Here is a 115343-nt window from a genome sequence, read left to right as displayed (position 1 = left end):
GGGTGAGGAAGTACCGTGAGTACAAACCTTGCTTTCTAAGTTCAAAATAAAGGGTGGATTCTCTTTTGCGCTATCGCGAGGAAGATAGTAATGGCAGATTGTCGGTTGGCATTCACCGGTCATTTCTAATAGATAAACTGCGGCATTTTGTATGGGTAAGTAGGGGCTTTCATTATCATCCATCATCACCCGATAAAAATTGTCGCCAGAATCTCCAAGCAACACTTCTATATGGGCTGGGTAAAGCTCATTGCCTGCGGCATGGGTACTAACAAAAAGCCCACTAAAGATAATGAGGGTCAACAACTGTCTAAACATAATCGTTAGCTTGGTCGATTTAATGCAGGTTTAAAACTTGCAATGTTTCAATATGTTGTCGCCTTGCTGGATTGAAACTTGTTTGTTTGCAGGTAAAGGTTTTATTAACATTGTTTCTCTTAATAGCACCAATTTTTCTTGGGTTTCTCCGGTGTTAAGCCACGCATTGAATTGGAATTTACTATGATTTTCTATTTTTACTTTGTTATCTAGGCAGGTGATCTTGACCTTGTTTTGTTGTGCGGATTTTTGAGTTCCTTTTTGTACGTAAATGGGAATATAGCTGTTGATCTTTATGTCTAGATTGAATGCAGAGCTGTTTTCATTCGAATCAATAGAAGGAGCCTCTGCCAATGCCGTTGGAGCAAAGTGAAGATAAGCTCGATATTCGCCCTCAGAAAAGTGCTCAGGTAATCCAGCTAACCTAACGCGGATAGTTCTTCGTTGGTTTGGCTTCAATTTACGAATAATTGGCGGAGAGATTTGGACATATCGAGCAATATCTTCAATATTTTTGATGTCGTTGTTCATTCGAGAGCTGTGTTCATCGTTTAACGGTAAGTAAATAGGCTTGATCTCGAGGCGAATTGAGGTCTCGCCTGTGTTTTCGACTATCACTTTTTCAGTTGAAGCTTGCTCTGCATCCAGGACAAAACGAGTTGGTGCAATAAGTAACTGTGCAAAGGCTTGCGGTACAACTAGCAAACTAATAAGTAGATAAAAAATATTATTCATTTATATGTGACCTCAAATGGAATGGTACCTGTATAAACTCCAGCCTTAATCGATGCAGGTATTTTATTCTTGCACCGATGCAAAGTAAATCAGTACGACCATTAGATTTTATTTGTGCGGTTCCACGATTGGATAATCCACAGTCGAAGTGAATGTGATTTATATTTAACTTGTCGGAGTTTAATTTGTTATTTATCGATTGATTTGGATGTATATCTACGACGACGTGTTTACCTTTTTCGCCTTCCACATAAAATCGAATCATTTGAAAGCTGTCTCGAATATGCGAAATGTCAGCGTGTTGGTTAATACCTGTGGTGTATGTTTGATTATAACTGAGAGTTTTTTTGTCGAATACAATATTAATAGCGTGGGCATATTTGAATATTAATGAGGGAAGAAATAAAAAAATAAGAGTGAGTTGTTTCATAAACAATAATACTCAAATCATGGCGGTTCTAGGTGGCAGTTAAGCCACCTAGAAAGGGAGGGCGACGGTATTAGTTGTATATGACATCTACGTTAGTCGTTGCCGAGTAGGTTCCATCTTCAAGTGTTGCTGCTGAAACGAGTGCAGTAGCACCGATATTCAGTGTTGCCGCACCACCCGTTAGCGTTAGTGATGCTGGCGCATCAAAGTTAATGCCAATTGTGCTGGTTTTGTTTGTTAGCGTTGTATTCGTAACAGAGATACCAACTGATGCGCCATCAGTACCAGATATAGTAAACTGCGCAGCTCCCGCATCGCCTTGTCCAACAACAATATCACTTGTTTGATCTGTGGTAATTTGTCCAAGGTCTAGATGTCTGTCACGAACTAAAGAGACAGCTTGCTGCACCACTAAAGATGCATCAAAAGTCGCTGTTGCAGCGACGACATTCGTTGCAGATAGAGCTAAAGTTGTTGCAATTGCTGATGTAATGATCGCTTTCATTGTAATAAATTCCTTTTATGTTTACTTAGAGCTACCAGTAACTAAACGACGTTCCAGCAGAGGAAATAGTTAATAAGTGCCAGTTATAGTGATGAGAAATAACCTCATTAAATTAGTGCTTAATTTAAGTGAGAAAAAATAAAGACTAAATTAAATTCTGTATTTCTCATGCCTTTCGATTATTGAAGCTATTACAGAATCTTTTCGTTTGCAATAGAATGTTAATATTTATATCAACGAATACGTGATCGGTTCAATAATTAAATGAGATTAGAGTGAATTCATATATCTAAACTAAAGTTTTTACTTGCGATGAATGTTGTTGTGTTTGTTTTTACGTGTTTATATGGGTGTGTGTGCTGTATTTATTGTAATGTAGCTTTGTCTTTATTCGACACATATCTATTTATAATTATTATTCTCAATAGTGATAATTATAATTAACCCATTTTTCTAATAGGTATATTAAGTTCAGCTCTTGATGGGGGGTAATATACATTCCTAACATTTTATCTATAGTCGAGAAATGCTAAATAAGGACTATCTAAGGAATTATTCAACGAACTTTGGTAAGGGTAGGAATGAGTGTTATTAATAATCTAATGTGAATGGTTAGCTGTTGCCAATTGATTTCAGCCTAATAAACGATGCTTGGATATATACATTAACAACTCAATACATATCGATGTAAGGTACATTGTCGCTCAGGAACTAATGCTCTAATTGTCTGATTTTGCTTGGGTTTACATTGTAAATAGTAGGGGGTGAGGAGGAAATCACTCGTTCACTTTTCTTCGTTTCGCTCTTCCTTTAAACTGAGTCTTAAGTAGCAATAGGAATAAAGTTCTAATAGGAAAGAGACTAAATGGATATAGAGCAGTTTTTAGATAAAGTAGCCAACGAGACGAATACCATTACGTTTGAGGAAACAATGAAAGTCATTGATGATTCTTATGATTTTTCTCCGGTGGCTTTTCAAAATGGGAAGGCACACAACGATGCAGGTCAAAACAGTGGTTCTTGTAAAATTTTTGCATTTGCACAATTACATTCTTTGTCGCAGTCGCAAACATTAAGGTTATTTGGGCGTTTCTATCACGAAGACGTACTGCAAAATCCTTTAGGTGATGACCACCAAAATATTCGCAATTTTATTGAGCATGGTTGGGATGGGGTAGTTTTTTCTCAGCCAGCGTTAGTGTTGAGCACCCGTAAAAATTAGAGTTATAGATAGCGCTACCTTGTTTAGATATTTCAATAACATAGTTTGATCTATGCCTAGAGACGGTTCAGTTATTGTTTATCTTTATTTTTTGGGTAGAGAACAAAAGAGCGTTCGATTTAGTAGATATGTCGAATGCTCTTTTAAGCTAGGCTAATGGTAGTTTACTGAGACATTGGCGACATAAGCAGGACTTCGCATCAGAGTTAGCTGGCATTTCGCGCTTCTCTAATTCAAAACACCAACATGTTTCTTTTCCATTAGCAATATCACATTGAGCTGGGCTATCACAAGTAGGGCAAACATGTGTTGATTGCTCACCACTTAATGCGTTCATTATATTGAAGCGCTGATCCTCAGACAAACTAACCCAACCAATAATTTCATTCATTGTTCGGAAGCATCCACTGCAAATACCACCGACATTTTTGCAAGCCGCACGGCATGGCGATTTCAACATCATTTATCCTAGAAAATTATGACCTTTTGATTGCGTAACGAATATCGTTTCTATTTAGTCTTAAGAGGTGGGGGATTTAACCCGCTGTCACCTCTCATAGGACGAAACCGATAGGGGGTCATTCCGTTTTAACGATGCTTCCTAGCTCTAATACAGGAGCAACATCGATATCTTCTGCATTCATCATCGATGAAATACGTTGAACCGAAGAAAGTAATAATGATTGTTCCCAATCTTCAAGCTTTTGGAATTTATTGATGAAACTTTGCTGCAGCGGCATTGGTGCGCTATTAAGTACTTCGATCCCTTTCTCGGTGAGGTGTGCATGAACTTTGCGCTTGTCAGATTGGCTGCGAATACGCTGCACTAAGCCATTACGCTCGAGGCGATCAAGAATGGTGGTGGCGGTAGCCTGGCTCATGTTGGTATGCGTCGAAAGTTGTCGGATAGTGACTTCACCTAACTCGCGTATTGAGCGCATAAGAATTAACTGTGGACCCGTCAGACCGGACTCTTTGCTTAATTTTTTTGAATGCAAATCTATTGCGCGAATGATTTGGCGAATAGAAATGAGGACTTCTTCGTGTTTTTCCACTCTACGACCTATTGAGGCAAATACTACTCACGAGACGATACATCAAAATGTAACTGAGTTGAAGCTATCATTGTTGCCTCTCCCAGGGTCAAATAATGAAATAATCATTAGTGTACAAAATATATTATAGGCCGTTAGGCTGCATAGATTGATTAAAAAACATGCATAAACGGACCGTTTTAGTCATAAATTACGATTTTTTACGTAATAACCTAGAATAAATGCTATTTAAGCGTACAATAATCAGTAACCGCGCTCGAGTTTATTGAATTAAACTGATTATTGCTCTAAGTAAATTTATTCAATTTGCAGCACGGGTTTTTAAAATCGACTTAAGAGAGGACACATGACTAAGGGGATTGATAAGTACAGTATCGACAGTACTGACTACACCGTAGGTCAAGATAATGTCCAAAAATGGGGGTTTGATGTACATAACCCTGTTTTTGGTATTAGTGCAGGTTTGATTGGGCTATTTCTTGTAGCCGCGTTGGTATTTGATGCCGAATCAGCTAAAACCGTACTTGATGGCGTAAAATGGAAGATCATCGGCAGTTTCGATTGGTTGTTTATCTGGTCTGGCAATATTTTTGTCATCTTCTGTTTAGCATTAATTGTGTCACCATTCGGACGAATTCGACTTGGTGGTACCGATGCAATACCTGACTACTCGTTTATATCGTGGCTATCTATGCTGTTTGCTGCTGGTATGGGTATCGGCTTGATGTTTTGGAGCGTCGCCGAACCAGTCGCTTACTTTACTGGATGGTATGAAACACCATTAGGAGTAGAAGCAAATACACCAGAAGCAGCTGGCTTAGCAATGGGTGCGACCATGTATCACTGGGGACTTCACCCTTGGGCTATTTATGGTGTTGTTGCTTTATCACTCGCATTTTTTGCATACAATAAAGGTTTACCACTTTCTATTCGCTCTATTTTCTATCCAATACTTGGCGATCGTGCTTGGGGATGGGCAGGGCATATTGTTGATATTCTTGCGGTATTGGCAACCTTGTTTGGTCTAGCAACTTCCTTGGGACTAGGAGCTCAACAAGCTGCTAGTGGCATACACCATGTCTTTGGCGTTGAAGCCGGACTAGGCCTACAAATTGTTGTCATTACCGTTGTGACGTTACTTGCGGTTGTCTCGGTGATCCGAGGAATTGACGGCGGTGTTAAAGTCATCAGTAACATCAACATGATTGTGGCATTTTTACTGCTGATTCTTGTTGCTTTGGTTGGATACGCCGTGGCACTAGGTAATATCCCAACGACCTTTATGGCCTATATCGAAAATATTATTCCATTGAGTAACCCTCATGGAAGAACCGATGAAGCGTGGTTCCAGGGTTGGACTGTGTTTTATTGGGCATGGTGGATTTCTTGGTCGCCATTTGTAGGGATGTTTATCGCACGTGTCTCAAGAGGTCGTACGGTTCGCCAATTTATGATCGCTGTTTTGTTGGTTCCAACGGCTGTGACCTTGTTATGGATGTCTGTGTTTGGCGGTATCGCAATTGATCAAGTGGTTAACCATGTCGGCCAGTTAGGTACGCAAGGTTTAACCGATGTATCACTCGCTATGTTCCAAATGTTCGATGTGATGCCATTCGGCACTGTGTTATCCATTATAGCGGTCGTGTTGGTGTTGGTATTCTTTATCACCTCATCAGACTCTGGTTCATTGGTTATCGATAGTATTACCGCTGGTGGTAAGGTTGATGCTCCAGTGTTACAGCGCATTTTCTGGGCGTTTATGGAAGGTGCGATTGCAGTTGCACTGCTTTGGATCGGTGGCACAGAGGCGGTACAAGCACTGCAAGCAGGGGCCATCTCTACGGCATTACCGTTTACTTTCGTATTACTTATGATGTGCGTGAGCTTAATCATGGGGATGCGAACCGAACGTTATTAACGACATTCTAATAAGTAATAAAAAACCGCCTTACGTGTAAGGCGGTTTTTTTGTTTAATACTTCAATGTGACCTCTTGAAACCATGAGGTCACTGAGTAAAAGAGCCATCAGCGTTAATGTTTCAAAGTCGTAGTTACAACTTAAAAGTATTAACGATTGAATCTAAACGACGAGATAAGGTTTGTAACTCTTGGCTCGCCGTTGCCAATTCTTGCGCTGTGGTGGTCGTCATTTCATTAATGCTATTGATGGCATAAATGTTTTCATTGATGGTGTAAACCACGGTTGATTGCTCTTCGGTTGCTGTTGCGACTTGCGTATTACGATCTGAGATGTCATTAATATGCGCAGAAATCGTTTGTAGCATTTCAACGGCTTTATCTGATGAGACAACCCCATCTTGTGTCACTGATTGACCAGCTTCCATCGCGACGACGGCATTTCTAGCATCGGCTTGAAGCTTGTTGATCATTTTCTGAATTTCATCTGTTGAATCAGCTGTACGGCTGGCTAGGTTTCGAACTTCGTCAGCAACGACGGCAAAACCTCGACCTTGTTCACCTGCACGCGCGGCTTCAATTGCTGCGTTAAGTGCGAGTAGGTTGGTTTGCTCAGAGATCGCTCGAATGACTTCCAAGATAGAGCCAATGCTTTGCGTTGTGGAAGCGAGCTCTTTAACCACCTCTTCCGTTTGTGCATTGTTGGCTGCTAAGTGGCTAATCGCTTCTTTGGCTTGTTCAACAACAAAGCGGCCTTGCTCTGTATTTGATTCCGCAGTACCGGCAATTTGCGCTGCTAATGCTGCGTTTGAAGCGATTTCATTAATAGTTTCACCCATTTCATTAATCGCGGCGACCACTTGAATGGTTTGATCACGCTGATTTTGGCTATTGTCATACGTCGTGCTTGCTTTACTGGCAACACCAGATGCAGCTTCTTGTAGGGCATAGCTTGTTTCTGCCACATCACTAATCGTTTGGTGGATCTTTTCTATAAAGCTATTAAAGCCTAATGCCAATTTTGCCATTTCATCGTTGCCATTGACTTCGATACGTTGTGCTAAATCACCACCACCTTGGCCTAACTGCGTAAACGTTTTCTCTAAGCTTTCAATCGGTTTAGTTATGCTACTGGCGAGTATTAGTCCGATAAAAATGAACGCGACAGCAATAGCGAGGGTGAACATGGTGATTTGCTTCGCGGTATCGTTAAGGTCGGCGAACACTTCATCGACTGGTACTACGCCAACGGCATACCATTTCATCGATTCAATATAAGTCGTCGCTACAAGCACTTCTTGTCCGTTTAATGTACTGCGAATCATATTAAAGCCGTGAGTATTTAGTAGCTTGCTCGCCTCAGGCCCATATATAGAAGAGAGTGTGGATTCCAGCATACCTGACTGGTGGTGTATTTTGATTCTACCGTCGCTATCAGCAAGAAATACAAACCCGGTTTCTTCAATTTTAAGACCATTAAGTAGAGAGACCATGTCATTTAAAGACTTAGATAGTCCTGACATGCTCATGCCATTAAGTTGTTGGAAATTAGCGAACATTTTCACATCGCCATTGGTTTCTTGGAAGATGCTTACTGATGTTTCTTGATTCGATTCAGTAAAACCAAAAAACCAGTTGTCTTCGACTTTATTTAATTGTCTCAAAAAGCCGTTTTGGTTCCAGAAATAAGCGGTTTGACGATTGGCTATTGTTGCGTCCATTAACTGGTATTGGTCACGGACATTATTCAGCTGTTGAACTAACTTTTGTTCAACGACTGGATCGCGATCCTCAACGGCAATGGCATCGAGTAAGAATTCATTATTGGCAATTTGAGTTGCTGCAGAGATTAACTGAGAAACTTCACCATTCACTTCATTTTTAATATGATCGAGCGTTAAAGGCAGCTCAATATCGACTAAGCGATGCGTCAATACTTCTTTTGCTTTTTGCTGGGCTAAAACGCCAACGAGCACGGTGGAAGCTAAGACAGCAACGGCGATGCCGAGTACGATCTTATGCTTAATTTTCATATAACGAAAGTTGTACATCCTAATGCCTTGGTAGTTATAAATTATGAAGCCAAATGCTTATTCGGGTATTATCGACTGCTACCTTGTAAACTTTAAGGTAATTTGACTAATAATTTACATCTTTTCGGCTGGTATCACTCAGTGGTTGTGGTTGTGTTTGGTGGAAGTGGTGAGAACATCACGGAAAGAAAAAGATTAAGAAGTGTGGTTTTTTGATTGAAAAACCACCTGGTATATCAATAAAGATCAGGTGGTTACACTTATCAGACATCAACTTCCTTTAAGTCATGACGTTAATGCATAAGCCTGTTTATAACCATATTCTACCAATCGGGGAAGTTCTATCGTAGTGGTGCGCGATTTGGGCTTGAAGTAATTCGGCCGTTGCAATCGCATCGGTTAGAGCATGATGTGGTGTGTATGGTGGTAAGCCATAGCGTTGACGACTCGCACCTAAACGGACCGAGTTTGGTCGCTTACCCTTTAATTTATTAATCAGACCGCCAAAATGCTTTGCTTGAATATCGGCTTCAATAGCTAAGGTATCAAGTAAGGGAAATTCGACCCCCTCATTGATGCGGTTACGTAATGTGATATCGAAAAACTCGCGTTCGATGCGTTGGTAGTGAACCACAGTAACTCGTCCAGCGAGTTCTTCTAGTACCTCCGGAAAAAGTTCACTTATATCAGGAGCATGCAATATGTCGCTATGAGTGATTCCGTGAATGATGACCGATTCCTCCTCGAGAGGTCGCCTAGGTCGCACAGTCCAGTGTTTTGCTTGATTAATGAAAATCCTATTGAGGTTAAAAGGAACCGTTCCAATAGTAATGATTTCATCGTTATTTGAGTTCAAGCCAGTTGTTTCGAAATCCATGGCTAAGAATGTCACCTCTTCTAAAGGTGTAGACGCACTGGGTAATGGCACACTATAAAACTGTTTTAAGGCAGGGTGCTGACATTGCTTACTTTTTTGCTCAAACTTTCTAGGCCAATCAACCATAGGAATTTGAAATAATCGTTTCATAATTTCATTGTTCCTTATTTAAAGCTGTTGCTGGCTTGGTAACGAAACTTAAGGAAGTTTTGCGCGTTGCTTAAAATCTGAAATGCATCTTTCAAGTTTCTTCGTTCAAAATCAGACAGATTTTCTGGCTCAATATTATTGTCGGGCTCAATCTCATTTTGAACGTCATAAGCTTGGTGACGAATGCGCACCATTGAAATGAATTCCAGTGCATCACGTAAGTCTCGAGCTTTTCCTTTCGGTAAAATGCCTGCATCTTCAATGTCATCAAGGCGTTCAAAAGAGTTTTGTGAACGAGACCCAACGGCTAAACCATGGACACGAATCACGTCAGCAAGAGGGGCTGTACCACGACGTTTAAGATTAATTGAGTTTTTGTGTCGGCCATCTTTTTCCATCACAAAGTCTTTGAAAAAGCCCAGTGGTGGCGTGCGATTCATAGCGTTACGAGCCAAACATGCAAGGAAACGGTTGTTTTTACGTGCTCTTCTAACGATAAACCCGTTAAGTTGTTCAGCCCATTTTAAGCGTCCATAAACCCCAACGAGATCGAAGAAAATAGAAGCATTGAGTAGTGCTTTCGGGTTTGGATTATCAATCCAATCAGCAAAACATTCTTCCCATTCGGTTCGGGTCATCCGCCATTCCGGGTTGGTTGCCATAATATCGCCAGTGCAATACGTGTAGCCGCACTTTGCCAAGCCATCGCACACTAATGTTGATAGTTGTGCGAAATACTCTCCGTGAACTTCTGCATCGTAGCTATCATCAAGGATGATGGCGTTGTCTTGATCCGTAACAAGCAGTTGTTCATCACGTCCCATCGACCCAAGGGCTAAGAAACAAAATGGAATAGGAGCCGTGCCCAATTCTTCTTCTGCCAATTCAATGATTCGTTGCTTAAAGCTTCTACCGATGACAGACATGGCACTGCCGACCATATGTGAGTTGGCATCTTCGTTAACCAATCTAACGAAGCTGTCTTTGAGTTGTTCAGATAACGAGGCAAGCTCATCGAAAGATTGCTGTTGGAATATGGAGCTTACTAACAGTAGGGAGTTTTGAGATTCATAACGAACGATATCGGTCGCTTCAATGATGCCAATGGGTTTTCTATCTTTTAGTACGGGCAAGTGGTGCGCGTTATAGCGCAACATGGTGAGCATCGCTTCATAGACATAAGCATTATGGTCGAGCGAGATAACGTCAGTCGACATGACATGTGAAACAGGTTCATTGGCATCAACACCTTGTGCTAGCACTCGAGTGCAAAGGTCTCGGTCTGTAATGATGCCAACAAGCGGTGTATTATCATCTTCATCATCATCTTGGATCTCAGGGTCGATAATTAACAACGAGGAGACATTCTCTTCGGCCATTTTAATCGCTGCGTTCTGGATTGACTCCGAGGCATAAACAAAGGGGGCATCACGATTTAGTAACGTTGTCACTTTTGAGGTGGTGAGGTCGTTTTGTTCCTGGCTACTGGAAACCGCATTACGTAGACGCGCGCTATCTTCAACTTCAACAAAGTCAGCAAAGACCTCATGATTTTCGTATAGCTCAACAAACACCGCTTCTGGAATACAATAAAGTAAGGTGTCTCGAATGGCTTTAGCAGGGAAACGAACTTTATTGTTGGTGAGTAACCCCATTTGACCAAATAGTGCACCCTCATCAATTCGGTTATAGAGTTCACCTTTACGACGGTAAACCTCCACAACACCCGAACGCACCATGTAGAGATCTTGAATATGATCACCAAAATGAATGATGGGAGAATCTTGTCGGTAATAAGATATTTCGATGTGATTGGTGACGTAGTTGAGCACTTCATCTTCGAGTTCATCGAAAGGAGGGTGCTGAGAGAGAAAGTTCTTAATCTCGAGTAATTCGGCTTCCATTAGGCATCCAGATACGATTGGCATGTCTGTTTATGGTACACGATCTGCCAGGGTCCTGCATGGATGAACAAAAAAAGCTTGGAAAACCAAGCTTTTTGATGTTTTAACAACCAAATTTTATTGTTCGGCTTTGGCTTGCTTAACCAAGTGCTGGTAGAACCCCAACTGTGATCAGTACTTGTGCGACTACAATCATTACACCGAAGCTAAAACAAACCCCTAGACCCATTTGTCCACCAAATACACGGTAACCTTCGGCTGCTTCTGTTTGGGTAGAACGCACTTTTTTTGCCATCACAATCGGTAAGAAGATTGCAAGAATCGCTAGGGCAATGGCTGCATAACCTAGTGCCATAATAAAGCCTTGTGGGTAGAACAGAGCAAAACCCATTGGCGGTAAAAATGTAATCAAAGCAGTGATAACACGTGTGTCTTTGGTGGTTTTCGATTTGATTGAATCGCCAAGGAACTCAAACAATCCTAAGCTCACACCAAGAAAAGAGGTTAACAACGCAAGGTCAGCGAAAATACCGATCGTGTTAGTGAGGTTTGATTCATTTACTGTTGCCGCTAAGGTGTTAATTAGGGCGCTCAAGCCTTGGTTTTCTAAGAGGCTACTTTGGCTAACCACGCCAAGTGTGACTAACTGCCAGAATACGTAAATAATCAGTGGAATCGCAGAGCCGATAATAATCGCAGTGCGAAGAGAGCGAGTATTGCCATCTAGGTATTTAACAATCGCAGGAATGCTGCCGTGAAAACCAAACGAAGTAAAAATGACAGGAATAGCAGCAACGATCAATCCTTGTTGGATTGGCATACTGAGTAAGTAAGACTCCGTCACGTTTGGAGCTAAAAAGACCAGTACGGTCGCCATTGCAATCAATTTAAGAAGAAACAAAGTGCGGTTTACTTTATCTACAGAGGCCGTGCCTAGTGTGACTACGCTAGCAACGATGATGGTGAAAAGAATCGTCCCAACCATAGGTGACAGTTCAATATTGGTGAATTGTGAAATACGTTCACCAAATTGTGCACCACCGCCAGCAATGTAGGCTGCGCACAAAGAGTAAAAAAGGAACAGCATAGCGAAGCTTGCGACCCATTTTCCTTTGCTGCCAAGGATCTGTTTAGCCAAAGTGTGCAAAGTTGCATCACTGTCTGCGTGTTGATGAAGCTCAACCATAATTAGGGCGGTATAAGACATTAACGCCCACAAAACAACCATGATTAATAGTGAGGTGCCAAATCCAATACCAGCAGAAGCAATTGGCAAGGCAAGCATGCCCGCGCCAATTGTAGTGCCAGCAATGATCAAAGTACTTCCGATTACCTTTGATTTACTCATTCTGTATACCATTCTTTACATTATAGCTAATAGACAGTCAGCTTAGACTACTAATTGAAAATCAATTAGCAGTTAAGGCTAGGTGGAGTCTGATTTTGTAAAAGATTCGTCTGTTCGTCAACAACTTTGTATAATTTATTATCCATTAATGTACACATTAATTTACGGTTACGATAGTTGGGCCATTTATACTCTTAGCAATCGTTTTCGGAGCGATATGATGATAAATAGATCGTCATGCTCTTTCATTAGAGCATGTTCTCATGTACAAAGGGCGTAAAGGAGCGGCTGTTTTATCCTACCGTTGCGTTTTGATACGAGATTCAGGTGTGTATCTCTTGATGTATTAGAGACGTAAGGTCGGAGTGATATAAACAAGTTAATAAATGGAGGTCCCAATGAGTGACCAAACACATAGTGAAGAGAGCTTGGAGCTACTTGATGCGCTTGAAATCGGTATGAATCTTACTGAATACGAGCAAATGCTTGAAGAGCTTCTTGAAACACTTTAAGTCGTAGGCTGATCACTTACGTTCTTACCAGTAGCCAGTGCATTCGCGCTGGCTTTGTGCTTTTATGAATAGTAGTTAACTCGACAAAAATATTGTTCATGAACTTTCTCGCACATTTACACATCGCAGAACACTGTCAATCAAGCTTGCTTGGAAACTTGTTAGGGGACTTTGTAAAAGGTGATCCTAGCTTGGTTTACCGAGCCGATATCGTTAAAGGTATTCGACTGCATCGTTTTGTCGATTCGTACACAGATACTCACGATATCATGCGTGAGGCTAAATCCTATTTTGACCAGAGTAACCGACGTTTTTCAGGGATTGCATTAGATGTATTCTGGGATCACTGTTTAGCCGTCAATTGGAGTCAATTTCATCATAGTTCACTGGATGATTTTTGTGATAGTGCAAAGTCGCGAGTGAAGCGAGATAGTGACTTTGAACTACCAGAACGGTATATCAACGTCTCTACTTGGATGTGGAATGATGGTTGGTTAGCGTCTTATGCTCAATTAAGTAATATTGAGTTTGCTCTGCAACGTATGTCTAAACGCTCACCGAGAATGAGAGAGCTGGAAAACAGTTTTGCTTTCATAGAGCGTTACTACAACGAACTTAATGCATTGTTTCTACGCTTGTATCCACAAGTTTTAAATGCATCAAAACAACATAAACTCTAGCCTAACTGAGGCAGAAGAGTATAGAATCCCTGCCTCATGAAATTCGAGAACTAGTCACATGTCATCAGCATTTAAACAATTAGGGTTATCCGATCTACTGGTTAACACTGTTTCTGAATTAGGTTTCAGCCAACCAACCGATGTCCAAGTACATGGTATTCCAGCAGTTTTAACTGGAAAAGATGTATTGGCTGGGGCTCAAACAGGTACCGGTAAAACCGCTGCGTTCGGCTTACCTATCATTCAATTGCTGATGGAAAAAGGCGCAAAAAGAGACATTCAAAGTAATGATGTGCAAGCCTTAGTGCTTGTGCCGACTCGTGAATTGGCTCAGCAAGTATTTGATAATGTATCAGCGTACGCAAAAGGAAGCGACCTTAAAGTGGTGACCGCTTACGGTGGTACGAGCATGCGCATTCAAACCCAAAATCTTCAGTCGGGTTGTGATGTACTGATAGCGACACCTGGTCGCTTAATTGATCACCTTTTCTGTAAAAACATCAACTTGTGGAAAACCAGTTTTTTAGTACTTGATGAAGCTGATCGCATGTTAGATATGGGCTTTATGCCGGATATAAAACGTATTTTGGGTAAAATGGCCAAAGAGCGTCAAACTCTGTTCTTCTCTGCAACATTTGATAAAAAAATCAAAGAAATTGCCTACAAGATGATGAATGAGCCTATTGAAGTTCAGGTGACACCGACCAACAGTACGGCAGAAAACGTTAAGCAAATGGTTTATCCAGTCGATAAAAAACGCAAATCAGAATTGCTAGCGTTTCTGATTGGTTCGAAAAACTGGCAACAGGTGCTTGTGTTTACAAAAACTAAGCAGGGTAGTGATGCGCTGGCGAAAGAGCTTAAACTTGATGGCATTAAAGCGGCTTCCATCAATGGTGATAAGAGTCAGGGCGCACGTCAAAAAGCATTGGATGATTTCAAATCTGGTAAAGTTCGCGCGTTAATCGCGACGGACGTTGCTGCTCGTGGCCTAGATATCCACCAGCTAGAGCAGGTCGTTAACTTCGATATGCCTTATAAAGCTGAAGATTATGTTCACCGTATCGGTCGAACAGGCCGTGCCGGTCAAGCTGGGTTAGCTGTCTCTTTGATGAGTCAAGATGAACATTATCTGCTTGAGGCGATTGAACGCTTGTTAGATACCCGACTACCGCAAGAATGGCTTCAAGGTTTTGAACCAAGTTTGAGAGAAACGTTGGATACCGAGGGTGGTCAACGTAGAAATAGTCGATCGGCTGAAAAACGTAAAATGAAAGCGAAGCTAAAGATTCACGCAGGCCGTGGTAGACGTTAGGTTTTGCTAAAATTTTAGCTTTAGTCATTTTTAGAACCGACATTAAATGAAACGTTTGATGTCGGTTTTTTTATGTCTTTTTCTATTCTACTTATACTTCAACGCAAAATGGTCGTTTCTAGGTTTCTAGGTTTCTAGGTTTTTTGCGCTCATAAGCTCTCTTGTCGAGTTTCTAGCAGATGGATTATTCTGATGAGTAGCGAGCTTTTCTAATGCTTTTGTTTGGTACCGCGTTATCATTACTGATGAGTCAGGCTCGACAACTATGTATGCATAATGTTTGATTAATAATAATGGAAAGGAATGATTGGAATAGCTATTAAATGACCCACCACGTTGCAATCAAAGGAAGCGATGCACCGGAAAACCCGCTTCTTTGGCCAATTTTGTCTTTATTAGAACGTTCCCCATCAGGTTGGAAAGTACATACACTGGCAAACGCTTTATGTGACAAGCAATTAATGCCTCAACTTGATTCTGATGCAAACAAAGACTTATTTAAGCGCAACTTCTTGATTATGAATGCGTTATATCAATTACAGGAAACACTTTTTCCTGGGCAATGGTTGCAGGTCCAAGCAATGGATATTGTGCTGATGCGGGGAGGCTTATCAAATTCGCACTATGTCGATATTAATGATCCATTAAGAGAGTACTATTCAGATTGGCTTAACTATGAAGCGGATGAAAAGGAAATTACTCGATTGCTTCGTTCGTTTTGGACTCGATATCACCAACACGTTCATCAAGGTGGTGACTGTTCTGTTAGTCGAACGAAAGCATTAACCCTATTTGAACTTCAAATCGACGCGAATCAAACAGAAATTAGAAAGCGTTGGCGTAAACTCGCCTTGCGTTGGCATCCTGACCGTAAAGGAGGTGATCCCCATCGCTTTCGCGAGTTATGTAATGCTTGGCAGGTATTAAGAGAATAATAGGGCGCTTTCGCTAAGTTATCGATTTAGACAAATAAAAAGCGCCTAATTTCTGAGGCGCTTTTTTCATCGTGATATTTGTAATCATGATAGGTGGTGTTGTGTGACTAAAAGAATGCTAGCCACACGCCATCACTCATTATTTAGCAACGTTAAATTGACCTTTACGTAAACGGTTCAATGCTGCCATTACATCTAATACACGTGGCTTAGCTAAATCACCCTGTTTTGGCATGTTGTTGTGCCATTGATCATTTAACATTTGAGAAAACTCTTTAGCTGGGTTTGTTGACCAACCTGAATTTTGTGCCATTTGGAACCACAACCAACCAATAGCATTGATTTCAGAGCTCGACTCAAGCTGCTCGAGAGCAGTAAGGTCAGTGAATTCTTTACCAAAGCGCAAAGACTCTTTACCTTTAGCAGATACACGGAATTTACCATCGGCTAAAATTGAATGCAGCACTACGCGGTTGAATGAACGAGGTAGGAAAGTTTCCAGTGGGCTTTCACATTCGTTAGTACGTTGGGTTGGATGCATCTCAACAACTTTACGTGCTTTTTCAGTCACGTTAACTGGTTGGTAATCGTGCATTTGAATGACAGTGTCAGCAACGTCAAGGTAGTCACCTGAGCCACCCATAACGATAATGGTAGAAATCTCCATGTCATCACGCAACTGACCAATGCGGTCTACTAGTGGAGTGATTGGCTCTTCACCTTTACTCACAAGCGCTTGCATGCGCTCATCACGAATCATGAAGTTAGTCGCTGACGTATCTTCATCAATCAGTAACGCATGAACACCAGCTTCGATAGATTCTTGTAACCAAGCCGCTTGTGACGTAGAGCCAGAAGCATCTTGAGTCGAAAAGTCACGAGTGTCTTTACCCATAGGTAAATGGTTGATGTAGTTCGATAGGCTTAAATGCTGCACACTGCGGCCATCTTCAGCACGGATCTTCATTGCATCACGATTGGTAACAATTCTCTCGCGTCCATCACCAGGGATATGATCATAGATTGAACGTTCAATCGCATTCAGCAATGTTGATTTACCATGGAAGCCACCACCAACGATCAAGGTAATTCCTTTTGGAACGCCCATTCCTTTAATTGGACCTTGGTTTGGTGTTTCTAGCGTGATTTCAAGTGATTCTGGTGCCGTAAATGGTACAGCCTCTTTCATCGGGAAATCACAGTTACCAGCAAGACGTGGTAATACTGAGCCATTGCCGACAAATGCAATTAGGTTACGTTCAGCGAGCTGTTCACGTAGCGCATTTTGGTCTTCAACGACTTCACAGTGTTTCAGCAGAGCAGCCTTGTCTAATTCACGCTCGATAGTCGCGCGGCGGATAAACTTAGGCAAATGGAAAGTCAGTAGGTTAATGGTCTTTTTGCCAAGAACTGAACGACCTTCAGCAGGCAAGTTTGCACGGAATCGAAGTTCAATCCCTTCTTCTGTAAACAATACCGCAGTGCTGTCCAACACTGTTTGACCACTTAACGCGATGCTAATCAGGTTGTCTTGTTTTGCAAATTCAGCAAATTGACGAGCGATAAAATCGCGTGCCGCCATTTGATAAACTTCAGATTTGTCTTTTAACCAATCTAATCCAGTCAATGACCAAGGACGAAACGCACGAACACGAGATGCTGACGCGTATGGATCGGCTTGAACATAATCAATGAAGAAAGTGTAATCACCAAAGTCATATTGACCTTTGATTTGTTGGTATGCGCGATAGTTTTGTTTTTCGATCTTTTTCAAGACCGCGATTAGCTGATCCATAGGGACTCACATTATGTGACGAGAATTGCGGGGATTATAGAAATCGCGCGCCTCAGAGTAAAGCAACAACTATTGATAGGTGCCATTTAGATTGTTTAGATAGTTCTGATTGAACAAACTTAGCTCGAATTCATCGCATGGCATCGGTTTACCGTAAAAGAAGCCTTGGCCAACTTCACAGCCTTCGTTAATGATAAATGTGGCATGGTGGAGCGTTTCAACCCCTTCTACGGTTACAGAAAGGTTGAGTTTTTTCGCAACGCTGATAATAGAACGAACAATTTCTTCATCCTCTGTCGAGTGTTCGAGTTGATGAATAAAACTTTTGTCTATCTTTATGCCATCGAAAGGAAACTTCTTCAGATAGTTGAATGAAGCGTATCCAGTACCAAAGTCATCAAGTGACAATGTCACGCCTAACGCGTTGAGAGACGACAGAGTATTCTTCGCCACTATTTCGTCGGCAATCAAACTGCTTTCCGTTACCTCAAGTTCGAGATAGTTTGGAGGTAAATTATAAGTGGTTAAAAGCTCTTGGATTTGTTCGGTAAAATGAGGGTTCTTCAATTGAACGGGAGAAATGTTCACCGCAATTTTGAAATCGGGAACCTGACTCACCCATTCTGATGCTTTTTGTATTGCAGAACGTAGAACAAAGTTCCCGACCTCAAAGATCAAGCCATTTTGTTCCGCAAGATGAATCAGTGTTTCATTGGAAACGTCACCTAGGATGGGATGGCGCCAGCGAAGTAGTGCTTCAGCACCAGTCCATCGATGGGTTTCTGGTTCAACTTTAGGTTGGAAGTAGAGTAAAAGATCATCGTTTCTTACGGCCTGAAGTAAGTAGCTCTCTAGTTGATTAATATGTTTCTGGACATCAGAAATAGCTTGGGAGTAATAGCTGAATTTATGACCAGAATCTTTGCATGACTGCATTGCTTCTGCCGCTTGCTTTAAGATGCTCTGGGCCGAGGCACTATCATTGGTGGTACTGATGCCTATATAGGCATGTAGATGTAGCTTATCGCCGTCTACAGAAAACTCGGAGTGACCAACATCAACCAAAATATGGCAGAGTTCGTTGAGATGTTCTTCAAGTTGAGTTGATTGCAGCAGTAATACTAAATGAGAGGAGGTTGGTCGTGCTGTTAATACGTTATAGCGAGTGAGATCTCCAAGGCGCTCACGATATTGAATTAATATATTCTCCCAAACAGAGTAGCCATACTTTGATTGAATACGCTGTCCATTAGTAAAGCCAATGTGTAATGCGGCTACCTCTTGCTTAGGGCTAGTAAGGTACTCTTTGATGTATTGTTCGGTTTCAATTTCTAATGAATTTCGGTTGAGAAACCCTGTACCAAGGTCATGGCGTTGTTGATAACGAATTTTTTGTTCTGCTGCTCTTCGCCGATCAATCTCCACATTTAGCGAATAATTAAGATCAACAAGGTCTTGGGTACGGGTTTTAACTCTGGATTTAAGCTCGTAATTGAGGAGTTTTAACTTTTCATTTTGATATAAGGTTTCAATTTGCGACTCGATAGCGCGGCGAAAGTTACCCATTAAATTTTGATAGGTGATGTTAAATTGGTTTTCTTTCGTGTCGAGAATGCAAATTGTGCCAAAAGGCTCCCCATTAGGCCAATTAATCGGCATGCCGCAGTAGGCAATCATCCCCAACGCGATATCAGGATTTTTGTCCCATTGCGGGTCTTTAAGCGCATTAGCAACAATCAGAGTTTTTTGATCTTGGACGACGGTTTCGCAATAGAGCCCCTGTGGTAATGCTTCAGAGTCCCCAATAGAATAGGGCTGAGAAGTGTTGTCATTGCTCGCGACAACTTCAATTGAATCGGGGTGAATGCGCATGATCAGTGCGGCAGGAACGGCAACAATTTCGGCAAGTAAATTGACAATGTTCTGCCAATTTGCGGCCATTTCTTCGGGAATACGCAAGTTGCTAGTATTGATCTTTGACATAAATCGCTGTCCTTAAAAGGGTATATTAACCCAGAGCGCTCCACGTCCGCCCTTATGTAATGATAGACACGTTTTAGCGAACAAGCGGCGGAATTTTATTTATCGTTTTGAATGGAAGTGACTCAAAGTCGTAACCGTAAGGCTTTAATTTGTTAAGATTAAAAACTGCGAGTAATGTAACAAAAAAAAGCCCCGTATATAGAACGGGGCTTAATCAATTTAGCGATTTCTCAAAAATGAGACCTGATTTAACAGGTAGATGCTTTGATGTATTTATCAATATTGGCTGGAGCGTCGTAATCTACACCACTAAACCCAAAACCATTGAGTTGCAAAAATTCATCTTTCAAACCAGCGTAATCGCCTAGTTGAGCAAAGTTTTCACTATTCATGCTATTCATTAGAAGACGAACCTCGTTCTGAGTTTCTGGCTCTAGTTCCAAATCATCCATGCGAATCAGTCGTTCGCCGTCAACTGGGACTGTTTGATTGAATAGTTTATCGCTAAAGAGACGCTGCATTTGTTCAATACAGCCCTCATGTGTTCCTTTTTCTTTCATCACTCGATAGAGAGAAATGAGGTAAGGAGTTAATCCAGGAATGAAGACGCTCGCTTTAGTCACCAATGCTTTACACACGGTTGCGTAAGCTCCGCCATCAAAGTTTGCCAGTTTTAAATTGAGAGAGTGACTTGTTTGGTGCAGATCAATCTTAGCGCGTCCTAAAGTGCCATCCAAATAGATAGGGTGGGTTATTTCTGGCCCCATATAAGAAAATGCGATAGTTTTACATCCCTCTCCAATCGATTCCGCATTGATCAATGTATCAATCCAAGATTCCCAATCTTCACCACCCATTACCTTGAGTGTCGCTTCGGCTTCCTCTGACGTGGCAGGTTCTAGTGAACTTTCAACCCAAGCATCATTTTCTAGCATAATGGTGCTACCAGATACTGAGTTGCCAACTGGTTTGATCGCTGAACGCCACATCTCACCCGTTTCACAATTTGTACGAGTACCACTTGCGACACTGTAGATGATGAGATCAACTTCCCCTTCAAAGTAAGTCTCGATAGCCTCGATAACTTGTTCTTTGGTTTGTTTTGAAAACGCATCACCATGAATATTGATCGCAATGCGACCTTCTTTCGTAGCATGTTTACGGAAGTAGTAATTATTGTAAAAGCCAGCAGATCCTACGTGATTTTTAGAGGGAGCGCGTTCTAGAGAAACGCCAATGGTATCCGCTTTCGAGCCGCCGAATGCGAGAGCGATACGAGCAGCAAGTCCAAAGCCAGAAGAAGCTCCGATGATAAGAACTCGCTTTGGACCATTTGAGATGGGTTTTGCTTGTCGGACATAGTCAATCTGCTTTAAGACAGCTTGTTCACAGCCTAGAGGGTGCGCACTACGGGCTACAACCCCTTGAATTTCTGGTTTAATTATCATTTGAGTTACCTTTTGTAACGGCTCACGGCAAAAAGTTAACTCATAACGGGATATAATTTCTTGAGCTATGGCAATTGAAGGTGATTAATTAGCTGTTCAGCCATAAAATTTGCGATCCAAGGTTGCGCATCAGCTGTTGGGTGTAGTCCATCAGGCATCATCCATTCTGGTTTGACGATCACATCTTCTAGAAAAAAAGGAATGAGTGTTACGTTCAATTGCTTGGCAGTTGTAGGATAGACAGCTGAAAATGCTTTTGTATAGCGTTTACCATAGTTGGGTAATACATGAATTTGCATGAGTAAGGGAATCGCGTTACTTGCACGAGTCATCTCAATCAATTGAGTTAAATTGTCTTGAATTAGATTTGGTGGAAAACCGCGTAACCCATCATTTGCCCCTAATTCAATCAACACCACGTTAGGTTGGTGTTGTTTAAGCAATTGCGGTAGTCGGCTTAAGCCATTACCCGTGGTATCACCAGAAATACTGCCATTAATGATAGAAACAGGCTTGCCTTTTTCTTCCATGACTTTTGGTAACAATGATGGCCACGCTTTTTCAATCGGCATCTGATAGCCAGCACTAAGGCTGTCTCCCAATACAAGGATCGTTGAGCTAAATGCTGGGTTTACGGTCAAGATAAGTAAAGCAAAGGAAAGTAGTCGAAACATGCAAACATCCGTAATTAAAGCTGATTCAGTAACAAAAACAGTCTCTACTAATCAAGAGCAATTAACAATCCTTGAAAAGGTAAACTTAGACATAAAATCGGGAGAGAGTGTCGCGATTGTCGGAACTTCTGGCGCGGGAAAATCGACATTAATGACGCTATTGGCGGGATTAGACTTGCCCACAGAGGGGTATGTAGAGTTACTCGGTGAAAATTTGTCACAGTTAAGTGATGAACAACGAGCCACTATTCGTAGTAATTCTATTGGATTTGTTTTCCAAAGCTTTCTGCTTATACCTAGTTTAACGGCTCTAGATAATGTGACGCTACCTTGTTTATTAAAAGGTGAGAGAGAAGATACCGAGCGTGCCAAATCGCTTCTTCATGCTGTGGGATTATCACAGCGTTTAACACACTTTCCAACTCAGCTTTCCGGGGGAGAGCAACAACGTGTTGCTTTGGCAAGAGCTTTCATGACACAACCGAGTATTTTGTTTGCCGATGAACCGACAGGGAACCTAGATCAGCAGACCGCTCAAACCATAATCAACTTACTGTTCGAGTTAAATCATCACCATGGCACCACGCTTGTTTTAGTGACTCATGATATGTCGTTGGCAAAACGCTGCGACCGCATGTTTACCATTGAGGCTGGTCATTTAGAGGAGGTGCTATGAAAGATCGTACGGTGAATCGTCGCTTAATTGCATGGAGTTGGAGTGAAATTCGGCAAGGGCAATTATGGCCGATATCAATAGCGCTTACTCTTATTATTGCCTCTATATTTGCTTTAACAGCGCTCGCAGAAAGAATGGAGCAGGTGATCGTCAAGCAAGGAAAAGAAGCATTAACTGCAGATTCTGTTTACGTATCGAGCCGTCCGATCCCACAAACGTTACTCACTTCGATAGAACAGCTACCCGTTGAGTCTTCGTCTATGGTGCGCTTTGCGACAATGGCGTTTAGCGACCAAGGAATGAAGTTGGTGACGGTTAAAGCGGTTGAAAGCAATTATCCATTGCAAGGGAATTTGCGACTCGCCAGCGCAACATCAAATCAAGTTACGAGCAAAGAAGCCGGGAGCGTAGAAGCAGGACAACTATGGTTAGATGAGCGGTTGTTTGCTCAATTGGATGTTAATGTTGGTGACGTTGTCACTATTGGCGATGCAGATATGGTCGTGAGCGGTCGTATTATTGAAGAGCCAGGATTGAGTTTTAACCCATTTCAGCAGATGCCGAGTGTGTACATTAATCGTGATGATCTTGATAAAACCGGGGCTATACAACTCGGTAGCCGAGTACGATACAGTATGTTTATCAATGGCAGTGATAGTGATGTAGCCACATTAAAACAACAGACTGAACTGACACCAAGTGACCGTTGGCGAGATCAAAATAGTGCGAGTAGAACCAATGAAGTGTTTCAACGTACTCAACAGTATTTATCATTAACGGTGGCGATTGTGGTCATCATGGCAGCCACGACTCTAGTGTTAACTTGCCAGCATTATGTCAGTACTCGTATTAAAACCATCGCAATGCTTAAAAGCCTTGGTGCCACGCGTCAATGGATTTCTCGTTGGTTAATGACTCAGGTGCTGATTTTATTGGGTGGAGCTTCGTTGCTTGGTTTGTTCTTTGGCGTGTTGCTTGAGTACTTATTGAGGTATCCATTGGTCGATCTTCTGCCCAATCCGTTACCATCGTATGGTATGACCCCAATGTTCATTGCGTTGGCGACCAGTATTTTAATAGCAATCCCTGCTTTGGGTATTCCACTATTGAGTTTACTTAATGTGAGCGCTATAAATGTGTTGCAAGCAGAAGCAACCAGTGCAAAAGCTAAATCTGCACGTTGGCTAGTTCTTGTACCGCTGATTCCTTTGGTGGTTATCTACAGTGATAACCCGTTGGTTTGGATGGTGCTAGGGGGGATCATTGGTCTATTCGGGCTTTTGGCACTGTTCAGTGTGTTAGTGATGCGTGTTTTAGGTAAAGTTCGGTTATCGACAGCGTTCACTTTGGCAATGAGTCGTATCAATCGCTCACCATTCTCGACCGGCATTCAGTTTGGGGCTCTCGCTCTGTCATTGATGCTTCTCGCAACGATGTGGTTAGTTAGAACCGATGTATTGGATGATTGGCAGCGTACTGTGCCGGAAGATGCCCCGAATGCATTTGCTTTGAATATCGCCCCCTATGAAAAAGACGCTTATGTTGGTTTTTTGGATCAAAACCAGATTGAACGTTCACAAGCGTATCCCATTGTAAGAGGACGGCTTTCGACTATTAACGGTGTTGACGCCAAAACCGTGGCCAAAGGCGGCGAGGGTACAGATGCACTGAGTCGTGAAATTAACTTCACGTACGCTAACCAAATTCCACAGCACAATGAACTAGTTCGGGGTCAGTGGACGAAACAAGGTGGCGTGTCGGTTGAATCCGATGTCGCAGCAGACTTGGGTCTGAAGATTGGTGATTCTTTATCGTTTGTAATCAATAGCCAAACGGTGACGGCTCAGGTTAATAGTATTCGCCATGTAGAATGGCGAGATATGAAACCTAACTTTTACTTCATTTTCTCTCCAGATGTTTTAGCGACTATCCCGGCCACATACTTGTTAAGTTTTCGAGTGCAAGACCAGCATAATGATTTGCTGAACGATTTGTCGCGACAATTTCCCACGGTCAGCTTAATGGATATACGAGTGATGGGAGCGAAGATACAAGAATTGCTTTCTCAGATAGCGTGGTCAATCACCGTGTTGGCAGCATTAGGGGTTATCGCTGGAATGTTATTAATCTTTACGTTATTACGTTTAAGTATTGGTCAACGACAAAGTGAAATTCAGTTGTATCGAACTTTAGGGGCGAGTAAAAAACGTATTGTAGCGACAATTTGGGCTGAGTATGGACTAATGGCTTTGGTGGCGAGTATTACTGCAACTTTGGGGGCAGAAACTGTCGTTGCAGGCTTGATGCGTTTTGGTTTTGAAATGTTGCCGTCGTTACATTTTTCGTTGTGGATTTGCCTCCCAATTTTAACTTTTTTCACACTCGCGCTCGTTGTGAATAGTTTAGTAAAACGTTTGCTAGTGCCTATAAACAAAGAGGTTCTTTGAATTTTTACAAGCCAAGATATTCACTTATCCACAAAAACGGTGGATAAAGTTTGGGATAACTTGGCTTGTAGATAAGTCGCTAATCCCGCAAAGCCAGTAAAGGTAAAGTGTAGAGCAATTTTGTTATTCACACAGGCCATGGATTTTGAAAATTGCAAAAGTCAGTCAAGTTTTTTTTTGCTTTTTTCTTCTGAAAATCTCAGCAAATGCCATTAACAAAAATGTGATTTTATTCGGTTGATAAAGTGAGTAAAATGCGCAAAGAATGAATGAATTAGCAAATTAGATGTCACCTAATATCTCACCTACTGTCGCGGTTATTGGCGGCGGAATATCAGGAGCGACGGCCGCTCTGCATCTTGCCGAACTGGGCTTAAATATCACGTTGATCGAAAAGAACAAAGGATTGGTCAGTGGTCCACCGATTTGTCATTTACATGCTGGTGGTAATTTATACCGTGAAATTAGCGTATCTCAATGTATTGAATTGCTAAAGCAGTCGATTGACTCTGTTCGACTGTTCCCTCATACCATCAATCAGCGACCAACAATTATTGCGGTTCCTCATACTGATGGGGGCGACCCAAATCACTTGCTTGAACGTCTAGATCAGATTAAATCTTGTTATGCACAACTGGTTGAACGAGACCCGCGTAATAAGGTCATTGGTGAACCAGAAGACTATTATCGACTCATTTTCCGAGAGGAGCTGGATGAGTTGGCAACACGTGCTCAACCATCAAATCCTCAAACAATTGACGATTGGTTGATCCCCTTTGCAAAGCATACTGATTTAGATGGTCTAAAATACCCAGTTGTTGCGGTTCAAGAGTATGGATGGAGTGTGTTTAGAATAGCGGCAACGACAAGTTTGGCGTTAGAAGCATTACCTAACTGTACGTTGTTGACTGAGAGTAAGCTGCTTTCCATGACGGAAAAAGGCGACAAATGGGAACTGACTTACAGTGACCGTGAAATGAATACCCATAGTTTTGTTGTCGACTATGTGATTAATGCCTGTGGCTACGAAACGGGTAATGTTGATGATATGGCAAAATTGCCACGTCGTCGCATGGTCGAATTTAAAGCAGCTTACGTGACACAATGGCAACAAAGTGATGAAAAATGGCCAGAAGTGATTTTCCATGGACCTCGCGGTAGCGTTGATGGAATGGCACAGCTGACCCCTTATGTCGATGGAACATTCCAACTCCATGGAATGACTAAGGACATTACTTTGTTTGACGATGGATTAGTTTCTTCATGCCAAGAGTCGTCTCAGCCTAAGCTACCACAACGGTTGATCAATAAAATTAATAACGGCTGGCGTGAACATGAACGTTTGACTCGAAGTGAACGAGCGATTCGTCATATGAGTCGTTTTATTCCTGATTACGCAACGGCGACAGAATACGGCGTTCCTTTATTTGGAGCCCAGCAGATCCCTGGTGATGATGAAACGCTAAGAGCTGCTGATGTGACCTTTTCTGGGCATCATTATGCACGAATTGAGGTCGTCAAAGGATCATCTGCGTACGAGGCTGTACGCAAAGTAGTGAGTCACTGGGGCCTATTTGATTATAAAAACCATACCATTGAAGAGCTTCACCCGAAAAGCCAGTCAATGAGTGCCCAGCAAGTTGAATGCAAAGCGTGCCAACTAGCGACAGAACGTGGTTATCCAGTATCACTTGCTAAATACTATGGCAGTGAGATTTAGCGGTTAGTAACCAAAAAAACGAGCCCAACGACACCAGGTGTATTGCAGTTTCTCTAAGTTTCCTCGAGAAAAGGTGATGACCTGACCTGGTTTTGCTTGGGCAAGTCGTGGGAGGTCAATGCGCGCAATACAACCAATCTTAGGGTAACCTCCAATTGTTTGACGATCGTTCAGTAAAATAATCGGCGTACCATCGGGCGGAATTTGTATTGCGCCAAGCGCAATACCTTCACTTAGAATCGTTTGACTCGTTGGTGTGACCTGACTTCCATCGAGACGGTATCCCATTCGATCGGCATATTGACTGACGGTAAATTGTCGTGAGTAGAGTTGCTCAAGCGTTTCCTCAGGGAAGGAGTCAACTTGATAGCCCTCAATAACCCTAAGATTCAGTGGTACGTTGTAATCAATTTGGTACCGAAACCCAACTTTTTTTTCTAGACTTAATCTTGATCGCTGAGTAGACAGTGGCAAGTCAGTTTGCTCTGCTAGGGGCTCTTGATGTCTAAATTCAATTCTATCGCCCGTCTTTAACGCTTGCCCATGAGCAAGACCACCCAACTTTTCGCGTGGTACTGTTGCGACACTATTTAGCTCTTTATTTATTGTAAAGCCATGTTTGATAGCCAAATAAGCACGAAGTCCATTTCGAGGTAGGCCAAATTTAAGGGTTTGACCTTGATGTATAGTTAGGATTGTCCAGTTACCAACCTGGATACCATCTAGTTTTGCGTTAAGATCACCGCCGCAAAGTGCAATTTGACAATCGCCTTCAAATACGAATTCGCACTGACCTAATGTAATTTCGATGGTTGCACAATCAACGGGATTATTAAGCAAATGATTTGCCCAACTATAGGCGTATTCGTCTAAAGCGCCGCCTTGAGTTATGCCAAATTGACTATAACCGTATCGACCTGAATCTTGGATTAAAATCCCTTCACCGCCTTTTTTAACCAATAGGGTCGAAGTAGCGGTAGTTTGATTAGTGATATTCATGAATCGTTAACACCATTGGTCAGGAATGACGCCACCTAAAGCAATAAACTCGCTTTCATCGATGGAGTGAAATCTCACTGTCATGCCCACCTCAAAAGGGATCATAGGGGATCTTGCTGGATCGTACAGTGATAACGGGCAACTGCCGATAATATTCCAGCCACCGGGAGTGATTGTGGGGTATACCGCAGTGAGGTTTTCTGCGATTGCAACGCTACCTGCTGGAATGCGTAAGCGAGGAGACTTAAGTCTTGGCAGTTGCAGTTTACTGTTTAGCCCTTGCATAAAGGCAAAGCCGGGCGTAAAACCAATCGCGCCAATGGTATAGGTGGCTAACGTGTGATACTCAATCAGTTTATCTAGTGATATACCTTTATTTTGATAAGTGGAAATATCAGGCCCAACACGCTCATCATAGAATACTGGGAGACGAATTGAACTAGAGGTATCGTCGATGGTTGGTTTTGCCGCAATCGTGTTGACGATATTTTCCAAATAGGTCATGAGCTCGCGTTGTGTAATACGAAAAGGTAAGTACTCAATTAAAACGCTATTGAATGACGGTGTCACATTGAGAATGCCATCGACTTCTTGTTTGGACAAGCGATGGCTCACTTCACCAATATGAGGTAATAGCTGTGTCGTCGTCGACTGACTGTAATCAATCAGAACGCTGCATTCATTAATGGCGGTGATGTGAAAGTGCAATCTCACCGTTTAATCCTCATCGATGAGTAATGCATGACGGATTTTCTTTATCAAGGCAATCGAGGCTTCATTATCCCCATGTACACAAATGGTATCCGCTTCGATTAACAAACTGCATCCATCAAGGGTTCGTACTTTGCCGTATTGAGCGATTTGTTTGACTTGATTGAGGATATCATCTTCATTATCAAGTACAGCACCTTTAAGGTTGCGTGGCGCAAGACTGCCATCGGACAAATAGGTTCGATCAGCGAATGCTTCAAATAATAGGGGTACATCATAGCGATCGGCGATATCCAGGTGTTGATCGGTCGTCTGTGTCGCTAACATCATAAGCGGTAAGTTAAAACACGATACGGCATCAATGATTGCTTCAAAAATCGATTCATCAACCATCATATCGTTGTATAGCGCCCCATGGGGTTTTACGTATTCCACATCGGTGTTCACACTTTGGCATAGACCTCGTAACGCCCCAATTTGGTAGATAACATTTTGAGTAATATCGTTGGGTGTCATCGCTAAGGAACGACGGCCAAAACCTTGTAGATCGGGGTAGCTTGGATGGGCTCCAATTTGAACATTATTTTGTAATGCAAGAGTGATGGTTTGAATCATTATGCTGGGATCGGATGCGTGGAAACCACAGGCAATATTGGCCATATCAACGAACGGCATTACTGCTTGGTCATCGCCCATTTTCCATGCGCCGTAGCTTTCGCCCATATCGCAGTTGAGTGTGATTTTCCCTTTACTCATGGTGTCTTATTCCCATCCTGTTTAGATACGAATTATCTCATTTAAAGATAAGGCATTTCTATGCTCTCTCCCTAATCTTGTGATTAAGAGCTCGTGTTTAAACATCGTCTGATATTGCGTTAAACGGTTTTAATGAAACCATTTCAGATAAATACTGGACCATACTGACCCCATCAAGGCTGTAATCCCGCCGCATTGATGTTTTATTCTCAAATAAAAGAACTCATTTTTGATTATCAACCTGATATCTATATATAATTGGTTCAATTCAAAAGTAATAACAAGGTTGGGACGCAATGAACGTACTTGTCACCGGTGGTATGGGCTATATCGGTAGCCACACTTGCATTCAGATGATTAATGCAGGTATGACCCCAGTTATCTTCGACAATTTGTACAACAGTAAATCGACAGTACTTGAGCGCATTGAAGCGGTGTCGGGCGTAAAACCGACGTTTATTCAAGGTGATATTCGCGATAAAGCCGCCGTTGTAAAAGCACTATCGGAGAATAGCATTCAAGCGGTCATTCACTTTGCTGGTCTGAAAGCGGTCGGTGAGTCAGTAGAAAAACCGCTAGAATACTATGATAATAACGTACACGGCACCTTGGTATTAGTGGACGCTATGCGCGAAGTAGGCGTAAAAAGCTTAGTATTTAGCTCATCAGCAACGGTATATGGCGACCCACAAAGCGTGCCGATTACCGAGTCATTCCCAACCAGTGCAACTAACCCATACGGGCGTAGTAAGTTAATGGTTGAAGAGTGCTTGGGAGATTTTCATAAAGCGAACCCTGATTGGAGCATTACGCTATTACGTTACTTTAATCCAGTCGGTTCTCATCCGACAGGCTTACTCGGTGAAGACCCTCAAGGTATTCCAAATAACCTGATGCCATTTGTTTCTCAAGTGGCTGTTGGCCGCCGTGAATTTTTGTCAGTATTCGGTAATGATTACCCAACCAAAGATGGCACGGGTGTTCGTGATTATATCCACGTAATGGATTTATCAGATGGTCATATTGCTGCATTAAACCGTGTTGGTGAAAAACCAGGTTTACATGTCTATAACCTTGGTACTGGTAACGGTTACAGTGTTCTAGATATGGTTAAGGCTTTTGAGCAAGCTTCAGGGCAAAGCGTGCCATATCAAATTGTTGAACGTCGTGCAGGGGATATTGCTGAATGTTGGGCTGACCCGGCTAAAGCTCTTGCTGAGCTTGGCTGGAGTGCAAGCCGCACGCTGGATGAGATGACATCGGATACATGGCGCTGGCAGTCGAATAATCCGAATGGTTATCCAGATGCATAGATAACTGAGTTCAGACTAAGCTTCTCACTATTATTGCTCGTTTTTAGTTATATCTGTTAAGATCGAACATAAAATAGAAGTATAAAAAACCACCGTGATGGTGGTTTTTTATTGGCGATTAAGTGACAACTTTTGTGCTAATCCTCACTGATTAAGAGAGGGCTAATCCGTTTGTTTGTCTTTCCCCATCGACAGTATCCATACTGAGATTGCAGCAACAACAGCAAAACCAGATAGGATGATGACTGGTATGGCGCTATAACCCAGTATGTGCCAAATAACAGATTCCATCGTACTCATTGGTTTTTCTCCTTATTGCCAACCTTCAACACCGTGCATGTCCGGCAGTTTGTGCGCGATACCTTTATGGCAATCTACACAAGTCTTGTCGCCATTTGCTAGCGCAGTAGAGTGTTGTTTTGCACTACGTGTCCCTTGCTCCGAAAAGTCCATGTACTCAAACTCGTGACAGTTTCGACATTCAAGTGAATCATTATTCTTCAAGCGAGCCCATTCTCGTTCAGCCAAGTGAGCTCTACGTGCTTGGAATTTTTCAGGTGTATCGATCGTCTTTGTCACGTAGTGAGCGAATAGCTCTTTCGATGCCTGAACTTTACGTACAATTTTATCTGACCATTCATGAGGAACGTGACAATCTGAGCAAATTGCACGAACGCCAGAGCGGTTAGAGTAGTGAATAGTTTCTTGAATTTCAGCAACAATTGGAGCGTGACAGCCAGAGCAGAATTCTTCTGTGTTGGTTGCTTCCATCCCCGTATTGAATGCGCCCCAAAATAGAAGACCACCGGCAAACCCCATAAACAGCACAATACCAACGGCTGTTTTACTTGGGCTTGTTAGTCGTTTCCAAAACGCTTTTAGTAATTTCATATATCGCCTCTTATTTTGTCACGCGTACTACTTATCGAGAGAATCAACGCGTTCAAAATTGTTTTCAATCAATGGCTTCGCGTTAGCTTGAGGAACGTGACACTGTAGACAGAAGTAACGTCGAGGTGACATGTCGGCCAATACGGCATCTTCACGATTTACATAGTGAGTAACACTGATCTTTGTTGCGCCCATTTCTTTTGCGTTTTTCCAACTATGGCAAGCAAGACATTTGTTTGCGTTTAAAGAAACCTCATAACCACGAATGTTATGTGGGATCAGAGGTGGTTGATAAACATAACTACTATCAACAATTTGCTCCCGAGGGAATTTCTTAAAATCATCAGCAGGGCGTGTATCTTCAAGTTCAGCAGAACCACGCAGTGATTCAAGGCCGCCAATACCACCCGGATTGTCGACTTCTGCTTGGGCTAAGCCGAATATACCCATCGAAAGTGCACCAATTGAAAACAGTGCGACTAATAGTTTTTTCATTGCATTATCTCCGCCTAAAGGCTTAATTCTCTTGTTGGCCATTGAGTATCAACGACCAACGCATTCCTTTTCAGAACCATCATGGGCTGTATGATTAAGTGACTTTGGTAATTTTCACCGGACACTTCTTAAAGTCGGTTTGTTTCGACAGTGGATCAGTAGCATCAAGGATCAACTTGTTAATCAGAATGCGAGCATCAAAGAACGGCACAAAAACCAAACCTTGTGGTGGGCGGTTACGACCACGAGTTTCGACACGAACGCGAACTTCACCACGCTTATTCGCAATGAGAACTTCTTCTCCGCGACGAACACCGCGTGCTTTTGCATCGGCTGGATGCATATAACACACAGCATCAGGCACCGCTTTGTAAAGTTCAGGTACGCGACGGGTCATGGTTCCTGTATGCCAGTGTTCGAGTACACGACCAGTACATAACCACATATCAAACTCTTCATTCGGCACTTCAGGTGGCGCTTCGTAAGGAGCTGAGATAATCCAAGCTTTACCGTCTGGTTTTCCGTAGAAATCCCAATCGGTTCCAGGTTTCGCGTATGGATCGGACCCCTCTTTAAAACGCCATAAGGTTTCTTTACCATCAACGACCGGCCAACGTAGTCCACGTACTGTGTGGTAAACATCATACGGTGCTAAGTCATGACCATGCCCACGTCCAAACGTGGCGTATTCTTCAAAAAGGCCTTTTTGTACGTAGTAACCAAAATGGTGCGCGTCATCGTTCAGTTCGCGCGCTTCTTCGATAGGGAATTGGTCTACTTGACCATTGGCAAACAGCATGTCGTACATGGTCTGGCCACGATATTGAGGTGCTTTCGCTAGTAATTCTTCAGGCCAAACTTCTTCCATCTTAAAGCGTTTGGAAAACTCCATGACTTGCCACAAATCAGATTTCGCTTCTCCAACGGTTTCGACCTGTTGATACCAGGCTTGAGTACGGCGTTCGGCGTTACCGTAAGCGCCTTCTTTTTCTATCCACATTGCGGTAGGAAGAACAAGATCGGCAGCTTGCGCCGTTGCCGTTGGGTATGGGTCAGAAACGACGATGAAGTTTTCTGGGTTACGATAACCGGGTAAACGTTCGGTGTTGATATTTGGTCCTGCTTGCATGTTGTTATTACATTGCACCCAGTAACAATTCAAAACGCCATCTTTAAGCATGCGGTCTTGCAGTACGGCGTGGAATCCCGGTTTAGGAGGAATTGTTCCCTCAGGAAGTTTCCAAATATCTTCTGCGATTTTACGGTGTTTAGGGTTTGCAACGACCATATCAGCAGGTAAGCGGTGTGCAAATGTACCAACTTCACGAGCCGTACCGCAAGCAGATGGTTGACCAGTAAGAGAGAACGGACTGTTACCTGGCGTCGAGATTTTGCCTGTTAGCAAGTGTAGGTTATAAACAAGGCTCTGCATCCATACACCACGAGTATGCTGATTCATCCCCATGGTCCAAAGAGACATTACTTTAGTATTTGGATCGGCGTACTGTTTTGCCAGCTGAATAAGTTTCTCTTCAGAGACTCCTGACATTTCAGCGGCTTTTTCAGCTGTATATTCCGCGACTGATTGCTTGTATTCTTCAAACGAAACGCTATCCATTTTACCGGAGTTAGGATTCGCTGCCGCTTTTTGCAGAGGGTCAGTATCACGCAAGCCGTAACCGATGTCCGTTGTCGCTTGTTTGAAATGAGTATGTTTGTTGACGAAATCCCAATTTACCGCATCGTTTTGAATGATGTAGTTGGCGATGAAATTGGCAATAGCAAGATCAGACTGTGGTGTGAAAATGTATCCATGATCCGCTAATTCAAAAGAGCGATGGTAGTAAGTCGACAGTACATTCACTTTAACATGTGGGTGACTCAAACGTCGGTCAGTAATACGAGTCCAAAGAACAGGGTGCATTTCGGCCATATTAGAGCCCCAAAGCACAAATGCATCTGCATGTTCAAAGTCATCGTAACAACCCATAGGTTCATCAATACCAAAGGTACGCATAAAACCGACAACCGCAGATGCCATACAGTGACGTGCATTTGGGTCGATGTTGTTTGAACGGAAACCCGCTTTCATCATTTTTGCAGCTGCGTAACCCTCCATGACGGTCCACTGGCCTGAACCAAACATGCCAACACTTGTCGGCCCTTTTTTCGTTAGACAGCCTTTCCATTTCTCAGCCATAATGTCGAATGCTGTATCCCATGAAACAGGTTCAAACTCGCCGTTTTTATCAAATTTACCATCTTTCATTCGCAGAAGAGGTTGAGTTAAACGATCTTGTCCGTACATGATTTTTGATAGGAAGTATCCCTTGATACAGTTGAGACCTTTGTTTACAGGTGCTTCTGGATCACCTTGTGTCGCGACAACTTTGCCATTTTGAGTTCCAACGAGAACGGAACAACCGGTGCCACAAAAACGACAAGGAGCCTTATCCCATGTGATTTTGGTTTGATCAGAACTTGCTATCAGGTTGGTTGCGCTGGCCGGTAATGTCACACCTGCGACAGCGGCCGCTGATGCAGCTGCGTTTGCTTTCACAAACGCACGTCTTGTCATTTTCATGTTTCATCCTCTAGTTGGGAATGTTATGTTCCAGTGTTTTTATCTTATTCTTCCAGTGCTGACTCGATTTGGTGATAAACCAAAACCGTGCTCAATACATTCGGTAAATTGTTAATGGCGTCGATAGTGTCTGTAATAAAACCTTGATTTTGCGTTTCTAATACGACGACAATTTTTCCCTCTGGGCTATCGCCATAAACCTCTGCATTTTCGTAAGATTCTATTTTTGCTTTAGTCTCTGAGAGAAACTCAGGTGCCACGTGGACAACTAAGCTCGAAATATGTACTTCATTTAACGCCATGCTCTATTCCCATTTGTATTTATAATGATGAAGTTAGGGGGTTAACTGGTTAACGGCTCTTGTGTTGGTCACTATGATGGCTGAAGTGGGGCAGACTGAAACACAACCACCGCAACCGGTGCATTCGTTTGTATCAATAATAGGTTGAGCCACTTTGCCAATTTCAATCTGAAAACGTATCGCAGATGTCTCACACATTTCAGAGCAAGAGCGGCACTCGACATTTTTAAATGCTAAACATTGTTGATTGATACTTACCGTTGCCTCCCAGGGTAACTCTGATTCGAGGTTAAAAATGGGTTCAGGACAGACGGCTGCGCATTGGTAACAAAAAGTACATTCATCCAAGCTAAAATCGACTGTAGGAAAACCACCATCTTGAATCGTGATAATTTGTGTTTCGCAGGCGTCTAAACATTTATTGCAGCGAGTGCATTGATTCGTAAAAATAGATGGTCGTGCTATCCACGGTAGACGTACAATCGTTTCGTCTACTGCGTTGCGTTTAAAAAAACGTCTTTTTGAAATATCGACCATTCAGTGCACATCCTATTAAATCTGTGATAAGAATCCAACGAACGCCTGTTCATATGCTGTCATTTATCAATATATTAAGTTTAAGTTTTGACATATTTGTATAAATACCTCTTAGGGGGTAATTAGAGTGCAGGTTTGTTCTAGATCAATTAATCTTAGCCTAATTGATCACATATTGACGGCATCACACATTTATTTATCCGGTTGTACACAAGTGTTTGAGTTTCCATGTTTTTGAGGAAGTCTGTGTTTAAAGGTATGAAAAGGTCCGTAACGGGCACGATAGCTAAAGCAATGGCGTTGATTTTAATGCTCTCGTTAGCAACGACCAGCTACGCTATTATCATGCTCGCATCGAGTTTGAACGATGCAGAAGCGCTCAATGTTGCAGGCTCAATGCGAATGCAAAGTTATCGGCTTGCCCATGATATTGAGATCGAATCTAGTGATTTTTCTTCACATATTGTCTTATTTGAGCAATCTATCTATTCGCCGTCGATGCAAGCGTTGCAAAATTGGATGGTGCCAGATGATATTACGCATGATTACTATCGATTAATTATGCGTTGGCATGATCTTAAAGTGGTGTTAAAGAGCCCTAATAACACCCAGTACAGTCATCTTGTTGCTGGGTTTGTAGACCAAATTGACCACTTTGTATTTAAACTTCAGGGATTTTCTGAGCGTAAATTGATTCAACTTGCTTGGGTTGGCGGCATTGGGTTAGGAGGAGTGTTACTTGTCTCTGTCTTCGTGGTGTTATTTGTCCGACGTGAGGTTGTATTGCCACTTCGAACTATGGTTGTGGCGAGCAAACAGATACAAAAGCGCTCGTTTGACGTAAAAATTAGCCATGATAGCCGTACCGAAATGGGGATACTCGCCAATACGTTTAACGATATGGCATTGGAATTAGGTAAACGCTACCGAGGGCTAGAAGATGCGGTGAATGAAAAAACCCATAGACTACAAAGAGCAAATCAGTCATTGAGAGTTTTGTACAGTTCATCAGAACAGTTAACGGCTTCGCGTATCAGTGCTGATAATTTCAACGCTATTCTTGAAGAGATGGCAAGCTTAGAAGGTATTGAAGCAGTGCAGCTTGAGATCATCGAAAGCAAAGAGAAAATTGCTGTCTTTAGTAAAGGTCATCTTAAAGATCAGCTTCAAGCAAAGAAAGCGCTCACCCTTGATGGCAAAGACTTAGGAAATCTATATTGGAACTGGTCACTACCTTGCCCTGATCAAGCCTTGCTGGACAATTTTGTCCGTATTTTATCTCGTGCTGTGTATTATAATCAGGCGCAGCGACAAGCTGATCAATTAATTTTGTTTGAAGAACGGGCGACGATCGCGAGAGAGCTGCATGATTCGTTGGCACAGTCACTCTCTTACTTAAAAATTCAGGTATCGTTACTCAAACGATGTATTAATCGTCTACCTGTTAGTGAGCTGCATGTTCAGACGAATACGGTAATTGCTGAACTAGATACCGGGTTGAGTGAAGCGTATACACAGTTAAGAGAGTTGTTAACTACATTCCGTTTGTCGATTAAAGAAGGCAGCTTTGATCAAGCGTTAAACACCATGGTGGAACAACTGGCGCTTCAAACGAGCGCGAATATATCTTTGGTTAATGACTTATCATCTGTCGATGTCGATGCACATCAACAGGTTCATTTATTGCAGTTAATTAGAGAAGCGACAATTAATGCGATAAAGCATGCACAAGCCAAAAGAATTGAAATAAGCTGTATGGAATACCCACAATATATTGAGGTGAAAATAGCTGATGATGGTATCGGAATCGCCTCAGATCCGAAAAAAGCGCATCACTATGGCATGAGCATTATGCACGAACGAGCATCACGCTTAAATGGTGAATTAGAGATCGGCGTCAACGCAATCGGTGGGTGTACCGTTAAATTACAATATCCTAATACAAAGGAAGCATATGTCGACAAAGTGTAGAGTCATGCTGGTGGATGACCATCCCCTCATGCGTAGCGGGCTCAATCAATTATTGAGCTTTGAACCTGAATTTGAAGTGATTGAAGAAGCAAGTTCAGGCGCTGAAGCCGTGGCTAAAAACCATGAAAGTAATCCTGATTTAGTGCTCCTTGATCTAAATATGAAAGGGATGTCTGGATTAGATACTCTTAAGGCATTGCGTACTGATGGCTGTGATGCACTGATCGTGATTCTGACCGTTTCTGACAGTGGTGCCGATATTGATGCGATTGTTAAAGCGGGTGCGGATGGTTATCTATTGAAAGATACGGAGCCCGATGAATTGGTTTCTTTACTAAAGCAGTGCCTTAAGGGAGATAAAGCTTATAGTAAGGAAGTTCTTGAGTATATTGCTGAACGTGGCGATACCGTGAATGTATTTGATGAGTTAACAGAACGAGAGACTCAAATTCTCCAGCAAGTGGCTAAAGGATTGAGAAATAAACAGATAGCTGATGTGTTATTTATCTCAGAAGCGACAGTAAAAGTACACATGAAGAGCTTGTTACGAAAATTGAAAGTTCCTTCACGTACCGCTGCAACCGTGCTTTATCTTGAACGATTTGGTGATTAAGACGCGATAAACGCTTCGACAGATTAAATCTAGTAATACAATTGTTTAAACCAGTTATACAATCAGTTAAAACAGAAAAGGGGCCTAAGGCCCCTTTTTTAATATCACTATTATGTTTAACCATGTTCTCTAAATGATGTAGAGATGACGGCGTTCTTATACTGACATAGGAACAAGAATCATGGTGCCGACAATTACCGTGATCAAACCACCTAGAACAGGTACAGATGTACGTTTTACCACTTCAAATGGACTGATTTTACCCATACCAGAAGTCGCAACGATAACACCTGATACAGGAGAGATCGTACGGCCAAGGTTTGAAGCTTGAAGCATAGGGATAATCAAGAACGCAGGGTTAAGTCCCATTTTAGCGGCAAGTGATGGTGCTAGTTCAACAAATGCGTAGAAAGGTGCATTACCTGAGCCGGTAGCGATAGCTGCAGCAACGGTTAAGCCGGTTAAGATTAACATCAGAGCAATACCACCTGCGCCCGCTGTTTCCGCGAGATGTAGCAGATTGTCAATCGCGCCAATAGACATCAAGCCTTGGGCAAACACGCCCGCGGCAACCAATAGCATGACTACGCCTTTAAATGCGTCAGCCATCCCCTCATAACAAGATTCCAGATCTTCTAACGTTGATTTCCCATCAAAACGTTTCGTAACGTAATCAATTATTGCACCAGTAAAAATGGACAATACAACGATGGTGTAAATATCGAGCTCTAAGCCTGGGATAGTTGAACCATTGAACAGGAAAACACCAACAATTGGTAGAAATGGCAGGATCGCATAGTAGCTTGGTGCTTTAACTTCAATTTCTGACACATCGATTCGTTCCATCGGTGTGTTTTCTTTTTGGTCCAAGTACTTGTTCCAGAAGTATGCAGCAGCGGCCATGACGATAATGGCACAGATAGAAACTGGCAATACAGTCTCGACAGCAAAGACATGCAAAGGCAAACCTGATTTTTCTGCTGCAATGACCACATCACCTGACGTTGGTGACAAGATGATCGCTGCCGGTGAAGCACATACAGCAACGGCCGCAGGGCGAGATATGCCCATCGCTGTCATCATAGGGAATAGGGTTGCCATCAATAGAACACCTAGACCGGTTGCCGAACTTACAGCTAATGACATTAAACATGCGACGATATAGGCAGCAACGAGTAACACATAAGGTGATTTGATAAAGGCGAGAGGTTTAGAGAACTGTTTCACTACAACGTTATTTGCGCCTATATGCGTCATGTAAGAAGCAAAACCACACAACAACATGATTTGCATACCTAAACCGCCGCCACGGTATTGAAGCATATATTTCACGTATTCAAGTGAATCGGTCAACATGTTACCAGTAGAGGCAATTTTTGCAGGCAATATAGTATGGCCAAGTAAGCCAGTTAACAGTAGTAAAGTAATACCAGCGGTAAGAAGAACACCCGCCGCCTTATATCCTTTGACAATAAAATAGCCGACCGCAATGGTGACAACTAAGCCTATTACCAGTTCAAGCATAGATAAATCCCTTGGAGATTAGTGAAAAATTATAAAAATCCGTATCAAAGTGTGAATAGAATTTACCTAAATCCAATCTGTAGCACGAGCAAAACTTATCCATCTAATGATCTGAAACAATAAATTAAATTTGATGCTAAATTTAGATGAAAGTGTTGTTAACTTGACGTTGCTCAAGTATTACTTCGATGCGGCAAGCTAGATATGCAAATAAGCCGTCCTTTTAAAATCGGACGACTTTTTCGGTAAGAACAATGATTAAGTAGTAATCAAAGGAGAGTAGGAAGAAAATTGTGTTTAGAGCGAGCGGGGGTCAAGCTATCTCAAACACACATAAACCGGGGATTGGCTCAGGCATGGCAAGGAAATACCCTTGAAACATATCAATGTTTAATTTTAGCATAGCATCCAACTGCTCTTGAGACTCAATGCCCTCGACAACAATTTCGGAATTAATTTTCTGCGCTAATTCAATAGCATTTAATAGAGGAGAGTGATTTCCAGTCATATAACCTAGCATAAGAGATCGATCAATTTTGATGATGCTTGGCTTTATCGTCGTTACACGCTCTTTTGTAGAAGCTCTAGTGCCATAGTCATCAATGGCAATACTAAATCCATTCTTCTCAAGGTTCTGCATGGCGTATTTCAAAGATGTTTCGTTACAAGCGTCTAGCTCAACAACTTCCATGACTAATTGTGATGTACTGATATCGAGATCTTTAAGGCGTTGATTGAGAAGACTCGTTTTCATATCCTCAGCAGCAAAATACTCTCCAACAGAGGGAAGTAGATTGAGAAATAGACGGAGGTTTTTATACTTTGACTGGGCAAAGTTTCGAATATGGATAACGCGGCTTAAGCGTTCAACATTAATCTTATCTTCCATTGAATAAGTATCAGAATGGAAAAATAGATCGGGCCTTATTTGTTTTTTGTTGTCATGAGTAATACGAACCAAAGCTTCAACGCCAATGATTTGTGGCTTACTGTTAAAGATAGGCTGATATACGCTACGTAGAGTGAACATTTTGTAATGAGCAATGAGCTGCCCATCTTCACAGGATGAGATACAGGCTTGAAACTGTTGTTGAGTAGACAGGAGCATTGAAACAATCAGCCTTAGATAATCGTACTACATCAATACGGTATGATAATTTCGTGACATAATATTGACGCCGTCGCATTTCTGTCAACGCAATAACCTTTTTTTTAATACGTTAAATCAGTCGATTTAGTAAAAGTTTGATATTGCTTCAAAAATAAGAATATCATTCAAAATAAATATGATTATTCGCTAACCAATTCTAAATTAACAATAAATTTTAACTGAAACAAAATACAGTATATTGAGCGATAACAAACTGAAATTTGGATGTATATCTCATATGTTGACGGGCAAATTGTACTTCGTTTAGTTGGGACTTGAGGCGCAATCAAGGAGGGGTTGGGAAATTTGTTCGTTTAAACCAAATCTAAAATCGAAGCCAAAACACTCGATTGAGTGTTAACTGAGTTCAACGACGGAAAACAGTTGAACGTACTTTCTAACCGCTTGTTTGTCAGCAGAGCGGCGCAGTGGATGTGTGTATTTAACATAGTATGGGCTAATGGAAAAATATTGTTCCAAAGTACTTGAAAGGTGCGAATCTCCCTCAAATAAGCTGATCCCTTGTGCTACATATTGATCAATGTCGTCAGGAAGTCGACCTGTCCACCAGTGGATCAGTTCTCGACTTTGTTTACTGCGGGTAATCCAATGATCGGTGAGTAATAAGAGTAGATCGTTAGGTTGAATTGCATAAGCATTCTCTGCTTGCCATTGTGCCACTTCTTTAAATAATTTACGTCGACAAGAACTCCCTGCACTAACGAGATGAAAGGTCAATATCCATACAGTGCCTGCGTCGGAAGAAACGCGGTAATGGTGTGGATTGTCATTATGAGAGTGGGTTTCGATTGGAGCATACTCACAGTGATGGCCAAATTCCGTGAGAGTTCTTGATAGACGCCTGGCGAAAGCGATACCAAGATGATGTTCACTCATGCCTCGATTATGTATTGTTGGATAATGCTTTTCACACAGTGACATACAGTCAGCCTGAAATTCATTGACACTTTGAATTAGCGTATCCAATAGCAAGGCAACTCTCCCAAGATGAATAAAATGATGATATATAAAATTGAAGAGTAGGTTACCATGCAAGGTAAAGGTTAGTGATACTAATTCTACGAAATATCAGGGAGTAATAATGCTTTATGTCTAAGATTGAATTTACATCACAACAAAAACACGCGATGGCGAGTCAATTACAAGAGTATCTAGAAAGCGAGTTAGATGTTGAAATCGGTCAATTTGACAGTGAATTCTTACTCGACTACATGATAGCAACATTCGGTGCAGCGATTTATAACAAAGGTCTAGCGGATGCTCAAATGATCTACGAACGAAAAATGCAAACGATAGCCGATGAAATCTATGAAATCGAACAAATTAGTAAATTTTAACTTATCAAAGACTTTTCTCACCTTTGGCAGTGAAGCTCATTTGGGCTTCATTACCCATTCTATATGTCGTCTCTAATTCTTAATTTCTCTTGCGTTAATCATTGATTTTATATCAAAGTTTGAACCTCTATCACTTAGTCAAAAAAATCGAACAAGTTCATCGAGCTTACTTTGTTTCACTCGTGTATAAAATAGTAAATACTATGTTGCAAAGAGAGTGGCAGCACTTTTTATTCGCTGTATAGCAATGGATGATTGAAATGAGCACCAGAACTGAAATGCCAACCCAGTACAACTTAATCGCCAAAATGATTCATTGGCTCTCAGCCATAGTAGTGATTGCTATGTTTGCTGTCGGTCTCTGGATGGTCGATTTATCTTATTATAGCGAATGGTACCGAACTGCCCCTCATTGGCATAAGTCAATCGGCATACTTTTCGCGGCTTTGACGTTGTTTCGCTTAATTTGGAAAGCAGTGACGCTGTCACCAAAGGTTGAGGGGAAAACGTATGAAATCATGTTAGCGAAATTGGTTCATACCTTAATGTATTGGGTGATTTTCATCTTATTAGCTTCAGGATATTTAATTTCGACAGAAGATGGCAGAAGTATCGATGTTTTCGACTGGTTCAGCGTGCCTGGTGCAGGTGCTCTATTTGAGGGACAGGCTGATATTGCTGGCGAAGTACATTTTTATGCCGCTTGGATATTAATCATTATGGCGAGTGTACACGCACTGGCTGCTATAAAGCATCACATTATTGATAAAGACAACACGCTACGCAAAATGATAGGAGTGAAAAAATGAAAAAGACAATTTTAGCTACAGGACTAGCGATGGCAATGGCATTGCCATTAAATGCGAGCGCAGCGGATTATAATATAGATACTAAGGGGGCCCATGCCTCAATTAATTTTAAAGTAAGCCACTTGGGTTACAGTTTTATCCAAGGACGTTTCAATAAATTCGATGGCCAGTTCTCTTATGACCCAGCGAACGTTGCTGCATCAACAGTGGTTGTTAATGTCGATACTCGTAGTTTGGACTCAAATCATGCAGAACGTGATAAGCACATTCGCAGCTCAGACTTTATTGATTCATCAAAGTATTCAACGGCTACCTTTACAAGTACCAGTGTTGTCGACCAAGGTGACGGAAAGTTAGAAGTAATGGGAGACTTGAACTTACATGGTGTAACTAAGCCTATCGTAATCGAAGCACAGTTCATTGGCGCAGGTCAAGACCCTTGGGGTGGGGAACGTGCTGGATTTTATGGTACAACTCGCCTTGAGTTAGCCGATTACAATATCCAAGTTATGGGTGATTCAAGTTACGTTGATATGGAACTACATGTTGAAGGTGTCAAAAAATAACGACTAAATAGTGAATTTAGTTGAAGAGTTCGCTCTATAACTAATGAGTTGAATAACAAAAAAGCCCCACATTGTGGGGCTTGGTCTTATGAAGTAAAGGTTCGTCGTTTCAAGCGCAGTATTATGCTGTCGCACGCTCCTGGATTACGGTCATTCTTTCGCCGTAAACAGAGCGTAGTGAAGCGAGAACATCCTCTCTAGTGACGACACCAACGAATTGACCATTTTCAAGGACTGGTAATATACGTGGTTTACTCACTTTCATGGATTTGGCACGCTCTTCTAAAGAGAGCGTTGAAAATCGTGTAGCGATACCCATGCTAGTGGTTGGGTATAGCTGATCTTTATCGATGCAAAGGTATTCCGCTACATCAACAAGTTTATCTGAAGCATCAATTGCTACAACGTCACGTGACATAAGGTCGACGACTTTTTGATCCATCGTAGGAATGTAGTCCTGACACCATAAATCAACCATCACATCGTGTGCAGAAAAAATACCAACCAAGCGACCTTCAACATCACACACCGGTGCGCTGCTTAGATGGTGGTCTAATAAAGTGTCAACAGCAACAGGTGTTAGCGTTTCCGCAGTTAGAGTGATTGGGTTTGTGTTCATGATATCTTTGATGATGATTGTGCTATTCATAGTATTTTCCTTAACTGTCATGATATTGGTGGTGGTCGTGATGCTTGCTACGTTTGTAGCTTTTAGTTCCGGACGGCGATAAATGCTCCAGTTCGCCAGTCCTACCAAGCCTGCTCCACCGACAATATTGCCAAGGGTGACAGGGATTAAATTTGCGGTAACAAATTGGGTAATGTTTAAGTCAGCGTACTGACTCGGTGTTGCATTAATAGCTTGCCAAAATGATTCAGGTGCAATGTTTTGAATCACAATGCCTAGCGGGACCATAAACATGTTTGCAACACAGTGCTCAAAGCCACTAGATACAAACATTGCCACTGGTAAAATGGTCATTGCTGCTTTCGTCATCGCATTTGCACTACTGAATGTTAACCAAATGGCTAAACAAACCAGTAAGTTACATAAGATACCTAAAGCAAATGCTTGTACTTGTGTATGATGTAACTTGTGTTGAGCGATATTTAAGGCGTTAAGACCCCATTGACCGCCATCTAATTGATAAAGGCCAGCTGCCGAAACGATAAGTAGCAATAACATTGCCCCCATAAAGTTTCCGATGTAGACCTTTGCCCATGTTGTGACCATTTTGGTAAACGTTATTTGCTTGTTCGCCCAGGAAATACTGGTTAAAACTGAGCTGGTGAATAATTCACCGCCACAAATAACAATCAGGATTAAACCCATACTGAATGCGATGCCGCCAGCTAAGCGGCTAAGTCCCCAACCAGCATCGGCGCTTCCCGTAGTCACCGTGATATAAAACAAAAATGCTAAACCAATAAATGCACCTGCCATTACTGCAAGACTTAGCGTTAAGCCGCTACTTTTCTTTGCTTTACTTAAAGCAAATTTTTCGGCTTCTGCCATCATCTCGGATGGAGAGAAGTATTGGTTATTCGTTTGGGCTGAAGACATATAGGCTCCTGAATCGACTTTTCATAAAAACTCCTTATTGTTTCAAGCCAGTATTCCTGACTGCCAATTCAGATTACGGTCGAATGCTCGTCAGGTAAAATTGATATTTTTTAAAATACTTATCAAAAATATTGATATGGAATTTGTTCGGCGTAAAATACGAAAAAAGGAGATGTTTGAAAAAACTTCTCAGTTTTCAATGTTTTCTAGGAAGGAAAAATATGCGCTACTCGTTAAAACAACTTGCGGTTTTTGATGCGGTTGCCGATAGCGGAAGTGTAAGTACCGCTGCAGATAAGCTAGCCCTAACCCAGTCAGCAACAAGCATGTCGTTGGCTCAGTTGGAGAAGATGCTAGGAAGACCTTTGTTTGAACGACAAGGGAAACAGATGGCCTTAACCCATTGGGGAACATGGTTGAGGCCGAAAGCGAAGCGTTTGTTGCAAGACGCCCAGCAAATAGAAATGGGCTTTTACGAGCAGCATCTATTAAGCGGCCATCTCAAATTATGCGCAAGTCAAACACCAGCAGAACACCTTGTTCCAGACCTTATCAGTATTGTTGATAATGACTTTCCAGAGATGCGTATTTCCCTAAAGGTAGAAAGTACCACTAGCGTTATTCAAGGGGTGCTTGAATATAAGTACGACCTCGGCATTATTGAGGGACGCTGCGATGATAACCGTTTATCGCAAGAAGTGTGGTGTCGAGACCATCTCACTGTTGTAGCTTCTTCTCATCATCCTTTTGCTAAGGCAGAAGTTGTTAGTTTAGCTCAGTTAGAACAGGCTAAATGGGTGTTGCGAGAACATGGTTCGGGCACTAGAAAAATTTTTGATAGCTCTATTCATCATTTAATTGAAGATCTGAATGTTTGGCGAGAATATGAACACGTACCCTTGTTACGTAGCATGGTTGCCAATGGTCAATACTTGACGTGTTTACCATATCTAGACGTTGAGCGGTTTATCGAATCAGGAGAGCTTGTCGCTTTGAAAGTGCCTGATCTCAATATGGAACGAACCTTATCATTTATCTGGCGTGCCGATATGGTTGATAATCCACTGGTAGAATGCATCAAGCGTGAGGGTTTACGTATGATGAAAGGTAAACCATCCGTTTTTTAATTCGATTCATCTCAATTTTTTGATTTGATAGCCATGACCAAGTTGTGGCTATCAAACTTTTCAATATTAACCATCAGTCTAACTCATCAATCATTCAAGTCTTTTACTTACTATCTTCGGTATTCAATTTTTTTGATACTAATTGGTGTTGGTTTCTGGATAAGTAATGAATAACGTCAGTCTCACTTAAACGCTTGCGTCCAAACTTCCACTAGTTTCCACTCTTTACATTACAGTTAAGGTGATCTAAATCACAGTTTGACTGTAAATTTAAAATTAGCATACATCACTTAATTAACCGACCTCTCAAAGAGTGAGTGAATATGAGCGTACTAATTTCAATTTCCATAACGACAGGAATTCTATCTGGCCTGTGGGCTTGGGTAGCTACGTCACTCGGTTTGCTTTCTTGGGCCGGTTTTTTAGGTTGCACTAGTTATTTTGCTTCGCCTGTAAGTGGTTTAAAAGGATTAGGCCTGAGTCTAGTTACAAACCTTTCCGGTGTATTCTGGGCAATGGTGATTATCTATCTTTCCCAGCACATTGCTATCGATTACCTTGGCTATGGTATAACCGCGATTGTTGCCTTTTTTATGTGCGCACAGGCTAAGAAAGGATGGTTGGCGTATATCCCAGGCACTTTTATCGGGTCGTGCGCAACTTTTGCAGCTAACGGTGATTGGGCACTGGTCGTGCCATCGCTAATTTTGGGCGGTGTATTTGGATATGCGATGAAAGCTTCTGGAGAGTGGCTTCACGCCAAAGCAAAAACAAAAGAGTTGTTGGCAATCACAGAAACAGAAGTCAGAGCCAACAAATCTTAAGTTATCTCAGACATTAGAGATCATGTATTACCATTTGCCATCGTGACTATCCGCTTAAGGGTCCAGCGGATTAACACGGGTATGCAGTCAATACCTTGGGTTTCACAATGACCAACTATGGCGAGTGCTAAATCAGGTTTGGCATACTTTTTTAAAACTCTATTCACGACTTTTTTCGGCGGAATAGGGTGATCGAGTGGCAGTTTCACCAATTCTCGAAAAAACGGTTCAAACCCATTGTTATAGAGATAATGCTCGACATCGCGATCGGGTAGTTCGGTTAATCGGTGGCGTTCTTGATCACTACCAAGTTGGTGTCTTACCGTCATGGCATATTTTTTCCCCGCAGGGTCACCATCCGTGACAACATGCCAGTCGATACCGAACGCTTTTGCTACTTTGATGAGTGATTTAAGTCCTGATTGGGCAAACTCAATAATTTGAACCCCTTCAGCGGCAAGGTTATAACCACATTGGTGGGCAAGTTCATTAAACAACCAAACCTCGGTTTCACCCTCAACCAATAGCCAGCAACGAGCAAACATCGCTCCTGGTCGATGGAAACGAATATGAAAACCGATACGACGTAATTCATCCGGTGACATTTTTTGGACTGGAAGATGTGTGCTGTGCGTCTTATCAGAACGTCGAACCAAGCGACGGATACTGTGTAAAGGAACTTGTGATAGTAACTCTCCGCTGTTAGTGGTTAAGATTTTCTGCATAGGAAGCAATTGTAGTAGTTCCCATGCCCGTGCTAAGTGAGTTGGATGTAAACGTCCCTCAGGGTCTTCGAGCATAAGAATTGGCCGCGCGCAACGACGCAAATCTGTTGGGCCTTTCGCTTGAAGAAATGCATTGAGTAGCCCCATCAGCAATAAACGAGTCTGCTTGTTGTTTGATTTTTCGACCAATTCTGCAATGTTTGTCGATGAGCGAGTATAGTTGGAGAATATCCCGTCTCTTTGTCTTCGTGGGTTTTTTCGCGTATTACTTTTGAATGAAAAATAGTGGTCAACTAAGTTACTCATCGAATTGAGACTACTGCGAATTTCACCTTTATTTACATGTCCAGGAACCGCGAGCAATCGGCGGCACGTGTTACTAATTCGTTTTTCAACCCGAGAATTTGGCGTTGAATGTTCCTCTATCGGTCTATGAAAACGCCTTGAATCGCGTAATCGAATCACGGGATGTAAAGACATTAACTCTTGTGCGAGTTTTTCTGGGTGATGCAGGTGCATAGTGTTGCCATCGGCATCTAAAAAATCATATTGAGTTGAGACATCGTATTGATCTCGATTGGCACTTAATCGGTAAATTATCCTTGGGTTGGCTTCATCATCCGAAATCCAGATGGGTTTGAGTTTTCGATAGCGTCCAGACCGAACTTCATTCTTATCATTGGCTCGCAGGCTAAGTATGATCTGCAGGTTTTGTGTTTGTGGCGTTGCAATAGCGTAATCAAGATGAAAATCGGTCATTTCAAATTGATAAGGTACCCCCTCAGGTGGTAATGCAACCGACAGGGCATCTAATAAAGATGATTTACCCCAAGTGTTTTCACCTATCAGCGTCGTCAGTTCATTAAAGGCAAGTGAAAGGCGTCTGATCCCACGAAATCCCGAAATTTCTATTCGTTCTAAATACATCTAAACCCTCCGCTAATGCTCAATTGACTTATTAAGAATAATTGAAAAAAACAATATAAGCAGGAGGTTAAGTCACATAACCTATTTGATAACATGTTTATGCAAACTTAAGACTATTAAATAAGAGCAAACATTTTTTAAAAAGTAATGAATTCGTCACATAGATTGAGGTAGGATCGATACATAGAAGAGTGAGATACAAATGAATAAAAATAACAAGCCGGTCAGATTGAAACTGGCACACATTAACGATACCCATTCATACTTTGAACCTACGTCACTTCAACTCGACATTGATCTCGATGGTCGTTCTTTGACACCTTTTGTCAGTGCCGGCGGATTCGCCCGTATAGCAACGCGTGTAAAGCAACTACGTCAGCAAACAATTGAAGATAAACAAGGTTTTTTATTTCTACATGCTGGGGATTGCTTTCAAGGAACGCTTTATTTTTCATTGTTTAAAGGTGAAGCTAACGCTGTCATGCTTAATGCTCTCGCATTAGACGCAATGGCAATTGGTAATCACGAATTAGATATGGGTAACTTGCCGGTAGCCCAGTTTGCACAAACAATAGAGTTCCCGCTTTTAGCAGGTAACTGGGATTTGTCACAAGAACGTACGGACAAACCGCTTACGTTACGTGGTAACCCCTCAGTTATTGCTTATGACGCTAAGCAACATCATGCTAATTGGATTGAGAAAGACGTTGATGGTGAGTCAGTCGCTATCTTTTCTTTAGCACTTGATAAAATGGCGGATATTTCTAACCCAGATCCTGATACTCCATTTGTTAATACCTTAGAAACAGCGAAAGCAACGGTTGCTGCTATCCAAGCCAAAGGTATTAATAAAATTATTCTACTTAGCCATATGGGTTATGATTCTGATATAGAAATGGCCCGTCAAGTTGATGGAATAGCATTAATTGTAGGGGGACACAGCCACCGTTTACAAGGCGACTTTAGTCAGCTTGGTTTCAAACATGATGATGAGTACGGCATTACCATTAACGGTACACATGTTGTGCAAGCGGGTTTCCATGCTTTGACAATGGGTCACTGTGACATTGAATTTGATGCACAAGGCAAAGTGATTTCATTTAATGGTAAAAATGAACTCTTGCTTGGTCGACGTTTGTTTATTGATGCAAAAAGGGATTCCACTTATGAAGATGATGACCATCAATGTGCAAAACAATTTGTTGATCAACACCCCAATGTAGTGGTGTGCAAAAAAGATCCTCAAGTCAAAGCCATTCTTGAAAATAACTACGTAGCTCGAGTTCGAGAATTGCAAAAGAACATCATCGCTAATGCAGATAGTAAAATGCGCCATGTTCGTATCCCCGATGAAATTGGTGCGAGTCAACTAGCACCTTTAGTGGCTAAGTCTTTCGTTTATTCATTGAATAAGCGCGGTGGTCAGATTCAATTTGCAATTCATAATGCCGGTGGTGTTCGCAACTCATTGAATGCAGGTCCAGTTTCTGCGGCGGATATTGCCGGTAAACTATTGCCTTTTGCCGTGCCAATTGGCTCATACCGAATCAGTGGGCAAGATCTTGCTCTTACTCTTGAGGGGGCAATCAATAATGCCTTTAACAATGGAGTCGATGGGACCGGTGATGGTTCATATCCTTACACTGATGGGTTAGATTTTGAGTACGATGCGAGTGCGAATGTAGGGCATAGAATCAAAAACCTACATATAGGTAACAACATTGATGGCTGGAGTGCCGTTGACCCGAATGCCTTTTATAATGGCGCTTCTTCTGCATATACCATGAAAGGTAAAGAGGGTTATGACGCCATTTGTAATATGGATGGTGAGGGGGAGATAAGTCAGCTATCGATGGCAGATTGTTTTATTGACTTACTCTCTGACAATCCGAATATATTGAACGAATTGCCGATTTATAAGCAACAAAAATGGTGGCATGAGAGTTGCTAATATCTCCACAGGTGAATGACATGAGTCAATCAACTTTGGAGGGCGTATGTGGGGTAGGGATTGGGCCGATGTGGCCGTTGTTGTGGCATGGGTCGGAGTTTGGTCAGCGTTAGTCTATTTCATCCCAAACGGCGGGGTTTGATGAGATTAAACTGCTTAGAGTGTAATCAGAGGAGCATTTTTTTGCTCCTTTTGCATTTTATCGCTAGACGTAGAGCCAATGTAGGAATAGAATCCGCCGTGTTTGGGGAGTAGTCGCCTCTGGTTTACTTATCGTCATCTCGTTAGGCTCGCCTATCCGGTAAGTATAAGCATGAATGATTCTATCTTCATGTTTCGACGAGACCAACGTAATCAACTTTTTCTCATGTTATACCTTTGGGTATCGCAGAGGAGATTTCGTTTGTTTGCGGAAGGTCTTATGAAAATTCTTCATGTCCTTCCGCGTTTGGGAGGGTAAATGACCCCAGTAACTTATCTTGGCTTCGGCCTTCTTACTTTAATACTCGTAATCTTGGATATTTGGCAAACTCGTGGTGGAAAAATCACCATCAAGAAAGCCGCTATCTGGAGTGTTTTCTGGTTTTTGCTAGCGTTCGCGTTCGCAGTCTCAATCTATTTCTTCTGGCATGTTTATGCGCCAGATAGCAGCTACAGCCCACAAAAAGCGACAGTTTCGTTTATAACCGGTTATCTGCTTGAAAAATCATTGAGTGTCGACAACCTGTTTGTATTCGCCATCATTTTCCATCAATACGCTGTTCCTGAGCACTTACGCCCACGTGCATTACTATGGGGTGTTATTGGTGCGTTGTTCTTGCGTGCAATTATGATTGCAGTAGGTGGACAACTATTGGCTGAATATCACTGGTTGCTTTATGTGTTTGCAGCTTTCCTTATTTATACCGGTATTAAGTTAGCGGTAGATAAAGGCGAAGATGAAGTGAACCCGATGCCTGAAAAGCTTATTCGCAAGTTTGCTAATGTTACCGATGATTATCGTGGTAATGCGCTCACTGTGGTTGAAAACGGTAAACGTTATGTGACTCCAATGATGATCGTGATCGGCGTGATTGCTTTCATGGATGTGATGTTTGCATTGGATTCAATTCCAGCGATCTTTGCGGTAACACGCGAACCATTCCTAGTACTTGCAGCTAATGTGTTCGCTCTATTAGGTCTACGTTCGTTGTACTTTGTACTGCAAGGTATGATGGAGAAATTCATCTACTTGAAACCAGCATTATCATTTATTCTCGTGTTTATCGGTATAAAGATGGTGCTTATGGGAACAGCATGGGAAATCCCAACACCTGTTTCTTTACTTGTACTACTTGTTACCATGACGGTTGCGGTTATTGCGTCATTACGCGCACAGCGTAAACTTGAGCAAGCAGCGCATCAATAAATAAATCATTACGTGAAAGTCGCTTACTTCATTTGCGGCATGCTAAAGTAATGTGATACAACCCCCACACTAAACGACATGCGCTTTGTAAAGCAATTGTTTCACGGTTTGGGGGTTATTTTTTATCTGCTATTTTAACCACGAAATTTGCATACATTATCGTCATAAATGTGTGATATTGAATATTTAACAGATAACATGTTAACAGACTGTTTCATAATAAAAACTAATGCTAATTTAGAATTTAAGTCATTATTTAACCACGTAAATAATCGTTATTATCGCCGTATTAAAATGAATTGCTTTTAAATTTGTAGAGAGGTTCTTATGTCAGTGCAAGCAATGCAGATTGAAAACATCGTAACAACTCCCTCTATGGACAGAAAAACCTATACGGTTAGCATCAAAGGATTGATTGCCCATCTATTCGATATTTTGTTTACAGACAATAGTCATACGCATACTTATAATGCGAGCGATCTATCAAGTCATATGCAAAAAGATTTAGGTATTTACCGTTAGAGCAGTATTTGACAGTTACGAAGAGTCAGCCAATTATGAGCTGGCTTTTTTTTACCTTAAAATTGCTAATGCGACAAGCCACTTAAACTTATACCCACATCGGCATTAGCGATACACCTCATAGCAAATTTAAAACCCATCTTTTTACTTGCCGATCATTATTTTATCGAGTCACCACACAAAGCTAATCTAATAAATTCGATTATGTAAACAATTGTTTATTCATTTGTTACACCTAGGTAAATACACACTAAATTACTAGCGCACGATTTAGACTGAGCTGTGAGTATTTAGAGTCTGCACGATAAGTTAGCTCATAGTAAACGTAAAAAAATAATTAGAACGTCATCGTTTAAAGGAATTTCTGTACTACGCTATATAAAAACCACTGCTATGACTCTGGTTGTATATTGACGTTCATTTGGTAAGGATACATATGATGAGTGAGATGGAATACGATTACCCCAGCAATTACACCCTTATATCGATTACTGATACCCAAAGTTATATTAAATATGCCAGTTCACATTTTAGTGAAGTGGCAGGCTTTGAAGATGGTGAATTAGTAGGTAAACCCCATAATGTGGTGCGTCATAAAGATATGCCCAAAGCCGCGTTCAAAGATCTTTGGTCTCATTTACAATCTGGTCACCACTGGATGGGAATGGTGAAGAACCAACGTCGTGGGGGAGGATATTATTGGGTTGATGCCTTCGCCTCACCGATAAAATACAATGGTGAAACGGTTGAATACCAATCAGTCCGTTCAAAGCCAGAACCTGTATTTGTAGAACGCGCTGAAAAAGCCTATGCAAAATTAAGAGACGACAAAAAACCATTACGCATGTATTTGCCTCGCACTCGCCTGTGGATGCGCGCAGCTATAGGTATTGTTGCCGCGACTGGTGTTGGTTTGATTGCACACCAAACAGGGCAAGCACCGGTCGTTTCCTTTGGGTTGATGGCAGCCCTTTCAATTTCTACTATCTACTTATTAACACGAAAACTAGAAAAATTGGCTCAACAAGCTAGGGCTGATTTTAACAATCCTCTTATGGAATATATCTATTGTGGACGAATTAACGATTTAGCTGAAATAGAGCTAGCAATGAAAATGCGTAAACAATATGCCAATGCATTGCTTGCGCGTGTTGGTATCTCTGTTATGGATTCATGCCAAGAAACTCTGGAAAGTGCCAATTCGGCTGCAGATAACAGTACAAGAGTTACTAATAATCTAAGTGAACAAAAAGTTGAAATAGATATGGTCGCAACAGCAGTCCATGAAATGCAAGCGGCATCCTCAGAGATATCTCAAAATGCACAAGCGACAGCTGACGCAACGGTACAAGCACAAAACAATATGACAGAAAGTCGAAACGTAATAGATAGCGTCAATGAGTCAGTCATGGAGCTTGTTGAGGAATTAAAAGAAATATCAACAACAGTGACGGATTTGAATCATCAAACTGACCAGATTGGTTCAGTTATTCAAGTGATTAATGATATTGCTGGGCAAACGAACTTATTAGCACTCAATGCTGCGATTGAAGCAGCGCGTGCTGGTGATCAAGGAAGAGGTTTTGCTGTCGTTGCAGATGAAGTTAGAACCTTGGCACAAAGAACTCAAGAATCCACGACTGAAATTCAAAATGTTATTGAGAATATTCAAGCTGGCAGTAACTCTGCGGTAAAAGCGTTAGACAAAGGCAATGGAAAATCAACCAGTACCGTTACTTTGTTAAAGCAATCACTGGAAAGTATTCAACAGCTAGAGCAGTTAGTTCAGGATGTCGTGGATCGTAACCAGCAAATAGCAGTTGCGATTGAAGAGCAGGTACATGTATCAAATGAGGTTAATGAGAATATTCAATCCATTAATATGAAATACACGGACTCGTATGATCTAATGACTGAAACAAACGAGATGAATGCACATGTAAAAAACAGTACGACAGAGCTTGCTGAAGTGATTAAGAAGTTCGCTTAATTAGTTAGCATTTAAAACGAAAAAAGCACCTTTAATAGGTGCTTTTTATTGGATGCGATTTGAGGAGCTTACTTCTTACGAGTGAACTCAGCAATTACATACATAGACTGGCCGCCGTTAGCTTTACCAGAAACAAGTTTAGGATCGTCACCAATGCTGATGCCACGGATCACAGTACCTTGTTTAATAACTTGGTTAGTCCCTTTAACTGGCAGATCTTTGATTACTGTTACGTCGTCACCTTTTTTAAGTTCAACGCCATTACAGTCAAAAGGTTTGTCATCAGCAGACATGCCTTTCATTGCCCAGTTTTTAGTTTCTTCTTCCATGTACATCATATCAAGTGCATCTTGCGCCCAGCTCTCAGAGTTTAGACGAGTAAGCTGACGCCATGCTGTTACTTGCACAGGAATGACTTGGCTCCACATGCTGTCGCTTAGACAACGCCAGTGGTTAATGTCTTTAGGTTCATCGATTTCGCCCAGACATTTGTCACATACCATGATGCCAAAATCCACCGTTACGTGGCTGTGCGGTGGTACCGCATAAGCAGTCAGTGGTGCTTCAGCAGCACATAGTTCACACTTAGATTCGCAACGTTGTAGCATTGTAGATTCAATAGACATAATGGACTCACATATAGTCGGGATTAATAACGGGGGTTATTATCCACTTTATCATTGGAAAAGAAAGGGGTATTCGGTAAACCGCAGATTTGAGGTTCAAAACTGACAATGTATTGACCGAATTGGTCATATAGCCAACAAATTGAAGTGCATCAGTAGGTTAATTGGAGTGACAATGTCACATTAAAGCTTCATTTCTTTACGCCTATAGTGGAGTTAGGCATAATGGCGCGAGTTTATATAGCAATATTGTAGGTCAAATTCGTGGAATTATTGTCCATTAGCTTTTTAAATAAACCGCTGCGCCTAGAAGGGTCTATGGCAGGGTGGCAACAACTTTTTTGGGACAATCAGTTGGTTTCCCAGTTAAATGCTGACTCTGAACGAGGTGATGAAGCCTCCCATCAGTTTACCTTGATGAATGGTGACCAAGCTCTTATTTGTCAGTTAGATTTGAATTTGCAGTGGCAACCATTTTCGATTGAATATAGCGCAACGGTCAACGGTGAAGAGCAAGCATCAGGATCACGCAATGAAAAAGACATTGAACGCCAAGTTCCTTTTAGCCCGCCGCCAGTAGAACGACGTTTTAGCCTTATTGGTTTAGTTTCGCTAGGCATGAAAGCGCTCAAAAGTGCCAAATTGATTAAAGTCGTTCTTGCATCAGCAAGTTTGGCCGCTTATTCATGGTTGTTTTCTTTTCAATTCGCGTTGGCACTCATTGCGTGTCTAGTGGTTCACGAATATGGACACGTCAAAGCAATGAAGTACTTTGGTATGAAAACCAAAGGTATGTATTTAATCCCATTTCTTGGTGGGTTGGCGGTTAGTGACGATAAAATCAACACTCGTTGGCAAAACGTCGTTATTTCGATAATGGGGCCAATGTTTGGTTTTGTTCTGTCAGTCGTACTCTTGATCGCTTATTGGGTGACGGGTTCATTGTTTTTTGCTGCATTGGCCGGTTTTAACGCGTTCTTAAACCTCTTTAACTTACTACCTATTTTGCCCCTTGATGGTGGTCATATTTTAAAGAGCATCAGCTTTTCCATGAACAGTGTCGTCGGCATTGTTCTTTGTGGCCTTGCTGCATTGGCAGGGGTAGCATTAAGTTATTATCTGGGGCTAACGTTATTCGGGCTTTTCCTCGCATTGGGGATGATTGAAATCGTTTTGGAATGGCGCGGACGCCACCGTAGCCACCTTTTACCACTGGATCGTTATGGTCAGGTGGTTTCTATCGTGTGGTATGTCGCTTTAGTATGTGGTCTAACAAGCATTATGTGGTACTTAGCATCTTCTGGTGATGCGTTACTCAGCCTGCCAATGTTGATTCTTGGCACTTAACCAAACTAAGACATATTCAGTTAAACAAAAGGAGCGAGTAAATCGCTCCTTTTTCTATTCTATGGAGTAATCAAGTCTATGCAGTAATCAAAATATAGAAGAGATCTTAATAAAAGAAGTATTAACAATCTGACACTGACATGTCAGCAGGCGAGTGCGGTTTACGCTATCACTACAATGTGCAATTTGGCTTGGCGACATTAAAGTTTGGCATCGAGTTAATTTTCTGATTGAGATCTTTAATGCGCGTATTATGCGATGGGTGGGTTGAAAGCAGTTCCGGTGGTTGATTACCGTTTGATGCTTTTGCCATGTTTTTCCACAAGTCGATACTCTGATTAGGATCAAATCCTGATTTCGCCATAAGGTCTAAACCTACAATATCTGCTTCAGATTCTTGAGTTCGGCCATACGGAAGTATCAGCCCATACTGAACGCCAAGTCCTAGCGCGCTCATTGTCATCCCACGGTATTGTGAATAACTTGAAGCGCCAAGGGCAATGTCGGTAATCTGTAGTCCAGCATTGGCGAGTTGGGATTGTGATAATCGTTCATTACTATGGTCAGCTAACACATGAGCAATTTCATGCCCAATAACTGTAGCCAGCTGGTCTTGGTTTTTTGCGACTTTCAACAAGCCAGTATATACCCCAATTTTTCCACCAGGCAAAGCGAATGCATTGACTTGATCGCTATCAAAAACAACCACTTCCCAATCATTAAACCCAGATTGCTTAGGTACATGTTTAGTGACTGATTTCGCCACGCATTGGACGTAACGATTAATTTTTTGGTCTTTGTTGATCGGTGTTTGTTTTTTCATTTCTTCAAAAGATTGTGCACCAAGATGGCTCATATCCTTATCAGAAAAAAGTAAAAGTTGATTTCTTCCAGTAGGTGAAGCGCTGCATCCGACGATTCCAACTATAGCGAGAAAAGAAGCTACCTTAGATAGTGGGCTCATTGAACTCTCCATTTCAAACACAATATTGTTTATCATAACACTGGGTTACAATACTGGTAACTGAACTGTAGGAAAAAACAATGAGTATTTGGAAGCGCCCAATCGATCTAGAACGTCTGAATTTAAGTTCAAAAAATACATTGATGGAACACCTCAATATTATTTATACCGAACTTGGCCCAAATTACATCTGTGCGACCATGCCGGTTTGTCATTTCACTCATCAGCCACTAGGTATGTTGCATGGCGGGGCTTCCGTGGTACTGGCTGAAACGTTGGGCTCTGTCGCTGCGAACTTCTGCGTAGATGAAGATTCATACTGTGTGGGATTAGATATTAATGCTAATCATGTACGTGCTATGCGAGAGGGGCATGTTATAGGTAAAGCGACGCCAATTCACATCGGTGTCTCGACCCAAGTATGGCAAATCAATATTACTGATGAACGTGAACGTTTGGTTTGTACTAGCCGTTTAACCATTTCAGTTCAGAAAGTACGTGGGGCAAAAACGAAAGCAAAGTCATTAAACACAGTGAATGTGAGTAAGTAGAAATGGTCATTGATTTTGATGGTGGAAAAATCATTGTGACTGCTCATGAGCTAGTCGTGAAAATGGTCGGAACACATATGGTCACATTACAAGCTGAGATCGACGCACTTCAACTCATCGGTCGAGGTGCAAACGTCATTAGTGCTCATGGGGCAGAGACAAAGTGGTCAATAAAACTAGATAATCTTCAACAACTTGAGCTGATAGCGCAACATGCCAGTCTTCCAATTCAATAAGTGACTCTATTACTTGATATTTGCCGGTAAATGGGGAAAACTCATATGTAGTGATATTTAATGAGCTTCCCCCTTTATGAGCAGTCCTCGTTTAAGAGTGCAATTTGAAACATTGTTTGAGCACTATGATGGTCAAGATAGCGGCGTCCAACTCGATGAAATAACGGATATCCTTTGTTGTACTCGACGTAATGCGAGAATTGTTCTTAATAAAATGGAAGAAGAGGGCTGGATTGAATGGCATCCATCACCTGGCCGGGGAAAGTTATCTCAACTCAATTTCAAACGTAATCGTGCTGATGTTAGTGAGAATCTCGCTCGTCGTTATCTTGAAGAAGGAAAAATCAGCCAGGCACTAAAAGTGCTCGATCAAGATACGGCGAAACTGGCAAAAGTAGTCGAAAACTATCTTGGTATTCAGCATCAAGAAGGGCAGCAAGTTGTTCGTTTGCCTTACTATCGCCCATTAACCACACTCAATCCTCAAAAGCCTCTACGTCGTTCTGAACAACACATTGTTCATCAAGTATTTAGTGGCTTAACCAAGCTTGATGATCATGAAAATTTGGTTGGTGATTTGGCACATACCTGGGAAATGGTTACTCCGACACATTGGCGTTTCTATTTACGCCCGAGTGTTCGTTTTCACAATGGCGATATACTCTCGGTTGACGTCGCTATGAATAGTATTCGAGCATTACGAGAAAACAAACTTTATGCCCATATTGAAGACGTCACATCACCGGGCCACCTAATTATTGATATCACATTGGAGTCGCCAGATTTTTATCTAGATCTTCTTTTGTCTGAATCATGTGCCAAAATTCTGCTTTCAAAACAAGATCGGATGGAAAATCATGACGTATTTCCGGTTGGAACTGGCCCTTACAAAGTGGTCCAGAATGATGACAAGCGTCTTGTGTTGCAAGCTTTTGATGGTTATTTTGGCTTTCGTCCATTAATAGATCGCGTAGAAGTGTGGCTTATCGATGCGGCGCATTCTTCAATGGTTTTTCCAAGTTTATCAAACCCGATAAAACCTCAAACTACTCCGATTCATGATGAAGTAAAACTCGACCCAGGTTGCACGTATTTACTGCTTAATCGTCGCTCTGGTTTAGCACGAACAGATGATTGGGCTAATTATTTTAGTTCACGTTTAAGTTCTCTCAATTTATTTCAGCGACTACCACAAGATAAAATTGTCGAACTAGGTGTTTTACCTGCGCATGGTTTAAAACCTGGTTGGTATCATCATTCTTATTATGGCCACTACGTATCGCCGCCAGCGTACCGAAAAGTACGAATAGCTTTTCAAGCACAACATCCGATGTTTCCGACTTTAGTAAAGTGTTTAGAAACCTTGTTGAAAGAAGATAAGCTAGACGTTGAATTGATTGGTTACGATGATGAGCAACCCCAACCTCATGATATTGATATTTGGGTGAAAGCAATGGGGATCTCTAATCATAGAGAAGATGCGCTCGTTGGGTGGCTATTTGACTATGGGGATATTGAACCGCTTAGTCGTGAGGGTGATTTCGCGTATTGGACTAATATTGTTCAGCACTGGCGTAGTGAAGCTGATGTGGTGTTTCCGTGGCGTGAATTAGGAACCTCACTTGCAAAAGAGATGCAACTCATCCCGATGTTTCATTGTTGGTTGGGGGTCAATAAAGATCATTGTGGCACACTGCAAAATGCAAAATGTAACGCTTTAGGTTGGTTTGATTTTAGCCAAGTCTGGGTTAAACCAGAGCACTTATGTGATACGGATAATAACGATGGCTAAACCTAATTCAAAGCAACCGGTGAAAACCGTCGATGTGATTTGTACTAAGTGTAAAACTGTACTGTTTAAATATCGCAAAGGAGGCAAAGGGGCGTTAGTTAAGTGTTTTAAAGAGCGTATAGCGAAAGATTTTACGACAAGCGAGTGCCTATGCCCAAACTGTGGAAACACCTTTGCACGAGATGCGTTAATTCGCGGAACACCGGCTTATAAAATAATTGGTGGCAAAGCGACAATTAAGTAAATTTACTAACAAAAAAAGACTTAAAACTGAGTTTGTAATTGAGTCTCAAGGGCACTTGCGGTGAAATGTTGATCTGAGTCCCTAAAAATATAATTGTTTTGATTAATCCCTATCCAGAAATTTTGTTACTGTTACAATGACTGCGCTAAATATCTTGACTTATACGCGTAAACAGCAGGGGGAATTAATGGAACTAGGTCTAATCATTGCTTTCATCGTGGCAGCTGCCATTATGGTTAAAAAAGAGATGGCTAGTTCAAAATAATCTTCATTCACCCAATTTTTCTTACTTTTTGAATGAAGCATTTTGAATACAGCAGATAGATAAGCCGGCAAGCATGCTGGCTTTTTGCTTTTTGGATAGTTTCTTTTTAGCGTTTCCTTTATCAAATCACCTTAACGTTAGACGATTATTGCTAACTGTTATCATTGTTAAAGTTTGTGTCAGTATCGATGCTACCCATTAAAAGAACGAACTAATTAGTACAAGGAGTCGTCATTGCAAAGTCCGATTACATTGGAAGCTCTGCACATATTGGATGCTATTGATCGTCGTGGTAGTTTTGCTGCTGCTGCAAATGAACTCAATCGAGCACCATCATCTTTGAGCTATCAAATACAAAAGCTAGAACAAGATCTTGATATCATGATTTTTGACCGTTCTGGGCACAAAGCGGTATTTACTGAATCTGGGAAATTGATACTTGAGCGGGGCCGCACCATCTTAAGCGCCACAGAAAAACTCGTGCATGATGCAAGTTTGTTAGCCAATGGTTGGGAGTTGGACGTCACCTTAGCATTTGATGGTGTTATCGCGGTTGAGAACTTTTTTCCCATGGTGGAAGCGCTCGGTAATGTAAGCAGTACCAGAGTTCGTTTGCAAGAAGAGATACTAGCCGGGTGCTGGGAATCACTTGAGAATGGTCGTGCCGATTTATTAGTCTGTCCTAAGTTAGATAACCTACCGTTGGACGTAAAATCAGAAGTAATCGGCAAAATATCAATGGTTTGGGTTGCCGCATCTGATCATTATGTGCACAAACGTAACGGTGAATTCGACGAAGCTGCCAGAGAAAAGTATCGCGTAATTGCCATTGCCGATACGGCTCGAGAGCAACCTGCCATTAGTATTAATATTTTGCAAAAACAACCACGATTAACGGTGACAAATTTACCGGCAAAAATCGAAGCGTTGAAAGCAGGGCTCGGTATAGGAACTTTACCGACCACGATTGCCAACGAACTGATCAAATCTGGCGCACTAAAGCAAATTGCTTCCACTGAAATACGCTCTGTTGATGTCATTATGGCTTGGAAACGAAACCAGATAGGTGAAGCTAAATCTTGGTGCATTCAGTATTTGAAACGTAACTGGAAATTAAAATAGCGATAAACAAAAGACAGAAAATTAAATCAGCAGCATAAATAGTGTCGTTATGCTGCTGAACTATTGATTTAATAACGAGCTTAACCCACTTAGTTACTATCCGATGAATGTTCGGTCATCGGAAGAACCATATCCGCAGTTCCATCTTCAAATGACACCTCAAGTTTAAAACCAAGGCTTTGTGCCAACATGAGCATTCCTCGATTGGTTGGCATCGTCATGCCTGACATTTGCAGAGTGCCTTTTGCTTGGCAATAGGTGATGATTTTACTCATCAAAATTTTTCCCAATCCGCACCCTTTAAGATCTGAGCGTATTAGAATCGCGAATTCAGCATCTGTATTGTCATGATTGATCAGTGCCCGTGACACGCCGATGATTTGGTTACCATCAATAGATTGGCGAACTGCGACAAATGCCATTTCTCTGTCGTAATCAATCTGAGTCAAATTAGCTAGGGCCTCGTGATTGAATTCGCCGATTTCGGTAAAGAATCGTTTGTATAGATCTTCTTTAGAAACGTTATGAATAAAGCCGGCATGAAGGGGTTCATCTTCAGGAAGAATAGGGCGAATCATCACGATTTCCCCGGATTTAAGCTGGGTTTCTTCCTCGTATTCACTTGGATAAGGGCGAATAGCCAAACGTTGTTGAGCGTCACCAGTGTAGCGACGAAGCGTTAAATCAGCATCGATGATGGTAAACTCTTTGCCATTTGCAAGTAGTGGATGGATATCCAGTTCATGCACCTGCGGGCAGTTAACTATCATTTGTGAAATTCTAACGAGTACTTCTGACAACCCGTCAATATCCATAGGCTCTGGCAGTTTTTGCGGCCTAATCTTACCGCCTTTAATGGCACGAATAATCAAATACCGCGCCAAAGTCATGTTTAACGGTGGTAAAGCCGACGCTGCATCTAATGCTTCATCCCATTCAGAACCCCCTTGGCCTAATAGGATTATTGGGCCAAATGTTTCATCGCTTTTGACTTTAATTCTCAGTTCTTCACCGCCAGCAAGTTTGGCCATTCCCTGAACTAATAATCCATGAATGTGAGCGGATGGGAATGACAGTTGGGTACGGTCCAAAATGGCCTGAGACGCCGCGGCAACTTCGTTACTATTGCGTAGGTTAAGCATTACACCTTGAACATCGGACTTATGAGGTATATCAGGAGAACGAAGCTTTACAGCGACTGGATATCCAATTTCCTCAGCAATATGTACCGCTTCGCTACTGTCGGATGCAATCCAAGTTGGAAGGATTTTGAAGTTAAAACTCGTCAAAAAGTGCCCAATTTGGTGAGTATCTAAATTGACTGTATATTTATCCAGTAGTTTTTCTTCAACCCATTTTTTGGCACTTTGAAGTTCGGAAACGTGAACCGGTTCAGCAGTTGTTGGGGTTTCCATGAGTTGTTTTTGATTACGTCGATACTCCACAAGGTGCATAAATGCAACAACAGCACTTTCTGGTGTTCGATAGGTTGGAATACCAGCTTGAGTGAAAATCTGTCGAGCTGGTTTTGCCGTTAATTCACCAGACCAATTGGTTAAGATGTTGAAGCGTTTTTTTCTTGGATGAGCGTGCACCGCGTCCACAATGGCTTGTGCTGTTTCTTCTGAAAGAGCAATAGCCGAGGGACTGTGCATAATTAAAATAGCATCAGCGCAATCACTGTCCATCAGTGCATTAATGGTCGCGACGTAACGAGAATGGTCGGCGTCACCCATCATATCAATAGGGTTATTATGACTCCAACTAGTGGGCAGTTCTTCACTGAGCTTTTCCATGAGCTCTTCATCTAACTGCGCCAGTTTTCCACCTCTTTCAAGAAGGGTATCAACCGCCATTATTGCTGGGCCACCACCATTAGTAATAATTGCAAGCCGCTCGCCACGCAAAGGTACTGAGTGGGTCAGTGTTTCTACGGCTGCAAATAACTCGTGGGAGTTATTAACTCGTAGCATACCAGTACGGCGAATAGCGGAATCATAAATCAGATCTAAAGTATCGTTGCCGCCCGTGTGAGCTTTAGCTGCGAGTCGCCCAGCTTGAGTACGACCGCCTTTAAGTACCAAAATTCGGCGATTTCGAGATGCCGCTCTTGCCGCCGACATAAAACGCCTTGCATCTTTTATTGTGTCTACGTACAAAAGTATCGCTTGGGTATGACTATCGGTACTTAAATAATCAAGTAGATCGGCAAAATCGATATCAATGGCATTACCTAAGGAAATAAAGGCGGAAAACCCGATATTCTTGTCGTTTGCCCAATCAAGAATTGTCGTGCACATAGCCGCAGATTGAGAAATAAACGCAATCTGACCAGCTTGAGCCGTTACAGGAGAGAACGAAGCATTAAAATTATGCCAAGGAAGAATCATCCCTAAACTATTGGGGCCCAAAACGCGCATCCCAGCATCTCTGGCAATTGCCAAACAAGTATCTTGAAGCTCGATTTCATCGATGCCCAAAAAGTGCATATCCGAAGACAAAACAATCACGGACTTAACGCCTTTTTCGGCAAGTTGTTGGAACAGCGATATGTTTCGAGAAGCGTTTGTGCAAAGCACTGCAACATCGGGAATGATGGGGAGTGAGTCGATACTAGGATAAGCGAGTACACCACATACAGAACTGTACTTTGGAGTAACTGGCATGATTGCGCCGTTAAACCCGCCCTGTAATAAATTTTTCATGACTATGTTGCCAGCTCTAAGTGGCTTTATTGAAGCCCCAATAACCGCAACGGATTTAGGTTTTAAAAAATTACTTAGATTGCTCATACGTCGACTTCCCATCTAATTTGACTCTAATCGTAACGGAGCACTCCAAATTTTGCAGATTAATTTGTCTAAGTTTTATACGAGTCTCTCAACCCTAAGCGTAGATTGTGTTTCATGTCACATCGGTTGAAAAATATAATTCACAGGCCGCTTGATTCTATCGCTATCTAACGGCATGATTTACAGTAATTTCCCATAAAGGCATTTGAAAATTTCATGAAAAAAATAGCAATCGTTAGCTTATCTGTACTGCTCTCTGCGTGTGTATCTAGTGACTACGTAACAGAAGTAACGTCTGAAACTTATCGTGAAGATTACAAGGTCGCAAATGTTGAACAACCAATCATGACGGAAACCGTTGTGACTGAAGTCGTTGAAAGTAATGTTGAGCCAGTGACACCTGAAGTTAAACCACAAACAAAACCTGCAGTAACGATTGTTCCGCCAAGTCAAAATGAACAAACCGCGGCACGATTTGGTTACACGATTCAAGTTGTCGCTGTAGGTACTCAAACAAAAGTTGATCACTTTGCTCGCAACTTGCCAGCTTCAGGTCAGCCGATTTGGGAAAACTACAAAGTTGTGAACGGCACTAAGTGGTATACAGTGCTGTACGGTGATTACGCAACGAAAGTTGATGCGAAAAAGGCAATTGCTCAACTACCAACTGAGTTCCAAAATTTAAAACCTTTTGTAAAGAGTATTGATTCAATCAAAAACTCGCAATATCCAGCACTAAACAAACTAAACTAGAAAAAGGGGCTTAGCCCCTTTTTTTGTGCTTATAAAAGCATCGAACAGTCAGGAATTGGTAAATTTAGCTAGTTTGCCCAGTGTAAGTTCGCTCAGTTTTTATTATTATCGAGTCACTAATAATTCTGTTGTATCACGGAAAGATCCTCTAATGAAAAATACGACTATCCTTCTACTCTGTGGCGGCGGTTCGTCAGAGCACGAAGTTTCATTGCTATCAGCAAACTTTATCCAATCTCAATTGAAACTCACGCCTGAATTTACGGTTATTCGCGTTGAAATGAAGCAAGACGGTTGGTACAACGAAGAAAACCAATTGATGTGTTTAGACACCAACAGTGGTTGTTTAAACTCAGCAACGGACTCAACGAAAATTGATTTCGTTGTTCCATGTATTCACGGCTTCCCTGGTGAAACCGGTGACATTCAGTCAATGTTAGAGCTTTCTGGCATTCCATATTTAGGTTGTGGACCTGAAGCAAGCAGCAATAGCTTCAACAAAATCACATCGAAGCTATGGTATGACGCGATTGGTATCGCTAACACACCATACCTGTTCCTATCAGAAAATAGTCTAGATAGCTTGAATAGAGCACGTGAAGCATTTGAACAATGGGGAAGTGTATTTGTTAAAGCGGCGCGTCAAGGTTCTTCAGTTGGGTGTTACAAGGTAACGGAAGAGTCTCAGCTTCAATCTGCGTTGAATGATGCTTTTGGTTATTCCGACCAAGTATTAGTAGAACAAGCGGTTCAACCACGTGAACTTGAAGTCGCTGCGTATGAATTAAATGGTGAACTACAGATCTCCAAACCTGGCGAAGTAAAAGCGCCCGGCGATGCATTCTATTCATATGAAGAGAAATACAGTGCGAGCAGCCATTCGACGACTGATATCGAAGCAGTTAACTTGACCGAAGAGCAAATTGCATTAATTCAATCAGCATCAAGAAAAGTATTTACTCAGATGCGTTTAAGACATTTGTCGCGAATTGATTTCTTTTTGACTCAAGATGGGCAAATTTACCTCAACGAAGTCAACACATTCCCAGGTATGACGCCGATCTCTATGTTCCCGAAAATGCTAGAACATAATGGGCATAAGTTTCATGAATTCCTAGCGTCATGCGTATTCAGCTCAATTGAAGCTTAATATTTAAAATGACGAAGACGGATAAATTGTAACTTCCCAGCCTCAGCTTGTGCCTTATTAGCAATATACTGATAGGGCATAACTGGGCTGAGCCAACGGCCAAATATTTGAATTTCTCGCGCGTTAAGTCCATCATCCGCCATCGCTTTTACCGCACCTACACGTAATGACTGTCCAGAAAATGCCACATCTAAGTTTAATTTCTCACTCGCACCTTTGAGTATTCTAAATATCGAAGAATCATCTAGTGGTTGATCACTTATATAACCATGCTTATCAACCGCATTAAATAGATACTCGGATAGGCCATTCTGATGTAACAACCACATACGTAAATATTCACTACATTGAGCGCTCAGTGCGTAGCGATCTTGGCCGATAAATACATAATAACGTTCATCTTGGATTTCTATATCAGCGTGTTTTAGGTGCTTTAATTCCGAGCGTTTTAATGCACATTCAAACATGATGTTATAAATAGCAATATTGCGCAGCTCAATTAACGTTGGTTGTTTTGGAAGCAATGCATTGAGTCGATTTAAATGAGTAATTTCAAAGGCTTCTGTTTGCTTAGCATCACCATATTTTGTTGTACGGATATTCGTTAGTGTAGTTTGAATGATGGGTGTTTGTATAACATCTTGTTGTGAGGTTACTCGATGAATTAAACCTATCGTCAAGGCATAGCGCCGAATCGTGGCATATTTACGTTGGTTCGCTTCTTTTTCAAGAAACAAGCGAACCGCGGCAGAAGAAGCGGGGATGGCCAATACCGATTTGGATTTACAAAACTCGACAAACAAATTCCAATCTTTTGTCATTGCTTTTAATGAGTTGAGCGAATAGTGATGGTCGAGCAACATGTCCATCTGTTCAATTGAAACAAGGTTTCGAAATTCAAATAGATATTTCGAAATTGTCACCTTGTTTTCGATGACTCTGACGTTTTTTTTCATAGAAATATGCTGCTAAACCACTAATTATGATGAATATACTTGATTACCCACAATATACAATTATTATAAAATTAAATACATATTAGGAATGAACGACAATATGGCGCTAGCAACATATCGAGGATTCCCCCTAAAAACAGTTGGTAATTCAACCGACGTTTGGCAGGTGCAGATAAAAAATAAGCTTTTATCTGGCAATATGACTGCGTTGAAAAAGAGTATTGATTGGTTCTGTGATACGGCAACAATCATCGATCCTAAAGAATTTCAATCTCTTGCCGGTAAACGGAATGTAGCAGCTAAGCCTACACACGAAAACTTCAACGGCTATGTGTTGAAAAATGACACTGGTGAAACAAATGGTTGGTATTGTTTGTTTAACGGTCGGTTGATAAAGGGTGGTAAAATGGCGATTCGAAAACACATTGAAGCGTTTCTGATCGCGAAGCAGAAAGCGGAACAAAATAGTAAGTAATAGATATGACACTTGTATATTCAACAGAAACAGGTCGAATCAAACCTGAAGAGTCACAACCACAACGTGAAAAAGGTGACGGCATCGTTCGCATCTCTCGTCAAACCAAAGGTCGTAAAGGCAAAGGCGTTTGCATTGTCACGGGTCTAGATCTCGATGACGCACCATTAAAATTACTCGCAGCGGAACTTAAGAAAGTTTGTGGCTGTGGTGGTTCAGTTAAAGATGGTGCAATTGAAATCCAAGGTGATGCACGAGATAAAATCAAAGCACACTTAGAGAAAAAGAATTACACCGTAAAACTCGCTGGCGGTTAATCCTCAATAGTCAGTTTGTTAATTCCATTATCAAACTGACTATTAGGTATTTTATGGTAAATACAGTTATGTTTAATCAAATGCTCCAATTCAGTCACTGTAACGAGAGTAGGCAATAAAACTCTTTGATTACCTATGCCTGATTTAACATAATATACATAATGCGCACTGAGATTATGGTTCCTATATCGTAATGTTCGGTATGAGAAGCTTTAAAATGTCCTCCTAAACTTAAAACGTTATTTGGCTTTAAGGACCTAACCTGATGTTTCTTCCCAAATGTTGCTGCTGGTACTGAATAGCTTTACGTCAGGAAAACAACTGTTAAGCGTTGGCTTTCGGGTTCTTACCAAATCAATCCCATGGCTGAAAAGATCCTCATCACCAAATCTCTTAGTTACTTGTCCGATGACATTCGCTGTCATGACGTCGCTATCGACCAACAACCACACCCAGTGGTCGTTAGTTAAACCCTAATTAATAGATTCTTTCGCCTAACATACGATGAATGCCAATGGACAAGTTGGTTACGTGGTCACTTAAGTGCCATGGATAAAAGGCAAGCCGTCCAACTTCCAATCAACTTACGAATCTAATGGTGAAGTCATGTGCACTTGTGACAAACATGACTCGATAGTCTGGCGATGTATTAACGAACTTCCACTTACCTTCACTGTTCGCGAAAGCATTCACTTCTTTTACATCTAGATCTGCAAATGCACTGACGACTTTCACTTTAAAGTCTGGAGCTGTACCGACAAGCTGAATTTTTCCATAGATATTCGAAACATCAATTTCTGTTGCCATAACCATTAATCCCTCATTTTGGTTTGTCATTACGAATCGCTTTAATGTCGTTATAGATAATTATTGACGATTAACCAAAACAAGCAAATCCATTCGCCAAATTTAACTGGTATTTAGTGACAATGTCACTAAGCATTGTTTTTGCTAATAACCAATACTAGGAACATAAACGAATATCGAAACGAAATTCTGCCACATGCGTGACAACGTCACGAAGCAGTTGCTTTCACTACCATTATTTCTGGTAATTTGCCGTTTTGTAATAAAATTACAAAACATACTCTCAATAATTAGCTTGTAGCATAAAATATCGCAGTAATACACTGAAATATAACGATTATAAGCAAAATATGAGCATTATTCTTGGTAGTTAATTTTAGTGAATTACGTCTTGGGAAAGCGTTTTTGAGGGGGACTAGTTATGGTGTGCACGATATATAACACCAATGTGTAGTGTTATAGTGCATTACTAATAAAGTAAAAAGAGCAGTTCCCTGCCCTTTTATTGGTGTCTCTTGATTTTATCTTGTTATCACTGAATCAGAGAAAATGTTGTGATTTATTCGTCTTCGTCTAGCTCAGCATTTTGTTCAGCTTCGCGTTTTGCTGCTGCGGCAGCACGAATCTCACTTGAGACGATTTGGATGGCTTGTGCCGTACTGATGCCTTCAGTCATAAGCTTTTGAATTTTTTCGACAGCTACTTGCTGTTCACTATGACTAAGAGAAATATCATCTAACATAAAAAAGGCTCCTTACGATTAAGGAGCCGACTATATTACTATTCTTCGGTTATGACTACCGTTTTAACTAGTAACTACCTAAGAAGTTAATGTAAGCACCCATTGAATTTTCGTTGGTGTAACTCGCACCAATATCAAGTTGGAATAAATTAAGAGGTGAAAGTCCGATACCCGCCGTTAAGGTATCTTCTGAGTTTTCATAAGCAAGATTACGTTTCCAACCTGCGCGTAATTTTAGTTGTCGAAGTAGATCAAGTTCAGCACCAGCACGAAACATCTGAACATTATCGTCAAACGTAGTGAAACGTTCTTCTTCTTTAAGATCGTAATCTACGCTGAAAGTGAAATAGTCAGCAACGATTCCCGCGCCGACTGTATATTGTGGGCTGAGTTCATACGCATAAGAAATCGAATTAACGCTTTTCGTTTCAATATCGCGAGCAATTAGGTTTGTACCGGCAATACCAACTCGGAATGGACCGTGGAACCATAAAAAACCCGCATCAAAGTTCAACATGGTTTCTGCTTGACCATTTTCGCGTACGTCAGAAAAATCGTAATTTGAGAGGTTAGCTTGATAGACGTACGTGTAAATGCGCTGAAGTTTTGGCGTAATACCATATGAAATATGCTGACCTAAAAAGGTTTGGTATTTAGCGAGTGAGATACCAGCTTCTGCAACACCGATAGATACGGCATTTACTTTACTGTTTGCTGCATTTTCCAATGTTCTTGCGTTTGGATCTGCGTTCGTACTGCCTGTAGCAATGTCTGGTGTCACAAACGATTCGGTATAAAGCTTACCAAAGGCATTCGCGGCGATGAACTGGTTTGGAATAGCAAAAGCAACCACTCCACCCATTTCCATTTTGAACTTATCACCCTGCAAACTATCGAGCGTCGTTTGCAGTTCGCCAATGTTTGCTGGATTTTGTGAGTTAATGAGGTTTTGTGCTCTGTCTAAATCATCGATCATTTGGCCTTCATCATTAAATGAAATACCAAAACTCGGCGTGATCATCCCAACATCATCATTGCGTCGATAGATGGCGGTGATTGCCGGGTTATAGAAAGGCGCGGTAAGAAAGTTAGCTGAAACAACGCCAACACCACCCATTGCATCACCGCGAGCTTCAACAGCATAGTTGGCGGCAAAAGAAGTAGATGTAGCGAACACAATAGACAACGGGAGTAATTTGATAGCGTTTTTCATATCTAATTTATTTATCAATAATTTACATGAGTAATAACGCGCTATTGTCTATTATCTTGACTTATTCCTCTACTGAAACGTCATATGTTTTACTAATTATTTGCGATTGTTCAACAATTAGCGGCCCTTGCCAACGTTGATGCGTCATTGAGACGGCAAGAACATATCGTCCCGGTGGAACTGTGCCAGTTTTCAATGATGTAGGATAATCAGATTCATAGGTTTCAGTCCATTCTTGATTATATGTACCATCTACATAATCGTAGAGCGATGCATTTAATTTAGGGAGCGGACAATGGGGATTAGGTAATGCCGTTTTATCGATTTTCCACCGATCTTTCGAACGCCAACGAACAACCATATTGGTTTTGCTTTCACCAAGAACAAGCCACGCACTCCAAGAGGTTTGATCGGTCGCTGTCACATCAATACGATACAACCCAATCGGCAAGCGGTTATTTAAGTTATATCGCTTGGTATAAGAGATAATATCACTATTGTTTTGTGGTTGACTTTTAATCAGCACATCATCATTGGAAACTGTCTTAGCTACCCAACGAGTTAAGTTAATATCACCAATCTCTTTGCTGGAATTGAGTTCTACAACCACTCTGTATGCATCACGTCCTGGGCTTTGGATCTCCGTATTACGGATTGTGACCCCACGAATCCAATCTGGGAATGCACGGTTGTCTAAGCCCTTCCCACAATCAACTTGTAACGATTGTAGAAACAGCTCATTTAAATGCGGGGTAATTGTGGCATTTTTCTCAAGCTGCCAAGCTTCAACCAATGACGCAAACATTGCTGCTAAATCATTAGTTAATAAATGCTTATGCGCTTGGATTAATGGCGAGTTACCTTCAAACCAAGTGGGCGTTGTGGCAAAAGTTGGTGCACTAAAAAGTGCACCAATTAGCCAATAATGTGCTCTCATTAGGCTTTCATTTTGTAACCAACACCACGCAGCGTTTCGATCTCTAAACCAGGTAGTTTTTGTCGTAATTGCAATACGTGAGTATCCACTGTGCGTGTGGTAGGAAAATGGTTGTAACCCCAAACATGGTCTAACAGTTCATCACGCGTGAAAACTCGGCCTAAGTTACTTGCCAAGAAAAGGAGTAAATCGAATTCAGTTCGAGTTAACGTAATCATTTCATCATTAAAAAAGACTTCGCGAGTACTTTTATCAATCACTAAATGTTCCGTTTTAACTTTGCTTTCATCTTGCTCATCAACATCCGGAGCACGTAATTGCGCTCGAATGCGCGCAAACAGCTCAGCTTCAGCAAATGGTTTGGTTAAATAATCATTTGCACCCGCATCAAGACCCATCACTTTATCTTTTACAGTGACCATTGCCGTTAAAAGGATGACAGGAACATCTTTAATGTTTTTCCAGTCACTCAAGTGTTGTACGGAGTCACCATCAGGCAATTGGCGATCAAGAATAACAAGATCCGCTTTGTCCCAATACTGAGCTACATCGGCAATTGTTTCTGAATGAAAGCACTCATATCCCGCTTGTTCTAAGCTTACTAATAGTCCATCAGCTAGGTTTTTATCATCTTCAACGAGAAGCAGTGTCTGTTTCACAAGGTATCTCCAAAATAAACGTCGTTGGTGGGCCGACTAGGCGCATTTTTCCGCCCATTCTACCTACCATTGATTCAACGATAGTTAATCCTAAACCAAGCCCACTCTTACTCACAAATGGTTTACGCAAATGTCGCCAGTCTTTATGGCTTAACTCACCTTGGTCTAGAACTTTTACAATAATTTTATTTTTCGACGTTTCAACGTCAAGCGTTACGGGAGCTACTCCGTATTTTATCGCATTTCTGATTAAGTTATCTATGCATGTTCCTAGCCAGTAAACATTTAACTTAGCTGCGATGTCTTCATTAAGTTGAAAATGAACTTGATTATCAAATTCTTCTTCAACTTTATATTCGAGCCATTCTTGGACAGATGGAACCCAGTCTGTCGCGAGTGGTTTGTTTTCCGATTGCAGGTAGTCTTTACTCGCTTCAGCAAGTTGACGCAATCTTCGTGAATCTTCACACAAACGGCGAAACTCATCATAAACGGTTTCAGGTAAACGTTCGAATTCACGTCTGAAACCCTCAACGGTGAGAGATAAACTCGCAATCGGTGTACGAAGTTCGTGCGTCAAAATTTGCAAGACAAGCATACGACTACGCATTTCATTTCGCTTTGCGTTCCAGCGATAGAGCGACCAACCAATGACCAATAAAATATTGGCAATAACGAGAACGACCATGGTGATCCGTAGAACATCTGAGTGGTCTTCTACGTCCCAACATAAGTTCCCGCGCTGAACAAAGCACGATGCCGAATCTCGATTCAGTCTCACGCTCAATCCTGCTTTTGTTACGTTGCTTTTCCAAACCGACTTAGGATAAACAAAATAACTATCATTTTGCCTTAACCATAGCTCTTCTTCCTCTAGGAACATTGATGCCCCAGAAATCAAAGCAAGGATGGTTTCTTCATCCATTCTCTGTAAACGTCCAAGCAGCGACTCTCGCTCAGCAAGCGGACGTTCTTTGATGTGCATATATTGTTCGAGCTTATCTCGTAACTCGGGATGAGAAACAATATAACGATTAGCATACGTACCACCACCTGGGTGAATATGACCACTGCGTGCAAACCACTGCATGCTTAACTTGCCACCTTTACACATTGTTCGCGTAAAAACGAGTGGTTCGGTCACTAAAGGGCTAAGAGGTAGTTTTCCCGTACAGGTCGAAGCGAGTTGATACAAACGTTGAATGTCTTGTAATGGATAAGACGACGTTTGAGGCAGCATCGATTCTGGGGTAATCAATCGCGTAGGATAGTCTGATTGAAGTATTCGAATGTCGTAGGAAACCAATGACTCTGACGGTTCGAAAAGATCGATAAAGCGATCGATTCGCTCGGGTAAAGAATCGGCGTTAGCGTTAAATGTTATGGCCGCTAATATTAGCGTCAGTCGTGTTAATGCCGTTCTAATCAAAGGTAAAGAGTTCAATCAAAAAAGAATGTATGGACAAACGATTATGCATAATTTATTCATAACCATTGTGATATTGCTGTCAATTATGTATTTCGTTGTTAAATAAAAGAAGCCAGCACTTTGCTGGCTTCTTTACAGTCTGTAAGTTTACAGTGCTTTGGAAATAGCGTCTACACTCTCTTTCGCATCACCAAATAGCATTTGAGTATTCTCTTTGAAGAACAATGGGTTTTGAACACCAGCGTAACCCGTATTCATTGAGCGTTTGAATACGATTACATCTTTCGCGTTCCAAACTTCCAATACTGGCATACCAGCGATTGGACTATTTGGGTCTTCAAGGGCTGCTGGGTTTACTGTGTCATTAGCACCAATGACCAATACAACGTCAGTTTCAGGGAAATCATCGTTGATTTCATCCATCTCTAACACGATATCGTAAGGTACTTTTGCTTCCGCAAGTAACACGTTCATGTGTCCAGGTAATCGCCCTGCTACTGGGTGGATACCAAATCGAACATCAACACCTTGAGCACGAAGTTTTTCCGTGATTTCATGAACTGGGTATTGAGCTTGCGCTACCGCCATACCGTATCCCGGTGTGATGATTACTGATTTCGCATTTTTCAGCATGTCAGCTACATCTTCAGCGTTAGTTTCGCGGTGCTCACCGTATTCTTCATCACTTGAAATCACCACTTCTTGTCCAAAGCCGCCAGCAATAACACTGATGAACGAACGGTTCATAGCTTTACACATGATGTAAGAAAGAATCGCACCTGATGAACCAACTAATGCACCCGTTACGATCAGAAGATCGTTCGCTAGCATGAAACCAGCTGCTGCTGCTGCCCAACCTGAGTAAGAGTTCAGCATTGAAACCACAACTGGCATATCAGCACCGCCGATAGAAGCCACAAGGTGGTAACCAAAAACGAAAGCAATTAACGTCATCACAATCAGGGCAAACATACTGCCATCAGCGTTGACGAAGTAGATCATAAGCAATGTTGATACAACAATCGCAGCCAAGTTCATCTTGTGTTTGTGTGGTAGGTTTAATGCTGATGATGAAATAACACCACGTAGCTTACCAAACGCAACAATTGAACCGGTAAATGTCACGGCACCGATGAACACACCCAAGAACACTTCGACAAGATGGATCACGTGTTCAGCGTGAGTTGCTGCTTCTGGAGCGTCAATATAACTATTGAAACCCACTAAAACTGCAGCCATACCTACAAAGCTGTGTAAAATCGCAACGAGCTCTGGCATCTCGGTCATTTCTACTTTCTTAGCATAGAAAATACCAATAGAACCACCGATTACCATTGCAATAATAACCCAAACTGTACCGCTTGCTTCTGGGTTGAAGATCGTAGCGAATAACGCGATTGCCATACCCGCAATGCCATAGTAGTTACCTGCGCGAGCAGACTCCTGCTTTGACAAACCAGCTAGGCTCATAATAAAGAAAACAGCAGCAACAATGTAAGCTGCTTGTACTAGTCCTGCAGACATCCCTGTTACTCCTACTTATCTTTACGGAACATTTCAAGCATGCGCTTGGTGACGGTGAATCCGCCAAAAATGTTGATACTTGCAATGAGGACGGCGATGAATGACAAGAATGTCACCACCCCATTACCTTGACCAATCTGCAATAATGCACCAACCACAATGATGCCGGAAATTGCGTTTGTTACTGACATCAACGGAGTGTGTAGCGAATGGCTTACATTCCATACAACGTAATAGCCAACAACACATGCTAAGACAAATACCGTGAAATGAGCTAAGAATGCGGCAGGAGCAACAGAGGCAATCCAGCCAAATGCACATAAACCGATAGCGAGTGCCGCTATTTTTTTCTTCGGCGAAATCGGTTCATCAACTTTCTTCGCAGGTCCTTTCGGTTGAGCTGCTGGTTTTTGCTCAGGTTGTGCTGAAACCTGAATCGGTGGTGCTGGCCAAGTCAACTCACCATCTTTAACCACAGTAACACCACGAACAACCACATCATCAAAATCGATGGTGATCGTACCGTCTTTCTCTTTACACAATAGTTTGAGTAAGTTGACAAGGTTAGTCGCATAAAGTTGAGATGATTGTGTTGGTAAACGCCCAACCATATCTGTATAGCCAATCACTTTTACACCATTTGGCGTTGTGATGACTTTGTCCGCAACAGTGTATTCACAGTTACCACCGTTAGCTGCTGCTAGATCGACAATAACACTACCCGCTTTCATGCTGTCTACCATTTCTTTGGTAACTAGCTTTGGTGCAGGACGTCCTGGAATCAGTGCTGTCGTAATGATGATATCAACATCTTTTGCTTGTTCGGCATAAAGCTCAGCAGCTTTCTTGTTGAAATCATCAGACATCTCTTTCGCATAGCCGTCGCCTGAACCTGAGTTTTCTTGGAAATCGACTTCCAAAAACTCTGCGCCCATAGACTGAACTTGCTCTTTTACTTCAGGGCGTACGTCAAATGCGCGAACAATCGCACCAAGACTGCCTGCTGCACCAATAGCGGCCAAGCCCGCAACTCCGGCACCAGCAACAAAGACTTTTGCTGGCGGAACTTTACCTGCGGCAGTGATTTGTCCTGTAAAGAAACGACCGAACTCGTGTGCAGCTTCAACAACAGAACGATAACCTGCAATGTTAGCCATTGACGAAAGAGCGTCCAATGACTGAGCACGAGAAATCCTCGGCACTGAATCCATCGCCATAACCGTGATGTTTTTGGTCGTAAGACGCTCAAGCAATTCAGCTTGCTGTGCTGGCCAAATGAAGCTAACTAAGGTTGCCCCATCTTTTATTAGAGCGAGCTCATCAATTCCCTTGTCAGCATCAAATTGAGGGGCATTAACTTTCAAGATGACATCTGAATTCCAGACTTCATCTTTAGCCAGTACTTTTGCTCCAGCCTCAATAAACGAGGCATCATCAAAACTTGCGAGATCCCCTGCATGACTTTCGACAACAACATCGAAACCCAGTTTTATTAACTGCTCAACCGATTTAGGTGATGCAGCAACTCGCGTTTCTCCAGCGAGTATTTCTTTTGGCACACCAATTTGCATAGCTATTCCTTGACTATTGGCACAATGATTATTCTGTTTTTATCTAACGTGTGTATAAAATTCAAGTGTTTTGTTATAAAAAAACATAAGGGATTTTATATCTACTCGTATGAAATGAATAATTTTGCATTTCTGGACATAAAGAAACAACAACTAACATACTGCGCGGAGGTCGAACCAGAAAGCAAAAGTGAAAGCAAAACAAGTAATTATAGTTAGACAAAAAATGAGCCATCAGCATAACGACTAATGGCTCATTTTTTTATGACACTTATCAAATTAGGCCATATTCAATCAAAAATACTACCGTTCATCTGATCAATGTAGAGTTGTGCTTTCTTTAACATGAAATCATTGGCATCTTGTTCATTTGAAAGTACATCTGAGCGAATAAAACGGTGGCTTTTTAATTCATCATTAATAAGGCGCTCTATTCTGCCCGCTATACGGTATTGCCCAGATTCGCTTAGAGCCTCTGGATAGATCAAAAAGCCTTTATATTCGATTGGTTCAATACATTGAGTTGTACTTTCTTTACTTTTTGTACCGAAAAGTCTCGAGAATAACCCCAAAATGTTCTCCTTAATTGATTTGACGTTCTGCTATTAAATTACTCGAAATTATCAATGGGAGCGATCTTTACTTGATCATTAAACATTAAATCAACAAGCACAATAAATAAACGATTAAGATTTAGGCAATATTGGTTTTTCGAACCACTCAAGCTCTGATTCTTCATCATAACCGGAGTGATTAAATACGGTTGGTACTTCCTCCTCTCTTGCAGAACGGCGATCATTTAACACTAATGATTTCGCGGCGATAACCGCTGTTTCGGCCGATTGCTTTAGTTTCAGTAAACGGCTCTCACTTAATGCGGCAAGGAAATCGATATCGTGGCGAATATAAACTGGGCGTGTTTGATTCAGCGCTAAACAAGCAAGATCGGCTAACTGTTCAAGGGAAAACTGATCTCTGTATTCATCTTGCTCTAATACTTGACCGACTAGCGTTTCCATATAATTGTGCACATCGACACTAATTTGCATAAATACTTCTCCCAGTTCATGTAAATACACCATGAGTATAGAGAAAAAAGCAATTTTACCAACCCAACAAAAAGTTAATTCTTGTGCGCAGTTCATACTCTTAATTGTTTTTCTTGACCTTCACGAGTAAATCGCTTGGAAAATGCTAAAATAGCAGTATTCTTTAACGATCTTAATATCGTTTCTTATTTCAAGCGAAGGCTGGTTAATGTTTCTTTCTGTGGTTGCGTCAAGTTGGTTTCGATTAACGTTTCCCTTATTGCTCATTACAATTCTTTGGTCTGGAATGAATCATCTCATTTCATTCACAATAGATAATCCTGACACGATCACTAATTTACCTTACGTATTGTTATTTTCATCAATACTAATCAGTCACGCCTTTAAACAATGTCGAATCGCAATGGTTTCAACCGCGCTTTTTTTGACTTATTGGATTATTCAAAATCGACTGCTAGGACCATTAGACTCAGATACAACGTTAATTGAATTTTCACTACTTGCTACATTATTACCTATTGTCTGCTTACTAACGTACGCTTTCAATAATGGATCTGTTTTCAGCCGTAGCTATCTTTTGTTTTTAGTGACATTGTCACTCATTGTCGCGATAAGTTATCTTGTGATTGAAAACTACAACAGAGCGCAGTTTAGCGAGCTTCGAGAGACCTTTATGTACATAATGCCCACGGTATCTCAGATCCCATGGGTACTGGTCATCTATTTAGTTGGGGTTTGTTTTTGCAGTGCTATCTACGTTTTGATGGACAATCGTATTATTGATGTGGTCGTCTATTCGTCGATTTTAGTCGCCTCGGTTACCTTTGTGTTCTTTCACCTACCATTTATTTCGAGTTTTTTGTTTATTCTTGGCGCTACATTGATACTCATACATCTATTTTCAGCCAGCTATGCCCTAGCATTTAATGACCGACTTACTAATGTCCCTGGTCGTTTAGCTCTAGAGTCAGACTTAAAACATCTGTCACGTAGATACTCGATCGCAATGGTAGATATTGACCACTTTAAACAATTTAACGACACATACGGTCATGATACTGGCGATGACGTTCTTAAATTAGTAGCGAAGAAACTTCAAGATGTTGGTGGACGAGCGAGAGTTTACCGTTACGGGGGTGAAGAGTTCACCATCATTTTTAAGCGAAAAGAATCAGATGAAGCGTACCTATTTCTCAATGAATTGCGCACTAGTATTGCCAATTACGATTTAGTTTTACGTGATATTAAATCACGCTCAAAAAATGATAGCCTTGCAAATAGAGTTCTTGCAATCAACGCAATCGACAATACTAAAACAGCAAATCTAACCGTCAGTATCGGCGTCGCTGACAGCAGTCGACATAATAACGCAGAATCAGTAATGAAAGCGGCTGACCGTGCGCTTTACCAAGCCAAGAACTCGGGAAGAAACATCGTTATAGTGGCGAGATAGGCCATCAACATGCTCTAATCTTGATTGAAAAATAGAACAATACTACCGCCTTTCAAGGCACTGCCATAATTGAAACTCAAACCGATTCCGATGTTCTCAATCCAATCGGACTCAAAAGGCGGCGTCATCAACCAACCAATCGATGTCTCATAATAATAATGGGTACCAAGTGGCTGAGTAGTGTCTGCACCCAGGTCAACTCTTCTCCAATTAGTGTAGATAGTTTGCAAGCTTCGATTCCATTGCGTGACATTGTAACGAAGACTGATGCCATTAGCGATATACCAACCCTCTGGATTACCAATCTCTCCCTCGTTGGCACTTCCGCCTCCGAAACCGTAAAAGTAATGCGCTGAGCTTTCTATTCCCCAGCTCCCCCAATCCTTTCGTTGCAAATAATTAACCGTGATATGTGGTTCGACTGAGACAGCCCATGCGCTTGAGTTAAAAATCAAACCATCAAGTAAAGGCTTAACCATCGAGTTCGAAAATTCACTGCGATATTCGTGTTCATTGCGAAAGTATTGCAGATGCGTGCCTATTCCTGGCGTGATAGTCCAATTATCGGAAATTTTATTGATATATCGATACGCGACAAACCCACCAAGAATATATTCCCGTTGAAAATCATCTTGATAGCTGTCATCGATCTCATAATCTTGTTGAGACACAAGAATTGAAGCTCGGGTAAATATTTGATGCCTTTTAGGGCTAGCAGAATCAGAGAGTTCAAAGGTATATGGCAAGGTTGTGACTGCAATTTGTTGACGCAACTCTATGGAGTCTTCACTACCAATTTCATCTGAGAGATCAAACCAATCGTTGGGGTTGAAATCCTGAATTCCCAACGTCAACACATCGCTATCAGTCATAACAACTGCAGCGGAAAACGCTTGTTCTAAATAGCGTTGAACATTTGGATTGCTTTGAGCTTTACCTGCATTAGGTATAACCACAAAAGATGAGACAATTAGCGGGAGATAAATTCGGCTGTTCACAAGACCATACCAAGCTAAATAGGAACAGAAAGACCATTGGCCTTTCAATCGATTAATAATTCATTCTCAATTGGAAACGACATCCCTATCTCACTACTTTTTTATTCGTTAGTACAAAGAGCTAACATAGGTTTTAATCTCTGATTACTCTTCTAACACAAAGCAATTTTTTCCCTTATGTTTTGCTTTATATAGTAGGTCGTCTGCTTTCTTATAGAGAATTTCTGGAGATTCATACCCTTTTACCAAAGGACTTATTACGCCCTGTGATAAAGTCACCCAAGGAGACGTATCGCTGTACTTATGTTCAATACACAACAGTTCTAATTCAGATTTGATACGCTTGGCGTGTATTTCTGCTTGGTGCAAATCTGTATGGTCGAGTAAAACTACAAATTCCTCACCACCATAACGACCAACAACTTCACCTTTACGGCCAAACAATCCCATCAATATTTCAGCGATAAGAACCAGACATCTATCCCCTTCAACATGACCGTAATTATCGTTATACGCTTTGAAGTTATCGACATCCAATAGAATGATACTTAGCGGTAACTGATGTCGCCCATGAATAGAGATCATATCTTTTAAGTATTTGTCGACGGCTCGTCGATTTAATAATTTTGTTAAACCATCTTCTTTGGCCAATTGCTCTAAACGAAGGTTTGCGTTTTCCAATTCCTTTGTTTGTTGGTGCAGTTTATGACGCATCTCAGCAATACGTTGCATCGCGGTAAGCTTTGAACTCAATACGATCTGATTAACAGGTTTGATTAGGTAATCGTCGCCACCAGCATCAATCGCTTCTTTAATCATAGTGGGCTCATCATGGCCGCTAAGGAAAATGATCGGGATCCATTCTTCTGGGTAAAGTCGGCGAATTTCTCTTGATGCATCAAAACCATTCATATCTGGCATCGTAATATCCATAAGAACCAAATCTGGGGAAAACTCAGGGTAAACAGCCAAGGCTTGCGCACCAGATTCAGCATGTTCAACCAAGTGGCCCAGCTGTTTAAGCCGAATAGCAAGATGAATACGTTCCATTTTAACATCATCCACCAGCAGAATTTTCATAGATGATTCTGTCGCTTCCACATGCATTCCTTTGAAATAATTTGATTAGGTTATCGCCCAGTTGCTTATTAAGCATACTCCAGACCATAACAATCATCCACTAAGGTTGACATTTATCGTAGACATTTTAGGATAGCGCCGTTTAATACCTAATTAGAGATAAATACGATGTCTGACGTTAATCAAAATGAACAAACTGTAATCGATCTTGCGACAGTTTCAGCTGAGCTTCGCCAAGTTATTGAGTTTGATGGTGTACCAGAAGCGATGTACAACATGGTAACGTCAATCCACGAAGTGTCTGAAGACTCTGTACGTGAATACTGGGATGCACTTCCTAATAGTGCGCAAAATGTTCTAGATAACTTTGAGCAATTTCATGCACTAATTTCTGTTAGCCAAGCATTCGCTGGTGTTAATGTGATGGAAGAATTTCCAACGATTAAATTACCTGAGGGCATGACTGACGAAGAAAAAAGTGAATACCGTTCACAGCTTCTAGATCAAGTGCTTCATAACTGTGTTAAAGACATGGTTAAGCAAATCAAAAAAGCGCGTCGCGACCCAATTCTTAAACGTGACTTTACCGACGTATTTGCAAAATAATTGCTGTTAATCCGATATCCTTATCGGTAACGCTGTTGTTTAAATAAATGCCGCTTTTATAGCGGCATTTTTTATGTCTGAGGAAACTGACATCCTTTGAAAAAAAAGTCATGTGAAAGTGCGTTAATGAGATAAAGCGATATCACGCTGTGTAACACTCACGCCTTTTATCTGTGCGTAGACCTGCATACCGACTTCTAGTTGTAAGTCATCTTTCGCCCATACGGTAATCGTTGCCCATAGATAACATCCTTTAGCTAGGCAAAGTTTCACAGAGACACTTTGACGAGCATCGCCATGAGTCATGGTTTCCAATGATTCAATCCGAGCAAGCAATATGTTACGAACAGAACTACGCTCAGGTTTATCCAGCGCAATAGAGACGTCATTGGCCCTTACTTGTAAACGGACATGCGCATCTAGGGGGACATCTACCTTTTGCACCCATAAAACAGCTTCAGGCGCCAATTGGACGCAACTTAAGGCATACTCGTGGTTATGGCTAAGTAAGCGAGCTTCAAAGAGAGAGCTTTGTTCAGAGAAAGCCTGCCAAGGTCGTAACTCTGGCGAGGACCACACTTTCTCGACTGGGCCGGATATAGCGACTCGTCCATTTTCAATCACAACAAGATGCTCTGCTAGACGTAATACCTCATTTAAACTATGAGAAACATACAAAATCGGAATTTCGACGGTTTTTGCTAGGTGCTCTAAAAATGGCATCACTTCCCTTTTCCGTGGCAAATCTAATGATGCCAAAGGTTCATCCATCAATAAAATATCCGGTTGTGAGAGTAACGCTCTGCCTATAGCAACACGCTGTTTCTCGCCTCCAGAAAGCTGGATTGGAAAACGATTCAGTAATGGTTCTAACTCTAGAAGCGCGACAATCTTATCGAACTCATTTTGATCAAAATCGGACACGCCATACAGTAAATTACCTTTAACACGGTAGTGAGGAAATAAGCGTGACTCTTGAAAAACATAGCCAACTTTCCGTTTGTGTACCGGAATGTTAATACGCTGTTTAGAACTGAATAAACAACGTCCGTTAATCACCACTTCGCCAATATCTGGCGTCGAAAGCCCGGATACAACGTTAATGAGCGAGGTTTTCCCCGCGCCAGAGCGACCAAAAATAGCACTAATACCTTTACTCGGTAGTGTGACGTTAATATCGAACTGGTTGTCACCTAGCGTTTGTTGGTATTCAATCGTGAGCTTACTCATTTAACCGCTCCCAATCTTACTGAACAGCGGCGAGTGAGCCATTCTGATGCCATTAATGATGCTAATGCGATAGCAATCGAAACGATACACAAGCGCATTGCTTCATTTTCTGCGCCAGGCGTTTCAATAAACGTGTACATCGCTAAAGGGATGGTTTGAGTTTCTCCAGGTATATTAGAGACAAAGCTAATAGTGGCACCAAATTCGCCAAGGCTACGAGCAAAGGAAAGCATGGTACCAGTAATGATTCCCGGGATAGTCAGCGGTAATGTAATGGTGACAAAAATTCGAAATGAAGACGCGCCAAGCGTCGCTGCCGCCTGCTCTAACTTAGGATCAACGTTTTGCAAGCTGAGATGAATAGCTCGCACCATCAAAGGCAACGCTACCACAATACAGGCCAAGACAGCGCCTTTCCAATTAAACGAAAATAGAATACCGAACTGTTCGTACAACCAGTGGCCTATAAAACCTTGTCTCCCCATTGAAATTAGTAATAAATAACCAATGACTACAGGTGGCAGTACCAATGGAAGATGGATAAGGCTTTCTAACACACTTTTACCAACAAACTGGGTGCGAGCAAGGACCCAAGCGAAAAATATACCAATGGGAATAAGCCACAGGATCGTATAACTCGCGACTTTAAGGCTCAGCAACAAGGCTTGGTATTCGTATTCAGTTAAAATTGGCATTACGGTTGAATAAATCCATATTTTTGTACAATATTTTTTGCATCATCACTTTGTAGAAATTGAACAAAGCTCTGTACCGATGGCTTCGAATTCAAAGAAGCAATGGGATACATTATCGGGTCATGACTTTGCGATGAAAACTGATAAATACTCTTCACTTTATCAGACAATTGCGCATCCGTTTTATACACAATTCCGAGTGCAGCCTCATTTCGCTCAACTAACGTCAGAGCAACACGGACGTTACTTGTTGGCGCCAGTCTCATCATTAACGCCGGCCATACTTGTAGATTTTCTAGAGATTGTTGAGCGTAAATACCAGCAGGTACTGCATTGGGTTGAGCAACAGCTAAACGTCGATCCCCTAATGCAGAAAGCCATGCCTGTTTATCGGAGACATCAAATGACTCACTACCGTCAGTCGGGGCAATCAGCACCAACTCATTATATAGCCAAGGTGTCACTTGCTGCGCATCGATAATTTGCTTGTCTTTAAGGTATTGGACCCAACGGACATTCGCGGAAATATACACATCCGCAGGAGCTCCATTTTCTATTTGACGAGCTAAAGAGGATGAACCAGCGTAAACTGCCATCACTTTATCGTTTGTTGCCTGTTGATAATGATTGATCAACTCATTCATTACATTGGTCAGCGAACTCGCAGCATAGACCCTAACATTGTCGCCAGCATTAGCGGTAGAGCTCAAAAAAGCTAAAGTCGATAAGAGAAGTAATAAGAACTTATTCATGATTGTATTGTTTCAAGATCTGGCCACAATAGTGGTAAATTTAAATGAGATTCAATCGCATCAGCAATCCGATTAATAGCATTTTCTTGGATTTGTGCGTGGTCTATAACAGCGATATCTTCTTCCCCTGCCCAACGACAAACCAGAGAAAGAACTTCTGAAGAATCAAAAAAACCATGTAGGTAGGTACCAAAGATCTGATTACATGAACTGATTGCGCCATCCATTTCTCCGTTATTTAAACGAATCGGCTGCTCATCATCAACCTGTGAGCGACCAACATGGATTTCATATCCTTTAACACTTGCGCTAATGCCGTCTAATGTCAGGGTTCCCGACGTTTGAGTTAACGCTTTATGCAGGGTTAATTCTGTTACGTGATTGAGTAAACACAACCCTTTGCTTTCTCCTGCTTGCCCCTCGACGCCATGAGGATCACAAATGCTCTGACCTAACATTTGGTAGCCGCCACAAATACCGATAACTTTACCGCCCAGACGCAAATGACGTTTGATGTCCTCCTCCCAGCCTTGGCTTCGTAAATAAGCAAGATCATCACGAACAGATTTAGTCCCTGGAAGAATAATCAAATCCGCATGGTCGAGTCGCTCACCTTTTCCGACATACCGAAGATCTATATCTGGGTTTTGGCGCAATACATCAAAATCAGTATGATTACTAATTCGAGTAAAAACTGGCACGACGACTTTAAGCTTACTATTGCCACGTACTTGCTGGTTGTTTATCGCATCTTCTGCTTCTAAATCGAAACCATGTAAATAGGGCAATACGCCAATGACAGGCTTACCTGTTTTTTCTTCTAACCAATCTAGGCCAGATTGAAGTAGTGTTATATCACCGCGAAACCGGTTAATAACAAAACCTTTCACTCGCGCCTGCTCGCTCGGCGAAAGCAAGGCCAAGGTTCCATATAGATGAGCAAATACGCCACCACGGTCAATATCTGCAATAATAATGACAGGTACATCTGCTTCTTCAGCAAAGCCCATGTTGGCAATATCATTTTCACGTAGATTGATTTCAGCCGGACTACCAGCCCCCTCAATCATTATACTTTGATATTCATCTTGCAAACGGCCAAATGAATCCATCACAGTGTTCATCGCGACTTTCTTATAGTCATGATAGCCCGCCGCTTCCATATTGGTAATAGCATGGCCTTGTAGAATAACTTGTGCACCGGTATCGCTATTAGGTTTAAGCAATACGGGATTCATATGTACGGTCGGTTCAACATTTGCCGCTGCAGCTTGAACCGCTTGAGCTCGCCCGATTTCGCCTCCATCTTTGGTCACAGCGCTATTTAGTGCCATGTTCTGAGGCTTAAATGGGGCAACATTGATCCCCTTTCGGGCTAAAACGCGGCACAGACCCGCCACTAATACACTCTTACCGGCATCAGAGGTCGTTCCCTGTACCATGAGTGCTTTTAAAGTCGACTGCATAATGTACTCAAATTAAATGCTATTTTTCTCAGTCCATCATAGCCACTTTTAGAAGAATGTCTCACAAAATGTATATTCCTCTAAGGGTTACTGATGACTTTTTCTGTCAAAGGCTGGGCTTTTACATGAATTGTACTTTTCTTAACCACTTACTCGATGGCGTATCGAATAATGATTAACATGCGGCTTAGATTTTGCTTAACTAGATGAATCAAAACTTCTTTTACTCGGACTTTTACTTTGAAAATACGCTCCCTTGTTGGTTTGCTTGCTACTGTAGGCATAACCACGCCTGCATTTGCTAATAACTTTAACTATAACTACATCGAATTTCGAACCGCAATGGACCCGCAAATTTCTGGTGTTGAATTCAGTACGTTAATGACCGAAAACACACACTTGATTGCTCGTGCCGATAGCCGATTCGAAAAAGACTACGATCTTGCCGCAGGTATTGGGTTTAATGGACCAGTCAATCAATTCATCGACGTGTTCGGCGAGTTGCTTGCTCATCATATTAAATACCCTGAAATCGATGGCGGTCATACAGAAACACAAGCCGAAGTGAACATTGGTCTGCGCGTTTGGTTAGCGGATCAACTTGAATTTACCACTCGTGGCGGCAAAAACGGCGATCGTTCTGTTTTTAATGCAGGATTTCGTTTCCACTCTACTCAGCAACTTTCGCTCTCAGCAGAAACACGTAATTCCGGTCTATATGGCCCACAAATCGCGTTATCTGTACGTTTCCAGTACTAACCACGTTTACGCATTCAGTCTTGATTTGCGTCTGAATGCGTTTCTCACCTCATTTTTCCACCTAAACATTACTCAGCCTTTATCTTTTCAGACCAGGGCTCCTTAAAAACGATATCCGTTTGAAAAACATACCACTTCAAAACACACACGTCAGCATTATGGCTAGTACCGCAACCTCATCATAAACTGCGCAAAAAGCTTCAGCTTAAGCCCGTATATCCCTTCTCTAATTTCACCACCAGCGAAAATAATTCCAAGTAAATATTTATAGCAAGTTATCGTTATGATGCTACTTTGTAAATTAAACGGCAATAAAATGGCACTTTCTACAACATATATCACTACTCACCTTTAATTCTCAGAATAATCAATAAATTATTCTCAAATTTGAAACGTTGAGTACAGGTATACTCGCCCCGTTGAATACAACGTGAAACATGTTGTAACAATACAAAACATATAAATGCATTTAGTTTCAAAAGGACACTCATTGTGAATAAGTATCAAATGTATGTGGTTGGTAAAAATTTCAATTCAAACAAAGATCAGTTTGATCATGATGCGGTGTTTCTTGAAAATATCGAAGATCTAACATTTGAGAAACCAAGTGTGTGCATTCTTGCATTGGATGAAATCAAACAAGATCAGGCGTTGATGTATATACATAGCACTTCATCTGCTTGGAACTGGCTAATCTTTGTGGAGCACCAAAGTCGTTTAAGCCCATATTTATCTGATGGGAAGTGGAATATAGGCCGCAGTGAACTTATAGGTTTGCATAACACAAAACTTACATCAATCCCCGACGATCCAGCCGATAAATTATTGGCGTGGTTATGGCTCGGACAAGATAGAGAGTTGGATGCGCTTTGTGATACCAGTAACAATGAACTCTATTACTATCCGTTAGTTCGTTGCTATTTCGGCGAAGACAAAACTCCTTTCAACTATCTAAACATTGAAGAAAAACAAGGGTATTTAACAAAGAGTCACACCGTAGATAAGGTGAGGTTTTGTCCCAGTTGTCAAAGTGGTCATCAAAACTATACCGAGACCTGTCCATCGTGTAAAAGTACCGATATCGAAGAGACCATTTCACTGCACTGCTTCACTTGTGGGCATGTGGGTAAACAAGACCAGTTTATGCGCCGTGGTAAGTTAGAGTGCCCTACTTGTTTGACACAATTGCGTCATATCGGGGTTGATTACGACCGACCACTCGAAAACTATACATGCTCTGACTGCAACTTACATTTCGCTGAGGCCATTGCGAGAGCAAAGTGTTTATCCTGCCGCTCTATTCATGACATCAGTGAACTTATCACGCGTAAGATCAATACGTATCGAGCAAGTGAACAAGTAAAAACCTTGATGATGTATGGCCGTGGTACTGGTAGCCATCATTTAAATCTAGATGGCTTAATTGATGATCGTTCATTTTACAACCTCCTTGTCTGGACAAATAAGCTAGCGATCCGACATGAACTCAATCACCTATTATTTGGAATTCAACTTGTTGGTATTGCTGATTATTCGCAGCAAGCCGGTGAGCACAATGCTGTTCAATTAGCCGATCAAATATCCAATGGATTTAATCAGCTAATGAGAAATACTGATATTTGCTGTCAATACAATTCCGACATGATTCTCTTATTGATGCCTATGACTCCCATCGAATCTCTGGAAATACTAAAAGATAAAATTAACGATGTTGCTCAGAAGATTGATACCGATTTAATCACACTAAACGTGCGTATTCTATCTCTACCTGATAAGACTTTAACCGACGATGCACAAGAGTGGTTGTTCGACAACTTAAAGGCTATCCCCGATGAGTGACTTCCTATACATCGTTTATAGTATTGTCGGAACAGTGACGTATAACGGGGAGCTCCTTTTTGCGTTTGTTCCGTTACTTATCTTAATTGAGTTGCCTCTTTTGATTCTGGTCTTTACTGGTGTATTTCGCTGGGCACTTGAACAAAATAGTGATGATGAAGAACCTTGTATTTACCCAACGATTAGCTTTGTCATTACTTGCTATGGGGAGGGAGATGCAATTGCTCAAACCATCGATACCCTCGTAGAACAAATCTACCCCGCCAATATTGAAATATTAGCTGTCGTTGATGGTGCGGCGCAAAATACAGATACCTATCAAGCGGCACTGAATGGCGTCAAACGCCACTTTGGTCACCCAATGCGAACGGTTAAAGTTATTCCTAAATGGCAACGAGGAGGACGCGTTTCGACGTTAAATGCGGGGTTATCCGAAGCAAAACACGACATTGTGATTAACGTAGATGGCGATACCTCTTTCGATAACGACATGGCGCTCAATATGGCGCAACAGTTTTCGGACCCAAATGTTCTCGCTTCGGGTGGTGCTCTACGCGTGCGTAACTGGAATAGTAATTTTTTAACGCGAATGCAGTCCCTCGAGTACATGCTATCTATGCAAACGGGGAAAACCGGCATGGCTAACTGGGGTGTTCTCAATAATATCTCAGGTGCATTTGGTGCTTTTCGTCAGCATGTGATTCGTCAAGTGGGAGGTTGGGATACCCATACCGCAGAAGATTTAGATTTAACCATGCGACTTAAGCAATACAAAGGCCGATACCCGAATAGTCGACTAGCCTTTACCCCTCATGCCGTCGGTCACACCGATGTACCTGACACGTTGAAGATTTTACTGATGCAAAGACTAAGGTGGGATGGCGACCTCTTATTTCTTTTTTTAAGAAAACACAAAGATGGCTTTAATCCTCGTTTGCTTGGATGGGGAAATTTCATTTTCACTTTGATTTATGGTGTAGTCCAAAACGTATTACTCCCATTGTTAATGACTCTTTTTTCCATTTATCTTTTTGTGACGCTTCCCAGTCAATTAGTCATGGGTATATTGGCTTGTTTATATTTCATATACCTATTTTTTATTGTGATGACATTTATTGTCTATTTGGGCTTGGTGTCTGAACGCACAAAAGAAGATAGTAGAATGGCTATCTGGCTACCATTCTATCCGTTCTATGCGCTATTTATGCGGTGTGTCACTGCATTTTCCATGATCAATGAAGTAACAAGGCGAAGCCATGAGGAATCTAGCATGGCTCCGTGGTGGGTATTGAAACGAGGCAAACGGTTTTAAATATTATGAAAGTAGAATTCCATTTAAACAAACAAAAGAAACCTACTGTCGACAATGGCATGAAGGTCATTTATGGCAATGCCAAACGTGGTGGCTATAAATTACGTTGGTACGCTATTTTAGCGTTGGTGATCAGCCCTATTCTCTTAATGCTGTATTACCTGTTTCAACAATATGTCTTAACAGTGGCGCCAGGTATTATTACTTCAGATCCGGTTAGATTGACAGCGCCACAAGATGGAGTTGTCGCCAGTATTAATGTCACTGACGGCGCTTCACTATTTGCCGGACAAGATTTAATCAAGATGAGCGATAGCGTTCTTGATCAAGATATTCATTTTTTAAGAACAGAACTTAGAAAGCTTAACGAAACACTGGATCACTCAGAACAAGTGAACTTAACCTCTTACTTATCTGCAATAGAAAGTGCCCAGAACAATTTGACTCAAATAACTCAGGTCAAACAAAATTACGAAAAATACCGTAAGCAAGGACAAGTATCACAGGTCGACTACGCCGCAATACTAAACTTGTATAGCGATGCTAAAAATGCCGTTTTTCAAGCTCAAATCATGCTTGAAAATGTCAAGATTGAAGATCAACAAAGACGCGCAGCTGGTAATATCGCTCAACTAACGCGCTCATTAGATCAGCAATTAGTCACCAAGCTTAGTAAATTTGATACCTTAGCAATTCGTTCTCCTTACGACGGGTACCTCGTTGAAATGATTGCTTTGGTTGGGCAACGTGTTGAAAAAGGCGATACACTTGCGGTCGTTTCAACTAATCAACAGCCATTTGTCATCACTTATCTCGCGCCAAAATACATTGCAAAAGCGGAAAAGAACGCCAAAGTTACGATTATTTTCCCAAACGGAAAACGTATGGATGGTACCGTTTCTTTAGCGATAGAAACCGCATCTAAACTGCCTAGCCAGCTCACTAAACCTTTTGAGGGGGCTAAAGCTTTCTTAAAAGTAAAAGTGAGTTTCGATGAAAAATTGGACAACCATGTTTGGGTTGAGGGTATGCCAGTCGAAGTTCAATTTTAGTTAGTTTTATTTGCGTTGTTGATTAACGGCAGCGTTTTGATTGCTAAAAACACGTTTCAAGGATGAGGATATCTACCTCATCCTTTTTTATTGTCATTTATGCGTACATACCTTGTGTATAGCCCACCCGTTGCCTTAATTTAGTGCAACAACCAAAGTCTTTGCACTACAACATGACATAGATTTAACTCTAGATAACTGCAACGCCAGCTAATTTGCAGCTTTCAAACTGGCGCAAATCTTGTACTACTCTGATAACTACTCCATTTCATTGTATTGTCTCAATGAAATGACTGACTGACTAGTTTGGGAGAAAAAATGCAAGATACACTCGCCGTCATACTCGCTGGTGGAATGGGTTCAAGGCTAAGTCCTCTTACCGATGATAGAGCCAAGCCTGCTGTCCCTTTTGGAGGTAAGTATCGAATTATCGATTTTACTCTGACCAATTGCCTTCATTCTGGCTTACGCCAAATACTGGTATTAACACAATATAAGTCCCACTCATTACAAAAACACTTACGTGACGGTTGGTCGATATTTAACCCTGAACTGGGTGAGTTTATTACCGTAGTTCCTCCGCAAATGCGTGGGGGTGGTAAGTGGTATGAGGGAACTGCCGATGCGATTTATCATAATTTATGGCTCCTTACTCGAAGTGATGCCAAATATGTCGTCGTTTTGTCTGGAGACCATGTCTATCGTATGGATTATGCCGCTATGCTTGAAGAACATAAGCGCAATGAAGCTACCCTCACCATTGCATGCATGGCGGTACCAAGAGAAGATGCTCATGAGTTCGGGGTTATGACTACAACAACCGATCAGCGTATTGTCGAATTTAGCGAAAAACCGACAGATCCAGCTTCTATTCCAAGTAATCCAGATAAAAGCTTAGCGTCAATGGGGATCTATATTTTTAACATTGATGTGCTCACTCAAATATTAAATGAAGATGCTGATAACCGCGACTCTGATCATGATTTCGGTAAAGACATTATTCCTAAATTGATTCAATCCCACCCAGTATATGCATACGACTTTTGCAGTGACAAAGGCCGTGTGGCGCGCGATTGCTATTGGCGTGATGTCGGGACTATTGATTCATTCTACCAGGCTAATATGGACTTATTAGAGCCTATCCCACCGATGAATCTCTACCAAGCCGATTGGGCTGTACGTACATACGAAGTCCAATATCCACCAGCGAGAACCGTGTCATCAGCAACGGGTAATGAGGGTATTTTTATCAACTCTCTGGTCGCTAATGGTGTGGTCAATTCTGGAGGTTCAGTCCAACATTCGGTTGTGTCGAATAATGTACGTATACACGACTCCGCTACCATCGTCGACAGCATCTTATTTGATGGTGTCGATGTCGGTGAAGGGTGCCAACTCGTTAATTGCATCATAGACAAACACGTGCAAATTCCACCTCATACGCAAATAGGCTTAAACCGAATTGAGGATGCAAAACGTTTTCATATCTCAGATAAAGGCATTGTTGTCATACCCGAAAGTTATCAGTTTGACGTTTAAATCAATGTTCATCTGTCATTGTTAATACACGATTGAGCGTAAGCATAATGAAAATCCCAACGGACTAAATAGTTTAGATCGTTGGGATTGATGAAGATTGACTAGATCTTCTATAGGGAAAACATCACGTAAATGAGTAATGTTAAGATCATTATGGCGGGTGTATTAGTAAGAAAACAGTGTAATTGTGAAAAGAATCCTTTCCCTTTTTTTAATTCGTGCTTTTCTTGCGTCAGTCAATGATTCCAATATTGAATGATTTCTATTCATCTATGGTATGCCGTTAAGTAATACGAGTATAGATGAACCATTAAGGCTAAAAAGAAAGACCAAAATGACTTGTCACCAAGTACAAATTGCAGTACCTATAATAACTGGTCTCCTAGCCCGTCTCGTTTAAAAAACCTCACGAGATCAGTTAGGCATAAGTGTCATTCTTTTTGCTTACTAAGCGCAAACTGAGATATACGGTTTACTATAATTCACTCCCTTAGAGAGAGACAAAGCAATGTCGATGAAATTCTCCTACGTTAACCCGACTCAAATATTTTTTGGTCAAGGCCAAATCCAAGCCATTTCAAGTGCTATCCCTGCTGATGCAAAAGTGCTGATGATTTACGGCGGTGGTTCGATCAAGTCGAACGGAATATATCAACAAGTTTCTGATGCATTAGCCAGTCATGAATGGATGGAATTCTCAGGTGTTGAAGCCAACCCTACGAAAGAAACACTAGATAAAGCAGTTGCACTGGTTAAACAGCATGGCATCGATTTTATTCTGGCTGTCGGAGGTGGTTCTGTCATCGACGGTTCTAAATATGTTGCAGCTTCAGCTCATTACGATGGGGATGGATGGGATATCTTAACCGGAGCTCATCAAGTAACATCTGCGACGCCTCTTGCGGCTATTTTGACATTACCAGCAACCGGGTCTGAGTCTAACTCTGGCGCGGTTATCACCAAAGCAGAAACTCATGACAAACTTGCGTTTTTATCTCCATTTGTACAACCTAAATTCGCTGTACTTGATCCGGACGTAATGAAGTCTTTGCCTGAAAAGCAGTTACTAAATGGTGTGGTCGATGCTTGGGTACATGTTTGTGAGCAGTACTTAACGTTCGTTCACGATGCAATGGTACAAGATGGATATGCTGAAGCGCTACTTCGTAACTTGAAAGAGCTTGGAGCAAACTTTGATAACCGTGATAACGATGCGTGGCGAGCAAACCTTATGTGGACAGCAAACCAAGCATTAAATGGTCTAATTGGTTCTGGTGTTCCACATGACTGGGCAACACATATGCTTGGTCACGAGTTGACTGCTCAATGGGGCGTTGATCATGCGCGATCACTGGCGATCATCCAACCATCGCTATTGAGAAATCAGATCGAGACCAAACGAGCTAAACTAGAACAGATGGGGCGTAATGTCTTCAATCTGCCACAAAGTGATGATCTCGCGCTTAAAACCATTGATGCTATCGAAGCCTTCTATCACAGCCTTCACGTACCAACAAAACTCACTGAATACGGTGATGATAAGCAAGCTGCCATCGATAAAGTCATCAGCCAGTTGGAAAAACATGGCATGACGAATTTAGGTGAGCATCAAGCGATTTCAATTGCTCATAGCCGAGATATTCTCAACCTCGCTATTGCTTAATAATCAACATCTAAGTAGTCTTTCCACGGCAGCAATTGTGCTGCCGTTTTTGGGAAGTAGCGGAAAATGTGGCTAGCAATAATTACCTTTAGTTTGATACACATTGCCTCTATCGACCGAGGGCCGCGTTGGTTATTCTATTTCTCTAAACCTATCCCCATTTTTTTCTTATCACTTATTGCGTACTCGCACGTTTCTCCGAATGACACATTCCCCGTATGGATTGCATTAGGACTTTTACTATCGATGTGCGGTGATCTTTTCCTTATGCATCCCAAGGACAAGTTTATCGCCGGGTTAAGCTGTTTTTTTTGTGCACACCTCAGTTATGCATACGCTTTCTTGTCGATCTCAAACGTAGATGGTCTTAACTGGATTTTTTATTTACTCGCCGCGATTGGCGTTATCATTTATTTGCTGTTGTTACCCAGTCTGGGTGAGATGAAATCTGCGGTTGGGATTTATATTTTTGCTATTTTATTAATGGCATGGGGCGCCATTGATTATTGGGCTACGTACCCCATTCAATCAGCAGCACTCGGGGCGTTCGGAGCTATTATCTTTATTATTTCTGATATTGTTCTAGCCCTTGATCGATTTCGTTCTAGTTCTGGTTTCAGCCGACATGTTGTTATGGTGACGTATTACACTGCACAATGTTTAATCACGCTGTCGGTTGTTGTGCGTTATCAAAACTGGTAGTGAAAAATCAGATCATCATAGGCAATTCCGCCAATTTGATAGGCGTTCACTTCCCGCTCAGCGAGTATAAATCCAGACTTTTCTAGTACCTTAGTTGAAGCAAGATTACCATCTGTCACGATGGCGATTATTTTTTTTACGGGCAAAGATTGTTTAATATAATCAAGCAATGCCAGCAGCGATTCTGTCCCTATTCCTTTACCATGAAATTCAGGTAACAGTAAGTAACCCAACTCGATCTCACCCTCCTTTCTTGCTGTCACACAAAGTCCTGTGACACCAATGGGAACATTCGATTCTTGTTCAAAGATACCCAAACAAAGCCAATGATCAGATTCCCATGTCCAGTTGGGTAAACGAGAGTGAAATCGTTGTAAGATCTCTTCCTCTGTTGGCGGATCAAAAGCATAACGAATCACATCTGGCTCTTGATGCAAACGAAGAAACAGTGGCCAATCTGACGGTGTTATTTGCTTCATGACCAAACGAGGTGTGACAATATAAGTCATTAGATCATCCCACGTGGCTAAGTAGTGCTTGCTTTGAATGCTCTAACACTTCAAGTAATTCACTACGTTGATTTAAATACTCTTCAATCGGCTGTAAAGAGACCTCAACCACAGCACAACGTTCAAGTAATGCATGCAAACCCAAACTACCCGCGGAACCTTTTAGCTTATGTGCCATTTGCTTAACTTGAGTGGGATCTTTCTCTTTGACTGCTTGTTCAATCAGTGAAATCATTTCATCTGAACCATCAATAAATAACTTCACAATACCGGCCATACGTTCTTTCCCAAGAACCTGCATATCTTCTTTTATCACATTTTCATCGATAAGCATTTTGTGTCCTGTCTTTATCTGTTTATCTGTTGGCTGATTTAATTGTAAAGGCTTACCCTCTAAGCTATCTGCAATTAAATGACACAGTGCGTCTTTATCAATTGGTTTCGGTAGATAACCATCAAAGCCAGAAGCTAGATAGCTTTCCACTTCTTCATTGTAGACATGTGCCGACACTGCAACCATTGGTGTTGGTGGCTCATCGCTGCGCATCTCTTGTTCCATCTCTCGTAAGGCTTGGCGTAATTCCAAACCATCACAATCAGGTAAATTGATATCGAGTAGAGCGATGTCAAATCGTTCCTGGTTAAATATCTCTCTCGCTGACTTACCATCAACCGCTATGGTTACATGGTGTCCGCAACTGGTTAAGAATCCTTCTGCAACCATGCAGTTCACCGGGTTATCTTCGACAAGCAGAACTTTTGCGCACAGGCTGTTATTTATAACGACATCTTTGACGATCACTTCTTGACCAATTTCCAAAGGAATAGCAAACCAAAAGTGACTTCCCTCGCCTACGACTGAATCTAAACCAACCTCTCCACCCATCGCTTCGACGATACGTTTACTGATCGCTAAACCAAGCCCCGTTCCACCTTTGGCACTTAGCCCACCAGAGGCCTGACTAAACGCATCAAATAGACTTTCTTGCTCTTGGGCGGAAATTCCCATGCCTGAATCATTGACTTCAAACACGATGCGATTATCTGTCATAGGATCGAGCGATACGTAAATATCAACGTGTCCTTGATCCGTAAACTTAATCGCGTTGCCGACCAAATTAGTCAGTACCTGACTAATGCGCGTCACATCACCCAACCAAAACTTCTCGACATCACTTTCAATAAAACAACTAAAATCGAGCGACTTCTCAAGTGCTCTGCCTTTTAGTAGTTGGTGAACATCATCCACCATGTCATAAAGGTTGAAATCAACGGGACGGATCTCTAAATGCCCAGCTTCAATTTTAGAGTAATCCAGTACGTCATTTAGAATCGCTAATAACGTTTTACCACTTCGGTTAATGACATCAACATAATAACTTTGTTGACGATTAAGGCCGGCATCTTGAAGTAATCTCGCCGTACCTAATACACCATTCATCGGTGTGCGTATTTCGTGACTCATGGTCGCAAGAAATGCTGATTTAGCTCTGCTCGCTTGCTCTGCTTGTTGACGCGCTTGCGCGTGGTTCGCTACTTCTTTATTTAACCGTTGGTTCGCTTGTTGAAGTTGATATGTACGCTCAGTGATGAGCTCTTCTAAATGCTCTTTATGTTCTTGCAACTCACGCTTCGCTTTAACTTCGCTTTCCGCTACTACCTTTAGAGCATGCGCTGTGTTACGTGCTGTAATAATGGCTTGTCCCATATGGGCAAGTTCATCATTTCCCTTAACGGTAATATCAACTTTCAACTGACCTTGCGCTATTGATGAGAGTGCCATCGAATATTCGTTCAAACGTTTCAATACGGAAACATAAACGACGCGCCAAACAATCAATACCACAATTAACATACCAAGCACGGTAATAATGGTTAATGACAACTGGGCGTAATTCAACGTTGTTTTCAACTCATCCACAGCTCGCGTAGTGGATAAGTTAGAATCATCAACCAAACGGTTAACGGTACTGTTTAGCATCGAAAACTGATTCAACGTCTGATCCATTAAGGTCTGCATTTCTTGTTCGTTATCGTAACGCTGCAATAAAACGTCAAAAACGACAGCGCGTTTGTCTAATTTATCCAACAAATCTGCCATCTGAACTGAACGAGTGGGATCTTCCACCGCTTTTACACGACGCTTCATTATCGAAAGGTTATCCTTAAACTGTGCTCGAATTGAGTGGATTCTGGCGACATTAGAAACGGTACGAGTTTCTTCAATCAAATTGAGCATTTTAAAAGACAATAAATGAAGTTCATGTAGGCGCTCAGATAGATCGAGGTCGACCTCGACTAGAGTATCAAGCGCTTTATACGCTTGTAATGTCTGCTTCTTTTCAAGCAAATCATAAATATGTGTTACGTTCGCCACCGCAATGGTGCTCGTATTGGAAACTTGTGTTCGAGTCAGTTGCTCAAGGTCTTGAGCAAGTGTACGCATATCTGTGACTCGAACATTGAGATCTTCTGCGAAAAAGAGCTTCTTTTCGACCATGATGCCTAACTGTGCAAGCGTATCAATGATCTTCTGGACACTTTGTTCCAATGTAGAAAGTAATAGGGAGTCAAACTTATCCGCCCCCAATTCTTTTATGTGTTTAAGTAAGCTCTCTAGTTGGCTAAAGAGCATTTTTCCCGACGCCTGACGTTCTCGTTCAGTTCTCGCATTAGAGAGGGTTTGAACAGAAGATATGATGCGTGAACTTAACTCGGCGACTTGACGGGCTTCTATCATCGATGGAATTGCAGAATTCACTACATTGCGCTCAGTTTTAGCAACCGATGAAAAACCAAACACGCCGATGACTGATGACATTAATACCAACAAAGCCATAGCAAGAAATGCAAAAAGTAGCTTACGGCCAATGCTTGCTTTAGCTAATAACATGAAAAATGATCGCTTCTTAACTCCAGAATAATGCGGTATATTTTGCAGTGTTTGTCTTATTTATGCTATCGAATTACCACATGCGTCCTAGTTATCTTAAAAAAATATTGCTTCTTTCTGCTTTTAGCTTATTAAGTGGCACTTTCACTACATCAGTTTTAGCCAAAGAGCCTCACCGAATCTGCGCTATTTATCCTCACCTCAAAGATTCTTACTGGCTCTCAGTTAACTATGGCATGGTAGACGAGGCTAAAAAGGAAAACGTTGAGTTACGAGTCCTAGAGTCTGGTGGTTACCCAAATAAAGACAAACAGAAAGAGCAACTCTCGTTATGCTCTCGTTGGAACGCCGATGCGATCATTCTTGGAACTGTCGCTCCCGATATGTATTACAACAATTTATCAAACTATGTCGGAAGCACTCCTGTTTTCGCCACAGTGAATAAACTTTGGGTAGACCAAGATAATGAACGCCTAATCAAAGGCGAAGTCGGTGTTGATTGGTATTGGATGGGTTACTACACCGGCGAATATCTAAAGCAAAAACACCCAAAAGGTTCAGGCATTACCAACATTGTGTTATTACCGGGTCCAAAAGCTAGTGGTGGCACAAAACCTGTCATTAAAGGATTGCTTGCCGCGATAAAAGATAGCGATATTCGTATCGTTGATACGTATTGGGCTGATAACGATAAAGAGCTACAACGTAACTTTGTACAAAAAGCAATTGATAAAGATAACATCCAATATATCGTCGGTAGTGCTGTCGCAATTGAAGCTGCAATCAGTGAATTACGTACCTCTGGAAAGACTGGTAAGATCGGGTTAATCTCAACCTATCTTAGTCATGGTGTCTACCGTGGTTTACTTCGTAATCGAGTTGAGTTTGCCCCTACAGACAAAATGGTTCAACAAGGAAGACTTTCTATCATGCAAGCGGTTAACTATTTAGAGAATAAACCGTTTGAACGTAACGATGCACCAATCATAGAGGCTCTGACACCGAATAAACTCAATAAACAGGTTGTCGCAGATTCCCTGTCTCCGTCGGAGTTTCGCCCAACATTTAACGTATCTAACAAATAAATTTAGGAAGAATGAATGCAAAAGACAACTCGTACCCTGCCTGCACATAAACATGTTGCCCTGGTTGCTCATGATAATTGCAAGCCAGAGCTGTTACGCTGGGTTAAGGAAAATAAAGAAAAGCTACAGCGTCACTTTTTGTATGCAACTGGCACAACAGGAACCATGCTGAGTAAAGAGACTGGTCTTGCTATCAAAAGTATGATCAGTGGCCCTATGGGTGGCGACCAACAAATTGGTGCGTTGATCTCTGAGGGCAAACTGGATATGTTGATTTTCTTCTGGGATCCGCTAAACGCTGTTCCCCATGACCCTGATGTGAAAGCATTACTGCGTATTGCAAGCGTGTGGAATATTCCTGTCGCAACCAACCGCGCTACAGCGAAGTTCTTATTTGAATCAAACTTGATTGAACAAGAAGTCGTGGTTGAAATTCCTGATTACGATGCTTATATCGCCGAACGTACTTAATCAAATTTATTACGTAAAAAGCCTGCTTTCGCAGGCTTTTTTATTGGTATCACGCTGAGTTATCTGAGTTATCTGAGTCTCTGAACTGACTCTCAGTATCTCGATCTTAGGTGTTTACCGGATAATCTTCTTGCACGAGTTCTTTGACAAAACTCGAACCGCTACCGTTAAATGCTACCCAGACCTTTTTCTTAGCACGAGTTAACGCAACATAAAATAATCGACGTTCTTCAGCATATGGAAACGCATCATTGGATTGGGTTAGTGCCCCATCTATATGCAGTGATTTCACTTTCGACGGAAACTGGCTTTCATCCACAGACAAAATAATAACGTAATCGGCTTCTTTACCTTTGCTTCCATGACAAGTCATAAACTCGATATTTAATTGAGTATATTGTTTTTGCCAATCAACCAACAAATCCGGTTTATGATAATGATTACGTCCAAGTAATAACACGTCCCCTCTACCTTTTCGATTGAGTTGATCGAGGATTTTTTCGACATTATTCATCGCAAGCAAGGTCACTGCTTTCGCTTTCTGTTCCTTATGGCTAGAAAGAGTTTTAGGTAACTGACTTGGGTTTTGTTGAATAAATCGATTCGCAACTTCGCCCAACTGATTGTTAAATCGATAAGTCTTATCGAGGTAGTGCAGTGTTGAATTAGGGAAACGTTGATTAAACCCAGTGGTTAGATCAACATCTGAACCCGCGAATTGGTAAATCGATTGCCAGTCATCACCCACAGCAAATAACACGCATTTTTTATGTCGGCTTTGTTGAGTGAGAGCTTCAATCAAAGCAAGGCGTTGTGGCGAGATATCTTGGTATTCATCAATCATGATGTACTTCCAAGGCGAAGTAAATTTCCCCTTTTCTACATAGCGCGTTGCACGCGTAATCATGATATTAAAATCAATATGCCCCTGCTCTTTCAACATCTGCTGCCAAGCTTGATAACATGGCCATACCAGAGCCAATTCACTATTCAATCGGGTGTATTCTGCGTGATCGAGTAATTTCTCCTGCAGCTCTTTTTTAGTGCAACCTATTGCGCATAGTTGCATTAATTGTTTATCAAGCCAGGCGATCAATTTCGGGTTCTCAACGTGGCTGCCAAGTTCTTCATCCCCCGCTAAATAAGCGATAGGCCATGTTGCTAAATGTTTTTGCCAACGTTTAAAACTGGTCGGTGTCATCCAATGTTTTTTCAACCAATCGATACACCACCCTTGGCGAAGTTTGTCATCCATTGCAATTGGTGACAATGTCACGGATCCGCCTTCGACGTGTTTAAGAATAGATAGACCAAGTTGGTGAAAGGTATTCACTTTAACACCATCAGCACTTAGTCCTATTTTTGACTGTAGGCGTTGTTTCATCTCGTCAGCGGCATCTCGGCCAAAGGCAAGCATTAAAATATCTTCAGCTTGAGCTAAATGACTTTGGAGTAAATAGGACACTCTCGCCGTTAAAACACTGGTTTTACCAGAACCGGCTCCTGCAAGTACAAGGTTATTGTCATCGTTTAATAACACTGCTTTCTGTTGACTTAAGTTCAGCGGTGACGATTCAATCTGAGAAAAAAGAACTTTCCAATTTTCAAGTTCATTTTCCATCCAAGCATGATTACGTTCTTGTAAGGTATTTTCTGTATCACTTATCCAAGGCGTGATCTTACTCATGCGTTTTGGCATTCTTTGGACTACGTCATCTAAGCACATTTCCATTTGCGCAAAATCTTGTCCAAGCTGTTCTAGCCACAATGAGACGTCTGAATGTGTTAAATACGCAGGAGAGCGATGGAATGCATCCATAGCCAATTCCCATTGGGGTAAATAAATGTTCAACTGCTTACATTGGTGAGCATGCCATTGCTGATATTTAGCAACAGCAAAACGCGCAAAATCACGACAGCGATCCCAAGGCAAACCTTGAACAAGCCATGCTTTTTGTGCTCCATTTTCTGGATGAGCAAAAAATTGCAATCCTCCCCAAAATAGGCCACGTTTTAGTGTCACTTTGCCATTCCAAATATTGAAAGGAATACGTTCTTCACTACATTCGGAACTGAGGATGATTTGATCACCATCGAGTTTTACATCATGGTATTCACGTTGAATAAAAAACTGTGCAGTCTTGTTAGCAGTTAGCTGCATTCTAAATAGCCTGTAATTTGCATTGCCGCCATAATAGCGTATTGAAAAATGAATATGAAAAATTAATGTCAACATTTCAATTGTTTAAATATTCAGCAAACGAGAGTGTTTCTTTATTTACATCAGAAGTTTACCATAGGAACTTTGATAATATGTGTTCATTCGCGAACCAAAAGTGACGTTACGTGCAATTTATCAGCCAAATACGCCTGTACTGGGCAAACAAAACTTTCAATTACAGCCTTCTTATTCTGGTCACGCTGTTAGGTGTGGTAATTCCAGCATGGCACTACGATCTGAATACGCAAATTATTCCGTTAATTCTAGGTATTATTGCTGCTGCTCTCGCTGAAAGTGACGATAATTTTACCGGTCGACTAAAATCGGTAGTCTTAACTTTGATCTGTTTTGGTATTGCTGCGCTGTCGATTGAAATTTTGTTCAACCAACCGATTTGGTTTGCTCTTGGCCTTTTCGTTTCGACATTCGTCTTTATCATGCTAGGTGCAATCGGCCCTCGATACGCAAGTATTGCCTTTGGTTCCCTGCTTATTGCTATCTACACTATGCTTGGAGCACACGAAAGCCAGAATATTTGGTATCAACCGTTGATGTTATTAGCCGGGGCAAGTTGGTATTCCGTCGTATCGATGTTCTGGCATATGTTGTGGCCAATGCAACCAGTTCAGCAAAGTCTAGCGAATGTTTTTCTTCAACTCGCGAACTATTTGGACGCCAAAAGTGAGCTGTTCCATCCTGTTTCGAACCTTGTTCCCCAACCTTATCGCATCAAGGAAGCGACACTCAATGCTTCAACCGTTTCAGCTCTTAATGCTTGTAAAGCGACACTCTTGAGCCGTTCTCGACGCGGACATGTGGATGGCGCAAGTGACCGTTTCCTTAACATTTATTTTCTTGCTCAAGATATTCATGAACGAGCCAGTTCAAGCCACTATCGCTACCAAGAACTCGCGCAGCACTTTGGCCGTTACGATGTCTTATTTCGTTTCAAATACGTTCTCGAGTCCCAAGCAAAAAGCTGTCGGGATATCGCCAATTCAATTCGTTTAGGAAAAGCATTTCAAAACAATAATGACTCAATCCTCGCATTGGATGAATTGCAAAATTCAATTGAAAATCTTCAACAACAAAACAACCCAGCTTGGCGTTCGTTGCTATCGCAACTCGGTTATTTATTCAACAACTTAGCCACTGTCGAAAAGCAACTTGATAATGTTAATAACCCGGACACTAATCGTCTCGAAGAAGGGATGCTTGATGATACCGATGCGCACAGTTTGAAGATGATGTGGCTGCGAGTTAAAAGTAACTTAAATAAAGACTCGATGCTATTTCGTCATGCCATCCGAATGTCAGTTGCCCTTACTGTAGGGTACGCTTTTATTCAGTTGTTAGATATTGAGCGCGGCTATTGGATTTTGCTAACAACCCTATTTGTTTGCCAACCCAACTACAGTGCAACCAAACAAAAAATTGCTGCTCGAATTGCCGGTACTCTTGTTGGGCTATTTGTTGGTATTCCCCTGCTGACTTTCTTCCCGTCACCAGAAAGCCAATTGGTATTTATCGTCATTGCTGGTGTTGCATTTTTTGTATTTAGACTGGCTAATTATGGCTACGCGACGGGCTTTATCACATTATTAGTGCTGTTTTGTTTTAATCAGCTTGGTGAGGGTTTTGCGGTTATTCTCCCTCGATTTATCGATACTATTGTTGGCTGCCTACTCTCTGTTGCCGCGGTTTCATTTATTCTTCCCGATTGGCAATCCAAACGCCTGCACAAGGTAATGGCGGAAGCGATTCGTTCTAATAGAGATTACTTAGCTCAAATCATAGGACAATACCGTTTAGGCAAGAAAGATAACCTAAGTTATCGAATTGCACGTCGTAGTGCCCATAACCAAGATGCCAATCTCACGGCAGCAGTCAGTGCGATGTTGGTAGAGCCAGGGAAATACCATTCAGCGACGGATGAAAGCTTTAGACTATTAACGCTTAACCACGCTCTGCTGAGCTATATCTCCGCGCTAGGGGCGCACCGGACTAGAATTGAAGATGAAGAGACCCATTTGTTGGTGCTCGAAACGCATCGTGTTATCCATCATCATCTTGATGTGTTATTCGCACAATTAAACGACCAGTGCCACGAATGCGATACTAGTGACATTGACGATCCTGCTCTCGAAACAAGATTGACAGAATGGCGAGATGAAGAAGACAGTTCGGTACGAATGGTATTGCAACAACTGCATTTAATCTACCGAATGTTACCTGAATTGCACTCACTAGCGAGTAAATTCACAGTACGCGTTGCCGCTAATAGAGCCAATAAAAATGGTGAATAACTCGGCACAACTTCACGCCATTTTGAACATTTTCTGACACTTTACGGACATAATATCACCATATAAAATTAAACTAATTGTTGTATCAATAAGTAAATTGGTGAACAAAATGGCGAGAAGTATTACGCATGCAAAACACTATTATCAAGAGCGAAGTGCTAGTTCGGTGTCGCCTGCATTATCGCCATCGCTTTTATCCTTTGAAGCATTTAAGCAGCAGCTAGAAGCACTCAACCAAGAACAACTCCGCTCGTTAAGAAATGAAATTAATCGTAAGCTCGATGATGGCCATACGACACTGTTGACCGAAGAGGAGACCAAAATGATTTCGAGTTTATTCAGTTGATGAATTCAGCTTTAGTTTAAACATAAATCACTATCCTCCCCTCTGACAGAACAAAAATCACTGAACAAGTTTACCCACTTCTAAAGTTCACTTTGATTTCCACTATTCTTGCCGACTATGGCCTCACATTTTATCTATACTTAGATTTTCAGTTTAATCTCACTTAGCTCTCTTTTTTTGTTCCTTATATTTTTCAAAATCTTACTTAGGATCTAAACTCAATTATACTATTGATGAACAGGTAAGAGATTTGTGAGTAAAACACGATTGAATACGGCTAATCATGATCAATTGCTTGATATTATTGTCGTGGGCGGCGGTATCAACGGTGTAGGCATTGCAAATGATGCCGCCGGGCGAGGATTAAAAGTTGGCCTGTATGAAGCGCAAGACTTTGCCGGCGCAACCTCATCAGCAAGTTCAAAATTAATTCATGGGGGGCTACGCTATTTAGAACAATATCAATTTCGTTTGGTCAGTGAAGCACTCTCTGAACGAGAGATTCTTCTAAAAAAAGCGCCGCACATTGCATACCCCATGCGTTTTAGACTTCCTTACCAGTCGCAACTTAGGCCGAAATGGATGTTACGCGCTGGACTGTTTCTTTATGACCACTTGGGTAAACAAAGTACTTTTGAAAAATCTCATTATACCCCATTGAATAACAACGATGTTCTACAACCCCCATTCTCTCATGGTTTTGAATACTCAGATTGCTGGGTTGATGACGCCCGTCTGGTTATTTTAAACGCCATTCAAGCGCAACAATTAGGGGCTGAAGTCTCTAATTATTGTCGAGTAGAGAAAGCACAACGAGAAAATGGTCTTTGGATGGTTCAATTGACCGACCTTCGTTCAGGCGAGCAACACCAACGTTATGCAAAAACTCTAGTTAACGCGACGGGGCCTTGGGTGAGTCAATTTATTGCAGACAACCATATCGAACCACCGCCCTATGATGTGCGAATGGTTAAAGGTTCACACATTATTGTCGAACGGCTACATCAAGAACCTTATGCCTATATGATTCAAAATGACGATGATCGGATCATATTCGTCATTCCTTATCTTGATAATTACTCATTGATTGGGACTACCGATATTGAATACCATGGCGACCCTCGCACCGTCTCAATCGATTCAAGTGAAAAACAGTATCTTATTGACGCATGTAATCGCTATTTTCGTAGCACATTAACAACGCAGGAAATTATTGCAGATTTCAGCGGAGTAAGACCTTTATGTGACGATCGAAAATCCAGTGCACAAAATGTCACTAGAGATTACGTCTTACATCTAGATTGCGCAGAGAATCAAGCGCCTTTACTTTCCATATTTGGTGGAAAGCTCACAACTTATCGAAAACTTGCTGAATCTGCTTTAGAAAAGTTAGCGCCACTGCTCACCATCACTCAACCACCTTGGACTGCGACAACACCGCTTTCCGGGGGTAACGAATTCCAATGGGACGCTAATGAAAAAGAGCTTTCGTTACTTTATCCCTATATTGAACAAGCTATTAGAACTCGTTGGCTTCGTGCATATGGCTCTATGACTCGAAAATTATTAACGAATGTTTCGACTAAAGAAGACTTAGGCCTACGATTTTCACACCAGCTTTATCAAGTAGAAGTCGATTTTTTAATCGAGTCGGAATTTGTTTATACAATCGATGATCTTGTTTTACGGCGTACTAAATTGTATCTCGAGCTAACCAATGAAGAACGTTCAAATATTCGCGATTACATCGAGCATAAAATGAGCTAAGTTCTAATTTTCTGCATAACATCAACACTAATTTTAAAATTGGAAATGAATCTTATTTTAACTCAACATGAATATGCGTATAGTGCCGCATAATTAGAAAAAACAATGCATTAGTCATTACGAAATATATTGACCTGCCTCGTTTGTCACATATCGCCAAAGAGCGATAATTTATAATAACTAACTAAGCTTCAGTGAATAGAATGCCTTGTGTGAATGAATCCATAGACGAACTCCTCCCTCTTCTTAACCCAGGGAACAAAATTTCAGTTACATTACAGTTTGGTCCAGAAGATACGATGGTTTTCACTTCCTTGTACATCGGCTGCAAACCAGAGCGTTTTATGATTATTGACTTGCCGACCAAGGTGCATGAAGCCCTTTTAATGCGTCAAGTTAATAATGTATCTATTATTGTCCGGTCAGTGACGAGTACTAAACTCGGACATATCATCGCTTTCAAATCTTCTGTCTTATGCTTAACAACGACGCCAAGTACTATGTTATTTGTACGATTACCACGTTTTTTTGCATCGAAACCGATTCGTAGTCATGAAAGGTTTTCATTAACCTTACCTATTACACTCAATGCCAATAACATTGCTTATGATGCAACAATGATCGATTTTTCCGTTTCAGGCTGTGCTCTGTTTGTTGCCGGAGAAAATGAACTATCAAAAGGTACGCAAATCAATATTGATAGCGCGATGAGTTCACTATTACCTAAAGACATTGAGTATCATGTCGTGAGTATCAATAAAGAAAAGCAGGGACATAAGCTCGGCATCCAATTTGGCCAAGAGATCCTAATGAACGACCCCTTAAAGATGTTTTTACTTCAAGAGTCTTACTCATCTAGCCAATTTTAAACGTAGGTAACCGATTTCAGCGTTTAAACAATGGGTTGCGACAACAAGGGTTTTAAATCTAATAGAGCATTGTTTAATGCGCTTTCGCCAATAGGCTTAACCAAGACTGAGTTAGCTCCGGCTTCCAGGAAAGCCTCTTTGGTGTCTGCCATCCCATCGGCAGTGCACGCTAGAATTGGGAGTTTAAATTGTAAATCACGACGGATAATTCGTGTTGTCTCAATGCCACCTAGATTTGGCAATTGGTTGTCCATTAAAATCAAATCTATCGCACTATCGTTTTTCAAAAATTCGATAGCTTGGTAGCCATCCTTTACCCAGTTGACTTTCATTCCATATTTTTCGCAAAAAGCTTGGGCGATAAAAGCGTTAGTATGATTGTCTTCTACAAGTAATACATTCAATTCCCGATCAAACAAAGTCTTAGGATCTCTTGGTAGAACTCGATTTAATGGTTGGTTTAAGGCTTCGTAAGCCTCAATAGGTATCGTAATGTTAAAACAACTACCTTTACCAAACTCACTATGAACCAAGATATCACCATCGAGAAGTTCAACTAGGCTATTTACAATTGCTAAACCTAGCCCGCTACCGCCAAACTCTCTTGTAATTGTTTCTTCAGCTTGGACAAACGGTTCAAAAATATGGGCTAAACGATGTTCTTCAATACCAATGCCTGTATCCTCAACCACAATATTTAACCAGTGTAGATTAGCACTTCGACTTAAGGTTACAGCAAGACTAATCGCGCCTTGTCGCGTAAACTTGACCGCGTTACTCAGTAAATTAAACAGAACTTGATTGAGACGAACTTGGTCGCTGTTGACTATGATATTGTCGGAGACATTCGTAGTGACGGTGAATGCGACTTGCTTATCTTCACACAAAGGACGGTATACTTTTTCTATTGCATTAATCAACTCACGTAAGTTGAACTCAGAAAAATCAATATTAAATTTACTCTGCTCTATCTTTGAAAAATCTAGAATATCATTCAAAACTGCGAGTAAATGTTCACCACTGTTACATAGCACATCAATTTGACTGAGATCTTTCGGGTTAGTTAAACTACCTTTGAGCAATTGAGTCACACCCAGAATTCCATTTAGTGGTGTTCGCAATTCATGGCTCATCTTAGCTAAAAAATCAGCTCTAACTTGAGCGGAAGCTTCTGCTTCTTCTCGAGCGCTCTGACTTTGACGCTCCGCCTCTATAAAACTTGTAATATCTTGAGCTTGTGCAATCACTCGTGTCGTTTTGCTATCAATAATAATAGGCGACAAGTTCCAACGATAAACATTGCTACCGATTTCAATGTTAAGCCCTGTCAATGTCGCACCTTGTGCACACATTTTGATTTGAGGAATCAATCTGTCTATCAGGTTTTGATATTGCCCCTCATCGTAATCATCAATACGAAAGCTCCGTTCAGCTGCGGGGTTCATTCGCAATAAAAACCCGTCTGAATCCCACAGTATGATTGGAGACAATGAGTAATTAAACAAATCGACAAATTGTCTTTCTTGTTCATGTAAACGTTTAAAGGAGTTCTGAAAAGAAGCGCCGATTTTATTAAACTCAGAGATAGACGAACCGGAATACAAAGCGACTTGTTTAGTATTAATTGATTGCTCAGTATAATTCATCAACTCACTCAGTTCTTTTGAGATCCGTTTTCCAAGCCAATAACGATTATACAATGCAACAAAAATAACCAAGATAACAACTGCTGCAACCCATAAATAATGCCCACGCATTAGAGTAGCAATATGTTCATTATCTTGGACGGTATAGACTGTTAAATATGTGGCGAGACCGTCTAATGTAAGATCGGTGCGAGAGACCATGTAGTCACTATCATTAAGAATATTTGAATAGAGTTCAAGCCATTCAAAATGGGCATCAGCCGCTTGATTATCACTTTCAGCTATGATGGCTGAACCGACAGTCAATACTATATCGTCCGCATTACTGCCATCAAGAAGCGCGCTGACTAAGGCAAAGTTGTTATTCAGTACAATACCGCCATGAATATAAGCGGTTACCTCTCCGCTTTCGATATTGATCATCGGGCTTTTACGGAGCAAAAGATACCGCATTCCCATAGAGGTATAGGCTTGAGACAGATACCATTGACTACTTGTTCCCATCTCTTGACTAATTTGAGTTAACTGCGTGCTACTCAAACCATAAAAGCTGTTGTTTTCATCACTCCAAATAACTCTATTTTCCGAAGTGATAAAACGAAAGTCAGGGGCAACGTCAGGATCTGATTTATCAAACCCATTGAAATAGCGCCCAATTTCAGCGTCGTTACCAATGCTTAGCGCTTGTATAAGTGTGACATTACGGCTAAAACTATCTTGTCTAATCTCAATTGATTTTAATCGATAATCAAAAATCTTCTGTACTAAGGTCGATGTCTGACGCTTTGAACGTTCAACCTCTTGAGAAACTACCTCTCTATTTACTTGATAGTTTTGCAATAGCACGACAACCGTCAAAACGGCAATCGTCATGAAAAGAGAATGAGTGAGAAGCGTGGCTAAGCGATCTTTACCACTTTGCCTTTTAAAAAATAGCATTACTTATCTGAGTACCTAAATGCACGTTTTTTTAATTGTTCAATTTTGGCAGCCGAATCTTCTTTGGTAACTAACTCAAAATCGCCAGAATATACATGAGGAACAGGTTTAGATTCCAAATCCCATTTGATCGCTTCTGCCATCGCAATCCCCGTATCGTCATTCATTCGCATTGCTGTCACATCTAACTCATCATTAGCTATAGCTTCTAGTTCTGCGGAACCACCACCCCAACCATTCACAATGACATCGTCACGACCTATTGATTTTAGAGCATCAAGAGCTCCAAGAGCGACGTCAGTTGAGCAAGCATAAATAAACGTCAAATCAGGATCTTTCTCCATTGCGTTAATCGCTGACTTAAAACCTGATTCTCGTGTTGCCTCTGTATAAAATGATGATGAAAGTTGATAACTGTCGTTATGGGTCATATCTTCGATAAACGTCAATCCACGAGCATCACTTACGTACCCCTCAGAATAGTACAGAACCGAGTAACGACTCTCTTGAGGAACCGTATCCTTATAGTAGCTTTCCAACACTCGAGCACCATTTTGATGATCAAAGCCAACATACATAAAAGGATGTTGTTTGTCCCATGACTTAACCGGAGTTGTGATATTTTGTAAAATAAGCTTTGTATCGGTTGAGCTCATCACATGTTCGATAAACTTACGATGTCTTGTCGTATCTAATGTAAAAATAAGATAATCGCTCTTATTTTTTACCGCTTCCATTAGTGAAATACTTTGCTGGCGGACATCTGCATTAGGACGAGTGAATACTTGGTTTAAGTGGTATTGAATGCCGAGTTTTTCCATCCGCATTTCAAAAGCTTTAATATTGCGGACCCAGTAATCTGAAATTTGTTGCCCAGGGTAAACGACTGATATAGTCACTGGTTTGTCTTGATTTATAACGAGGGGCTGAGGAGCATCACGGACTGTTTGAGCCATTAAGTCAGTCAGTTGCTTTTGCTTAGGATGTACCTCTAAATATTCATCATATTGCCAGTAACCATTGAGAACTTGGGTTGACTGTGCATTTACCGAAACAAATGGAAAAGTAGCTGACAAGACGAATAAAAGATTCTTATACATATGAAACAACCCTCAAAGACACTGACGTTGTGTTTATACCACAGAATCACATGATAAGATCACGCATTATTGATGCTTATCAGGATTTAGTTTCAAGATTTACGTAGATAGTAACACTTTGAATAAGTGATTCTTTCGCTACAATCCGTGTAAACGTGAATAGATAATTAAATAGATGATGCCGCAATAAAAATTTTCACTCAAACAAGTAAACTGCATGTTTAATTTTTTTCAAACTACTATTTTTATTAATGGTTTAAAGTTAGATGAGTTTTATCGAAATCACACCTTCGTCATTTAAAATTTCTAACCGCGTTAAACCAGAAACCAGTGATTCCTTTTGGCATTTTTTAAGTTGTTTTAACTGGTACTCGACTCTTGATGCCACCGCACGTCCCGAGTCAACACTATGGAACCATTCCAACGTTAGAGGCCCCTTACCGACCAGAGCTTTTGCCCCTTTTCCTGCGCAGTGCTGAGCAAAACGGCGCTCTACGTCATTAGTAATGCCACAATATAAAGCTTGATGGCGCGTCCGCACGAAATATACAAACCAGTGCGAACGCGTAATGGTATCGAGTGGCATTAGCTAGTGAGTGACTCAATAAGTTCACGTAATTCAGATAACTCTTGTCGTAAGGACTGAACCTCTTGTTCAAGGCTATCGATACGAGCGTTACCACTTGTTGACTGTGGTACTGCCAATGCTGCCGTTAATGCTTCAATATCAACGTCACCACTGAATAGATGCTGATAACGAGACTCTCGCTTACCCGCTTCTCGTGGTAGCTTAATTACCAGAGCGCCAGATTCACGCGATGCCATTTTGTCTAAAACCGCTTCGACTTCTCTAACATCAGTGAACTCAGCTAAGCGATTAGTACGTGTACGAAGCTCACCTGGAGTTTGTGCTCCACGTAAGAACATACAGCACACAATCGCTTTTTCTTGCGCACTTAATTTAAGATCACCAAACTCCGTATTACAAAAACGATGTTGGTATTTTTTAGTGCGGCTGTTGAAGCTGCTTTCATCGCTAACCAAACGTCGAGCGACAAGTCCATCTATCCCATCTTGTACATCAGTGTCACTAAGAGCCATGACAGGTTCTCGGTTGCTTTTTTGGTTACAGGCTGTCGTTAAACTATTTAGCGATAGAGGGTAGTAATCCGGCGTCGTGACTTCTTTTTCAATAAGGCAACCAATAATACGTGCCTCAATCGGTGTAAGTTCGATGTTCATTGTCATTTCCTTATTCTTTTTCTGATTTTAGTGTTCAACTAACAGTGAAATTCTTCTCATCTGGCCGTTTTCATCAATCATTACGATTTTAGCTCGGTTCAACTCAACTTCTGTGAATTCTTGACGTGTCCTTTCTTTTTTGTAGGCAGCAATTAACTTCTTACTGCGTCCATCCACCTGGCTAGGTGTATCCAGTGGAACAATAATGTCTGACATTCGCATATTTTGCGTTAAGAAAATAGAAACGGTGATGAAATCATATATTGAACTTGGCAGATGCTCAATCGTCGTTAATCTAACTGGCGATAAAAACGTCAAGCCCGCGTCATGATTGATCTAAATGCTGTAATCACAGCAAATGTTATGTTTTAATCAAGGGAGTTTAACGTTATAAGCAGGAAAGGAACCTATGAGTGGTGTATTTGAAATCGTAGCTCACGCACGTCGTAAGAATAAACTGAAACGTGAACTTATTGACAACGAAAAGAAAGTTCGTGACAACCGCAAACGTGTGGATCTATTAGAAAACCTACTAGACTACATCAAGCCAAACATGACTCATGATGAAATCGTCGGCATCATTAAAAACATGAAAGCTGATTACGAAGATCGCGTTGACGACCACATCATCAAAAGTGCTGAAATCTCAAAAGAACGTCGTGATATCAGCCGTCGCATTCGCGATCTAACTGAAGAAGATAAGCAAGTTCAAGGCAAACGTAAATAACCCTAGAGGTAATATACGCAAACGCTTTATTAATATTAGCCCGCTTTAATGCGGGTTTTTTGTACCTGTAACCAAGTCCATTTCCTTGATGACTTGCTCCGGTCGTTAGCCATTTATCGACTACACAACTCTAATTTAAAGTGCTCATCTACCGCCGTCGCAGTTTCCTGTCTATATTTATCTTAGATATACCCTATTGTGGTGCTCGTTTGCCCATGAAGAGTGAATGCCAGTAAGTAACTCAACAAGGTTTAGAGGTGAATTATGGATATGGTTGAACTGTTAGGATATGCCGCATCCATTATGGTGGCCCTTTCTTTGACAATGAAAGATATTGTTAAACTTAGGGTGTTGAATTTCATTGGCTGTGCACTATTCACCGCTTACGGGTTAATGATTGATTCATGGCCAGTTGTACTAACCAATGGCTTTATTGCCTGTGTTAATGTCTACTTTCTTACTAAAATGTGGCGAGCAAAAATCGAATAGTGAATACTCTTGATGTGCCCATAAGGCTTCCCAGATAAAACTCACTAAGTTTCTACGCAAATTAAACACTCATAAAAAAACCGACAAAATGTCGGTTTTATCACTCTATAACATCAAGCTATGGCATACAGGTACAGTATCAACGTTTTGGCTATTAGCGTTTATTCTTGTTGTTCCTGCTCTTGCGAAGCCCAATATCTAGCACAGCCCACAGCGCGTTGCCAACCAGCATAACGTCGAGCTCGTTTTTCTTCATCAACACATGGCTCGAAGCTCTTTTCTAACACAGCAACATCCGCCAATTCATTAATCGTTTCCCAGAAATTTACGGCTAAACCAGCTAAATACGCAGCCCCTAATGCAGTCACCTCAGTAACTTTAGGTCGTAATACCTTACTATTAAGTACATCCGACTGAAACTGCATTAAAAAGTTGTTTGCTACCGCCCCGCCATCCACACGCAAATGAGATAAAGTAATCTCAGCATCCGCTTGCATCGCATCAAGAACATCTCGCGTCTGATAGGCAATACTTTCTAGTGTCGCTCGAATAATGTGGTCTGAATTTGATCCACGACTTAGTCCAACAATGGTTCCGCGAGCGTAAGCATCCCAATAAGGGGCACCTAAACCCGTAAATGCAGGTATCACGTATACCCCATTTGATGACGGGACAGACAAAGCGCGTTGCTCTGAAGCTGCCGCATTGGGAATCAAACGCATTTCATCACGTAGCCATTGAATTGCCGACCCACCCATAAATACCGCACCCTCTAGTGCATAAGCCGGCTTACCATCACGATTACACGCTAAAGTTGTTAATAAGCCATGCCCTGAATCCACTTTCGTCTCACCGGTATTCATAAGTAAGAAGCACCCTGTTCCATAGGTGTTTTTTGCTTGCCCCGGATCAACACACAAATGGCCAAATAATGCGGCTTGTTGATCACCCGCTACACCTGCAATTGGAATTTTGATTCCACAGATATCCGTATGACCAACTACACTCGATGAGTCAGCAACTTTCGGCAACATAGACTCTGGTATATTGAACAAGCGTAGTAACTCTGAGTCCCACTCTAAGGTGTTAATATTAAACAACATAGTTCGAGAAGCATTCGTGTAGTCCGTTACATGAGTGCGGCCCTGTGTTAACTTCCAAATCAACCATGTATCTATCGTACCAAATAATAAGTCTCCGGCTTCCGCTTGCTCTCTTGCATTTGGTACGTTGTCTAAGATCCATTGTATCTTGCTTGCCGAAAAATAAGGATCGAGCACCAAGCCAGTTTTTTGTTTAATCAACGCCTCGTGGCCTTGATTTTTTAACGCCTCACATTGACCAGCCGTACGACGACACTGCCAGACAATCGCATTGTATATTGGCTTACCAGTACGCTTATTCCAAACAACCGCCGTTTCTCTTTGATTAGTAATACCAATTGCTGCGATTTCGTCGCCTCGAATGCCTGCTTGAGCGAGAACTTCGGTTAGCGTTGAGATTTGGCTTGCGAATATTTCCAATGGATCATGTTCTACCCAGCCCGCATGTGGATAATGCTGTTTAAATTCTCGCTGTGCAGAACTAATAATTTTTGCATCATGATCGAATACTATAGCTCGAGAGCTGGTGGTCCCCTGATCCAGCGCCACTATGTATTTCTTATGACTCATTGATGACTCCCATTTCTTCTTTTATCTAATGTCCAGTTCATTGATGTGCGAGTGAGCAACGCCGCTCTCACTTATTTAAGCGTAAGCTAAACTCAG

The 115343-nt window shown here is 41.5% G+C and carries 103 protein-coding genes (1 of these 103 running past the window's edge); 47 read left to right on the top strand and 56 right to left on the bottom strand.

The annotated features are described in order from the left end of the window. The 3 genes from DZ860_RS02385 to DZ860_RS02370 form a co-directional block, all read right to left on the bottom strand. Nucleotides 1-318 carry the start of a carboxypeptidase-like regulatory domain-containing protein gene (locus DZ860_RS02385; RefSeq protein WP_120029302.1) on the bottom strand. It extends 2181 nt beyond the left edge of the window, so the window shows 318 of its 2499 coding nt (coding positions 1-318); its start codon is at nucleotides 316-318; its stop codon lies beyond the left edge, outside the window. A gap of 30 nt (nucleotides 319-348) precedes the next feature. Continuing rightward, the gene (locus DZ860_RS02380) at nucleotides 349-1053 is read right to left on the bottom strand and encodes a fimbrial biogenesis chaperone (protein ID WP_120029301.1); all 705 of its coding nucleotides are present in this window, start codon (nucleotides 1051-1053) and stop codon (nucleotides 349-351) included. A gap of 500 nt (nucleotides 1054-1553) precedes the next feature. Continuing rightward, the gene (locus DZ860_RS02370; RefSeq protein WP_120029300.1) at nucleotides 1554-1988 is read right to left on the bottom strand and encodes a DUF4402 domain-containing protein; all 435 of its coding nucleotides are present in this window, start codon (nucleotides 1986-1988) and stop codon (nucleotides 1554-1556) included. An 865-nt stretch (nucleotides 1989-2853) separates the two neighbouring features. Between DZ860_RS02370 and DZ860_RS02365 the strand changes: the two genes are divergently transcribed. Then, entirely contained in the window at nucleotides 2854-3210 is a 357-nt protein-coding gene (locus DZ860_RS02365; RefSeq protein WP_120029299.1) for a HopJ type III effector protein, read from the top strand. Between the two features lie 148 nt (nucleotides 3211-3358). Here the strand turns inward: DZ860_RS02365 and DZ860_RS02360 are convergent, their stop codons facing one another. Further along, nucleotides 3359-3667 (bottom strand): cysteine-rich CWC family protein, encoded by a 309-nt coding sequence (locus tag DZ860_RS02360; protein ID WP_120029541.1) that lies wholly within the window; start codon nucleotides 3665-3667, stop codon nucleotides 3359-3361. A gap of 121 nt (nucleotides 3668-3788) precedes the next feature. Beyond that, on the bottom strand, nucleotides 3789-4265 hold the full coding sequence (locus tag DZ860_RS02355) for a MarR family winged helix-turn-helix transcriptional regulator (RefSeq protein ID WP_120029298.1): 477 nt from the start codon (nucleotides 4263-4265) through the stop codon (nucleotides 3789-3791). 346 nt (nucleotides 4266-4611) lie between these two features. On the opposite strand from DZ860_RS02355, the gene DZ860_RS02350 reads away from it, so the two are divergent. Beyond that, the gene (locus tag DZ860_RS02350) at nucleotides 4612-6183 is read left to right on the top strand and encodes a BCCT family transporter (RefSeq protein WP_120029297.1); all 1572 of its coding nucleotides are present in this window, start codon (nucleotides 4612-4614) and stop codon (nucleotides 6181-6183) included. A 134-nt stretch (nucleotides 6184-6317) separates the two neighbouring features. Here DZ860_RS02350 and DZ860_RS02345 read toward each other — a convergent pair whose 3' ends face one another. The 4 genes from DZ860_RS02345 to DZ860_RS02330 form a co-directional block, all read right to left on the bottom strand. Beyond that, on the bottom strand, nucleotides 6318-8234 hold the full coding sequence (locus DZ860_RS02345; RefSeq protein WP_120029296.1) for a methyl-accepting chemotaxis protein: 1917 nt from the start codon (nucleotides 8232-8234) through the stop codon (nucleotides 6318-6320). A 292-nt stretch (nucleotides 8235-8526) separates the two neighbouring features. Continuing rightward, nucleotides 8527-9243 carry a 3'-5' exonuclease gene (locus tag DZ860_RS02340; protein WP_120029295.1) on the bottom strand — a complete coding sequence of 239 codons (717 nt, stop codon included), beginning with the start codon at nucleotides 9241-9243 and terminating at the stop codon, nucleotides 8527-8529. A 14-nt stretch (nucleotides 9244-9257) separates the two neighbouring features. Further along, entirely contained in the window at nucleotides 9258-11147 is a 1890-nt protein-coding gene (locus DZ860_RS02335) for a DUF294 nucleotidyltransferase-like domain-containing protein (protein ID WP_120029294.1), read from the bottom strand. 139 nt (nucleotides 11148-11286) lie between these two features. Then, nucleotides 11287-12495 carry an aromatic amino acid transport family protein gene (locus tag DZ860_RS02330; RefSeq protein WP_120029293.1) on the bottom strand — a complete coding sequence of 403 codons (1209 nt, stop codon included), beginning with the start codon at nucleotides 12493-12495 and terminating at the stop codon, nucleotides 11287-11289. A gap of 610 nt (nucleotides 12496-13105) precedes the next feature. Between DZ860_RS02330 and DZ860_RS02325 the strand changes: the two genes are divergently transcribed. From DZ860_RS02325 to DZ860_RS02315, 3 genes are all read left to right on the top strand, one after another. Further along, complete coding sequence (locus DZ860_RS02325) at nucleotides 13106-13687, top strand: acyl carrier protein phosphodiesterase (RefSeq protein ID WP_120029292.1); 582 nt, start codon at nucleotides 13106-13108, stop codon at nucleotides 13685-13687. 58 nt (nucleotides 13688-13745) lie between these two features. Next, nucleotides 13746-15002 (top strand): DEAD/DEAH box helicase, encoded by a 1257-nt coding sequence (locus DZ860_RS02320; RefSeq protein WP_120029291.1) that lies wholly within the window; start codon nucleotides 13746-13748, stop codon nucleotides 15000-15002. A gap of 323 nt (nucleotides 15003-15325) precedes the next feature. Then, nucleotides 15326-15937, top strand: a complete 612-nt coding sequence (locus DZ860_RS02315) for a DNA-J related domain-containing protein (RefSeq protein WP_120029290.1) — start codon at nucleotides 15326-15328, stop codon at nucleotides 15935-15937. Between the two features lie 139 nt (nucleotides 15938-16076). Here DZ860_RS02315 and DZ860_RS02310 read toward each other — a convergent pair whose 3' ends face one another. The 4 genes from DZ860_RS02310 to tesA all read right to left on the bottom strand — a co-directional run bounded on the left by DZ860_RS02310 (nucleotide 16077) and on the right by tesA (nucleotide 21837). Further along, nucleotides 16077-17732, bottom strand: a complete 1656-nt coding sequence (locus tag DZ860_RS02310; protein ID WP_120029289.1) for an ABC-ATPase domain-containing protein — start codon at nucleotides 17730-17732, stop codon at nucleotides 16077-16079. Between the two features lie 69 nt (nucleotides 17733-17801). Beyond that, the gene (locus tag DZ860_RS02305) at nucleotides 17802-19715 is read right to left on the bottom strand and encodes a sensor domain-containing phosphodiesterase (protein ID WP_120029288.1); all 1914 of its coding nucleotides are present in this window, start codon (nucleotides 19713-19715) and stop codon (nucleotides 17802-17804) included. A gap of 248 nt (nucleotides 19716-19963) precedes the next feature. Next, nucleotides 19964-21163 (bottom strand): enoyl-ACP reductase FabV, encoded by a 1200-nt coding sequence (fabV, locus tag DZ860_RS02300; RefSeq protein ID WP_120029287.1) that lies wholly within the window; start codon nucleotides 21161-21163, stop codon nucleotides 19964-19966. 65 nt (nucleotides 21164-21228) lie between these two features. Continuing rightward, nucleotides 21229-21837 carry a multifunctional acyl-CoA thioesterase I/protease I/lysophospholipase L1 gene (gene tesA / locus DZ860_RS02295; protein ID WP_120029286.1) on the bottom strand — a complete coding sequence of 203 codons (609 nt, stop codon included), beginning with the start codon at nucleotides 21835-21837 and terminating at the stop codon, nucleotides 21229-21231. Here tesA and DZ860_RS02290 point away from each other — a divergent pair. From DZ860_RS02290 to DZ860_RS02280, 3 genes are all read left to right on the top strand, one after another. Further along, on the top strand, nucleotides 21836-22513 hold the full coding sequence (locus DZ860_RS02290) for an ABC transporter ATP-binding protein (protein ID WP_120029285.1): 678 nt from the start codon (nucleotides 21836-21838) through the stop codon (nucleotides 22511-22513). The two genes, tesA and DZ860_RS02290, sit on opposite strands and share 2 nt — an antisense overlap. Next, complete coding sequence (locus DZ860_RS02285; RefSeq protein ID WP_120029284.1) at nucleotides 22510-24960, top strand: ABC transporter permease; 2451 nt, start codon at nucleotides 22510-22512, stop codon at nucleotides 24958-24960. Before DZ860_RS02290 ends, DZ860_RS02285 begins: the two co-directional genes overlap by 4 nt. 286 nt (nucleotides 24961-25246) lie before the next feature. Beyond that, entirely contained in the window at nucleotides 25247-26680 is a 1434-nt protein-coding gene (locus DZ860_RS02280; RefSeq protein WP_120029283.1) for an FAD-dependent oxidoreductase, read from the top strand. A 3-nt stretch (nucleotides 26681-26683) separates the two neighbouring features. Here DZ860_RS02280 and DZ860_RS02275 read toward each other — a convergent pair whose 3' ends face one another. Genes DZ860_RS02275 through DZ860_RS02265 form a run of 3 tightly spaced genes read right to left on the bottom strand, consistent with a single transcriptional unit; the run spans nucleotide 26684 to nucleotide 29146 of the window. Then, nucleotides 26684-27679: a 5-oxoprolinase subunit C family protein gene (locus DZ860_RS02275; protein WP_120029282.1), complete on the bottom strand. Its 996-nt coding sequence runs from the start codon at nucleotides 27677-27679 to the stop codon at nucleotides 26684-26686. Between the two features lie 6 nt (nucleotides 27680-27685). Next, a complete protein-coding gene (locus DZ860_RS02270; RefSeq protein WP_120029281.1) occupies nucleotides 27686-28393 on the bottom strand; it encodes a 5-oxoprolinase subunit B family protein in 708 nt (235 codons plus the stop codon). Between the two features lie 3 nt (nucleotides 28394-28396). Continuing rightward, entirely contained in the window at nucleotides 28397-29146 is a 750-nt protein-coding gene (locus DZ860_RS02265; RefSeq protein ID WP_120029280.1) for a 5-oxoprolinase subunit PxpA, read from the bottom strand. A 296-nt stretch (nucleotides 29147-29442) separates the two neighbouring features. Between DZ860_RS02265 and galE the strand changes: the two genes are divergently transcribed. After that, nucleotides 29443-30459, top strand: a complete 1017-nt coding sequence (galE, locus tag DZ860_RS02260) for a UDP-glucose 4-epimerase GalE (RefSeq protein WP_120029279.1) — start codon at nucleotides 29443-29445, stop codon at nucleotides 30457-30459. A gap of 162 nt (nucleotides 30460-30621) precedes the next feature. On the opposite strand, the gene DZ860_RS02255 is transcribed toward galE, so the two are convergent. From DZ860_RS02255 to napF, 6 genes are all read right to left on the bottom strand, one after another. Beyond that, nucleotides 30622-30759, bottom strand: a complete 138-nt coding sequence (locus DZ860_RS02255; RefSeq protein WP_120029278.1) for a TIGR02808 family protein — start codon at nucleotides 30757-30759, stop codon at nucleotides 30622-30624. 12 nt (nucleotides 30760-30771) lie between these two features. Then, nucleotides 30772-31350 (bottom strand): NapC/NirT family cytochrome c, encoded by a 579-nt coding sequence (locus DZ860_RS02250; RefSeq protein ID WP_120029277.1) that lies wholly within the window; start codon nucleotides 31348-31350, stop codon nucleotides 30772-30774. A 27-nt stretch (nucleotides 31351-31377) separates the two neighbouring features. After that, entirely contained in the window at nucleotides 31378-31845 is a 468-nt protein-coding gene (locus DZ860_RS02245) for a nitrate reductase cytochrome c-type subunit (RefSeq protein ID WP_120029540.1), read from the bottom strand. A 94-nt stretch (nucleotides 31846-31939) separates the two neighbouring features. Next, nucleotides 31940-34429 carry a periplasmic nitrate reductase subunit alpha gene (napA, locus tag DZ860_RS02240; protein WP_120029276.1) on the bottom strand — a complete coding sequence of 830 codons (2490 nt, stop codon included), beginning with the start codon at nucleotides 34427-34429 and terminating at the stop codon, nucleotides 31940-31942. 44 nt (nucleotides 34430-34473) lie between these two features. Continuing rightward, the gene (locus tag DZ860_RS02235) at nucleotides 34474-34731 is read right to left on the bottom strand and encodes a chaperone NapD (RefSeq protein WP_120029275.1); all 258 of its coding nucleotides are present in this window, start codon (nucleotides 34729-34731) and stop codon (nucleotides 34474-34476) included. Between the two features lie 33 nt (nucleotides 34732-34764). Continuing rightward, nucleotides 34765-35268, bottom strand: coding sequence for a ferredoxin-type protein NapF (napF, locus tag DZ860_RS02230; RefSeq protein WP_120029274.1), 504 nt, complete (start codon nucleotides 35266-35268; stop codon nucleotides 34765-34767). Between the two features lie 246 nt (nucleotides 35269-35514). Here napF and narQ point away from each other — a divergent pair, with 246 nt between their 5' ends. Both narQ and DZ860_RS02220 read left to right on the top strand, forming a co-directional pair. Then, complete coding sequence (narQ, locus tag DZ860_RS02225; protein ID WP_120029273.1) at nucleotides 35515-37239, top strand: nitrate/nitrite two-component system sensor histidine kinase NarQ; 1725 nt, start codon at nucleotides 35515-35517, stop codon at nucleotides 37237-37239. Then, entirely contained in the window at nucleotides 37223-37852 is a 630-nt protein-coding gene (locus DZ860_RS02220) for a response regulator (RefSeq protein WP_120029272.1), read from the top strand. Before narQ ends, DZ860_RS02220 begins: the two co-directional genes overlap by 17 nt. A 156-nt stretch (nucleotides 37853-38008) precedes the next feature. Here the strand turns inward: DZ860_RS02220 and dcuC are convergent, their stop codons facing one another. The 3 genes from dcuC to DZ860_RS02205 form a co-directional block, all read right to left on the bottom strand. Continuing rightward, nucleotides 38009-39376 carry an anaerobic C4-dicarboxylate transporter DcuC gene (dcuC, locus tag DZ860_RS02215; RefSeq protein WP_120029271.1) on the bottom strand — a complete coding sequence of 456 codons (1368 nt, stop codon included), beginning with the start codon at nucleotides 39374-39376 and terminating at the stop codon, nucleotides 38009-38011. A 313-nt stretch (nucleotides 39377-39689) separates the two neighbouring features. Then, nucleotides 39690-40484 carry an EAL domain-containing protein gene (locus tag DZ860_RS02210; RefSeq protein ID WP_120029270.1) on the bottom strand — a complete coding sequence of 265 codons (795 nt, stop codon included), beginning with the start codon at nucleotides 40482-40484 and terminating at the stop codon, nucleotides 39690-39692. A gap of 399 nt (nucleotides 40485-40883) precedes the next feature. Continuing rightward, nucleotides 40884-41519: a hypothetical protein gene (locus tag DZ860_RS02205; protein WP_120029269.1), complete on the bottom strand. Its 636-nt coding sequence runs from the start codon at nucleotides 41517-41519 to the stop codon at nucleotides 40884-40886. Between the two features lie 116 nt (nucleotides 41520-41635). On the opposite strand from DZ860_RS02205, the gene DZ860_RS02200 reads away from it, so the two are divergent. The 3 genes from DZ860_RS02200 (at nucleotide 41636) to DZ860_RS02190 (ending at nucleotide 43259) form a co-directional block, all read left to right on the top strand. Further along, on the top strand, nucleotides 41636-41884 hold the full coding sequence (locus DZ860_RS02200; RefSeq protein ID WP_120029268.1) for a DUF2164 domain-containing protein: 249 nt from the start codon (nucleotides 41636-41638) through the stop codon (nucleotides 41882-41884). A 260-nt stretch (nucleotides 41885-42144) separates the two neighbouring features. Further along, nucleotides 42145-42693: a cytochrome b gene (locus tag DZ860_RS02195; protein WP_120029267.1), complete on the top strand. Its 549-nt coding sequence runs from the start codon at nucleotides 42145-42147 to the stop codon at nucleotides 42691-42693. After that, nucleotides 42690-43259 carry a YceI family protein gene (locus DZ860_RS02190; protein WP_120029266.1) on the top strand — a complete coding sequence of 190 codons (570 nt, stop codon included), beginning with the start codon at nucleotides 42690-42692 and terminating at the stop codon, nucleotides 43257-43259. Before DZ860_RS02195 ends, DZ860_RS02190 begins: the two co-directional genes overlap by 4 nt. Nucleotides 43260-43380: 121 nt before the next feature. Here the strand turns inward: DZ860_RS02190 and focA are convergent, their stop codons facing one another. Further along, entirely contained in the window at nucleotides 43381-44823 is a 1443-nt protein-coding gene (focA, locus tag DZ860_RS02185) for a formate transporter FocA (RefSeq protein ID WP_120029265.1), read from the bottom strand. Between the two features lie 221 nt (nucleotides 44824-45044). Here focA and DZ860_RS02180 point away from each other — a divergent pair, with 221 nt between their 5' ends. Then, the gene (locus tag DZ860_RS02180) at nucleotides 45045-45950 is read left to right on the top strand and encodes a LysR substrate-binding domain-containing protein (protein ID WP_120029264.1); all 906 of its coding nucleotides are present in this window, start codon (nucleotides 45045-45047) and stop codon (nucleotides 45948-45950) included. A 323-nt stretch (nucleotides 45951-46273) separates the two neighbouring features. Continuing rightward, a complete protein-coding gene (locus DZ860_RS02175; protein ID WP_120029263.1) occupies nucleotides 46274-46774 on the top strand; it encodes a DUF1097 domain-containing protein in 501 nt (166 codons plus the stop codon). Nucleotides 46775-46794: 20 nt separating this feature from the next. On the opposite strand, the gene DZ860_RS02170 is transcribed toward DZ860_RS02175, so the two are convergent. Further along, nucleotides 46795-48426 carry an ATP-dependent endonuclease gene (locus tag DZ860_RS02170; RefSeq protein WP_120029262.1) on the bottom strand — a complete coding sequence of 544 codons (1632 nt, stop codon included), beginning with the start codon at nucleotides 48424-48426 and terminating at the stop codon, nucleotides 46795-46797. Nucleotides 48427-48628: 202 nt separating this feature from the next. On the opposite strand from DZ860_RS02170, the gene DZ860_RS02165 reads away from it, so the two are divergent. The 4 genes from DZ860_RS02165 (at nucleotide 48629) to DZ860_RS02150 (ending at nucleotide 54297) form a co-directional block, all read left to right on the top strand. Beyond that, nucleotides 48629-50377, top strand: a complete 1749-nt coding sequence (locus DZ860_RS02165; protein WP_120029261.1) for a bifunctional metallophosphatase/5'-nucleotidase — start codon at nucleotides 48629-48631, stop codon at nucleotides 50375-50377. Between the two features lie 460 nt (nucleotides 50378-50837). Next, complete coding sequence (locus DZ860_RS02160) at nucleotides 50838-51785, top strand: TerC/Alx family metal homeostasis membrane protein (protein ID WP_120029260.1); 948 nt, start codon at nucleotides 50838-50840, stop codon at nucleotides 51783-51785. A gap of 327 nt (nucleotides 51786-52112) precedes the next feature. Beyond that, nucleotides 52113-52307: a hypothetical protein gene (locus DZ860_RS02155; RefSeq protein ID WP_120029259.1), complete on the top strand. Its 195-nt coding sequence runs from the start codon at nucleotides 52113-52115 to the stop codon at nucleotides 52305-52307. 439 nt (nucleotides 52308-52746) lie between these two features. Next, complete coding sequence (locus DZ860_RS02150; protein WP_120029258.1) at nucleotides 52747-54297, top strand: methyl-accepting chemotaxis protein; 1551 nt, start codon at nucleotides 52747-52749, stop codon at nucleotides 54295-54297. A 68-nt stretch (nucleotides 54298-54365) separates the two neighbouring features. Here the strand turns inward: DZ860_RS02150 and DZ860_RS02145 are convergent, their stop codons facing one another. Further along, entirely contained in the window at nucleotides 54366-54923 is a 558-nt protein-coding gene (locus tag DZ860_RS02145; RefSeq protein WP_120029257.1) for a PhnA domain-containing protein, read from the bottom strand. Nucleotides 54924-55187: 264 nt separating this feature from the next. Here DZ860_RS02145 and DZ860_RS02140 point away from each other — a divergent pair, with 264 nt between their 5' ends. Continuing rightward, nucleotides 55188-56270 (top strand): site-2 protease family protein, encoded by a 1083-nt coding sequence (locus DZ860_RS02140; protein WP_120029256.1) that lies wholly within the window; start codon nucleotides 55188-55190, stop codon nucleotides 56268-56270. Nucleotides 56271-56442: 172 nt separating this feature from the next. On the opposite strand, the gene DZ860_RS02135 is transcribed toward DZ860_RS02140, so the two are convergent. Further along, entirely contained in the window at nucleotides 56443-57234 is a 792-nt protein-coding gene (locus DZ860_RS02135; RefSeq protein ID WP_120029255.1) for a M48 family metallopeptidase, read from the bottom strand. 80 nt (nucleotides 57235-57314) lie between these two features. On the opposite strand from DZ860_RS02135, the gene DZ860_RS02130 reads away from it, so the two are divergent. From DZ860_RS02130 to DZ860_RS02105, 5 genes are all read left to right on the top strand, one after another. Beyond that, complete coding sequence (locus DZ860_RS02130) at nucleotides 57315-57785, top strand: hotdog fold thioesterase (protein WP_120029254.1); 471 nt, start codon at nucleotides 57315-57317, stop codon at nucleotides 57783-57785. Between the two features lie 2 nt (nucleotides 57786-57787). Then, on the top strand, nucleotides 57788-58021 hold the full coding sequence (locus tag DZ860_RS02125; protein ID WP_120029253.1) for a DUF3389 family protein: 234 nt from the start codon (nucleotides 57788-57790) through the stop codon (nucleotides 58019-58021). A gap of 76 nt (nucleotides 58022-58097) precedes the next feature. Further along, nucleotides 58098-59813, top strand: coding sequence for an SgrR family transcriptional regulator (locus DZ860_RS02120; protein ID WP_120029252.1), 1716 nt, complete (start codon nucleotides 58098-58100; stop codon nucleotides 59811-59813). After that, the gene (locus DZ860_RS02115; RefSeq protein ID WP_120029251.1) at nucleotides 59806-60057 is read left to right on the top strand and encodes a hypothetical protein; all 252 of its coding nucleotides are present in this window, start codon (nucleotides 59806-59808) and stop codon (nucleotides 60055-60057) included. Before DZ860_RS02120 ends, DZ860_RS02115 begins: the two co-directional genes overlap by 8 nt. Before the next feature lie 499 nt (nucleotides 60058-60556). Continuing rightward, nucleotides 60557-61444 carry a LysR family transcriptional regulator gene (locus DZ860_RS02105; protein ID WP_120029249.1) on the top strand — a complete coding sequence of 296 codons (888 nt, stop codon included), beginning with the start codon at nucleotides 60557-60559 and terminating at the stop codon, nucleotides 61442-61444. An 89-nt stretch (nucleotides 61445-61533) separates the two neighbouring features. Here DZ860_RS02105 and DZ860_RS02100 read toward each other — a convergent pair whose 3' ends face one another. Beyond that, the gene (locus DZ860_RS02100; RefSeq protein ID WP_120029539.1) at nucleotides 61534-64236 is read right to left on the bottom strand and encodes a bifunctional acetate--CoA ligase family protein/GNAT family N-acetyltransferase; all 2703 of its coding nucleotides are present in this window, start codon (nucleotides 64234-64236) and stop codon (nucleotides 61534-61536) included. Nucleotides 64237-64452: 216 nt separating this feature from the next. Between DZ860_RS02100 and DZ860_RS02095 the strand changes: the two genes are divergently transcribed. Together DZ860_RS02095 and DZ860_RS02090 are read left to right on the top strand one after the other, a co-directional pair. Further along, on the top strand, nucleotides 64453-64989 hold the full coding sequence (locus tag DZ860_RS02095) for an SPOR domain-containing protein (RefSeq protein WP_120029248.1): 537 nt from the start codon (nucleotides 64453-64455) through the stop codon (nucleotides 64987-64989). Between the two features lie 151 nt (nucleotides 64990-65140). Continuing rightward, the gene (locus DZ860_RS02090; protein ID WP_120029247.1) at nucleotides 65141-66139 is read left to right on the top strand and encodes a D-alanine--D-alanine ligase; all 999 of its coding nucleotides are present in this window, start codon (nucleotides 65141-65143) and stop codon (nucleotides 66137-66139) included. On the opposite strand, the gene DZ860_RS02085 is transcribed toward DZ860_RS02090, so the two are convergent. Beyond that, nucleotides 66136-67095 carry a site-specific integrase gene (locus DZ860_RS02085; RefSeq protein ID WP_120029246.1) on the bottom strand — a complete coding sequence of 320 codons (960 nt, stop codon included), beginning with the start codon at nucleotides 67093-67095 and terminating at the stop codon, nucleotides 66136-66138. The genes DZ860_RS02090 and DZ860_RS02085 overlap by 4 nt on opposite strands. 100 nt (nucleotides 67096-67195) lie before the next feature. On the opposite strand from DZ860_RS02085, the gene DZ860_RS02080 reads away from it, so the two are divergent. Next, the gene (locus DZ860_RS02080) at nucleotides 67196-67570 is read left to right on the top strand and encodes a DUF3319 domain-containing protein (RefSeq protein WP_120029245.1); all 375 of its coding nucleotides are present in this window, start codon (nucleotides 67196-67198) and stop codon (nucleotides 67568-67570) included. A 5-nt stretch (nucleotides 67571-67575) separates the two neighbouring features. Further along, complete coding sequence (gene yciH, locus DZ860_RS02075; RefSeq protein ID WP_120029244.1) at nucleotides 67576-67887, top strand: stress response translation initiation inhibitor YciH; 312 nt, start codon at nucleotides 67576-67578, stop codon at nucleotides 67885-67887. A 579-nt stretch (nucleotides 67888-68466) separates the two neighbouring features. On the opposite strand, the gene DZ860_RS02070 is transcribed toward yciH, so the two are convergent. The 10 genes from DZ860_RS02070 to DZ860_RS02025 form a co-directional block, all read right to left on the bottom strand. Next, complete coding sequence (locus DZ860_RS02070; RefSeq protein ID WP_120029243.1) at nucleotides 68467-68724, bottom strand: 7(1) septoil knot domain-containing protein; 258 nt, start codon at nucleotides 68722-68724, stop codon at nucleotides 68467-68469. A gap of 529 nt (nucleotides 68725-69253) precedes the next feature. Further along, the gene (locus tag DZ860_RS02065) at nucleotides 69254-69436 is read right to left on the bottom strand and encodes a YoaH family protein (RefSeq protein ID WP_120029242.1); all 183 of its coding nucleotides are present in this window, start codon (nucleotides 69434-69436) and stop codon (nucleotides 69254-69256) included. A gap of 67 nt (nucleotides 69437-69503) precedes the next feature. Further along, the gene (locus tag DZ860_RS02060; protein ID WP_120029241.1) at nucleotides 69504-70649 is read right to left on the bottom strand and encodes a conjugal transfer protein TraF; all 1146 of its coding nucleotides are present in this window, start codon (nucleotides 70647-70649) and stop codon (nucleotides 69504-69506) included. A 61-nt stretch (nucleotides 70650-70710) separates the two neighbouring features. Beyond that, complete coding sequence (locus DZ860_RS02055) at nucleotides 70711-71586, bottom strand: DUF2861 family protein (RefSeq protein ID WP_120029240.1); 876 nt, start codon at nucleotides 71584-71586, stop codon at nucleotides 70711-70713. After that, a complete protein-coding gene (gene vxrB, locus DZ860_RS02050) occupies nucleotides 71586-72245 on the bottom strand; it encodes a response regulator transcription factor VxrB (protein ID WP_120029239.1) in 660 nt (219 codons plus the stop codon). Before vxrB ends, DZ860_RS02055 begins: the two co-directional genes overlap by 1 nt. Beyond that, nucleotides 72220-73674, bottom strand: a complete 1455-nt coding sequence (vxrA, locus tag DZ860_RS02045) for a sensor histidine kinase VxrA (protein WP_120029238.1) — start codon at nucleotides 73672-73674, stop codon at nucleotides 72220-72222. The genes vxrB and vxrA overlap by 26 nt, the downstream gene beginning before the upstream one ends. A gap of 147 nt (nucleotides 73675-73821) precedes the next feature. Next, nucleotides 73822-75198, bottom strand: coding sequence for a Re/Si-specific NAD(P)(+) transhydrogenase subunit beta (gene pntB / locus DZ860_RS02040; protein ID WP_120029237.1), 1377 nt, complete (start codon nucleotides 75196-75198; stop codon nucleotides 73822-73824). Between the two features lie 11 nt (nucleotides 75199-75209). After that, the gene (locus tag DZ860_RS02035) at nucleotides 75210-76769 is read right to left on the bottom strand and encodes a Re/Si-specific NAD(P)(+) transhydrogenase subunit alpha (protein ID WP_120029236.1); all 1560 of its coding nucleotides are present in this window, start codon (nucleotides 76767-76769) and stop codon (nucleotides 75210-75212) included. Between the two features lie 290 nt (nucleotides 76770-77059). After that, nucleotides 77060-77341, bottom strand: a complete 282-nt coding sequence (locus tag DZ860_RS02030) for an HlyU family transcriptional regulator (protein ID WP_120029235.1) — start codon at nucleotides 77339-77341, stop codon at nucleotides 77060-77062. A 114-nt stretch (nucleotides 77342-77455) separates the two neighbouring features. Continuing rightward, nucleotides 77456-77818 (bottom strand): late competence development ComFB family protein, encoded by a 363-nt coding sequence (locus DZ860_RS02025; RefSeq protein ID WP_120029538.1) that lies wholly within the window; start codon nucleotides 77816-77818, stop codon nucleotides 77456-77458. 286 nt (nucleotides 77819-78104) lie between these two features. On the opposite strand from DZ860_RS02025, the gene DZ860_RS02020 reads away from it, so the two are divergent. After that, nucleotides 78105-79271, top strand: coding sequence for a GGDEF domain-containing protein (locus tag DZ860_RS02020; protein ID WP_341537388.1), 1167 nt, complete (start codon nucleotides 78105-78107; stop codon nucleotides 79269-79271). A 14-nt stretch (nucleotides 79272-79285) separates the two neighbouring features. Here the strand turns inward: DZ860_RS02020 and DZ860_RS02015 are convergent, their stop codons facing one another. Both DZ860_RS02015 and DZ860_RS02010 read right to left on the bottom strand, forming a co-directional pair. After that, the gene (locus DZ860_RS02015) at nucleotides 79286-80269 is read right to left on the bottom strand and encodes a Solitary outer membrane autotransporter beta-barrel domain (RefSeq protein ID WP_243641788.1); all 984 of its coding nucleotides are present in this window, start codon (nucleotides 80267-80269) and stop codon (nucleotides 79286-79288) included. Nucleotides 80270-80413: 144 nt separating this feature from the next. Continuing rightward, nucleotides 80414-81370 carry a GGDEF domain-containing response regulator gene (locus DZ860_RS02010; RefSeq protein ID WP_439333091.1) on the bottom strand — a complete coding sequence of 319 codons (957 nt, stop codon included), beginning with the start codon at nucleotides 81368-81370 and terminating at the stop codon, nucleotides 80414-80416. 147 nt (nucleotides 81371-81517) lie between these two features. Here DZ860_RS02010 and DZ860_RS02005 point away from each other — a divergent pair, with 147 nt between their 5' ends. Then, nucleotides 81518-81955 carry a DUF3069 domain-containing protein gene (locus tag DZ860_RS02005; RefSeq protein WP_120029233.1) on the top strand — a complete coding sequence of 146 codons (438 nt, stop codon included), beginning with the start codon at nucleotides 81518-81520 and terminating at the stop codon, nucleotides 81953-81955. Between the two features lie 123 nt (nucleotides 81956-82078). Here the strand turns inward: DZ860_RS02005 and modC are convergent, their stop codons facing one another. From modC to DZ860_RS01985, 4 genes are read right to left on the bottom strand one after another with little or no spacing between them, the layout of a single operon-like run. Continuing rightward, nucleotides 82079-83185: a molybdenum ABC transporter ATP-binding protein ModC gene (gene modC / locus DZ860_RS02000; protein WP_120029232.1), complete on the bottom strand. Its 1107-nt coding sequence runs from the start codon at nucleotides 83183-83185 to the stop codon at nucleotides 82079-82081. Further along, nucleotides 83182-83880, bottom strand: coding sequence for a molybdate ABC transporter permease subunit (gene modB, locus DZ860_RS01995; RefSeq protein ID WP_120029231.1), 699 nt, complete (start codon nucleotides 83878-83880; stop codon nucleotides 83182-83184). Before modB ends, modC begins: the two co-directional genes overlap by 4 nt. Then, nucleotides 83880-84632: a molybdate ABC transporter substrate-binding protein gene (gene modA, locus DZ860_RS01990; protein ID WP_120029230.1), complete on the bottom strand. Its 753-nt coding sequence runs from the start codon at nucleotides 84630-84632 to the stop codon at nucleotides 83880-83882. The genes modB and modA overlap by 1 nt, the downstream gene beginning before the upstream one ends. Continuing rightward, on the bottom strand, nucleotides 84629-86098 hold the full coding sequence (locus tag DZ860_RS01985) for a cobyric acid synthase (RefSeq protein ID WP_120029229.1): 1470 nt from the start codon (nucleotides 86096-86098) through the stop codon (nucleotides 84629-84631). Before DZ860_RS01985 ends, modA begins: the two co-directional genes overlap by 4 nt. 240 nt (nucleotides 86099-86338) lie before the next feature. Here DZ860_RS01985 and DZ860_RS01980 point away from each other — a divergent pair, with 240 nt between their 5' ends. The 7 genes from DZ860_RS01980 to DZ860_RS01950 all read left to right on the top strand — a co-directional run bounded on the left by DZ860_RS01980 (nucleotide 86339) and on the right by DZ860_RS01950 (nucleotide 94964). Further along, nucleotides 86339-86857: a hypothetical protein gene (locus DZ860_RS01980; RefSeq protein WP_120029228.1), complete on the top strand. Its 519-nt coding sequence runs from the start codon at nucleotides 86339-86341 to the stop codon at nucleotides 86855-86857. 492 nt (nucleotides 86858-87349) lie between these two features. Next, on the top strand, nucleotides 87350-88696 hold the full coding sequence (locus DZ860_RS01975; protein ID WP_243641787.1) for a TackOD1 domain-containing metal-binding protein: 1347 nt from the start codon (nucleotides 87350-87352) through the stop codon (nucleotides 88694-88696). After that, nucleotides 88689-90008 carry a glycosyltransferase family 2 protein gene (locus DZ860_RS01970; protein WP_120029226.1) on the top strand — a complete coding sequence of 440 codons (1320 nt, stop codon included), beginning with the start codon at nucleotides 88689-88691 and terminating at the stop codon, nucleotides 90006-90008. The genes DZ860_RS01975 and DZ860_RS01970 overlap by 8 nt, the downstream gene beginning before the upstream one ends. A 5-nt stretch (nucleotides 90009-90013) precedes the next feature. Continuing rightward, a complete protein-coding gene (locus DZ860_RS01965) occupies nucleotides 90014-91060 on the top strand; it encodes an HlyD family secretion protein (RefSeq protein ID WP_120029535.1) in 1047 nt (348 codons plus the stop codon). Nucleotides 91061-91378: 318 nt separating this feature from the next. Beyond that, nucleotides 91379-92599, top strand: coding sequence for a glucose-1-phosphate adenylyltransferase (gene glgC, locus DZ860_RS01960; protein ID WP_120029225.1), 1221 nt, complete (start codon nucleotides 91379-91381; stop codon nucleotides 92597-92599). Nucleotides 92600-93113: 514 nt separating this feature from the next. After that, complete coding sequence (locus DZ860_RS01955) at nucleotides 93114-94262, top strand: iron-containing alcohol dehydrogenase (RefSeq protein WP_120029534.1); 1149 nt, start codon at nucleotides 93114-93116, stop codon at nucleotides 94260-94262. A 66-nt stretch (nucleotides 94263-94328) separates the two neighbouring features. After that, nucleotides 94329-94964, top strand: a complete 636-nt coding sequence (locus tag DZ860_RS01950; protein WP_120029224.1) for a lysoplasmalogenase — start codon at nucleotides 94329-94331, stop codon at nucleotides 94962-94964. Here the strand turns inward: DZ860_RS01950 and DZ860_RS01945 are convergent. Further along, nucleotides 94952-95473, bottom strand: a complete 522-nt coding sequence (locus tag DZ860_RS01945; protein WP_120029223.1) for a GNAT family N-acetyltransferase — start codon at nucleotides 95471-95473, stop codon at nucleotides 94952-94954. The two genes, DZ860_RS01950 and DZ860_RS01945, sit on opposite strands and share 13 nt — an antisense overlap. Before the next feature lie 4 nt (nucleotides 95474-95477). Further along, nucleotides 95478-98366 carry a TMAO reductase system sensor histidine kinase/response regulator TorS gene (gene torS, locus DZ860_RS01940; RefSeq protein ID WP_120029222.1) on the bottom strand — a complete coding sequence of 963 codons (2889 nt, stop codon included), beginning with the start codon at nucleotides 98364-98366 and terminating at the stop codon, nucleotides 95478-95480. Between the two features lie 62 nt (nucleotides 98367-98428). Between torS and torT the strand changes: the two genes are divergently transcribed. Together torT and DZ860_RS24605 are read left to right on the top strand one after the other, a co-directional pair. Beyond that, nucleotides 98429-99451, top strand: coding sequence for a TMAO reductase system periplasmic protein TorT (gene torT / locus DZ860_RS01935; RefSeq protein ID WP_207890593.1), 1023 nt, complete (start codon nucleotides 98429-98431; stop codon nucleotides 99449-99451). Between the two features lie 15 nt (nucleotides 99452-99466). Continuing rightward, nucleotides 99467-99922: a methylglyoxal synthase gene (locus tag DZ860_RS24605; protein WP_207890578.1), complete on the top strand. Its 456-nt coding sequence runs from the start codon at nucleotides 99467-99469 to the stop codon at nucleotides 99920-99922. A 106-nt stretch (nucleotides 99923-100028) separates the two neighbouring features. Here DZ860_RS24605 and helD read toward each other — a convergent pair whose 3' ends face one another. Continuing rightward, entirely contained in the window at nucleotides 100029-102083 is a 2055-nt protein-coding gene (helD, locus tag DZ860_RS01930) for a DNA helicase IV (RefSeq protein ID WP_120029221.1), read from the bottom strand. Nucleotides 102084-102268: 185 nt separating this feature from the next. Between helD and yccS the strand changes: the two genes are divergently transcribed. From yccS to DZ860_RS01910, 4 genes are all read left to right on the top strand, one after another. Next, nucleotides 102269-104449 carry a YccS family putative transporter gene (gene yccS / locus DZ860_RS01925; RefSeq protein WP_120029220.1) on the top strand — a complete coding sequence of 727 codons (2181 nt, stop codon included), beginning with the start codon at nucleotides 102269-102271 and terminating at the stop codon, nucleotides 104447-104449. A 109-nt stretch (nucleotides 104450-104558) separates the two neighbouring features. Continuing rightward, on the top strand, nucleotides 104559-104795 hold the full coding sequence (locus tag DZ860_RS01920; RefSeq protein WP_243641785.1) for a hypothetical protein: 237 nt from the start codon (nucleotides 104559-104561) through the stop codon (nucleotides 104793-104795). 252 nt (nucleotides 104796-105047) lie between these two features. After that, nucleotides 105048-106562 (top strand): glycerol-3-phosphate dehydrogenase, encoded by a 1515-nt coding sequence (gene glpD, locus DZ860_RS01915; RefSeq protein WP_120029219.1) that lies wholly within the window; start codon nucleotides 105048-105050, stop codon nucleotides 106560-106562. A gap of 203 nt (nucleotides 106563-106765) precedes the next feature. Further along, nucleotides 106766-107431, top strand: a complete 666-nt coding sequence (locus DZ860_RS01910) for a PilZ domain-containing protein (RefSeq protein ID WP_120029218.1) — start codon at nucleotides 106766-106768, stop codon at nucleotides 107429-107431. 23 nt (nucleotides 107432-107454) lie between these two features. Here DZ860_RS01910 and luxQ read toward each other — a convergent pair whose 3' ends face one another. From luxQ to DZ860_RS01885, 5 genes are all read right to left on the bottom strand, one after another. Beyond that, nucleotides 107455-110016, bottom strand: a complete 2562-nt coding sequence (luxQ, locus tag DZ860_RS01905) for a quorum-sensing autoinducer 2 sensor kinase/phosphatase LuxQ (RefSeq protein ID WP_120029217.1) — start codon at nucleotides 110014-110016, stop codon at nucleotides 107455-107457. Continuing rightward, nucleotides 110016-111116: a substrate-binding domain-containing protein gene (locus DZ860_RS01900; protein WP_120029216.1), complete on the bottom strand. Its 1101-nt coding sequence runs from the start codon at nucleotides 111114-111116 to the stop codon at nucleotides 110016-110018. The genes luxQ and DZ860_RS01900 overlap by 1 nt, the downstream gene beginning before the upstream one ends. Nucleotides 111117-111378: 262 nt before the next feature. Continuing rightward, nucleotides 111379-111702 carry a GIY-YIG nuclease family protein gene (locus DZ860_RS01895; RefSeq protein WP_120029215.1) on the bottom strand — a complete coding sequence of 108 codons (324 nt, stop codon included), beginning with the start codon at nucleotides 111700-111702 and terminating at the stop codon, nucleotides 111379-111381. Then, the gene (locus tag DZ860_RS01890; protein ID WP_120029214.1) at nucleotides 111702-112358 is read right to left on the bottom strand and encodes a YceH family protein; all 657 of its coding nucleotides are present in this window, start codon (nucleotides 112356-112358) and stop codon (nucleotides 111702-111704) included. The genes DZ860_RS01895 and DZ860_RS01890 overlap by 1 nt, the downstream gene beginning before the upstream one ends. Nucleotides 112359-112385: 27 nt before the next feature. Next, entirely contained in the window at nucleotides 112386-112580 is a 195-nt protein-coding gene (locus DZ860_RS01885) for a hypothetical protein (protein ID WP_120029213.1), read from the bottom strand. Nucleotides 112581-112767: 187 nt separating this feature from the next. On the opposite strand from DZ860_RS01885, the gene DZ860_RS01880 reads away from it, so the two are divergent. After that, entirely contained in the window at nucleotides 112768-113085 is a 318-nt protein-coding gene (locus DZ860_RS01880) for a DUF496 family protein (RefSeq protein ID WP_120029212.1), read from the top strand. 264 nt (nucleotides 113086-113349) lie between these two features. Continuing rightward, nucleotides 113350-113574 carry a YgjV family protein gene (locus tag DZ860_RS01875; RefSeq protein WP_120029211.1) on the top strand — a complete coding sequence of 75 codons (225 nt, stop codon included), beginning with the start codon at nucleotides 113350-113352 and terminating at the stop codon, nucleotides 113572-113574. Nucleotides 113575-113735: 161 nt separating this feature from the next. Here the strand turns inward: DZ860_RS01875 and glpK are convergent, their stop codons facing one another. Further along, a complete protein-coding gene (glpK, locus tag DZ860_RS01870; protein ID WP_120029210.1) occupies nucleotides 113736-115247 on the bottom strand; it encodes a glycerol kinase GlpK in 1512 nt (503 codons plus the stop codon). Nucleotides 115248-115343 lie beyond the last annotated feature (96 nt).

The sequence above is a fragment of the Vibrio sinensis genome (assembly GCF_003605645.1).
Lineage (GTDB): Bacteria > Pseudomonadota > Gammaproteobacteria > Enterobacterales > Vibrionaceae > Vibrio > Vibrio sinensis.
The sequence above is the reverse complement of the archived record's forward strand: the minus strand, read 5'-3'. Positions and strand labels throughout refer to the sequence as shown.

What these genes read in the sequence shown, in the direction of transcription:
- yciH (WP_120029244.1), top strand. Translation starts at nt 67,576, where the DNA reads ATGACACTTGTATATTCAACAGAAACAGGTCGAATCAAACCTGAAGAG.
- tesA (WP_120029286.1), bottom strand. Translation starts at nt 21,837, where the DNA reads ATGTTTCGACTACTTTCCTTTGCTTTACTTATCTTGACCGTAAACCCA.
- DZ860_RS02005 (WP_120029233.1), top strand. Translation starts at nt 81,518, where the DNA reads ATGTCTGACGTTAATCAAAATGAACAAACTGTAATCGATCTTGCGACA.
- DZ860_RS01950 (WP_120029224.1), top strand. Translation starts at nt 94,329, where the DNA reads ATGTGGCTAGCAATAATTACCTTTAGTTTGATACACATTGCCTCTATC.
- DZ860_RS02115 (WP_120029251.1), top strand. Translation starts at nt 59,806, where the DNA reads ATGGCTAAACCTAATTCAAAGCAACCGGTGAAAACCGTCGATGTGATT.
- DZ860_RS02380 (WP_120029301.1), bottom strand. Translation starts at nt 1,053, where the DNA reads ATGAATAATATTTTTTATCTACTTATTAGTTTGCTAGTTGTACCGCAA.
- torT (WP_207890593.1), top strand. Translation starts at nt 98,429, where the DNA reads ATGCTATCGAATTACCACATGCGTCCTAGTTATCTTAAAAAAATATTG.
- DZ860_RS02165 (WP_120029261.1), top strand. Translation starts at nt 48,629, where the DNA reads ATGAATAAAAATAACAAGCCGGTCAGATTGAAACTGGCACACATTAAC.
- DZ860_RS02035 (WP_120029236.1), bottom strand. Translation starts at nt 76,769, where the DNA reads ATGCAAATTGGTGTGCCAAAAGAAATACTCGCTGGAGAAACGCGAGTT.
- DZ860_RS02085 (WP_120029246.1), bottom strand. Translation starts at nt 67,095, where the DNA reads ATGAAAAAAAACGTCAGAGTCATCGAAAACAAGGTGACAATTTCGAAA.
- DZ860_RS01900 (WP_120029216.1), bottom strand. Translation starts at nt 111,116, where the DNA reads ATGTATAAGAATCTTTTATTCGTCTTGTCAGCTACTTTTCCATTTGTT.
- DZ860_RS01965 (WP_120029535.1), top strand. Translation starts at nt 90,014, where the DNA reads ATGAAAGTAGAATTCCATTTAAACAAACAAAAGAAACCTACTGTCGAC.
- DZ860_RS01895 (WP_120029215.1), bottom strand. Translation starts at nt 111,702, where the DNA reads ATGCCACTCGATACCATTACGCGTTCGCACTGGTTTGTATATTTCGTG.
- DZ860_RS02325 (WP_120029292.1), top strand. Translation starts at nt 13,106, where the DNA reads ATGAACTTTCTCGCACATTTACACATCGCAGAACACTGTCAATCAAGC.
- DZ860_RS02190 (WP_120029266.1), top strand. Translation starts at nt 42,690, where the DNA reads ATGAAAAAGACAATTTTAGCTACAGGACTAGCGATGGCAATGGCATTG.
- DZ860_RS01920 (WP_243641785.1), top strand. Translation starts at nt 104,559, where the DNA reads ATGGCGAGAAGTATTACGCATGCAAAACACTATTATCAAGAGCGAAGT.
- DZ860_RS02290 (WP_120029285.1), top strand. Translation starts at nt 21,836, where the DNA reads ATGCAAACATCCGTAATTAAAGCTGATTCAGTAACAAAAACAGTCTCT.
- DZ860_RS02345 (WP_120029296.1), bottom strand. Translation starts at nt 8,234, where the DNA reads ATGTACAACTTTCGTTATATGAAAATTAAGCATAAGATCGTACTCGGC.
- DZ860_RS02255 (WP_120029278.1), bottom strand. Translation starts at nt 30,759, where the DNA reads ATGAGTACGATGGAATCTGTTATTTGGCACATACTGGGTTATAGCGCC.
- DZ860_RS02025 (WP_120029538.1), bottom strand. Translation starts at nt 77,818, where the DNA reads ATGCAAATTAGTGTCGATGTGCACAATTATATGGAAACGCTAGTCGGT.
- dcuC (WP_120029271.1), bottom strand. Translation starts at nt 39,376, where the DNA reads ATGCTTGAACTGGTAATAGGCTTAGTTGTCACCATTGCGGTCGGCTAT.
- DZ860_RS02160 (WP_120029260.1), top strand. Translation starts at nt 50,838, where the DNA reads ATGACCCCAGTAACTTATCTTGGCTTCGGCCTTCTTACTTTAATACTC.
- DZ860_RS02310 (WP_120029289.1), bottom strand. Translation starts at nt 17,732, where the DNA reads ATGGATCAGCTAATCGCGGTCTTGAAAAAGATCGAAAAACAAAACTAT.
- DZ860_RS02170 (WP_120029262.1), bottom strand. Translation starts at nt 48,426, where the DNA reads ATGTATTTAGAACGAATAGAAATTTCGGGATTTCGTGGGATCAGACGC.
- modA (WP_120029230.1), bottom strand. Translation starts at nt 84,632, where the DNA reads ATGAATAAGTTCTTATTACTTCTCTTATCGACTTTAGCTTTTTTGAGC.
- DZ860_RS02200 (WP_120029268.1), top strand. Translation starts at nt 41,636, where the DNA reads ATGTCTAAGATTGAATTTACATCACAACAAAAACACGCGATGGCGAGT.
- DZ860_RS02095 (WP_120029248.1), top strand. Translation starts at nt 64,453, where the DNA reads ATGAAAAAAATAGCAATCGTTAGCTTATCTGTACTGCTCTCTGCGTGT.
- DZ860_RS02330 (WP_120029293.1), bottom strand. Translation starts at nt 12,495, where the DNA reads ATGAGTAAATCAAAGGTAATCGGAAGTACTTTGATCATTGCTGGCACT.
- DZ860_RS02120 (WP_120029252.1), top strand. Translation starts at nt 58,098, where the DNA reads ATGAGCAGTCCTCGTTTAAGAGTGCAATTTGAAACATTGTTTGAGCAC.
- galE (WP_120029279.1), top strand. Translation starts at nt 29,443, where the DNA reads ATGAACGTACTTGTCACCGGTGGTATGGGCTATATCGGTAGCCACACT.
- DZ860_RS02090 (WP_120029247.1), top strand. Translation starts at nt 65,141, where the DNA reads ATGAAAAATACGACTATCCTTCTACTCTGTGGCGGCGGTTCGTCAGAG.
- DZ860_RS02145 (WP_120029257.1), bottom strand. Translation starts at nt 54,923, where the DNA reads ATGTCTATTGAATCTACAATGCTACAACGTTGCGAATCTAAGTGTGAA.
- DZ860_RS01880 (WP_120029212.1), top strand. Translation starts at nt 112,768, where the DNA reads ATGAGTGGTGTATTTGAAATCGTAGCTCACGCACGTCGTAAGAATAAA.
- DZ860_RS02135 (WP_120029255.1), bottom strand. Translation starts at nt 57,234, where the DNA reads ATGAGCCCACTATCTAAGGTAGCTTCTTTTCTCGCTATAGTTGGAATC.
- DZ860_RS01885 (WP_120029213.1), bottom strand. Translation starts at nt 112,580, where the DNA reads ATGCGAATGTCAGACATTATTGTTCCACTGGATACACCTAGCCAGGTG.
- DZ860_RS02060 (WP_120029241.1), bottom strand. Translation starts at nt 70,649, where the DNA reads ATGAAAAACGCTATCAAATTACTCCCGTTGTCTATTGTGTTCGCTACA.
- DZ860_RS01985 (WP_120029229.1), bottom strand. Translation starts at nt 86,098, where the DNA reads ATGCAGTCGACTTTAAAAGCACTCATGGTACAGGGAACGACCTCTGAT.
- DZ860_RS02350 (WP_120029297.1), top strand. Translation starts at nt 4,612, where the DNA reads ATGACTAAGGGGATTGATAAGTACAGTATCGACAGTACTGACTACACC.
- DZ860_RS02065 (WP_120029242.1), bottom strand. Translation starts at nt 69,436, where the DNA reads ATGTTAGATGATATTTCTCTTAGTCATAGTGAACAGCAAGTAGCTGTC.
- DZ860_RS01945 (WP_120029223.1), bottom strand. Translation starts at nt 95,473, where the DNA reads ATGACTTATATTGTCACACCTCGTTTGGTCATGAAGCAAATAACACCG.
- DZ860_RS02335 (WP_120029294.1), bottom strand. Translation starts at nt 11,147, where the DNA reads ATGGAAGCCGAATTACTCGAGATTAAGAACTTTCTCTCTCAGCACCCT.
- DZ860_RS02320 (WP_120029291.1), top strand. Translation starts at nt 13,746, where the DNA reads ATGTCATCAGCATTTAAACAATTAGGGTTATCCGATCTACTGGTTAAC.
- DZ860_RS01890 (WP_120029214.1), bottom strand. Translation starts at nt 112,358, where the DNA reads ATGAACATCGAACTTACACCGATTGAGGCACGTATTATTGGTTGCCTT.
- DZ860_RS01875 (WP_120029211.1), top strand. Translation starts at nt 113,350, where the DNA reads ATGGATATGGTTGAACTGTTAGGATATGCCGCATCCATTATGGTGGCC.
- DZ860_RS02125 (WP_120029253.1), top strand. Translation starts at nt 57,788, where the DNA reads ATGGTCATTGATTTTGATGGTGGAAAAATCATTGTGACTGCTCATGAG.
- fabV (WP_120029287.1), bottom strand. Translation starts at nt 21,163, where the DNA reads ATGATAATTAAACCAGAAATTCAAGGGGTTGTAGCCCGTAGTGCGCAC.
- DZ860_RS02020 (WP_341537388.1), top strand. Translation starts at nt 78,105, where the DNA reads ATGAATCATCTCATTTCATTCACAATAGATAATCCTGACACGATCACT.
- DZ860_RS02130 (WP_120029254.1), top strand. Translation starts at nt 57,315, where the DNA reads ATGAGTATTTGGAAGCGCCCAATCGATCTAGAACGTCTGAATTTAAGT.
- DZ860_RS02235 (WP_120029275.1), bottom strand. Translation starts at nt 34,731, where the DNA reads ATGGCGTTAAATGAAGTACATATTTCGAGCTTAGTTGTCCACGTGGCA.
- DZ860_RS01970 (WP_120029226.1), top strand. Translation starts at nt 88,689, where the DNA reads ATGAGTGACTTCCTATACATCGTTTATAGTATTGTCGGAACAGTGACG.
- DZ860_RS02175 (WP_120029263.1), top strand. Translation starts at nt 46,274, where the DNA reads ATGAGCGTACTAATTTCAATTTCCATAACGACAGGAATTCTATCTGGC.
- glgC (WP_120029225.1), top strand. Translation starts at nt 91,379, where the DNA reads ATGCAAGATACACTCGCCGTCATACTCGCTGGTGGAATGGGTTCAAGG.
- pntB (WP_120029237.1), bottom strand. Translation starts at nt 75,198, where the DNA reads ATGTCTGCAGGACTAGTACAAGCAGCTTACATTGTTGCTGCTGTTTTC.
- torS (WP_120029222.1), bottom strand. Translation starts at nt 98,366, where the DNA reads ATGTTATTAGCTAAAGCAAGCATTGGCCGTAAGCTACTTTTTGCATTT.
- napA (WP_120029276.1), bottom strand. Translation starts at nt 34,429, where the DNA reads ATGAAAATGACAAGACGTGCGTTTGTGAAAGCAAACGCAGCTGCATCA.
- DZ860_RS02365 (WP_120029299.1), top strand. Translation starts at nt 2,854, where the DNA reads ATGGATATAGAGCAGTTTTTAGATAAAGTAGCCAACGAGACGAATACC.
- DZ860_RS02285 (WP_120029284.1), top strand. Translation starts at nt 22,510, where the DNA reads ATGAAAGATCGTACGGTGAATCGTCGCTTAATTGCATGGAGTTGGAGT.
- DZ860_RS02370 (WP_120029300.1), bottom strand. Translation starts at nt 1,988, where the DNA reads ATGAAAGCGATCATTACATCAGCAATTGCAACAACTTTAGCTCTATCT.
- DZ860_RS02195 (WP_120029267.1), top strand. Translation starts at nt 42,145, where the DNA reads ATGAGCACCAGAACTGAAATGCCAACCCAGTACAACTTAATCGCCAAA.
- DZ860_RS01955 (WP_120029534.1), top strand. Translation starts at nt 93,114, where the DNA reads ATGAAATTCTCCTACGTTAACCCGACTCAAATATTTTTTGGTCAAGGC.
- DZ860_RS02250 (WP_120029277.1), bottom strand. Translation starts at nt 31,350, where the DNA reads ATGAAATTACTAAAAGCGTTTTGGAAACGACTAACAAGCCCAAGTAAA.
- DZ860_RS02305 (WP_120029288.1), bottom strand. Translation starts at nt 19,715, where the DNA reads ATGTCAAAGATCAATACTAGCAACTTGCGTATTCCCGAAGAAATGGCC.
- DZ860_RS02080 (WP_120029245.1), top strand. Translation starts at nt 67,196, where the DNA reads ATGGCGCTAGCAACATATCGAGGATTCCCCCTAAAAACAGTTGGTAAT.
- DZ860_RS01910 (WP_120029218.1), top strand. Translation starts at nt 106,766, where the DNA reads ATGCCTTGTGTGAATGAATCCATAGACGAACTCCTCCCTCTTCTTAAC.
- DZ860_RS24605 (WP_207890578.1), top strand. Translation starts at nt 99,467, where the DNA reads ATGCAAAAGACAACTCGTACCCTGCCTGCACATAAACATGTTGCCCTG.
- DZ860_RS02265 (WP_120029280.1), bottom strand. Translation starts at nt 29,146, where the DNA reads ATGAGTAAAGGGAAAATCACACTCAACTGCGATATGGGCGAAAGCTAC.
- napF (WP_120029274.1), bottom strand. Translation starts at nt 35,268, where the DNA reads ATGGTCGATATTTCAAAAAGACGTTTTTTTAAACGCAACGCAGTAGAC.
- DZ860_RS02180 (WP_120029264.1), top strand. Translation starts at nt 45,045, where the DNA reads ATGCGCTACTCGTTAAAACAACTTGCGGTTTTTGATGCGGTTGCCGAT.
- glpK (WP_120029210.1), bottom strand. Translation starts at nt 115,247, where the DNA reads ATGAGTCATAAGAAATACATAGTGGCGCTGGATCAGGGGACCACCAGC.
- DZ860_RS02315 (WP_120029290.1), top strand. Translation starts at nt 15,326, where the DNA reads ATGACCCACCACGTTGCAATCAAAGGAAGCGATGCACCGGAAAACCCG.
- luxQ (WP_120029217.1), bottom strand. Translation starts at nt 110,016, where the DNA reads ATGCTATTTTTTAAAAGGCAAAGTGGTAAAGATCGCTTAGCCACGCTT.
- DZ860_RS02150 (WP_120029258.1), top strand. Translation starts at nt 52,747, where the DNA reads ATGAGTGAGATGGAATACGATTACCCCAGCAATTACACCCTTATATCG.
- DZ860_RS02280 (WP_120029283.1), top strand. Translation starts at nt 25,247, where the DNA reads ATGTCACCTAATATCTCACCTACTGTCGCGGTTATTGGCGGCGGAATA.
- helD (WP_120029221.1), bottom strand. Translation starts at nt 102,083, where the DNA reads ATGCAGCTAACTGCTAACAAGACTGCACAGTTTTTTATTCAACGTGAA.
- DZ860_RS02220 (WP_120029272.1), top strand. Translation starts at nt 37,223, where the DNA reads ATGTCGACAAAGTGTAGAGTCATGCTGGTGGATGACCATCCCCTCATG.
- DZ860_RS02245 (WP_120029540.1), bottom strand. Translation starts at nt 31,845, where the DNA reads ATGAAAAAACTATTAGTCGCACTGTTTTCAATTGGTGCACTTTCGATG.
- DZ860_RS02100 (WP_120029539.1), bottom strand. Translation starts at nt 64,236, where the DNA reads ATGAGCAATCTAAGTAATTTTTTAAAACCTAAATCCGTTGCGGTTATT.
- DZ860_RS02055 (WP_120029240.1), bottom strand. Translation starts at nt 71,586, where the DNA reads ATGAGAGCACATTATTGGCTAATTGGTGCACTTTTTAGTGCACCAACT.
- modB (WP_120029231.1), bottom strand. Translation starts at nt 83,880, where the DNA reads ATGCCAATTTTAACTGAATACGAATACCAAGCCTTGTTGCTGAGCCTT.
- DZ860_RS02275 (WP_120029282.1), bottom strand. Translation starts at nt 27,679, where the DNA reads ATGAATATCACTAATCAAACTACCGCTACTTCGACCCTATTGGTTAAA.
- DZ860_RS02070 (WP_120029243.1), bottom strand. Translation starts at nt 68,724, where the DNA reads ATGACAAACCAAAATGAGGGATTAATGGTTATGGCAACAGAAATTGAT.
- DZ860_RS02340 (WP_120029295.1), bottom strand. Translation starts at nt 9,243, where the DNA reads ATGAAACGATTATTTCAAATTCCTATGGTTGATTGGCCTAGAAAGTTT.
- DZ860_RS02155 (WP_120029259.1), top strand. Translation starts at nt 52,113, where the DNA reads ATGTCAGTGCAAGCAATGCAGATTGAAAACATCGTAACAACTCCCTCT.
- focA (WP_120029265.1), bottom strand. Translation starts at nt 44,823, where the DNA reads ATGTCTTCAGCCCAAACGAATAACCAATACTTCTCTCCATCCGAGATG.
- modC (WP_120029232.1), bottom strand. Translation starts at nt 83,185, where the DNA reads ATGAGTAAGCTCACGATTGAATACCAACAAACGCTAGGTGACAACCAG.
- DZ860_RS02210 (WP_120029270.1), bottom strand. Translation starts at nt 40,484, where the DNA reads ATGCTCCTGTCTACTCAACAACAGTTTCAAGCCTGTATCTCATCCTGT.